A 113,531-nucleotide genomic window follows, 5' to 3' on the forward strand; every position below is an offset into this window, starting at 1 on the left:
GCAAGTTCTCCGGCGCCAACGCCAACTGGGGCGCCTACTCCCACTCCAGCTGCTCCACCGGTACATGGAGCGACTGCGCCTCCTCGGGGTACAACCACGGGACGAGCGGCCTGGGTGTCGAGGTGTGGCGCGACATCAACTACTCCGGCCTGTCCGCCTGCCTGCCCAAGGACTGGTCCAACAGCAACTTCGCGAACCTCGTCTGGCCCGGCACCTCGACCAGCTTCAACGACTCGATCAGCAGCAACTTCTGGACCTCCAACTGCTGACCGGGCCCTGACCGGCCACTGGATGACGGGCGATCACCCATGACAGAGCTCCCGCACCGCCGTGCCGGGCACGCACCGGCACGCCTGCTGCCCCTGCTGCTCCTCGTCGTGACCCTGGTCTGCACGGCCGCGACCGCGTGCACCGGACCGGGGACGGCCGCCTCGGCCGAGGCGGCACCGGCGGCGCGGGAGTCCGGTCACGCCGCCGCCGTCCTCACCAACGACGCCACCGCGCTGCGTCAGCGCTGGCAGCTCTTCGGCGCCTCGCAGCTCCTCACCCAGCGCTGCATGCGCGACCGGGGACTGCGCTTCCTGGTCACGAGCGCGGGCCCGCGGCCACCCGCCGGGGCGACCACGGCCGAGTCGATCGGTTCCCGCTCGGCACCCGGCTACGGCGTCTCCACGGCGCTGGGCAGCATGAACAACGGTCCCACGGCCCAGGACCGGTACGTTCGCTCCCTGTCCGCCACGGCACAGACCCGCTACTCCGCCGCACTCGACGGGCCGGCCGGCCAGTCGGCGCCGCTGACCCTGCCCAGCGGGGCGAGCGGGACCTACGCCACGGGCGGCTGCACGGCCCGCGCGCGGGCCCGGTTGTACGGCACCGTACGGGCCGCCCTCGAGGACACCCTCGTACCGCAGGACGTCGACCAGCTCCTCCAGCGGTACCTGGCCACCGCCCCCGCCTACCAGAAGGCCCTGGGGCGCTGGCAGCGCTGCATGGCCGACACCGGCCGGCCCGCGAAGACGCCCGCCGCGCTGATCGAGTCGCTGCGGGCCGAGGCCGTCCGGGGAGCGAGCGCCTCGAAGCTGGCGCGGGAGCAGCGCGCCGCCGCCACGGCCGATCAGCACTGCGACGGCGTGAGCGGCCTGCGCCGCACCGGCGCCGACCGGCGTGAGGTCTTCCTGCGGCAGCAGCCCTCACGGACCCGGGCCCGTCTGGAGGAGGTCTGGCAGCACCGCCGGCAGGCCCTGACACGGGCCGCGGCCCTGCTCGGCCAGGACGACCGGGGCTCATCCGGATGACGCCCCGGCGTCGCTCGTCGGTCTGAGCAGCGCGGCGCCGAGTGGGGTGAGGGTGTGCAGCACCGTGTTGTGGTGGCGGTGGCTGAAGACCAGGCCGGCGTCGCGCAGCACGGTGGTGTGGTGGGAGGCCGTGGGCACCGACACGCCCAGGACCCCGGCCAGTTCGGAGGTGGTGGCGCCCAGTGCGAGGGACCGCAGCGCGGCCGCGCGGGTACGGCCGAGCAGCGCGGCGAGCGAGACCTCGGGCGGGCGTTCGGGGGCGGGCGCACGGAGGCCGTGCACGGGGTAGACCAGCACCGGCTGAAGGGTGTCGTCGGCCATCGAGATCGGTGACTGCCAGCAGAAGTAGGAGGGGATCAGCCGCAGTCCGCGGCCGTCGAGGCGCAGGTCCCGGTCCTCGACGTAGTCGACGTGGAGGACCGGCGGCTGCCAGCGGACGGCGGGTGACAGGCCGGCGAGCAGTCCGTCGAGCCCGGTCGCGAGGGCGTCCCGGCCCCGCAGTGCGCGCTCCGCTGCGATCGTGGCGTGAATGCGGCTCTCGTGGGGCGCGATGACCGCTTCGTGGTAGGCGCGCAGGAGCCCGGTGAGATCCTCGCGGGCCTCGCGTTCCCGCAGCCGGGGCGCCCAGTCGGGGGCGCCGGTGATCCGGTCCAGGGTCCGTATCTCCAGGGCGACCCGGTCGGGCGGGGTGTCGACGATCGCCGCGAGCCCGCGGTCCAGGCCGTCGGCGGCAGCGTGCGGGGTGAGGAAGTCGGGCAGATAGCGGGCCCGGGGCAGCACCGGGACCAGCAGCCGCCGGACGGCCGCCCCGAGCTGGGTCCCGACGAGGGTGACGCGGGTCTCCCGGTACCAGTCGGCGTAGGCCCAGCGGCCCCGCGAGGTCTGTAACCGGTGCAGACTGCAGGTGATCTCCCAGAGCGGGTCCGGGGCGCTCGCCACCCGGACGCGGGCCAGGTCCTGAGGCGTGAAGTGAATACGCAGCACGAGAGCCGCCCCCCGAGTCGAACAAGTCGTCCCGTTCAGCAGCAGCCTGGGGCACGAGGCCCCCTCGAACAACACAGGAACCAGCCGACGCCCCGGGCGAGCCGGGCATGCTTCGAGGGGGCCCGATCCGTCGATCGAACCCCCTCGGCCTACCCCCTCCGGTCAGAACCCCCGCGATCCCCCCCGGATCCCCCCGGACCCCCCTCCAAAGGTTCTGACGCCAGATACGACCGGCGGGGTGGGGGGACGGTTGTACGGGATGCGGAAGATTCTTTTCCGGGGCGCCTGCGGCCGCGGTCCGGGCCGGCCCGGAGGGTCACGTTGCTGCCTGTACCGTCAGTTCTCCAGACGGACCGGCATCAGCATCGAGAAGGCGCCCTCGTCGTCGGGTCGGCGGATCGCGATCGGCGCGGTGGGCGCGCCGAACTCCAGAACCAGTCGGTCACGGGCCCCGGCGGCCAGCGCGGCCAGCAGGAACTCGCGGTTGAGGGCGACACGGTTCGGGTCTTCGTCAACATCACCCCAGAGGGTCACCGTGCCGTCGTCCTCCACCCTGAGCACGCTGAGATCGTGCGCTCCGGCCTCTCCAAAGCGGACAGGGCCAGTCTCCAAAGCCTCCCGGAAGGCCGTCACCTCGACGACGGCGCGGCGCCTGCCGGCCTGGGGCAGGAGACGACGGTAGTCGGGGAAGTCGTGGTCGAGGCACTGACCGGCCGCCTGCCTGCCCCCAGCCTCCAGCGTCACGCGGTCACCGTCGAGAGAGAGTCGCGCAGGTCCCTCGCCGTCCAACAGCGCCCGCATCGCGTCGGCGAGCGGGGTGGGCACGATGACCTGCACTCGGCTCCCGTCGTATCCGGCGACACCGGCCTGCGCGACCGCCATTCGGTACCGGTCGGTCGCCACGACATGAAAGCTCTCGCCCTCGAAGTCGAACAGAACTCCGCCGAGCATCGGCAGCTCCGGGTCGGTGCTCACCGCGAAACGAACCGTGTCCAGCGCGGCCGCCAGCTCCGGCGCGGCGACGGACAGACGGACGGCGGCAATGCGGAGCGAGGTCATGACATTCTCCCGGTGATCGAGTAGTGCTCGGAGTGCGGAGAACGCGCTGCGGGCATCGGACAGCCCCTGTTCGAGACGGCACAGGTGCGCGTCGAGCAGATTCCGGACCAGATCGGTGTCTGCGCCGGACCAACTGGCCAGCACCAGCCGGATGTCCGCCAGCGGCATCCCCGCCCGCCGCAACCAGGCCAGCAGCCGGGCCTCTTCAACCTGCTCGGGTTCGTACCAGCGGTAACCGCTCACCGGATCCACCCAGGCCGGCACCAGCACACCGGCGCGGTCGTAGAACCGCAGGGCGCTCACGCCCAGCCCGCTGTCGCGGGAAATCTCTCCGATGCTGTGCATGTCGTTCTCCACACCCGCACTCTGGGCCCTGCACAAGGTCGAGGGTCAACACCTCTCAGCCCCACGACACCACGCCTCGCGGGAAGCGAGGCAGGCCACCGACCCGTCAGTCCGCCGTGTGCGCCACGAATCGGTTCACGGTCTCGGCGAGCACCTCGCGGCCGTCCCGCGCCCACAACCCCTCGTTGAACAGCTCGACCTCGATGGCGCCGGTGTAACCTGCCGCCTCCACGTAGCCCTTCCACTCCCGCATGTCGATCGCGCCGTCGCCGATCTGGCCGCGGCCGTTGAGGACGCCCTCGGGCAACGGGGTGGTCCAGTCGGCGAGCTGGAAGGTGTGGATACGGCCGCCCGCGCCGGCCCGGGCGATCCCCGCGGGCGCCAGGTCGTCCCACCAGATGTGGTAGGTGTCCACGGTGACGCCGACCTGGTGGGCGGGGAAGCGTTCCGCGAGGTCCAGGGCCTGGGCGAGGGTGGAGACCACGCACCGGTCGGAGGCGTACATCGGGTGCAGCGCCTCGATGGCCAGCCGGACCCCGTGCCGCTCCGCGTAGAGGCCCAGCTCCCCCAGCGCGTCCGCGATCCGCTCCCGGGCCCCGTGCAGGTCCCGGGAGCCCGCCGGCAGGCCGCCGGAGACCAGGACGAGGGTGTCGGTGCCGAGGGCCGCGGCCTCCTCGACCGCCCGCCGGTTGTCGGCCAGGGCCGCCGCCCGCGCCCCGGGGTCGATCGCGGTGAGGAAGCCGCCCCGGCACAGGGTGGTGACGGTCAGACCCGCCTCGCGGACCAGCTTGGCGGTCGCCGCCACGCCGTAGGCCTGCACCGGCTCCCGCCACAGGCCGACGGCCGGCACGCCCAGCTCCAGGCAGGCGTCGGCCAGTTCGGGCAGCGACAGCTGCTTCACCGTCATCTGGTTGATCGAGAAACGGGAAAGGTCGCCGGTCACCGGGTCACTCCGTACAGGGCGAGAAGGGTCTTCATCCGGTCCTCGGCGAGCTTCGGGTCGGGGAACAGGCCCAGGCCGTCGGCGAGTTCGTAGGCGCGGGCGAAGTGCGGCAGGGAACGGGCCGACTGCAGGCCGCCGACCATGGTGAAGTGCGCCTGGTGGCCGGCGAGCCAGGCCAGGAACACCACGCCCGTCTTGTAGAAACGGGTGGGGGTCTGGAAGAGGTGGCGGGAGAGTGCCACGGTCGGGTCGAGCAGCGCCCGGAAGCCCGCCGTGTCGCCCGTGTCCAGGATCCGTACCGCCTGCGCCGCCAGCGGTCCCAGCGGGTCGAAGATGCCGAGCAGGGCGTGGCTGAAACCCTGCTCGTCGCCGGCGATCAGCTCGGGGTAGTTGAAGTCGTCGCCGGTGTAGCAGCGGACGCCCTGCGGCAGCCGCCGCCTGAGGTCGATCTCCCGCTGCGCGTCCAGCAGGGAGACCTTGATGCCGTCGACCTTGTCCGGGTGGGCGGCGATGACCTCCAGAAACACCTCTGTCGCCGCGTCCAGGTCGGCCGAGCCCCAGTAGCCCGCCAGCGCCGGATCGAACATCGGGCCCAGCCAGTGCAGGACCACGGGCTCGGTGGCCTGGCGCAGGAGGTGGCCGTAGACCTCCAGGTAGTCCTCGGGGCCGGAGGCGGTGGCGGCGAGCGCCCGGGAGGCCATCAGGATGGCCTGGGCGCCGGACTCCTCGACGAGCGCGAGCTGCTCCTCGTAGGCGGCCCGGATCCCGGCGAGCGTGCCGCCGGTGATCTGGTCGGTGCCGACCCCGCAGGCGATGCGGCCGCCGACCGCCTTCGCCTCGGCGGCACTGCGGCGGATCAGCTCGGCCGCGCCCGCCCAGTCCAGGCCCATGCCGCGCTGGGCGGTGTCCATCGCCTCGGCGACGCCCAGGCCGTGCGACCACAGGTGGCGGCGGAAGGCGAGGGTGGCGTCCCAGTCGACGGCGGCCGGCGAGTCCGGGGAGACGTCGGCGAACGGGTCGGCGACGACGTGGGCCGCCGAGAAGACCGTACGGGAGGTGAAGGGGGTGCCGGGGGTGACGGCGAGCGGCTCGGTGCGCGGCTCGTAGGTCCGCAGCGCCCCGTCGGCGCCCGGGAGCTGGATGGTCACAGGGAGATCTCCGGTACGTCGATACGGCGGCCCTCCGCCGAGGACTTGAGGCCCAGCTCGGCGAGCTGCACACCGCGGGCGCCGGCCAGCAGGTCCCAGTGGTAGGGGGCGTCGGCGTAGACGTGCTTGAGGAAGAGCTCCCACTGGGCTTTGAAGCCGTTGTCGAACTCGCCGTTGTCCGGGACCTCCTGCCACTGGTCGCGGAAGACCTCGGTGGCCGGGATGTCCGGGTTCCACACCGGCTTGGGGGTCGCGCTGCGGTGCTGGGCGCGGCAGTTGCGCAGCCCGGCGACCGCGGAGCCCTCGGTGCCGTCGACCTGGAACTCGACCAGTTCGTCGCGGTTGACGCGGACCGCCCACGAGGAGTTGATCTGGGCGACGGCGCCGCCGTCGAGTTCGAAGATGCCGTAGGCGGCGTCGTCGGCGGTGGCGTCGTAGGGCTTGCCGTTCTCGTCCCAGCGCTGCGGGATGTGGGTGGCGGTGAGGGCCTGGACGGACTTCACCCGGCCGAACAGCTCGTGCAGCACGTACTCCCAGTGCGGGAACATGTCGACGACGATGCCGCCGCCGTCCTCCGCGCGGTAGTTCCAGGACGGGCGCTGGGCGGGCTGCCAGTCGCCCTCGAAGACCCAGTAGCCGAACTCGCCGCGGACCGACAGGATCCGGCCGAAGAAGCCGCCGTCGATGAGCCGCTTCAGCTTCAGCAGGCCGGGCAGGAAGATCTTGTCCTGGACGACGCCGTGCTTGATGCCCTTCGCGTTCGCCAGCCGGGCCAGTTCCAGGGCGCCGGCCAGGCCGGTCGCGGTCGGCTTCTCGGTGTAGATGTGCTTTCCGGCGGCGATGGCCTGCCGGAGGGCCTCCTCGCGGGCCGAGGTGACCTGGGAGTCGAAGTAGATGTCCACGGTCGGGTCGGCGAGCACGGACCCCAGGTCGGTGGAGATGTGCTCGTCGGACAGGCCGTGCCGGCCGGCGATGGCGCGGAGCGCGTGCTCCCGGCGGCCGACGAGGATCGGTTCCGGCCACAGCACAGTGCCGTCGCCGAGGTCGAGACCGCCCTGCTCGCGCAGCGCGAGGATCGAGCGGACGAGGTGCTGGCGGTAGCCCATGCGCCCGGTCACGCCGTTCATGGCGATACGCACCGTCTTGCGTGTCACGTGATTCCCTTCGTCCGCATGCGTCTCACTAACGCAGCAAGCGCTTTCTATATGGTCTGAAGCTAGCCTTTGACCACTGGTCTGTACAAGACCGTGATGGGGTCGAGTTGTTCGAGGGGGCGAACAACAGGAGTGAATGGCCTTATGGTCTGCACGGCAAGGGGGCTTCCTTTGATCAGGCTGTGTACGACGGCGTACGAAGAGACGCGCGACCGGAGGACGACGAGATGACGGTGACCCTGGCGGACGTGGCGGCCCGCGCCCAGGTCTCGCCCGCGACGGTGTCGCGCGTACTGAACGGCAACTACCCCGTGGCGGCGTCCACGCGGGAGCGGGTGCTGCGGGCGGTGGACGAGCTGGACTACGTCCTCAACGGGCCGGCGAGCGCGCTCGCGGCGGCCACCTCCGACCTGGTCGGCATCCTCGTCAACGACATCGCCGACCCGTTCTTCGGAATCATGGCGAGCGCGATCCAGGCGGAGATCGGCGGCCCGGGCGGCCGCGCCGGCGGCGAGCGGCTGGCGGTGGTCTGCAACACCGGGGGGTCGCCGGAGCGAGAACTGACCTATCTGACCCTGCTGCAACGACAGCGGGCGGCGGCGGTCATCCTGACCGGCGGCGCGATGGAGAACGCGCCGCACGCGGCGGCGGTGGCGTCGAAACTGCGCAAGCTGGCGGACGCGGGGACCCGGGTGGTGCTGTGCGGGCGGCCGCCGGCGCCGGACACCGACGCGGTGGCCCTGACCTTCGACAACCGCGGCGGCGGCCGGCAGCTGACCGAGCATCTCATCGGGCTGGGCCACCGGCGGCTGGGCTACATCGCGGGCCCCGAGGAGCGGACCACCACCCGGCACCGCCTGGAGGGCCACCGGGCCGCCCTGGCCGACGCGGGCATCGAGGAGGACCCGCGCTGGACCGTGCACGGGCGCTACGACCGGCGGGCGGGGTACGAGGCGACGCTCGAACTGCTGCGCCGCGACCCGTCGCTGACGGCGGTCGTGGCCGCGAACGACTCGGTGGCGCTGGGGGCGTGCGCGGCGCTGCGGGAGTCGGGGCTGCGGATCCCGGCGGACGTGTCGGTGGCCGGCTTCGACGACCTGCCGTTCAGCATCGACGCGGTGCCGTCGCTGACGACGGTACGGCTGCCGCTGGCGGAGGCGGGCGCCCGGGCCGGCCGCATCGCCATGGGCCGCGAGGAGCCCCCGCCGGGCGGCATCGCGACGGTCCGGGGGGAGCTGATGGTACGGGGGTCTTCGGGGGTACCGCGGAGCTGAGCGGGACGTGCGCCCGGGACAGCCGGGCCGTCGGCCCGGGACGGCGGGTGAGTACGACGCCGAGGGCGGGTGGCCGTGGGGCTGGGCTGATGGATCGCGGGGCTGGGCTGGTGGGACGCGAGCCCGAGCAGGTGGGACGCGGGCCCGAGCAGGTGGGCCGCAGGCCCAAGCAGGTGGGACGCGGACCTGAGCAGGTGGGCCGCAGGCCCGAGCAGGTGGGCCGCGGGCCCGAGCAGGTGGGCCGCGGACCTGAGCAGGGTGGGCCGCGGGCCCGATGGGGGGCTGCCGTGCGGCGGGTGGGGGCCGGTCGGAGCTGGGATCGCGAGGAGCTCACCCAGCAGAAACGGTTCCTCAGGGTGCTCGCGCGTCGGTGGCGGGGCCCCGCGCCACCACGCCCGCGCCGCTGTCAGCGGTCGCCCCGCAGGGACCGCCCCAGCAGCGGCAGCGGCGCCTCACCCCTCTTGCGGTCCTGGTACCAGCGCCTGCCCGTGTCGTAGGCCCGTCGGGCCCGGCGTACCGGTGTCAGCTGCATGGCCAGGTGGGTCTGGTAGTGCCAGGGGGACTGCCGGCCCTGCCGGACCGACATCGCGTAGGCGAAGTCGACCGGGTCGCGGTCCAGGTAGTCGTCGAGCCGCTCGAACCAGGCCATGCTGGTGCGCGCCGCCGCCTGCACGGCGTGCAGCTCCGCGCGGCGGTGCGCGTCGTACTCGCGCAGCGCCACCCGCGGATCCGGGAACTCCTTCAGGGCGTAGGCCAGCACGATCGCGTCGATCATGGCGAGCCGGGTGCCGGAGCCCAGCGTGAAGTGGGTGGTGTGCGCGGAGTCGCCGGCCAGCACGACGGGCCGGCCCTCGTCGGTGCCGTCCACCCAGGTCTCGTTGGTGATGTGCGTGAACCGCTGCCACTTCGCCGGCGCACCCCTTGACCTGCTGATCAGGGAGTGGCCGTCCAGGGCGCGGTGGAAGATCTTCTCCAGCAGGGGGACGGCGTCGTCCTCGTCGAGCGTGTCGAGGCCGAGGCCCTGCCAGGTCTCGGGGGAACACTCCACGATGCAGGTGCTGATCCCCCTGAACGACGGATAGGCGTGGAACCAGATCCAGCCCGCCTCGGTCTCCTCGAAGGCGAACACGAAACTGTCGAACTGCCGGTCGGTGCCGAGCCAGATGTACTGGTTGCGGCCGGTCTCCATGTGCGGGCCGAAGTGCTCGGCACGGCTCTGCCGGATCCGGCTGCCCGCGCCGTCGACGGCCAGGACCAGGTCGGCATCGGGCAGGTCGGTGGGGTCGGCGAGGCGCTCGTGCCGTACGTCCACGCCGAGGGAGCGCGCGCGCCGGGCCAGGACGTCGAGGAGGGCCGCGCGGCCCATGCTGTAGCCGTAGCCGCCGAAGTGCGCGGTGTCGTCGTACCGGTTGCCGTGCACGCGGATGTCCTGCTGCTGCCAGAGCACGGAGCCGGCGCTCACCGCCCGCGCGCTCTCGGGGTCGTTGCGGTACAGGATGTCCAGCAGATCGCTCCAGTAGACGACGCCCCAGCCATAGGTGGCCTCGGGCGGGTCCGCCTCCAGAACGATGATCTCGTGCCCGGCGTCCCGCAGCTTCGCCGAGATCGAGAAGTACAGCCCGGCCGGGCCTCCGCCCACACAGACGATCCTCATCCGGTCACCGCCTCCACGGCCGCCCGGCCCGGGGCCCGGCGGGGGGTTTGCCGCATGGGTCCGGGTGTCCGAAGACCGGACACCCGGACCCATCCTTTGTTGTCAGGGAGCGTCAATCACTGTGGCTTGGCTCAGTCCCAGCCACCGCCGCCCCATCCTCCGCCGCCCCAGCCGTTGTCGTCGTCGTCGCCCCAGCCGCCCCAGCCGCCGTGGCCACCGCCCCAGCCGCCGCCGCCCCAGCCGCCGCCGCCCCAGCCGCCGCCGCCGTGGTCACCGCCGCCGCCGTAACCGCCGCCGCCGTGGCCTCCGCCGCCGCCGTGGCCGCCGCCACCGCCGTGGCCTCCGCCACCGCCGCCGTGGCCGCCGCCACCGCCGTTGTCCTGGTAGGCGACAACGTGGTCAGGTGCCGCGTGGGTGGCCGCGCTGGCGACTCCGGCTCCGGCGGCGAGCGCCAGGATGGGTGCCGAGATCGCAGCGATGGCGACCCTCTTCATACGTGTGGTGTGCGCGCGCATGATTACCCCTCTCCGAGGGTGTGGTGTGTTACGGCGACCGCTTCACAGCCGCCCTGCGTGCACTCCAGAGCCTGCGCGCAGCTCTGAGCGCGTCCGCCGCCCTTGATGCCGGTTCTCCGCACCGCACGGGCTCTCCGGCGGACCACGTCACGTCCCAGGTTGAAACGGACATTAGTGACGTTCGTGTATAAACCTACGACTCGGGCGCGACGAAGTCAAAAGCAGGAACGAACCCAACCAGCAAGAACAAGTAAAGCCCGCCGCACGGCCGTTCAGGCCGACGCCTTCCGGCAGGACCGGATGACGGGATAGCCTCGGAGCCGCGGCATCTCTGACTCAGTCAACCATCGGGGTCCAGCCATGACCGTCCAGGACATCCGCGCCTTCAACCGCTTCTACACCAACGTCATCGGCGCCCTCGACTACGGCCGCCACCTGTACGCCCCGTACACCCTCACCGAGGCCCGCGTGCTGTACGAGCTCGCGCACTCCGCCGACACCGACGCGGCCGACCTGCGCACCGATCTCGCGCTGGACGCCGGGTACTTGAGCCGGATCCTCAACAAGTTCGAGGAGGCCGGACTGATCGAGCGCTCGCCCTCCGGGAAGGACCCGCGACGGCGGCGGGTGTCGCTCACCCCGTACGGCCGGTCCGCCGCCGAGCTGCTCGACGAGCGCGCCCGGGACTCGGTCGGCTCGCTGCTGGGCGCCGTCGACCCCGGTGCCCGGCCACGGCTCGCCGAGGCCATGCGCACCATCCGTACGATCCTCGGCGACGCGCACACCCCCGACGGCGCCGGCGAGGTCGTGCTGCGCGAGCCGCGCCCCGGCGACCTGGGCTGGATCGTGCAGCGCAACGCAGCGCTGTACGCGGCCGAGTACGGCTGGAACACCGACTACGAGGGCCTGGTGGCCCGGATCGTCGCCGACTACGCCGAGGACCACGACCCGCACCTGGAGCGGGTCTGGATCGCCGAGCGGGCGGGACGGCCCCTGGGGTGCGTGATGTGCGTACGGGACGACGCCCCGGGCACCGCACGGCTGCGGCTGCTGCTCGTCGAACCGGAGGCGCGGGGGCTGGGCATCGGGGACCGGCTGGTCACCGCCGTGATCGACTTCGCGCGCGGGGTCGGCTACCGCGACCTGGTGCTGTGGACCAACGACGTCCTCGCCGCCGCCCGCCGCATGTACCAGCGGCACGGTTTCGTCCTCAGCGCCGAGAAGCCGCACCGCTCCTTCGGCAAGGACCTGGTCGGACAGGACTGGCGACTGGACCTGCACGAAACCGGTGGCTGAGAAGTAGGTTGGTTGACATGAGGTTCGCCTTCTCCACCCTCGGGGTTCCCGGTCTGCCGGTGCCGGACGTGCTGGCGCTCGCCACCGCACACGGCTACCACGGCGTCGAGCTGCGCGCTCATCCGGAGGAGCCGGTACATCCCGGCCTGGGCCCGGCCGCACGGGCCGACGTGGCCGCCGAGTTCAAGGCGGCCGGGGTGGAGGTCCTGGGCGTCGCCGGGTACGCGCGCCTCGCGGCCCCCGGCGAGGACGCCCCGGTCCTCGACGAGGTGCGCCAACTCCTCCAGCTGGCGCATGACTTGGGCGCCTCCTTCGTCCGTGTCTTCCCCGGCGCCGACCCGGCGCTGCCCGCCGCCGAGTCCGACGCGATCGCCGCCCGGCGGCTCGGCACGGTCGCCGAGGACGCCGCCGCGCTCGGTGTCCGGGTCCTGCTGGAGACGCACGACTCGCACAGCACCGGCGCCGCCGCGATCCGCGTCCTCGGCCCGGTCGGCCACCTCATGGTCGGCTCGCTCTGGGACGTCATGCACACCTGGCTGGGCGGCGAGCAGCCGGCCGAGACCTACGCGGCGCTCGCCCCGCACCTCGGCTATGTCCAGGTCAAGGACATCGCCTCGGCCGAGGACACCACCCCGCTGCCGCTCGGTGCCGGGGTCCTGCCCCTGTCCGAGTGCGTCGAGGTGCTCTCCCGGCACGGCTGGGACGGCTGGCTGTGCTGGGAGTACGAGAAGCGCTGGTACGAGGCGGCGGCCCCGCTGCCCGGCCTGCTGACGGCGGGCCGGGACCACCTGGCACGCCTGCTCAACGAGTCGGCGTGAACGGAACGACCGCCCGCCGCGAGAGGTAGGCCCCCGCGCCGGGGTCACAGCGCCGAGGTCAGGGCGCCCGGGGTCAGGCGCCGGGGTCAGAACGCCCAGGTCAGGGCGCCGGGGGCGCAGCGCCCAGGTCACGTGCCGTCGCCGTCGCAGGGGACTCCCCCACTCCCTTACGTACCTTCCGTCCCGACTTGCCGGAGTCGGGAACCCTGCCCCCTTCCGGTCCGTCCAACACTCAGGCTGTCGGAAGAGTCTCCGTGGTGCGGTGTCGGCCCTCGCTGCTGGCTGCGATGCCCGACCTACCCTCTCCGCCGCACCACGGCCGCCGGCCCGCCGCCATCGACGTGCCCCCCTCCAATGCGCCGATGGCGGCCCCCTTCTGGGTACTGTGCTTTCCCTTGACGGAAAGAAACTTCCCGAATATTGGTGTGCCTACGGAAGTTTCCTTCAGCCGGTTCTCCACCGGAAGGAGCGCACGTGCCCTCCAGACGCACCGTCCTCGTCGCGACCGCGGGCGTCACCGCGGGACTGACCGTCGGCAACAGCGCGTACGCCTTCGGCTCCGGCGGCAAGAACGCCGGCCACCGGAGCGCCGACGACAAGAAGCTCCGCTCACTCCTCTCCCGTATGACCCTTGAGGAGAAGGTCGGCCAGCTGTTCGTGATGCGGGTCTACGGCCACTCCGCCACCGCCCCCGACCAGGCCGACATCGATGCCAACCTCAAGGAGATCGGCGTCCGCACGGCCGCCGAGCTGATCGCCCGGTACCGCGTCGGCGGGATCATCTATTTCACCTGGGCGCACAACACCCGGGACCCCCGGCAGATCGCCGAACTGTCGAACGGGATCCAGCAGGCCTCCCTGGACCAGCCGCGCGGCCTCCCCGTGCTCATCGCCACCGACCAGGAGCACGGCGCCGTCTGCCGGATCGGCACGCCCGCGGCCCTCTTCCCGGGCGCGATGGCCATGGGAGCGGGCGGCTCGCACGCCGACGCCCGTACCCTCGGCCGGATCTCCGGCGCCGAGCTGCGGGCGATGGGCGTCCGGCAGGACTACTCCCCCGACGCCGACGTCAACGTGAACCCGGCCAACCCCATCATCGGCGTACGGTCCTTCGGGGCCGACCCGGACGCGGTCGGCGCGCTGGTCGCCGCCGAGGTGCAGGGGTACCAGGACGCCGGGGTCGCGGCCACCGCCAAGCACTTCCCGGGCCACGGCGACACCGCCGTCGACAGCCACACCGGCTTCCCGGTGATCACGCACAGCCGCGAGCTGTGGGAGAAGCTGGACGCGGTCCCCTTCCGGGCGGCGGTGCGGGCGGGCATCGACTCGATCATGACCGCGCACATCCAGTTCCCGGCGCTGGACGGCTCCGGCGACCCGGCGACCCTCTCGCACCCGGTCCTCACCGGCATCCTGCGCGGTGAACTCGGCTACGACGGGGTCGTGGTGACCGACTCACTGGGCATGGAGGGCGTGCGGACCAAGTACGGCGACGACCGGGTCCCGGTGCTCGCCCTGAAGGCCGGGGTCGACCAGCTCCTCAACCCGCCCACCCTGGAGGTGGCCTGGAACGCCGTCCTGAAGGCCGTCCAGGACGGGGAGCTGACCGAGGCGCGGCTGGACGAGTCGATCCTGCGCATCCTGCGGCTGAAGTCCCGGCTGGGGCTGCTGGACCGGCCGTACGTCAACGCCAAGGACGTCGGCCGGGTGGTGGGCACGGCCCGGCACCTCGCCGCCGCCGACCGGATCGCCGAGCGCACCACCACCCTGCTGGTCAACGAGGGCGGCCTGCTCCCGCTGTCCCGCCGCACGCACGGCAGGGTGCTGGTGGTGGGCGCCGACCCGGCCTCCCCGTCCGGTACGACGGGGCCGCCCACCGGCGTGCTCGCCGCCGCCCTCACCGAACTCGGCTTCACCGCCACCGCGTTGGCCACCGGTACGGAACCTTCCGCGGCGACGATCGACAAGGCGGTCGTGGCGGCCCAGGGGGTGGACGCGGTGGTCGTCGGGACGTACAACGTGACGGCGGACAGCGGGCAGCGGCGGCTGGTGGAGCAGTTGCTCGCGACCGGCCGGCCGGTGGTGGCGGTGGCCGTGCGCAACCCGTACGACATCGCCCAACTGCCCACCGTGCGGGCCTGCCTGGCCTCCTACTCCTGGACGGACGTCGAACTGCGGGCCGCGGCCCGGGTGATCGCCGGCCGGGTCGCACCGCGCGGCAGGCTGCCGGTGCCGGTGCTGCGGGCGGACGATCCGACGCAGGTGCTGTACCCGATCGGCCACGGGCTGACGTACTAGACGTACGTAACGGATCGGGCGTAACACCCCCAACGGGCGGAAAGCATCCCGCACGGCTGGCGTGGACCGTGATCGCGGGCCACGCTGGCAGGGGGGTTGGTATGAGGAGCAGACGTTTCGCGGGGGTGCTGGTGACGCTCGCCGTCGCCCTGCTGTCGGCCGGGTGCCGGCTGTCCTCGTCCGGGGAACCGGCAGGCAGCGCGCGGCCGGCGGCGAGTCCGGCGACCTCCGGGTACGGCGCCCGGTTCCTCGCGGTCGACGAGTGCAGCTCGTTCGGGACCGCCAGTTACACCGAGGTTCCCTGCGCCGGCGAACGGGCGGCGGCCCGGGTCGTCGCCCGGTACGACGGGACGGTCGCCGCCGGCCCCGCGTGCCCGGCCACCACCGACTTCGTGCTGCACATCAGCGCCCAGCGCACAGGCGGCGACGTGGACGGTGACGGAACGATCCCTCAGGGCTACGCCTGCATGCGCAACCTGGAGCCGCCGCACCCCGGGGACCCCGGCGGGGGCGGTGGACCGCGCACGATCGTCGGCGACTGCGTCTACGGCTCGGGCCACGGCCAGGTCCGGGAGACCGCCTGCGACGGCTCGGGAAAGCGGAAGCCCCAGTACGAGGTGGTGCGGGCGGTGACCGCGCGGGACCGGTGCCCGGCATCGACGGCCCTGTACGTCCAGCTCGGCGGCGACCAGCCGGTGGGCTGCGCCCGCCGGATGTGAACGCTCCCTGCCGGCCTCGACCGCGGCCGGGGTTCACCGCCCGAGGTGGGCCGATGCGTGCGGAGACCGGGCTGAACACCCTGAGCAGGTCGACGCCCGCGACCGGTCACGGCCTCAGCAGAGGATCCACCCCGAGCTCGCCGAGGAGCGCCCCACCGCGCCCTTGACCCAGACGCACCGGTGCCCGGCGTGCACGGTCACCGGGCCCGCGTGGTACTTGTACTCGCCCTTGTCGACGACCGGGCGGTTGCCGCGGGCCTGGACGCTGACGGACATCATGCGTCTGCCGCCGGACGACCTGGGGAGCGTGATCGCGCAGACGTAGCCGCCCTGCCGGTAGATGTGCACGGTGCCGGTGGCGAAGGGCAGGGTCCGCACCTGACGTCCGGCGCAGTCGGCCGCCGTCACGGCCTGGGCCTCGGCCGGCGCCACGAGGGCGAGCGCCCCGGAGGCGGCCAGCACGGCAGCTCCCAGCGCCAGCCGCCGCCGTATCGCACCACTGTCCACAGTCGTCCCCTCCCGCACCGCACCGCAGCTGTGCCCCAGCCATGACCGTACTGATGTACGGACGCACGACATATGTCGGATGGTTGCACGACCGTCGGGGACCGGCTGACCCGCCCTGGATCACGGCAGGTCACGACGTCGGCGGCTCAGCGGGTGGCGCCGACCGGTTCCTCCGGTTCCTCGGACTGGCCGATGAAGGTGCGCCACAGGTCGGCGTAGCGGCCGTCGCGGGCGAGGAGTTCGTCGTGGGTGCCGTCCTCGACGACCCGGCCGTGGTCCATGACCACCACCCGGTCGGCGCGGGCGGCCGTGGTCAGCCGGTGGGCCACCACAAGGGTCGTACGACGGCCCGCGAGGCGGTCGGTGGCCAGGTTCACCTGGGCCTCCGTAGCCAGGTCCAGGGCCGCCGTCGCCTCGTCGAGGAGCAGGACGTCGGGGTCGACGAGTTCCGCGCGGGCCAGCGCGATCAGCTGGCGCTGGCCGGCCGAGAGGTTGCGGCCGCGTTCGGCCACCTCGTGGAGGTAGCCGCCGTCCAGGGTGGCGATCATCTCGTGGGCGCCGACCGCGCGGGCCGCCGCCTCCACCTCGGCGTCGGTGGCGTCCGGGCGGCCGTAGGCGATGGCGTCCCGGACGGTCCCCTGGAAGAGGTACGCCTCCTGCGGAACGACCCCGAGGCGATGGCGGTACGCGGTGAGGTCCAGGGTGCGCAGATCCCTGCCGTCGACCGTCACCCGGCCGCCCGTCGGGTCGTAGAACCGCGCGACCAGCTTGACGAGGGTGGACTTGCCGGCGCCGGTCTCACCGACGAAGGCGACCGTCTGCCCGGCGGGGATGGTCAGGTCGATGCCGCCCAGGGCCGCGTCGCCGTCTTCGGCGGCGCCGTACGCGAAGTGCACGTCCTCGAAGGCGATCTCGCCCCGGAGTTCGGGCACCTCCCGCGGCTGGTCAGCCGCCTGTGTCGACGTCCGCTCGCGGAGCAGTTCCTGGATGCGGCCGAGGGAGACGGTGGCCTGCTGGTAGCCGTCGAAGACCTGGGAGAGCTGCTGGACGGGGGCGAAGAACAGGTCGATGTAGAGGAGGTAGGCGACCAGCGCGCCGGTCGTCAGCGTCGCCGCCTCGACGCGGTGGGCGCCCGCGATCAGGACGCTCGCCGCGGCCACCGACGACAGCAGCTGCACGAACGGGAAGTAGACCGAGATCAGCAACTGGCCCCTGCGACGGGCCGCGCGGTAGCTCTCGCTGCGCTCGGTGAAGCGGCGGCCGCTGTCCTGCTCGCGCCGGAAGGCCTGCACGATCCTGAGGCCCGACACCGACTCCTGGAGGTCGGCGTTGACCACCGAAACCCGCTCACGGGCGAGTTCGTAGGCCTTCACGCTGGCCCGGCGGAAGAAGAAGGTCGCGACGATCAGCGGCGGCAGGGTGGCGAAGACGACCAGCGCGAGCTGTACGTCGATCACCAGCAGGGCGACCATGATGCCGAAGAAGGTGACGACGGAGACGAAGGCGGTGACCAGGCCGGTCTGCAGGAACGTGGAGAGGGCGTCGACGTCCGTCGTCATCCTCGTCATGATCCGGCCGGTCAACTCCCGCTCGTAGTAGTCGAGTCCGAGCCGCTGGAGCTGGGCGAAGATCTTCAGGCGGAGGGAGTAGAGGACGCGTTCGCCGGTGCGGCCGGTCATCCGGGTCTCGCCGATCTGGGCCGCCCACTGGGCCAGTACCGCGAACAGCCCGAGCAGCGAGGCCGCCCAGACCGCGCCGAGCGCCATCTTGGTGACGCCCTGGTCGATGCCGTGCCGGATCAGCACCGGCAGCAGCAGGCCCATGCCGGCGTCCACGGCGACCAGGGCGAGGCTGACGAGCAGGGGGCGGCCGAAGCCGCGCAGCAGCCGGCGCAGACCGTAGGAGTCCTCGGGACGTACGGCCCGGCCCTCGTCGATGTCGGGGGTGTCGGTGGCCGGGGGCAGCGCGTCGACCTGGGCGAGGAGCTCGGGGGTGGCCGGGGTCCCGGCGAGGGCGAGGTCCCTGGGCGTACGGTCACCGGTCCACAGGCGCGGGGTCACGCCGCGCTCGGCGTCGAACTCCGCGTCCAGTTCGTCCCTGACGGACGTGTCCTCCTGCGGGACGGCGGGCAGGGCGTGGCCCGGGGAGACGCCGCCCAGCTCGTCGGGGTCGGTGAGCAGCCGGCGGTAGAGCGCGGACCGCTCCTGGAGCTCCTCGTGGGTGCCGATGGCGGCGAGCCGCCCGCCGTCGAGGACGGCGATGCGGTCGGCGAGGTTGAGGGTGGAGCGGCGGTGCGCGATGAGGAGGGTCGTCCGGCCGCGCATGACGTGTTTGAGCGCCTCGTGGATCTCGTGCTCCACGCGGGCGTCGACCGCCGAGGTGGCGTCGTCGAGGACCAGCAGCCGGGGGTCGGTGAGCAGGGCGCGGGCGAGGGCGACGCGCTGGCGCTGGCCGCCGGAGAGGGTGAGGCCCTGCTCGCCGACCTTGGTGGCGTAGCCCTCGGGCAGCTCGGCGATGAAACGGTCCGCCTGGGCGGCGCGGGCGGCCTCGTGGATCTCCTCGTCGGTCGCGTCGGGGCGGCCGTAGGCGATGTTGCCGCGAACCGTGTCGGAGAAGAGGAAGGAGTCCTCCGGGACCAGGCCGATGGCCGACCGCAGCGAGTCGAAGGTCAGCTCGCGGACGTCGTGGCCGCCGACCAGGACGGCGCCGTGGGTCACCTCGTAGAAGCGCGGCAGGAGCAGGGAGACCGTGGACTTGCCGGAGCCGGAGGAGCCGACGACGGCGAGGGTCTCGCCCGGCCGGATCTCGAAGCTCAGCCCCTTCAGGACCGGGCGGTCGTCGTGGTACCCGAAGGACACGTCGTCGAACTCGACGGTCGCGGGCGCGTCGGCGGGGAGGGTCTTCGTGCCCTCCTTCAGGGTCGGCTCGGTGTCGATCAGCTCCAGGACGCGCTCGGTGCCGGCGCGGGCCTGCTGGCCGACGGTGAGGACCACGGCGAGCATCCGGACCGGGCCGACCAGCTGGGCCAGGTAGGAGGAGAAGGCGACGAAGGTGCCGAGGGTGATGTGACCGCGGACGGCCAGCCAGCCGCCGAGCGCCAGCATGGCGACCTGGCCGAGGGCCGGTACGGACTGCAGGGCCGGGGTGAACCTGCTGTTCAGCCGGATGGTGCGCAGCCGCCCGGCGAAGAGCCTGCGGCCGACCTCCCGGAGCTTGCCGGTCTCCTGGTCCTCCTGCCCGAAGCCCTTCACCACGCGGACACCGCTCACGGCGCCGTCGACCACGCCGGCGACCGCCGCGGCCTGGGCCTGGGCGTACCAGGTGGCGGGGTGGAGCTTGCTGCGGCTGCGTTTGGCGATCCAGTACAGGGCCGGGGCGACGGCCAGGGCGACCAGGGTGAGCGGCGGCGACAGCCAGGCCATGATGCCGAGGGAGATCAGGAAGAGGAGGACGTTGCCGATGGTCATCGGCAGCATGAAGAGCAGGCCCTGGATCAGCTGGAGGTCGCTGGTGGCCCGCCCGACCACCTGGCCGGTGGACAGCTCGTCCTGCTGCCGTCCGTCGAGCCGGGTGATGGTGCCGTACATCTCGGTCCGCAGGTCGTGCTGAACGTCGAGGGCGAGCCGGCCGCCGTAGTAGCGGCGGACGTAGGTGGCCGCGTAGACGAGCACGGCGGCGCCGATCAGGGCGCCGGCCCAGGGCCCCATGGCCCGGCTGTGATCGCCGATCACGTCGTCGATGATCACCTTGGTGATCAGGGGTACGACGGCCAGTACGGCCATACCCGCCAACGAGGACCCGAGCGCGAGGACGACATCCTTGGGGTGCCGCCAGGCATACCCCGCCAGCCTGCGCGCCCAGCCCTGTCGCTCCCCCTGTTGCGCTGCCACGCGGCCGCCCTCCGTTCGCCCTGATCTTCCGCATGGCCACAACACGGACGGAACCGGATTTCATCCCTCCGCAACAAAACCTCGGTCGCTGGTCGTAGCGGACTCGGTCCATGGACCTGGGCCGCCGTCCCTCCGGCCGGCCGGGCTTGACCTCAAGCAAGGTCGAGTTTCTACGGTCGGCGGTGTCGAACCGCGCAGAGGGAAGCAGAGGGAAGGACCGCCATGCAGTACTCGCACAGCGATGCCGAACTGATTCGCCAGCCCATCGGCTACTGGAGCTGGGCCGCCTACAAGGCTGTCGTCACCCGCGCGAGGACCGCCCTCGCAAAGGCCGGCACCACGCAGCCGCAGTGGTGGATCCTGGCCCAGGTCGCCGGGGCCGGCGGCACCAAGGAGCGCGCGGAGGTGTCCCGTGTCCTCCGGGGCTACCTGGACTCCGGCCCGGAAGCCCTGGAGGAGGAGATCGACAGCACCATGGCCCACGGCTGGATCACCGAGGACAGCGGCGGCCTCCTGAGCCTCACGGAGGAGGGCCGGACGTTCCACGGCAGGGCCGCGGCCGTCCAGGCCGGGCTGGAGGCGGAACGCCGGGCGGGCATCTCCGACGAGGAGTACCTGATCACCCTCAAGGTGCTGCAGCGCTTCATCCACAACACGGGCGGGACCGCCTGGCACCACTAGGCGCTGCGCGGTGAGCGCCGTGCTGTGCCGTCGTTCGACCGCGGCACCGTCGTGGCTGGTCGCGCCCCGCGGCGGAGCCGCTGTCGGTGCGGCTCCGCGCCCCTGCGGGGCGCTGCCGGACCGCAGCGGGGTTCGCCCGGTCCGCGTCACCTTCGCCCGCAGCGGCCCGGGGGCCTGCCCGCCGTCGGCGCGCGCGCCGGTAACGACTAGTCAAACCCTGCCCCGCCCGTACAACCATTCGTGCGAACTCGCGAGTCAATCCGGGTATGACTCACCGGATATCCAGACGCGCCAGGGTGCTGGTGGCGATCGCAGGCGGGGCCGCGTTCACGGCGGGGGTGGCCGCACCCGCCTCGGCAGCCGCTCCCACCGTCAGCTGCACGTCCGCGAAGGCGGGCCTGGCCACGAAGCTGCAGAAGGACATCACGGCGGCGATGGCGAACCGCAGGGGGACCATCGCCGTCGGCCTCTACGACCGTTCCACGAAGACCACTTGCACGCTCCGTGCCACCACGCACTACGACTCGGCGAGCACCGTGAAGGTGACCGTGCTGGCCACGCTGCTGTGGGACGCCAAGAAGCACAACCGCTATCTGACGGCCACCGAGGCATCGCTGGCCAAGGCCATGATCACCAAGTCGGACAACGACGCGACGACCAAGCTGTGGAAGCAGCTCGGCCTGACGAAGATCAAGGGGTTCCTGACCGCCGCCGGGATGACCCAGACCACCCCGGGCGCCAACGGCTACTGGGGTCTCACCCAGATCGACGTCCACGACGAGCAGCGGCTGCTCGCCCTGATCACCGCCAAGAACACGGTCCTGAGCGACAACTCCCGGGCCTACATCCAGAAGCTGATGGGGCAGGTCATCTCGTCCCAGCGCTGGGGCACCCCGTACGGCGTCCCCTCCGGCGTCTCCGTGCACGTCAAGAACGGCTGGCTGTCGCGCTCCACGCACGGCTGGCGGGTACACAGCCTCGGCACCTTCAAGGGCGGCGGCCACGACTACATGATGACCGTGCTGACCCACGACAACAGCACCATGAACTACGGGATCACCACGATCCAGGGCATCGCGAAGGTCATCCACAAGGACCTGGCGGCGAGTTGAGCCCGCTCGGGTCATGGCGGGAACACGCTCCGGCCATGACCCGACCGCCGTCGTGCCGCGATCCGGCCCCGGACCGGCGGTGGCCCGACCCCGACCCCACCTTTCACGAGCGGGTCTCCGGTACGCCTACCGCACCGACGACCCGACCCTCGGCGTCCCGAGGTCCAGGCCCTCTCCGACGGCCGTCTCCTCGTCCTGGAGCGCGGGTTCACCTCCGGCGTCGGCGACACCGTCCGCCTCTTACCCATATCTCACGCACCCACAGCCTGCGCCCAGGATCGGCACAGCCCTCACCCATCGGCCGTCTGCATGGTGGGCTGGTGACATCTGCCACCGATCCCATTCCCCCCACGACCGTGTCCCCCGACTGGGCGCCGCCCACGGCGACCCCCGCGGCTCCCCTGCCGGACAAGGCACCGCGCTGGTCGCTGCCCGCGCTGATCGCGATCCTGATCCTGGCGGCGGTGCTCTACTCCTGGAACCTGTCCGGCTCCAACATGAACACCTTCTACAGCGGCGCCATCTGGGCCGGTACGAAGAGCTGGAAGGCCTGGTTCTTCGGTTCGCTGGACCCGGGCAACTTCCTGACCGTCGACAAACCGCCATTCGCGACCATGGTCATGAGCCTGTCGTGCCGGATCTTCGGCTTCGGCACCTGGCAGATGATGGTTCCGCAGGTCGCGGCCGGCCTCGGCACGATCTGGATCCTGCACGCGAACCTGAAGCGGATCTGGGGCCACGGCGCGGCGACCGTCGCCGCGCTGGTGCTCGCGCTGACCCCGATCACCGTCGCGATCAACCGCGACAACAACCCCGACACGATCCTGGTCTTCCTGATGGTCGCGGGCGCGGCGCTGGCGTTCCGCGCCACCCGTGACGAGAGGCTGCTCCCGCTGCTCGGCTCGGCGGCCTGCTTCGGCCTCGCCTTCAACACCAAGCTGCTCGCGGGCTGGATCGCGCTCCCGGCCGTCTTCGCGCTGTACCTGTACGCGTCGAAGGCCCCGTGGGTGAAGCGGGTCGTCAACCTGGCGCTCGCCGCGGTCGTGCTGGCCGTCTCCAGCTTCTGGTGGGCGATCGCCGTCTCCCTGGTCCCGGCCTCCGACCGCCCGTACATCGGCGGCTCCACGGACGGCTCCGCCTGGGACCTGATCATGGGGTACGACGGTCTCGGCCGCGTCTTCGGCGGCGAGGGCAACGGCGCCGGCGGCGGGGGCGGTGGCGGCGGCTTCTCCGGCTCCGCCGGTCTCGGCCGCATGTTCAACGACATCCTCGGCGGCCAGATCTCCTGGCTGCTGCCCTTCTCCGCGATGGCCCTGATCGGCGGTCTGGTGCTGTGCGGCCGCGCTCCCCGCGCCGACCTCCGCCGGATGGCGCTGGTCCTGTGGGGCGGCTGGACCCTCCTGCACTACGTGATCTTCGCGACCGCGCAGGGCACCATGCACCCGTACTACACGACCGCGCTGGCCCCGGGCATCGCGGCGCTGTGCGGCGGCGGTGGCGTGATGCTGCAGCACGCGTTCCGCACCGACAAGCGGTGGATCTGGGTCCTCCCGGCCGCCTTCGGCGTGACCGGCATCTGGGCGATCGTCCTGCTCCGCCGCGCCTCCGGCTGGAACACCTGGCTGTGGCCGACGATCGGCGTCCTGACGGTGGCCGGCATCGTGGGCATGATCCTCTTCCGGTCCGGCAACCGGGCCCGCCTCCTCACGGCCTCGGTGGCGACGGCCGTGATCGCGGCGCTGGCCGGTCCGACGGCGTACGCCGCGGCGGAGCCGTTCGGCGGCTCCAGCGGCGGTGGCATGGGCGGTACGAACCCGACGGCCGGCCCCTCGACCGGCAGTGGCGGCTTCGGCGGCGGACCCGGCGGCAACCGGGGCGGCTTCCCGGGCGGGCGGAACGCCGAGGCCGGCGGCGAGATGGGCGGCGGCTTCCCCGGCGGCACGAACGGCGAGGCGCCGGGCGGCGGTACGGGCGCGACCGGCGGCAGCGGCGCCGCCGGCGGTCCTGGCGGTACCAACGGCCAGGCGCCCGGCGGCACCCAGCAGGGCGGCGGCTTCCCCGGCGGCACGAACGGCGAACTGCCGGGCGGCGCGGCCGGAGGTACCGGTGGCACCGGCGAGGCGGGCGGCACCCCGCCGAACGGCACCGGCGAGGCGGCCGGCGGCACCGGTCAGCGCGGCGGCTTCGGCGGCGGTGGCATGGGCGGCGGTGTGAGCAGCGACCTGATCGCCTACCTGAAGAAGCACATGGACGGCGCCACCTGGCTGCTCGCGGTCTCCAACTCCCAGTCCGCGGCCCAGATCGAGCTGAGCGCCAAGGAGCCCGTGATCTCCATGTGGGGCTTCACCGGAACCGACAAGGCGATGACCGTCGCCAAGCTGAAGGAACTGGTCAAGGCGGGCAAGCTGCACTACATCCAGGTCGGCGGCGGCGGTATGGGCATGGGCGGCAACAACACGCTCAGCTCCGCGGTGACCAGCTGGGTGCAGAAGAACGGGACGGCGGTGAAGGAGAGCGCCTACAGCAAGAGCACGAGCACGAGCACGACGGAGAACTCGGCCTCGAACTCCAAGTCCTCGACGTCTTCGTCCACTTCGTCCACCTCCACGCTCTACCGGCTCGACCCGTCTGACGTCAGCTGACGCAACCCGACCCCCGGAGTGACCCCCGACCACACGGTCGGGGGTCCCTTTTTACGTCCCGTTCACCTCGTCGTCCTCATGTTCATGTCACCCTCCTTCTTGCCGCCTCATCAACCCGCGTAGATGGGAATCTCTTTATGCTGGCGACACGAATCCGGCGCTGGAAGTCGGTGGCCCTGACGACCGCCGCCGTCCTGGTGGGCCTGACCGCCCCGGCGCTGACGGCGACCCCGGCCGCCGCCACGACCACCGCGTACGACTCGACGTACTACAAGAACGCGATCGGCAAGACGGGGACGAGCCTCAAGTCGTCCCTGCACACGATCATCAGCGCGAACGTCACCAAGCTGTCGTACTCGGCCCTGTGGGACGCCCTGAAGAAGACCGACCAGGACCCGAACAACAGCAGCAACGTGATCCTGCTGTACTCGGGCATCTCGCGCAGCAAGACCCTCAACGGCGGTGACAGCGGCGACTGGAACCGTGAGCACGTGTGGGCGATCTCGCACGGCGACCTCACCACGTCCACCGGCCCCGGCACGGACCTGCACCACATCCGTCCCGAGGACGTGGCGGTCAACGGCAAGCGCGGCAACCTCGACTTCGACGAGGGCGGCTCCACCTTCACCAACAGCGGCGGCAGCAAGGCCGACTCGGACTCCTTCGAGCCGCGCGACGCGGTCAAGGGCGACGTGGCCCGCATGATCCTGTACATGGCCGTCCGTTACGAGGGCGACGACGGCTTCGCCAACCTGGAGCCGGACGACAAGGTCAACAACGGCTCCAACCCGTACATCGGCAAGCTCACGGTCCTCAAGCAGTGGAACGACGAGGACCCGCCGGACTCCTTCGAGGAGAACCGCAACGACGTCATCTACAGCACCTACCAGCACAACCGGAACCCGTTCATCGACCACCCGGAGTGGGTGGACGCGATCTGGTAGCCCGGTGATGTTGAACGACTAGTTACCTCACACAGGTGAAGTCGATCTTGGGCTCGGGCGTGTCCGTGTGACCGCCCAGGAGCATGGGGGCGCCCCGGCAGTTCCGACGGGGTGTCCCCAACTCCCTTTTACGGAGAGCCCCGTGAAGTTTCGCAGTTGGTCCATCGCCGCCGCGCTCGCGCTGACCGCACTCGTCGTCCCCGCGCAGAGTGCCTCCGCGCACGCGGCCGCCGCCCCCTCCTGTCCCGACGGCTCGGTGTGCTTCTGGAGCGGGGAGGGCTTCGGCGGCGACTACTGGGAGTGGACGGCCCGCAGCGGCTACCGCGACATGCCTCCGAACCTCCACGACCACGTCGGCTCCTTCGTCGCCTCCACCCGCGCCTGCCTCGTCAACTGGTCCCCGACCGAGAAGCGCGACACCTTCAACGGCGACTGGCGCTCCCAGTACCTCGGCGACTTCGGCGGCCGCATCGACGGGGTGGGCGCGGGCGCCTGCTGAACCGGTCATCGCCCCGGGCCGGCCGGCAGCGCGGCCTGCCTGCCCGGGGTCCTTCGCGCTCAGCCCAGGTGTGTCGGCGCGAACATCCGCAGCAGCGCCGGGAGCACGACCACCGAGGGCCCAGGGGTGGACAGGGCCTTCGCCAGGTCCGTCTCCAGGGTCTCGGGGTTCGTGCGGACGCCGGGGACGCCGAAGGACTCCGCCAGGGCCACGTAGTCGGGGCGGGCCAGTTCCGTCGCCGTGGCCTCGCCGAAGGAGTCCGCCATGTACTCGCGCAGGATGCCGTAGCCGCCGTCGTCCACGATGAGCCAGGTGACCGGGAGGTCGTGCTGCCTCGCCGTCGCCAGTTCCGCGATGGAGTAGAGGGCGCCGCCGTCGCCGGACACCGCGAGGACCGGGCGGGTCGGGTCGGCCGCGGCCGCGCCGAGCGCCGCCGGGAAGCCGTAGCCGAGACCGCCGGCGCCCTGGGCCGAGTGCATGAGGTTCGTGCCCTGCGGGTCGAACGCCGACCACGCCCAGTAGGCCAGGATCGTCATGTCCCAGAAGGACGGGGACGTCCGCGGGAGGGCCCGGCGGACCGCCGCCAACACGTCCTGTTCCAGGGTGAGTTCCTGGGCTGCGATGCGCTCCGAGACCCGGGACAGCAGATCCCGTACCCGGTCGGCCGCCGTGTCGTCCGCGCGCGGCGACACCGTTTCCAGCAGGGCCTGGAGCCCGAGCCTGGCGTCCGCGTGGATGCCGAGCGCCGGGTGGTTGGACTCCAGCTTGCCGAGGTCCGCCTCGATCTGGACGACGCGGCCCCGGGGCTTGAACGTGTGGTAGTTCGAGGAGAGTTCGCCCAGGCCCGAGCCCACGACCAGCAGGACGTCCGCGTCCTCCAGGAAGTCCGTGGTGTGGCGGTCCTCCAGCCAGGACTGGAGGGAGAGCGGGTGGTTCCAGGGGAAGGCGCCCTTGCCGCCGAAGGTGGTGACGACCGGCGCGTTCAGCTGCTCGGCGAGCTGCCGCAGCTTGCCCGAGGCGTCCGCCCGTACCACTCCGCCGCCCGCGATGATCGCCGGGCGGGCCGCACGGGACAGCAGGTCGGCCGCCACCGCGGTCAGTTCGGGACGCGGCGGCAGCTCGTCCGGGGTGGCGTCCATCGCCGTCACCACCGGAAGCGGGGTCGGGGCCAGCAGCACGTCCTGCGGGATCTCCACCCACACCGGGCCGTGCGGGGCGGAGAGGGCCGACTTCCAGGCCGCCGCGAGCGCGGACGGGATCTGCGACTGGGTGCGGACGGTGTGGACCGACTTCACCACGCCCCGGAATGAGGCCGACTGGTCCGGGAGTTCGTGCAGGTAGCCGTGACGGCCGCCGCCGAGGCCGGCCGTCGGGATCTGGCTGCTGATCGCCAGCACGGGCGCGGAGGCCGAGGCCGCCTCCTGGAGCGCGGCCAGTGAGGTCAGCGCGCCGGGGCCGGTCGACAGCAGCAGCGGGGCGGCCTCGCCGGTGATCCTGCCGTACGCGTCCGCCGCGAAGCCCGCGTTGTTCTCCACCCGCAGGCCGACATAGCGCAGCGACGAGCGGCGCAGGGCGTCGAACATGCCGAGGGCGTGCTGGCCGGGCAGCCCGAAGACCGTCGTCGCGCCGAGCCCGGCCAGCGTCTCCACGACCAGGTCCCCGCCGTTGCGGCCGGCGGGCGGGTTGAGGGCTGCGGCCGTCTGCGCCTCCGTCGGGCGGAGTACCAGGTCGTGGTCGTGGGTCACTTCGAACGAGCCTCGGCAATCTGGCGGGTCATGATCGTGGTCAGTTCGTACGCCGTGTGCGAGGCCGCCACCGACGTGATCTCCGCGTGGTCGTACGCGGGGGCCACCTCGACGACGTCCGCCGACACCAGGTTGCAGGAGGAGAGTCCGCGCAGGATCTCCAGCAGTTCCCTGGACGTCATACCACCGGCCTCGGGCGTGCCGGTGCCCGGGGCGTGAGCGGGGTCCAGACAGTCGATGTCGATCGAGATGTACAGCGGGCGGTCGCCGATGCGCTGGCGGAGCTGGTCGGCCACCTCGTCGGCGCCCCGGCGGTAGATGTCCGCCGAGGTCACGATGCCGAAGCCCATCTTCTCGTCGTCGGTGAGGTCCTGCTTGCCGTACAGCGGGCCGCGGGTGCCGACGTGCGAGAGGGCCGAGGTGTCGAGGATGCCCTCCTCGACCGCCCGCCGGAACGGGGTGCCGTGGGTGTACTCGGCGCCGAAGTAGGTGTCCCAGGTGTCCAGGTGGGCGTCGAAGTGGAGGAGCGCGACCGGGCCGTGCTTCCTGGCCACCGAGCGGAGCAGGGGGAGGGCGATGGTGTGGTCGCCGCCCAGGGTCATCAGCCGGGCGCCGGTGCCGAGCAGTTGGTCGGCGGCGGCCTCGATGGTCTCGACGGCCTCGTTGATGTTGAAGGGGTTGACGGCGATGTCCCCGCCGTCCGCGACCTGCGCCAGGGCGAAGGGGGACGCGTCCTGCGCCGGGTTGTAGGGGCGCAGCAGCCGGGACGCCTCGCGGATCGCGTTGCCGCCGAAGCGGGCGCCCGGCCGGTACGAGACACCGGAGTCGAACGGCACGCCCACCACCGCGACGTCGGCGGTGCCGACCTCGTCGAGGCGGGGCAGCCGGGCGAAGGTCGCGGGACCGGCGTACCGCGGGATGCGGGAGGAGTCGACGGGGCCGCGGGGTGTCTCGTTGCTGCTCATGAGGTCATGCCTTCTTTCCTACGCTTCGTCGCGTATGTACTGCTTCTGTCTACGACTTTACTGGGCGGCCGGGACCGGTTCGGACACGAGTTCGGGAGCCGCGCGGCCCGCGAGCCGTTCCCGCCAGTTGGCCAGCACGGCCGCGTCGGTCGGCCTGGTCGCCAGGGAGACGGCGACATACGCGGCCAGGGAGGCGAGGAGGCCGTAGTAGACGGGCTCGTTGGCGAGGATGCCGTAACCTGCCATCAGGCCGATCACCGCGAGGCCGCCGACGGTCACGGCGGCGAGGGCGCCCTGGACCGTGCCGCGCTTCCACAGCAGTCCGCCGAGGATCGGCACCAGGAGGCCGCCGACCAGCAGGTTGTAGGCCACGGTCAGCGCTTCCACGACGTTGTTGAGCGCGATGGCCGTGCCGATCACCCCGACGCCCATGATCAGGATGAAGACGCGGTTGCCCCGCACCTCGTCGTGGTCACCGGACCTCGCCTTCCCCCGGATCCGCGACCAGATGTCGTTGTTGGCGACGGTCGCACAGGCGATCAGCGCGCCGGAGGAGGTCGACATGACCGCGGCCAGCGCGGCGGCCAGCACCAGGCCCCGTACCCCGACGGGGAGTTCGTCCTTGACGATGGTCGCGAAGGCGTCGTCCGGGCTGCCCAGCTTCGGGTACAGCACCTTGGCCGCGGTACCGATCACGGCACCGGCGAGGGCGTACACCAGGCAGTAGGTGCCGGCGACGGTGCCGCCCCACTTCGCCGTCCGGTCGCCCCGGGCCGTGAACACGCGCTGCCAGATGTCCTGGCCGATGAGCATCCCGAACGTGTAGATCAACACGTAGGTGAAGATCGTCTCGCCGCCGATGCCCAGCGGGTCGAAGTACGCCGTGGGCAGCTTGGCCTTCATCTCGGAGAAGCCGCCGGCCTTGACCACGGCGATGGGCAGCAGCAGGAGCAGCACGCCGATGGTCTTCACGACGAACTGCACCATGTCCGTCAGCGTGATCGACCACATACCGCCGAGCGTCGAGTAGGCGACGACGATCGAGCCGCCGATGACGATCGCGAGCGTCCGGTTCATGTCGAAGAGGACGTCGAAGATCGTGGCGTACGCGATGGTCGAGGTGACGGCCAGCATCAGGGTGTACGCCCACATCACGACACCGGAGATCACGCCCGCCCGGCCGCCGTACCGCAGGTCCAGCATCTCGGAGACCGTGTACACCCTGAGGCGGGCGATCCGGGCCGAGAAGAAGACCGACAGGGCCAGCAGCCCGAGGCCGATGGTGAAGACCATCCAGGCGCCGGAGAGGCCGTACTGGTAGCCGAGGCCCACGCCGCCGATGGTGGAGGCGCCGCCGAGGACGATCGCGGCCATGGTGCCGGAGTACATGGCGGGGCCCAGGCGGCGGCCCGCCACCAGGAAGTCGCTCTTGGACCTGGCACGGCGCATGCCCCACCAGCCCATGGCCAGCATGCCGGCCAGATAGATCACGATCACTGCGTAGTCGACGGCCACAGGGCCCTCCTTCGCCGGGGGTCTCGCCGGTGGGTGACGGTCACCGACACTAGGTGGCCGGAAAGCGACTGCGAAGTGTACGTTTCATCCATTCGAGGCCCGCTGGACGGAGGGAACGCACACCGTGCCGGATCCCGCTGTTCCCCCCACACCCCCGGTGCCCCTCGCCGCCCTGCTGGCCCGCGAGGACCTCGCCCTGCGCCAGATCGCCGGGCCGTCCGACCCGTCGCTGGTGGTCCACTGGGCGCACACCTCGGAGATGGCCGACCCGTACCCCTACCTGCTGGGCGGGGAGCTGCTGCTGACCGCCGGGGTGCACATCCCGGACGCGGCCGGCTCGGGCACCTACTTCGACGACTACGTGTCCCGGATCGTGGCGGCGGGCGGCGCGGCCCTCGGCTTCGGGCTGGCCCCGGTCCACGACACCGTCCCGCGCGCCCTGGTGGCGGCCTGCGAGGCGTACGATCTCCCGCTGGTCGAGGTCCCGCCGGGGACCACCTTCTCCGCCGTCGCCCGCGCGGTCTGGCAGCTGATGGCCCAGGCCCGCCTCGCCGAGCTGCGCCGGGTCACCGAGGCCCAGCAGAGCCTCGCGGCGGCCGCCGCCCGACCCGACCCGGTCCCCTCGGTACTGCGCCAGCTGGCCCAGCGGGTGGGCGGCTGGACGGCCCTGTACGGCCCGGAGGGAGCCGAGCTCGCCTCGGCGGGGCGGGAGCCGGAGGCGCCGGTACGCGGCTCGCTGGCCGAGCTGACGGAGGTGGTACGACCGTCCGGCCCCGGCACCCCCACGTCGGCGACCCACGCCACGGCGGGCACCCACCTCGCGGCCTACACCCTCAGCACCGGCTTCGTCCTCGGGGTGGCCACCCCGGCCCGCGAACCGGGCGACCACACCATCGCCTCGGTGGCCACGGTCCTCCTCACCCTCCTCACCGGCGAACAGCACAGCGGCTCGGGCGCGGCCCGCAACGCGGCCCTCGTACGGCTCCTGGTGGGTGGCACAGCGGAGGAGGTGGCACCGCTGCTGGGCGGGAGCGACACCTGGTTCGTCGTACACGCCTCCCCGAACGACCAACGCGACCTCCCCAACCCCTCGGGGGCGCGGGACCCTGCCGATATGCGGCTCCGCCGCGGGGCGCGACAAGCCCCCACACCCCCGCACCCGCACCCGCACCCGCCCGACCTCCTCACCGCCACCGCACTGGGCGCCTCACTCGGCTCGGCTCTCATCGACCCCGTAGGGGACATCGTCCAACTCCTGGTCCCCGCCGACCGGCAACCCGCACCACAACCCGGCTGGACTCTGGGCGTCAGCGCCCCCGTACCCGCACACCAACTCCCGGCCGCCGCCGCGCAAGCGACCCGCGCCCTGGCCCGCGCCCGAGCGACCCGCACCCCCCTTGTCCGGCACAACACCCGACCCGCACTGGGCGACCTGATCCCGGCAGACGAGGCCCATGCCCACGCCCGCGCCCTCCTCGGCCCCCTCGCGGAGCACCCCGCCCTCACCGAGACCCTGCGCACCTGGCTCTCCCTGCACGGCAGTTGGGACCGCACGGCGGTGGCACTCTCCGTGCACCGCAACACCGTGCGCCAGCGCATCGCCCGCTGCGCGGCGCTCCTCGGCACCGAACTCGACGACCCGGACGTACGGATGGAGCTGTGGTTCGCCCTCCGGCAGGGGTGAGTGACGCACGTCCCAGCGGGCGATACGGCAGGGGAATCGGCCGGCGCCCTGCCTCACAATGGAGCCATGCCGATACCCGGGACACCCAGCCGCGCCGAGCTCGTCGAGCACCTTGTGAAGACCCGTATCGCGGGCGATGTCGCCACGCCCCGCGAGAACAACCTGCTCCACTACCGCAAGCTGGCCAACGGCGAGCGCAACTGGTGGCTCGGACTGGAACTCGGCGACCGCTGGACCGACGAGCAGGACGTGCTGGCCGTGATGGCCGAGCGGGTCGGGGTGAACGACGACCCCGAGTACCGGTACGGCCAGGACACCATCGACCCCGAGCTGACCGTGGACGGCCTGGACCGGCTGGCGGCGCGGCTGCGCAAGGCGGCCGAGGGGCGGCAGCGGGTGCTGTTCGCCACCGGGCACCCGGGCGGCCTGCTGGACGTGCACCGGGCGACGGCGGCCGCGCTGCGCGCCGCCGGCTGCGAGGTCGTGGTCATCCCGGACGGGCTGCAGACGGACGAGGGGTACGTCATGCAGTTCGCCGACGTGGCCGTCCTGGAGCACGGGGCGACACTGTGGCACACGCATTCCGGTGAGCCGATGAAGGCGATCCTGGGCGGGCTCGAGCGCGAGGGGCGGCCGGCGCCCGACCTGGTCGTGGCCGACCACGGCTGGGCGGGGTACGCGGCGCAGGTGGGCCTGGACTCCGTCGGTTACGCCGACTGCAACGACCCGGCGCTGTTCCTCGCCGAGGCGGAGGGCACCCTCCAGGTGGCCGTACCGCTCGACGACCACGTGCGCAGCCCGCGGTACTACGACCCGATGACCGCGTACCTGCTGTCGGAGGCGGGGCTGGCGTAACCGCACCGGGCCGGGCGAGGTGCGGCCCCCGCGCACGGGAACCGCACCTCGTGGCCTGGCCTAGACCCTGAATTGGCTTGGTGTCTGTTCGCGTCCGGTCGGCTCAGAACCCGAGCCCGCCGTAGCCGAACCCGCCGTAGCCGAAGCCACCGAAGCCACTGACGCCGTACCCGACGGTGGGGACGACCACGACGGGGACGACCGCGACGGGGGCGTAGCCGTAGCCGCCGTAGCCGAAGCCGCCGTAACCACGGCAGTTGTTGAACCCGCCGCCGAACCGGGAGTTGCAGCCGAAGCCGCCGGTGACCACGCTCTGGTGAGTGGAGGCGGGGGCCGCCGAGGCGGTGCCCGCGGCGCCGATCGCGGCCCCACCGGCCAGCATCAGGCCGGCGGCGGACATCGCGGCGATGCGCCTCGCGCGCTGTACTCGCATGGGAAATACCTTTCTGCCGGACTTACGTCCGCTACGCGGCACGTCCGCTATGCGGCACATGCACTGTGCGGCATTTCACTCATAGAGCTTAATCTCGGACAGGTCGCCCGGCACTTCGGGCGCTCACCGCCCGTGATCGACCGAGGTCGCGGGGCCCGGGGTGGGGTCCAGGTAGACCCGGCCGATCATGGGGAACGCGGCCCGCAACCGCTGTTCGGCCCGTTCGCAGGCCCACTCGATCTGGGCCGCCGTCGACACGTCCCGGAAGTCCACCTTGGCCGCGACCAGCGCCTCCTTCGGGCCCTGCACCAGGGTGGTCAGCTCCAGTACGGCCACGATGTGCTCGGACTCCAGCAGCTCCGCCCTGATCCGCTCCCGCACGGCCTTCGGCAGCGGCCGGCCGATGAGGAACTCGGCGTTCGAGCGGCCCAGCACCCAGGCGACGTACAGCAGCAGCACGCCGATGAGCAGGGAGGCGAGGCCGTCCCAGACGCCGGAGCCGGTGAGCTGCCCGCCGAGCAGGCCGCCGGCCGCGAGCACCAGGCCGACGAGCGCGGCCGAGTCCTCCATCACCACGGCCTTCACGGCGGTGTCGGGGGTGCGCCGGAGATACCTCTTGAACGACACCCGGACCCGGGCCGCCTCGCCGTACGCCTGCTTCAGTCCCGTACGCAGGGAGAACCCCTCCAGGACGAAGGCGACCGCGAGGACGATGTACGACACCAGCGGGTTGCCCAGCTCCTCGCCCGCGGTCAGGGTGTGGACGCCGTCGTAGAGGGAGAAGACCGCGCCGCCGACGAAGGTGGCGACGGCGGCCAGCATGGCCCAGATGTACCGCTCGGGGCCGTATCCGAACGGGTGCTCCTCGTCGGCGGGTTTCTCGCTGCGTTTGAGCGCGGTGAGCAGCAGCAGCTCGGTGACCGTGTCGGCGACCGAGTGCGCCGCCTCGGAGAGCATCGCGCTGGACCCGCTGATCAGCCCGGCGACCGCCTTGGCGAGGGCGATCCCGAGGTTGGCGACGGCGGCGACGATCACCGTGACGGTGCTCTCGCCCCCACCCTTTTCGGCCCCACCGCTCTGGTCGGCTCCGCCATCCTGTTCGACTACGGCGCTCTGGTCGGCTCCGCCACTGTGTTCGGCTTCGGACATGCCCCCAGTTCTACCTGGGGACGCGGACGACACCCTCCTGGATCACGGAAATGGCCAGTGAACCGTCCTGGGTGTAGATCCGGGCCTGCCCGAGCCCGCGGCCGCCGTACGCCGACGGGGACTCCTGGTCGTACAGCAGCCACTCGTCGGCGCGGAACGGCCGGTGGAACCACATGGCGTGGTCCAGCGAGGCCCCCACCACGTCCCCGACGGCCCAGCCGCCGCGACCGTGCGCGAGCAGCACCGAGTCGAGCAGGGTCATGTCGGAGACATAGGTGGCGAGGACGACGTGCAGCAGCGGATCGTCGTCGAGCTTGCCGTTGGTCCGGAACCACACCTGGCTGTGCGGCTCGCGCGGCTCGCCGAACTTCCCGAACGGCGGCTCGTCGACGTACCGCAGGTCGATCGCCTCGCGGGCCTCCAGGAACTTCTCCACGACGGTGGAGGGCAGATGGTCGTAGCCGCGCAGCCGCTGCGCCGAGGTGGGCAGCGTCTCCGGGTCCGGCGCGGGCGGCATCGGGGTCTGGTGGTCGAGGCCGTCCTCGTACACCTGGAAGGAAGCGGAGAGGGCGAAGATCGGCCTGCCGTGCTGGACGGCGACCGCGCGCCGGGTGGTGAACGAGCGGCCGTCGCGGATCCGCTCGACGTTGTAGACGATGGGCGCGCCGGGGTCGCCTGCGCGCAGGAAGTACGCGTGCAGCGAGTGGGCGTGCCGGTCCGCCGGGACGGTGCGCCCGGCGGCGACCAGCGCCTGGGCCGCGACCTGCCCGCCGAACACCCGCGGGACGACGGCGGACCGGGACTGGCCGCGGAAGATGTTCTCCTCGATCTGCTCCAGGTCGAGCAGATCGAGGAGATCGTTCAGTGCCTCGTTCATGGCACCTTTTCTACTGGCCGGTAATTGCGGGGACCTTACAGGCCCATGTCCTTCGCGATGATCGTCTTCATGATCTCGCTGGTGCCACCGTAGATGCGGTTGACACGGTTGTCCGCGTACAGGCGGGCGATCGGGTACTCGTTCATGAAGCCGTAGCCGCCGTGCAGCTGGAGGCAGCGGTCGATCACGCGGTGGGCGACCTCGGTGGTGAACAGCTTGGCGCTGGCGGCCTCGGCCGGGGTCAGCTCACCGGCGTCGAGGGCCTCCGTGGCGCGGTCGACGACGGCCTCGGCCGCGTCCACCTCGGCCTGGCAGGCGGCCAGCTCGAACTTGGTGTTCTGGAAGGCGGCGACGGGCTGGCCGAAGACCACCCGCTCCTGCACGTACTGCTTGGCGAACCGGACGGCGGCCTTGGCCTGCGCGTAGGCGCCGAAGGCGATGCCCCAGCGCTCGGAGGCGAGGTTGTGGCCGAGGTAGTAGAAGCCCTTGTTCTCCTCGCCGAGGAGGTCCTCGACGGGGACCTTGACGTCGACGAACGCCAGCTCGGCGGTGTCGGAGGTCTTCAGGCCCAGCTTGTCGAGCTTGCGGCCGACCGAGTAGCCCTCGGCCTTGGTGTCCACCACGAACAGGGAGATGCCGTGGCGGCGGTCCTCCTTGGTGGGCGCGGAGGTGCGGGCGCAGACGATCATGCGGTCGGCGTGCACACCGCCGGTGATGAAGGTCTTGGCGCCGTTGAGGACGTAGTGGGTGCCGTCCTCGGAGAGCTTGGCGGTGGTCTTCATGCCCGCGAGGTCGGAGCCGGTGCCCGGCTCGGTCATCGCGATGGCCCACATCTCCTCGCCGGAGACGAACTTCGGCAGGTACTTCTTCTTCTGCTCGTCGTTGGCGAGCAGCTTTATGTACGGCAGGCCGAGCAGCACGTGCACACCGGAACCGCCGAAGGAGATACCGGCGCGGGCGGTCTCCTCGTACAGGACGGCCTCGAACTTGTAGGAGTCGATGCCGGCGCCGCCGTACTCCTCGTCGACGCGGATACCGAAGACGCCCAGCTCGGCGAGCTTGTAGTAGAAGTCGCGGGGCGCCTGGCCGGCCGCGAACCACTCGTCGTACACGGGTACGACCTCGGCCTCGATGAAGGCGCGGAGGGTCTCCCGGAACGCCTCGTGATCCTCGTTGAACAACGTACGGCGCACGGCCGCCACCTCCAGGCACGGTTCATCTGTCTAAGCGCTTGCTCAGACTTCACCGTACCGGTGGGTAGGCGGATGGGTCCAGGGCCGGAGCCGGGGGGACCGGGGTAACGCTCATCACGCCGCCGCGGCCTCGAAGGCGCCCCTCGCCATCCGGTGCAGGAGTACCGCCGTCGTCCCGCGCCCCGGCAGGGAACCCGGCCGGCCCAGGTGCGGGGTCGAGTTCAGCAGGCCGAAGACCGAGTGGACCGCCGAGCGGGCCGCGGGTTCCGGCAGGGCGGGGTAGACCTCACGGAGGACCTCCACCCACAGTTCGACGTACTGGCGCTGGAGCTGGCGCACCAGCTTGCGGTCGCTGTCGCGCAGGCGGTCCAGCTCCCTGTCGTGCAGGGTGATCAGCGGGCGGTCGTCGAGGGCGAAGTCGATGTGGCCCTCGATGAGGGAGTCCAGGACCGCCGACGGCGCGCTCTGCCCGTCGGCCTCCGCCAGCCGCCGCTTCGCGCCCGTCAGCAGCTGACCGCTGATCCCCACCAGCAGCTCCGCGAGCATCGCGTCCTTGCCCGGGAAGTGCCGGTAGAGGCCGGGCCCGCTGATGCCGACCGCGGCGCCTATCTCGTCCACGCCGACACCGTGGAAGCCGCGCTCGGCGAAGAGCCGGGCGGCCTCCTTGAGGATCTGCTCGCGACGGGTCGGGGCATCGGTTCTCGTGACCATGAGGGCAATTCTAGACAGGGAGGTTAGCGGTCGTTAACCTGGAGGAAATGCGTTAACGCTCATTAACAAAGTGAGGGGATCGCGGGCATGGACCAGGCACCGGAGCTGACGAGCGCGGCGGACCCCGCGTCGGAGGCCTGGCGGGCCAACGAGGCGGCGCACCGCGCGCTCGTCGAGGAGCTGCACGCCAAGCTCGCCGCGGCCGCGCTGGGCGGCGGCGAGAAGGCGCGGGCCCGGCACACCGCGCGCGGCAAACTGCTGCCCAGGGACCGGGTGGACACGCTGCTGGACCCCGGCTCGCCGTTCCTGGAGCTGGCCCCGCTGGCCGCCGAGGGGATGTACGAGGGGGCGGCCCCGGCGGCCGGTGTGATCGCCGGGATCGGGCGGGTCAGCGGGCGCGAGTGCGTGATCGTCGCCAATGACGCCACGGTCAAGGGCGGCACGTACTACCCGATGACCGTGAAGAAGCACCTGCGGGCCCAGGAGGTGGCCCTCGACAACCGGCTCCCCTGTCTCTACCTGGTGGACTCCGGCGGTGCCTTCCTGCCCATGCAGGACGAGGTCTTCCCGGACCGCGACCACTTCGGGCGGATCTTCTACAACCAGGCCCGGATGTCGGGGGCGGGGATCCCGCAGATCGCCGCCGTCCTCGGCTCGTGCACCGCCGGCGGCGCGTACGTACCGGCGATGAGCGACGAAGCGGTGATCGTCCGCAACCAGGGCACGATCTTCCTCGGCGGCCCGCCGCTGGTGAAGGCCGCCACCGGTGAGGTCGTCACGGCGGAGGAGCTGGGCGGCGGCGAGGTGCACTCCCGGGTCTCCGGGGTCACCGACCATCTCGCCGAGGACGACCCGCACGCGCTGCGGATCGTCCGGAACATCGTCGCCACCCTCCCCGCCCGCCGCGACCTGCCCTGGACGGTCACCCCGGTCGTCGAGCCGAAGGTCGATCCCTACGGCCTCTACGGCGCCGTCCCGGTCGACTCCCGCACCCCCTACGACGTCCGCGAGATCATCGCCCGGATCGTCGACGGCTCCCGGTTCGCCGAATTCAAGAGCGAGTTCGGGCAGACCCTGGTCACCGGCTTCGCCCGGATCCACGGCCACCCGGTCGGGATCATCGGCAACAACGGCATCCTCTTCTCCGAGTCCGCCCAGAAGGGCGCCCACTTCATCGAGCTGTGCGACCAGCGCGGGATCCCGCTGGTGTTCCTGCAGAACATCTCCGGCTTCATGGTGGGCAAGGACTACGAGGCCGGCGGCATCGCCAAGCACGGCGCGAAGATGGTGACGGCCGTGGCCTGCACCCGCGTCCCGAAGCTGACCGTCGTCGTCGGCGGCTCGTACGGCGCCGGGAACTACTCCATGTGCGGGCGGGCCTACTCCCCCCGCTTCCTGTGGATGTGGCCGAACGCCAAGATCTCGGTGATGGGCGGCGAACAGGCCGCGTCGGTCCTCGCGACGGTGAAGCGGGACCAGCTGGAGGCACGCGGCGAGGACTGGCCGGCCGAGGACGAAGAGGCCTTCCGGGCGCCCGTCCGCGCGCAGTACGAGCGCCAGGGGAACGCCTACTACGCGACCGCCCGGCTCTGGGACGACGGGGTCATCGACCCCCTCGAAACCCGGCAGGTGCTCGGTCTGGCCCTGACGGCCTGTGGCAACGCGCCGCTGGGTGACCCCCAGTTCGGCGTCTTCCGGATGTGAGGAGGGGACTCGTGTTCGACACCGTACTCGTGGCCAACCGGGGCGAGATCGCCGTCCGGGTCATCCGTACGCTGCGGTCGCTGGGCGTGCGCTCGGTGGCGGTGTACTCCGACGCCGACGCGGACGCGCGGCACATCCGGGAGGCCGACACGGCGGTACGGCTCGGTCCGGCACCGGCCGGCGAGAGCTATCTGTCCGTGGAGCGGCTGCTGAAGGCGGCCGCCGTGAGCGGCGCCCAGGCGGTCCACCCCGGGTACGGCTTCCTCGCCGAGAACGCCGCCTTCGCGCGCGCCTGCGAGGAGGCGGGGCTGGTGTTCATCGGCCCGCCGACCGACGCGATCGCGCTGATGGGCGACAAGATCCGCGCGAAGGAGACGGTGAGCGCGGCCGGGGTGCCGGTGGTGCCCGGCGGCCGTGATCCCGAACTCGCCGAGGCCGCCCGCGCGCTGGGGGCACCCGTGCTGCTCAAGCCCTCGGCGGGCGGCGGCGGCAAGGGCATGCGGCTGGTGCGGGACCTGACGCTGCTCGACGAGGAGATCGCCGCCGCCCGCCGCGAGGCCCGCGCCTCCTTCGGCGACGACACGCTCCTGGTCGAGCGGTGGGTCGACCGCCCCCGGCACATCGAGATCCAGGTACTGGCCGACGGCCACGGGAACGTGGTGCACCTGGGCGAGCGCGAGTGCTCGCTCCAGCGCCGGCACCAGAAGGTGATCGAGGAGGCGCCGTCGGTCCTGCTGGACGAGGAGACGCGGGCCGCGATGGGCGAGGCGGCGGTGCAGGCGGCGCGCTCCTGCGGGTACCGGGGCGCGGGGACGGTGGAGTTCATCGTGCCGGGCGGCGACCCTTCGTCGTACTACTTCATGGAGATGAACACCCGCCTCCAGGTGGAGCACCCGGTGACCGAACTCGTCACCGGACTCGACCTGGTGGAGTGGCAGCTGCGGGTGGCGGCCGGGGAGCGGCTCGGGTTCGCGCAGCAGGACGTCCGGCTGACCGGGCACGCGGTGGAGGCCCGGATCTGCGCCGAGGACCCGGCGCGCGGGTTCCTGCCCACCGGCGGCACGGTGCTGCTGCTGCACGAGCCGTCGGGGGACGGTGTGCGCACCGACTCCGGGCTCAGCGAGGGCACCGAGGTCGGCAGCCTCTACGACCCGATGCTGTCCAAGGTGATCGCGTACGGCCCGGACCGGGAGACCGCGCTCCGGAAGCTGCGCGGGGCCCTCGCGGAGACGGTCACGCTGGGCGTGGGGACCAACGCCGGGTTCCTGCGCCGGCTCCTCGCCCATCCGGCCGTGGTGGCGGGCGAGTTGGACACGGGCCTGGTCGAGCGGGTGGTGGACGAGCTGGTCTCCACCGACGTACCGGACGAGGTGTACGAGGCGGCGGCGGCCGTACGGCTGGAGGCGCTGAAGCCCGCCGCCGGTGCGGGCTGGACGGATCCGTTCTCGGTGCCGAGCGGCTGGCGGCTCGGCGGTACCGCCAAGCCGGTCGGCTTCCACCTGCGGGTGCAGGACCCGGTGGAGTACGTCCCGCACGGCACGCATTCCGTCGCCCCCGACCGCGTGTCGGTCACCCTGGACGGCGTCCGCCACACCTTCCTCCACACCGCCGACTGGATCGGCCGGGACGGCGACGCCTGGCAGGTCCGCGACCACGACCCGGTCGCCGCGTCCCTGAACCGGGCCGCGCACGCCGGAGCCGACTCCCTCACCGCACCCATGCCCGGCACGGTGACCGTCGTGAAGGTCGCCGTCGGGGATCAAGTGGTCGCCGGTCAGAGCCTGTTGGTGGTGGAGGCGATGAAGATGGAGCACGTCATCTCCGCCCCGCACGCCGGCACGGTCGCCGAGCTCGACGTCAAACCGGGCGCCACGGTCGCCATGGACCAGGTGCTGGCCGTGATCGCCCCGCACGAGGAGGAGACCGCATGACCACCCCGGAGACCGGCCTCCCCATGGTCGTACCGGCCACCGACCTGCCCGCCCGCGTCCGCATCCACGAGGTCGGCGCGCGCGACGGGCTGCAGAACGAGAAGTCGACGGTCCCCACGGAGGTCAAGGCCGAGTTCATCCGCCGCCTGGCCGACGCGGGCCTGACGACGATCGAGGCGACCAGCTTCGTGCACCCCAAGTGGGTGCCCCAACTGGCCGACGCGGAGGACCTGTTCCCCCTCGTCACCGGTCTCGGGGCCGACCTCCCGGTCCTGGTGCCCAACCAGCGCGGCCTGGACCGGGCGCTGGCCCTCGGCGCCCGCCGGGTCGCCGTCTTCGCCAGCGCCACCGAGTCCTTCGCCAAGGCCAACCTCAACCGCACGGTGGACGAGTCGCTGGCCGTCTTCGACCCGGTCGTCCGGCAGGCGAAGGACGCCGGCGCCCATGTCCGCGGTTACGTCTCGATGTGCTTCGGCGACCCGTGGGAGGGCGCTGTCCCGCTCCACCAGGTGGTCCGGGTCTGCCGGGCGCTGCGGGACATGGGCTGCGACGAGCTGAGCCTCGGCGACACGATCGGCGTGGCCACCCCCGGACACGTCCTCGAACTGCTCTCCCTGCTGAACGAGGAAGGCGTGCCGACGAACGTCATCGGCGTGCACTTCCACGACACCTACGGCCAGGCGCTCGCGAACACGTACGCGGCCCTGGAACACGGCGTGACGACGGTCGACGCGTCCGCCGGCGGGCTCGGCGGCTGCCCGTACGCCAAGTCCGCCACCGGCAACCTCGCCACCGAGGACCTGGTCTGGATGCTCCACGGCCTCGGCATCGAGACCGGAGTCGACCTCGGCAGACTCACCGCCACCAGCGTGTGGATGGCCGAACAACTGGGCCGACCCAGCCCGTCCCGTACCGTCCGCGCCCTCTCCCACCAGGAGTGACGACCATGGACCACCGCCTCTCCCCCGAACTGGACGAACTCCGCCGCACGGTGGAGGAGTTCGCCCACGACGTCGTGGCGCCGAAGATCGGCGACTTCTACGAACGGCACGAGTTCCCGTACGAGATCGTCCGCGAGATGGGCCGCATGGGCCTGTTCGGACTGCCGTTCCCCGAGGAGTACGGCGGAATGGGCGGCGACTACCTCGCGCTCGGCATCGCCCTGGAGGAACTGGCCCGCGTCGACTCGTCGGTGGCGATCACGCTCGAAGCCGGGGTCTCCCTGGGCGCCATGCCCCTTCACCTCTTCGGCACGGAGGAGCAGAAGCGGGAATGGCTCCCCCGCCTGTGCTCGGGGGAGATCCTCGGCGCGTTCGGCCTGACCGAACCGGACGGCGGCAGCGACGCGGGCGCGACCCGTACGACGGCCCGGCTGGACGAGGCCACCGGCGAATGGGTGATCAACGGCACCAAGTGCTTCATCACCAACTCGGGCACGGACATCACGGGCCTGGTCACCGTCACCGCGGTCACCGGCCGCAAGCCCGACGGCAAGCCGCTGATCTCCTCGATCATCGTCCCGTCGGGCACCCCCGGCTTCACGGTCGCCGCGCCCTACTCCAAGGTCGGCTGGAACGCCTCCGACACCCGTGAGCTGTCCTTCGCCGACGTCCGGGTTCCTGCCGCCAACCTGCTCGGCGAGGAAGGCCGCGGCTACGCCCAGTTCCTGCGCATCCTGGACGAGGGCCGCATCGCCATCGCGGCGCTGGCCACCGGCCTGGCCCAGGGCTGCGTGGACGAGTCGGTGCGGTACGCGAAGGAGCGGCACGCCTTCGGCCGCCCGATCGGCGCCAACCAGGCCATCCAGTTCAAGATCGCCGACATGGAGATGAAGGCCCACACGGCCCGCCTGGCCTGGCGCGACGCGGCCTCTCGCCTGGTCGCCGGGGAGCCCTTCAAGAAGGAGGCGGCGCTCGCCAAGCTCTACTCCTCCACCGTCGCCGTGGACAACGCCCGCGACGCCACCCAGGTGCACGGCGGCTACGGCTTCATGAACGAGTACCCGGTGGCCCGCATGTGGCGCGACTCCAAGATCCTGGAGATCGGCGAGGGCACGAGCGAGGTCCAGCGGATGCTGATCGCGAGGGAACTGGGGCTGGTCGGCTGACCCGAGCCGCGGCCTCCCGTACGGCACGAAGGCGCCCGTCCCGATGACCGGGGCGGGCGCCTCGGCGTGCGCGGCGCGGGTGCCCGGGCGGTGCGTCCGGGACGGCTGATCCGCCGGTGTCCTATGACGTCGCTCACAGATCGTCGGCACTTCGCCGCCCCACTTAGTAGACGCCGCCTGGTGGACATTTGGCCGTTTGTCCGTCTTGGCACGAATGCCGATCCCGGCGCGCGCCACGGAATTCCGGCCGCCCGCTCGCATGCCCGACTGCCTGTGGCGCAAGGTTTCTGACGCCGCGCCAGCCCGCCTGACCGTCGCCGCCTGCGGACCGGAGCCCCGCGCACCGCCCCGGCACGGTCCCGGAGCCTACGAAGCGACTTAGTGGTGGGACCCCTTTGCGACCTTTGCGCTCTCTGTGGGGCCGTTCTAAGAATGTCGACCCACAGGACGTCGCCGCAGCTCGGAACCGGTGTTTTCGCCGAGCCGACAACGCACCGGGCGCTCGGCGTCACCGAGTGAGTAGGAGCCCCCCACATGAAGTCGTCCCGAACGCCCGCGAGACTCCTCACCCTCGCTCTCGGCCTGGGTCTGGCCTCCGGCGCGCTGGGCGCAGCGGTGCCCGCGAGTGCCGAACCGTCCGCCACCCCGGCCGCCGACCCGACCGCCGACCCGGCCGCCTCCGTCGGCACCTCCACGGCGCGGTACGACGGGTCGGCGGAGGAGGCCGCCGGCAACAAGGCGTTCTTCGAGGCCGTGCTCAAGTCGGTCGCCGCGAAGCGCGCCGCCCAGCCCGGCGCGCAGGCGGTGACCGTCACCTACGACGCCTCCCACGCACCGAGCTTCCGTTCACAGATATCGAGCGCGGCCTCGACCTGGAACAGCTCCGAGTCCAACGTCAAGCTCCAGGAGGCGTCGAGCGGCGCCGACTTCTCCTACTACGAGGGCAACGACCAACGCGGCTCCTACGCCTCCACCAACGGCCACGGAGGCGGCTACATCTTCATCGACTACACGCAGAGCAAGCAGAACGACTCGGTCCGCGTCGTCACCCACGAGACCGGGCACGTGCTGGGCCTGCCGGACGACTACAGCGGCCCGTGCAGTGAGCTGATGTCGGGCGGCGGCCCCGGCCCGTCCTGCACCAACCACACCCCGGACGCCGCCGAACGCTCACGCGTCGACCAGCTGTGGGCCAATGGCGCCGCACCGGCCCCGGGCACGGCGCAACAGCCCGCCACCCAGCCGGGCGCCACACAGCCGGGAACCACACAGCCGGGAACCACACAGCCGGTGCAGCCGGTTCAGCCGGTGGTGCCGGTGCAGCCGGTGGTGCCGGCACAGCCCGTGATGCCGGGCCAGCCCGTGACGCCCGGCCAGGGTCCGTGGCGTTCGCTTCCCGGCACGCCCTGGAGTTGATCGCGTTCTCGCGGGGGAAGCGGCTCGCTTCCGAGGACGGCTTCAGCTGGTGCTTCGTACGGCTGTCCTCGGAGGGCGAGGCCGCTCGCACGGCGCAGGCAAGCGACGGGGCGACGGACGGCGTATGTGGGCAACGCCTCCACGGACGAGGGCGTGGTTCGCGGGAACTGAGGCAGGTCTCTTCGCCGCGTTCCGCGCGGACGAGTGGCAGACGCTGATGCCGGCGAGCGCGGCCAGTTCCTCGCGGTGCGGGCGGATACGGCCCGCGCCCGCGTGATCAGCCGGAACCGGAACTGGCCGCCGCCTCACTCGTGGCGCGACGGTACTCGGCGTTGATGCGCTGAGCTTCCTCGAGCTGGTCCTCGAGGATGACGATGCGGCAGGCGGCGTCGATCGGGGTGCCCCTGTCGACGAGCTCGCGGGCGCGAGCGGCGATCCGCAGTTGGTAGCGGGAGTACCGGCGATGCCCGCCCTCCGAGCGGAGCGGAGTGATCAGACGAGCCTCGCCGATGGCCCGAAGGAAGCCCGGGGTGGTGCCGAGCATCTCGGCCGCCCGGCCCATCGTGTAGGCGGGGTAGTCGTCGTCGTCCAGAAAAACGGCACCAAGGCCCCGAAGGAAATTCAACACCATCTGTCGGCCCTACTGCTGTGCCGACCTTCTGTTTCCGCTACCCGGCCCGGCAGAGGGCGGGGTAGCGGGGGATCGCAGCTGCTTGACCGGGGACCACCATCCATTCCGGGGTCTTGCGGTACCCGGCCGAGTGCTTCTCGGGCCGGGCGATCCTGATGGCGTCTGCTCCTCCGTTCCTCTCTGAACCAACCACTGGATGAATCGGCACTGCGGTACTGCTGCGGCAGCTCCTCGACATACGAGCCACCCAGTGCGGCTCCCAGCGCCGTCACCGTCCTGGGAACACCTTGGCTTCGAGGCTCGAGAGCCGCACTGACCTGCGAACTTCGTGTACAACTACCCGCCAGTTCGTTTCTGCCGGGTCTTGTTCGACCGTCTCTACAGGTGAAGCGTAACCACGCCATGAAGGAATGTCTACTCTGTCAAAGGTAGATTTCACCCTTCCAGTGGAGGAAGAAACCTGCCACCTGCGAAAATTGATCCCACAAGTCGTAAGCTCTGCTGTCATGTCGAACCCTGATGAGCTGCTCGTCGGCATCTCCGCCGCGGTGGAGTCGGAGGGAAGCAATCAGATGTCGCTGACCGTGGTCGTCGGCGGCGCCGTCATCACCGGACGGCTGGCTCCCGAGGCCGTGTGGCGAGAGCGGGTGGCGGAAGTCCTGAAGGACTCGGACCGTCTCGGCCCGTTCTCGGACGTCTTCGCCCGCGAGCCGCGAGCGAACCGTCCCGGTCGCGGCGAGGCGCCCACGCATCTGCACTTCCATCTAGCCCGGATCCTGCAGGGCAACCTCGGGATCCCGGAGACGGGCGGCATGTACCGAGTCGCGATCAAGGACGTCACCGCGTGGACCGTGGGTGATCTCAGCTACTTCGACGGGTGAGACGTCGTCTCCGCCCCGTGTCCCGGCCCGGCCCGGCCTGGCCCGGCCGGGAGGAGTTTCCTGGCGGACGACACAGCAGTGGGGGCTCTGCCGACACGCGTCGGCAGGGCCCCCACCGGGATCCTCGGGTCGGTTTGGCGCCTTCGCTCATACCTCCATGGGGCCGGCGCCGCCGAGCAGGGCCGACGCGGTCCGGAGCGGGGCGGGAACGCCGACGGGCGCGGCCTCGGGGCCGTCGTGGCAGGTGGGCGCGCGAAAGTCCCGGGGCTGAGGTGCGGACCGCAGGGGCCAGTTGGGCGGGCCCAACGCGAAACGGACCCCGGCCGCAGGTTTCGTCACCTCCGGAGACCCGTTTCGTCGGTACTGACGCGCCCCGCCTCTCAAGTTCCAGTTCTGGTGGCTGGCTGACGGCCTTCACGGAAGGCTGCCGAAGGCTGCACGGATGCATACGTGACTGAATCTCCACAGCGAATGCGCAACTGCGGCACGGGTGCATTCGGTTGGCGTGGAGTTGTCCTGGTCGGAGTTGCCGTGGCAATAGCTGTCGGTTTCCCATGCGGGGCCACATGTAGAGAAGCTGCCCTCAATTCGTGTGCATGCGTGCATGGATGAGCAGTCGACTTTTTCAACTGCCCTGCTGGGTGCAGCGAGCGACTGGATGCCGGGCACGCTCCGTGATTTGATCCTTCGCGCCGCCGGGATCGCGCAAAGGTGTCCGGAAACGGATGGCGCGGGCCTGCGGTCGCGGCCCACCGGCTATCCCCAGCCTGGCCGCTTCCCCTTGTGGAACATCCATACGAAGGGCAGTTTCATCATGAACTCCGCTCCCCAGGTTCAGACCCTTGAAATCTCTGACGCCGAGCTCGACACCGTCTCCGGCGGCCTGAACCCGCAGGTCGGCATCGCCGCCGGCCCCACGGCGATCAGCAACTCGGACCTCGTGGCTCAGTTCGGCGCGGTCAAGGACGCGGTCCTGGACACCGTCGGCCAGTACCACCAGGTCGGCGTCACGGTCTCCTTCTGATCGTCAGATCGCGGGGCTTCCTGATCACGGGATCGCTGATACCGACAGCCTGACCGCCGATCAGCGTCCACAGCGACAAGCCCCCTACCCGCGGGTTTCGCCGGTAGGGGGCTTGATCGTCAGGGGGCACGCCTACCCTGGATTGGACTAACACGATCTGCTCCAGCCCTGCGAAGACACCGGCCGCGATCCACTCGTTGCGTCGCGTTCTCATCGTGGTTGCCGAGCACGATTGATCGGCGTGCTTCTCGTACGAGCCGCCGAAGACGAGTTTCGCGACGAGCTTGTCGAACACGATCCGGTCCGGGATCCGTGGGTTGTGACGGCCCCACGGATGTGTCTCGAGATGCGTGGCAGGAGGTCCTCGAACTGGATCCACAAGGACTCGATCGCCCATGCTTCGAGCCTGACGCCCCTACCCGCGAAATCTCTTACCAATTGACCAAACTCAGAAACAGTCGGTGGACGTCAGCTACTTCGGTGCCCACGGGCACGTTCCGCTGCGCGTGGCGAGGGCCTGCTTGATGATGTCCCGGCTGGCGTCCGCGCCCAGCGACCAGGGCTCGCCGCCCCGGTCCGGCTCGCCGAAGCTCATGCAGCCGAGGGTGATGGCGGAGACTTCCAGTCCGGTCGTTCCGAGTTTGACGTATCGCATGCTTCCGAACCTAGGAGTTGGGGTGCGCTCTCACGCAACCTCGGAAGCGTGGGGCATGCGCGCCCTGTCAGGTTCGACCGTTTCGGCCAGACGTACCAGAGAACCCAGTAGTAGCGAGTAACGAACTGTCAATTCTCGGCCGAGCGCGTGGGGCACCACTCAGCCCCCCGCCGGCAAACCGCCCTCGCGGGTCCGTCGCCACGGCATCCACGACCTCCACGGGAGCAACGACACGCCACCGCTGCCACGGGAACGTCCGGCCTGTGCCCGAGCAGCGAACACGCGGTCTCAAGTCCGGAAGGACAACAACTTCTGAGAGGCTGGTCTAACCAACAGAAGCGGGCTCGACGGATGCCATGATGCCCGGTCGACCAGCCGGACGCATCGTTCTCGGCATGGCCGAGGCGCACCCAGCCGGGGGACGGGGCTGCCCACGAGGCACGGAGGGAAAGACATTTGAGCGGGGAAGACAGCTCAGCGACACCGCGCAACGCCGTCGTCGTCGGAGCCGGGCTAGCGGGTTTGCTGGCCGCCTCGGTACTCGCCGGCGCTGGTTACGACGTCACCATCGTCGAACGCGATCGTCTTCCAGCTGGACCCGAGGCCCGGGCCGGCATACCTCAGGCCCACCACACCCATCTGCTGTTCGAGCAAGGCGAAACCGGGGTCGAGGAGCTGCTGCCCGGCATCCGGTCCGAGCTTCGCGAGGCTGGCGCCGTGTCGCTCGGGCTCCCCGGCGACCTGGAGTGGGTGGGCCCCGCGGGAGTGATTCCACGCTTCCCCTCACGGCGCACCGTCCTCAGCTGCACGCGGCCTGTGCTCGACTGGACGGTGCGACGCAGGGTGTCCCGGGATCCGCGGATCTCGTTCCGCGAGGGCGCCCGTGCCATCGGACTGGAGACGTTGGCGGGCGCAGTGACCGGACTGCGACTGCGCTGCGGTGACACCAGTGAAGTGATCCCCGCCGCCCTGGTCGTGGATGCCTCGGGACGCTCGTCCGCGGCGCCCGCATGGCTGGTCGACGCCGGGTTCCCGGCGCCCGCCGAGGAAACGGTGGACGCTGCCATCGCCTACACCACGGGCCTCTTCCGGCGGACCGCCCCGGTGCCCGGGCTTGCCAGGGGCGTGTACCTGCAGGTGTCAGGCACGAGTCTGCCTCGCTTCGGCATCGCGCTGCCGGTGGAGGGCGACCGGTGGATCGTCGCGGTCGGCGGCCTGCGCGGACACGAACCCCCCACTGATCAGGAAGGCTTTGCCGCGTTCGCCGCCACCCTTGCGTCACCTGCCCTTGCCGGGTTCCTCGCGAGTGCTGTCGCTGACTCACCGCTGCGCGGCTTCCGCCCGCCGGGGAGCAGACGCCGACGTTTCGACCAGACCGCCCGCAGGCCCGAGGGGTTCGTCGTGGTCGGTGACGCCGTGTGCACCTTCAACCCCGTCTACGGGCAGGGGATGACGGTCGCGGTGCGCCAGGCGCTGGCGCTGCGTGGCGTTCTCACGGACCATGGCACGGGCCCCGGCTTCACCAGGCGTGTGCAACGTGCTGTCGCGGCGGAGGCCACCGGTCCGTGGAAGATCGCAGAGGCCGAGGACCTCCGGCATCCCGGGACCAGGGGCGGGCACCGGACACCGCTGCACCGGCTGCAACACGCCTACCTTGACCGTGTCCAACGGGCGGCGACGGCCGACGTGACGGCCAATTACGCCCTCCTGGACGTCCTGGCGCTCTGTGCCCCGCCGACGCGGCTCTTCGCTCCGTCGGTCCTCTTCTCGGTCTTGCGACACGGCGGACGCTGAGCACTCCAACCGGACCGCGGCAGACGCCGAGCGGAGGCCCAGTGGACTCCGCCTCGGCGAAGGCGGTGGTGAGGGCGAGGTGCTCGGCGACCGTCCGGTTCCACCAGCGGGGCGGTCCATGGGCGGCCCTCCGCCACACGATGCGGCGAGCATCGCGAGCGGACGACGCGCCCAGGGGCACCCGATCCGGCAACGCACCGTCTCCTACTCGCCGTCCCCCTGCTCGTGGCCGCCACCAGGCGTGTACCCGGCCTCCACCGCGCGGCGGTACCAGTCCTGCGCCTCCCCCTCTTCACCACGCCGGCTCAGGCCGTACGCCAGACGAGCCATGGCCGGCGGAAATCCGTGGTCCGCCGCGCTCCGGTAGACCGCGAGGGCGCCGTCCTGGTCGCCCGCCTGCTCGAGGACCAGTCCGAGGTTGAACAGCTGAAGTCCGGCCCTGCGAGGGGACAGCATGGACAGATACTGCCGTTCGGCAGCCTCCAGTCCCTCGCGCCGATAGGCGTTGAGCAGGAGGTTGGTGGCGCTTCTGGTACCCAGCGGGGTGGAGGCCCAGGCAAGCGGGAAGCCGACGCAGATCGCCAGCGCCGCGATGGTCCACGCCGCCCACGTCGGTGTGCCGATCACCGAACGGCTCCAGCCCGTGACGGCTCCGAGGACGAGCAGCACCGGAACTCCCACCGAGACCACGAAGAGGGACACGAGCGAGCGTCTGCTCCAGCCGTAAGTCACTGCACAAGGTCAGCACGCCGGCTGCCGGGCATCAAGGGTCAAGGACCGGCGTTCGGGAGGAAGTTGGAAGGCGCGGGCCCGGCTTGCGCGGGAGGCCCGCGGGGCTGCCCTGGACAAGATCTGAGGTTAGGCTAACCTAAGCAACGACTTGTCCGGCGGTGTTTCCGCACGTCCGAAAGCAGCCACACCTATGTCCAACGCCAGAGCAGCCCACCTCACTCGCCGCGGCATCCTCGCCGCCGGTGGCGCCCTCGGCCTCGGTGCCGCGCTCGCCGCCTGCGGGGACGACGCGAAAAGCGGTGGTTCCTCCGACAAGGAGACGACGGCCGCCAAGTCCGGCCCCTGGACCTTCAAGGACGACCGCGGGACCACGGTGAAGCTGGACAAGGTCCCGGCCGACATCGTCGCGTTCGTCGGCGTCGCCGCCGCGCTGTACGACTACGGCATCGACGTCAAGGGCGTGTTCGGCCCGACGAAGACCAAGGACGGCAAGGCCGACGTCCAGGCCGGCGACATGGACATCAGCAAGGTGACCGTCCTCGGCAACACCTGGGGCCAGTTCAACGTCGAGAAGTACGCGGCCCTCGCCCCCGAGGTCCTCATCACCACGATGTTCGACGGCGCCGGCACGCTCTGGTACGTCCCGGACGAGTCCAAGGACAAGATCGCCAAGCTCGCCCCGAGCGTCGGCATCTCGGCCTACGACCGCCAGCTGACCGTCCCGCTCCAGCGCGTCTGGGCCCTCGCCGAGTCGCTCGGCGCGGACATGACGGCGAGCAAGGTCACGGACGCCAAGAAGCGCTTCGAGGAGGCCTCCTCCCGGCTGCGCGCCGCCGCCAAGGCGCACCCCGACATCAAGGTGCTGGCCGGCTCGGCCGCCCAGGACCTGTTCTACGTCTCCGGCACCGACCTCTCGGTGGACCTGGAGTACTTCAAGGCCCTCGGGGTGAACTTCGTCGAGCCGTCGGCGTCCGTGCTGAAGAAGAGCGGCGGCTGGTACGAGGACCTGAGCTGGGAGAACGTCGACAAGTACAAGGCCGACGTGATCATGATGGACGACCGCTCGGCGACCATCCAGCCCGCCGACATCACCCAGGCCACCTGGAAGAAGCTCCCCGCGGTCAAGGCCGGCCAGGTCATCGCCCGCTCCCCCGAGCCGATCTTCTCCTACGACAAGTGCGTCGCGATGGTGGAGAACCTCGCCAAGGCGCTGGAGACGGCGAAGAAGGTCAGCTGACCCCGCCCGAGCACACCCGGACAACTTCCTGAGTCTCAGGAGCTCATATGACGACGGCCGTAGCCGCCCCGTTCCGTTTCTTCTCCCTCCAGGTCGTACGGACGAGGCGGCTCGGTCCGTCTCTGGTCCGGGTCACCTTCACCGGCGCCGATCTGGCGGACTTCCACTCCGACGGACGTGACCAGTCCCTCTCCCTGTTCATCCCGGCCGAGGGCCGCACCGAGCCCGCCGTGCCCATCGAGCTCGGCGAGGGCTGGTGGCAGGGCTGGCGTGAACTCCCCGACGAGGTACGGGCCGTGATGCGCTCGTACACGCTCCGGGAGCTGCGCCGCGGCCCGGACGAGATCGACATCGACTTCGTGCTGCACGGGGTCGGACCGGGGACCGCCACCCCGGCCGGACCAGCCTCCCGGTGGGCCTCCCGGGCCGCCGCCGGAGACCGGGTGATCCTGCTCGGCCCCGCGGTCGCCGACAACCGGGCGATCCGCTTCCGGCCGCCCGAGGACACCGATCTGGTGCTGATCTGGGGCGACGAGACCGCCGTACCCGCGGCGACCGCCATCCTCGAGTCCCTCCCCGCCGGCACCCGGGTCCGGGCCTGGCTGGAGGTGCCGGACGCCGGGGACGTCCAGGACGTGGCAACCCGCGCCGACGCCGAGATCGACTGGGTGGTGGGAGGCACGGCCACCGAGGCCGTTCGCGGCGCCCGGTTCCCGTCGGCGGAGCGGCCGTACGCGTGGCTCGCCGGTGAGTCCGGGCGGGTCAGGGAACTGCGCCGGCACTTCGTCGGGGAGCGGGGCGTGGACCGGCGACGGGTCACTTTCGTCGGCTACTGGCGACAGGGCCTGACGGAGGAACAGCTCCGGGAAGCCGGCGAGTAGTCACGAGACCGGCGTGACGGCCGTCACGGGAGGGGCAGCGTTCCCCCCGTACTTAGGTTAGGCTAACCTAAGTGAAGCGGATCGCTCCCTCCCCCGCACGGATCGTCCCCGGAGGACCCCCACATGCGCTCGCACCTGCTCAATGACCTGACCGCGGAGCACTACCGCCGCTCCGTGACCGAAGGAGTAGAGCGGGTGGCTGCCAAACTCGCCACCACCGACCGGCCGTTCACCGGTGTCACCGTCGACGCCCTCTCCCCTCTCATCGACGGCATCGACCTCGACCGGCCGCTGCACGACACCACCGCGGTCCTGGACGAGCTGGAGGACGTCTACCTCCGGGACGCCGTCTACTTCCACCACCCCCGCTACCTCGCCCATCTCAACTGCCCGGTGGTCATCCCGGCGGTGCTCGGCGAGGCGGTGCTCACCGCCGTCAACTCCTCCCTGGACACCTGGGACCAGTCGGCCGGCGGCACCCTCATCGAGCGGAAACTGATCGACTGGACGACCGCCCGCATCGGCCTCGGCGAGGCCGCCGACGGCGTGTTCACCTCGGGCGGCACCCAGTCCAACCTCCAGGCGCTGCTGCTGGCCCGGGAGGAGGCGAAGACCGACGCCCTGTCCGGACTGCGGATCTTCGCCTCCGAGGTCAGCCACTTCAGCGTGCAGAAGTCGGCGAAACTGCTCGGCCTCGGCCAGGACGCGGTGGTCTCCGTCCCCGTCGGCCAGGACAAGCGGATGCAGACCGTCGCCCTCGCCCGTGAACTGGACCGCTGCAAGAGCGACGGCCTGGTGCCCATGGCGGTCGTCGCCACCGCCGGCACCACCGACTTCGGCTCCATCGACCCGCTGCCGGAGATCGCCGAGCTGTGCGGGCAGTACGGCGTCTGGATGCACGTGGACGCGGCCTACGGCTGCGGTCTGCTCGCCTCCCTGAAGCACCGGGACCGGATCGCCGGGATCGAGCGCGCCGACTCCGTCACCGTCGACTACCACAAGTCCTTCTTCCAGCCGGTCAGTTCGTCCGCCGTGCTGGTCCGGGACGCCGCGACCCTGCGCCATGCCACCTACCACGCGGAGTACCTCAACCCGCGCCGGATGGTCGAGGAGCGCATCCCCAACCAGGTCGACAAGTCCCTGCAGACCACCCGCCGCTTCGACGCCCTCAAGCTGTGGATGACGCTGCGCACCATGGGCGCCGACGGCATCGGACAGCTCTTCGACGAGGTCTGCGACCTGGCCGCGGAGGGCTGGCGGCTGCTCGCCGCCGACCCCCGCTTCGACGTCGTCGTCCAGCCGTCCCTGTCCACCCTCGTCTTCCGTCACATCCCGGCGGCCATCACCGACCCGGCCGAGATCGACCGCGCCAACCTGTACGCCCGCAAGGCCCTGTTCGCCTCCGGCGACGCGGTGGTCGCGGGTACCAAGGTGGGCGGCCGCCATTACCTCAAGTTCACCCTGCTCAACCCCGAGACCACGACGGCCGACATCGCCGCCGTCCTCGATCTGATCGCCGGCCACGCCGAGCAGTACCTGGGAGAGTCCCTTGACCGCGCGTCCTGAAAACCCGACCAAGACCTATGACTTCGTGGGGATCGGGCTCGGGCCCTTCAACCTCGGCCTCGCCTGCCTGACCGAGCCGATCGCCGAACTGGACGGCGTCTTCCTGGACTCGAAGCCCGACTTCGAGTGGCACGCCGGCATGTTCCTGGACGGCGCCCACCTGCAGACCCCGTTCATGTCGGACCTGGTCACCCTGGCCGACCCCACTTCGCCGTACTCCTTCCTCAACTACCTGAAGGAGAAGGGCCGGCTGTACTCGTTCTACATCCGCGAGAACTTCTATCCGCTGCGGGTGGAGTACGACGACTACTGCCGCTGGGCCGCGCACAAGCTGACCAACGTCCGGTTCAGCACCACGGTGACGGAAGTCCGGTACGACGACGGGCTGTACGTCGTCGCCACCGCCGCCGGTGACACCTACCGCGCCCGCCGGCTGGTCCTCGGCACCGGCACCCCGCCGTACATCCCGGAGGCCTGCCAGGGCCTCGGCGGGGACTTCATCCACAACTCGCGCTACCTGAGGCACAAGCAGGAACTCCAGTCCAAGGAGTCGATCACGCTGGTCGGCAGCGGCCAGTCCGCTGCCGAGATCTACCACGACCTGCTCAGCGAGATCGACGTCCACGGCTACCGCCTGAACTGGGTGACCCGCTCCCCGCGCTTCTTCCCCCTCGAATACACCAAGCTCACGCTGGAGATGACCAGCCCCGAGTACATCGACTACTACCACGCCCTGCCCGAGCAGACCCGCTACCGGCTCACCGCCGAACAGAAGGGCCTGTTCAAGGGGATCGACGGCGACCTGATCAACGAGATCTTCGACCTGCTCTACCAGAAGAACCTCGGCGGCCCGGTCCCCACCCGGCTGCTCACCAACTCCAGCCTGAACGCGGCGGCCTACGACAACGGCACCTACACCCTCTCCCTCCGCCAGGAGGAACAGGGCAAGGACTACCGGCTGGAGACCCAGGGCCTGATCCTGGCCACCGGCTACCGGTACGCCGAGCCCGAGTTCCTCAGGCCCGTCCGGGACCGGCTGCGCTACGACTCGCACGGCAACTTCGACGTGGCCCGCAACTACGCCGTCGACGTCACCGGCCGGGGTGTGTTCCTGCAGAACGCCGGCGTCCACACCCACAGCATCACCAGCCCCGACCTGGGCATGGGCCCCTACCGGAACGCGTACATCATCCGCGAGCTGCTCGGTTCGGAGTACTACCCGGTGGAGAAGACGATCGCCTTCCAGGAGTTCGCGGTATGAGCACGACGACCATGACGTTCACCTTCCGGCCCCTCGACCCGCTCGAGGACGCCGAGCTGCTGCACCGCTGGGTGACGCACCCCAAGGCGGCCTACTGGATGATGCAGGACGCGAGACTGGAGGACGTCGAGCGGGCGTACCTGGAGATCGCCGCCGACGAGCACCACCACGCGCTGCTGGGGCTCGGCGAGGACGGTGAGCCCGCCTTCCTCATGGAGAGGTACGACCCCGCCCACCGCGAGCTGCTCGGGCTGTACGAGCCCGAGCCGGGGGACGTCGGGATGCACTTCCTGACCCCGGCGACCGACACGCCCGTGCACGGGTTCACCAAGGCCGTCATCACCGCCGTGGTCGCGCACCTCTTCGAGGACCCGGCGGCCCGCCGGATCGTCGTCGAGCCGGACGTGCGCAACACGGCCGTGCACGCGCTGAACGAGGCTGTCGGGTTCGTGCCCGTGGGCGAGATCCGGAAGCCGGAGAAAACGGCGTTGCTGAGCTTCTGCACCCGGGAGCGGTTCGAGAAGGCGGTGTCCGTATGACCGTCGCGGACGCGGTCGCCCATCTCTCCCCCGAGCGCTGGGAGAAGGCCAACCGGCTCCTGATACGCAAGGCGCTCGCCGAGTTCGCCCACGAGCGCCTGATCACCCCCGAGCGGGACGGACAGTCGTACGTCGTCCGCAGCGACGACGGGCTCACCCGGTACCGCTTCAGCGCCGTCCGCCGCGCCCTGGACCACTGGCAGGTGGACGCCGACTCCATCGGCCGGGTCCGCGACGGCGCCGAACTCCCGCTCACCGCGCTCGACTTCTTCATCGAGCTGAAGGACTCGCTGGGGCTGAGCGACGAGATCCTGCCGGTCTACCTGGAGGAGATCTCCTCCACCCTCTCCGGCACCTGCTACAAGCTCACCAAGCCGCAGATCCCGGCCGCCGAGCTGGCCCGGGCCGGCTTCCAGGCGATCGAGACCGGGATGACCGAGGGCCACCCCTGTTTCGTCGCCAACAACGGCCGGCTCGGCTTCGGCGTCCACGAGTACCTGTCGTACGCCCCGGAGACCGCGAGCCCGGTCCGGCTGGTCTGGCTGGCGGCCCACAGGTCGCGCGCCGCGTTCACGGCGGGCGTGGGCATCGACTACGAGTCCTTCGTACGGGACGAGCTGGGCGAGCAGACCGTCGAGCGCTTCCACGGCGTCCTGCGCGAGAAGGGCCTGGACCCCGCCGACTACCTCTTCATCCCGGTCCACCCCTGGCAGTGGTGGAACAAGCTCACCGTCACCTTCGCCGCCGAGGTCGCCCGCGGGTACCTCGTCTGCCTGGGCGAGGGCGACGACGAGTACCTGGCCCAGCAGTCCATCCGGACCTTCTTCAACAGCTCCCACCCCGAGAAGCACTACGTCAAGACCGCCCTGTCGGTCCTCAACATGGGCTTCATGCGCGGCCTTTCGGCCGCCTACATGGAGGCCACCCCGGCGATCAACGACTGGCTGGCCCAGCTCATCGACAACGACCCGGTGCTCAGGTCCACCGGCCTGTCGGTCATCCGGGAGCGTGCGGCCGTCGGCTACCGGCACCTGGAGTACGAGCAGGCGACCGATCGCTACTCGCCGTACCGGAAGATGCTGGCCGCGCTCTGGCGGGAGAGCCCGGTGCCGTCCCTCCAGGAGGGCGAGTCGCTCGCGACGATGGCCTCCCTGGTCCACGTGGACCACGAGGGCGCGTCCTTCGCCACCGCGCTGATCGAGCGGAGCGGACTGACCCCGAAGGACTGGCTGCGGGCCTATCTGAAGGCCTACTTCACCCCGCTCCTGCACAGCTTCTACGCCTACGACCTGGTGTTCATGCCGCACGGCGAGAACGTCATCCTGGTCCTCAAGGACGGCGTGGTGCAGCGGGCGGTCTACAAGGACATCGCCGAGGAGATCGCGGTCATGAACCCGGACGCGGTGCTGCCGCCGGCGGTCGAGCGGCTGCGCGTCGAGGTCCCCGAGGACAAGAAGCTGCTCTCGATCTTCACGGACGTCTTCGACTGCTTCTTCCGCTTCCTCGCCGCGAACCTCGCGGCCGAAGGGGTCCTCACGGAGGACGACTTCTGGCGGACGGTCGCCGAGGTCACCCGTGAGTACCAGGAGTCGGCGCCCGAACTCGCCGACCGGTTCGCGCAGTACGACATGTTCGTGCCCGAGTTCGCACTGTCCTGCCTCAACCGGCTCCAGCTGCGCGACAACAGGCAGATGGTGGACCTGGCGGACCCGTCGGGCGCCCTCCAGCTGGTCGGAACCCTGAAAAATCCCGTCGCGGGGTTCTGATCCAGGCGGACGGGCTCCCCCGAGTACGGTCCTCGGGGGAGCCCGTCGGTCTTTCCGGCTCAGCTCACTTCGCAGGCCAGGGCACCTGCGGCGAGCGGTAGTAGCCAATGCCCAGGGCGTCCCAGCGGGGCGCCTGCGCGGCGAGCCGCACCTTGTAGGCGTCCCAGTCGTGCGTGGACGCCGGCGACCAGCCCAGCTCCGCCACCCCCGGCAGCCGCGGGAAGGCCATGTAGTCGATGTCGGCGCTGGTCACGAGGGTCTCGGACCACAGCGGCGCCTCCACCCCCCGGACCGCCGAACTCGGCGCACCGGGGAGGTAGTCGCCCGGGTCCCAGTCGTAGGACCGCTTCACCTCCACCAGACCGGCCCAGTCCTGGCCGAGCGGGGTGTCCTCGGTGTACTTCATGTCGAGGTAGAGCCGGTCGGCGGGCGACAGGATCAGCCCGGTGCCGTTCTGGGCGGCCTTGGCCACCTGGGCCTTCTCGTCCGCGCCGGTGTCGTCCAGCCCCCAGTACTGGGCGATCGCCCCCGGTACCGGATGCGCGCCGGTCAGCTGGTGCCAGCCGATCACCGTCTTGCCGTACTTCGCGACGATCGGCTGCACCCGGTCCATGAACGCCACGTAGTCCTCGTGGCTGGTGGAGTGCGCCTCGTCGCCGCCGATGTGGAGATAGCGGCCCGGGGTGAGGGCGGCCAGTTCGCGGATGACGTCGTCCACGAAGTCGTACGTCACCTGCTTCGACACGCACAGCGAGCTGAAGCCGACGTCCGTGCCGGTGTACAGCGGCGGTGCGGTGCCGTCGCAGTTGAGGTCGGCGTAGGAGGCGAGGGCCGCGTTGGTGTGGCCGGGCATGTCGATCTCGGGGACGACTTCGAGGTAGCGGGAGGCCGCGTACCGGACGATCTCCTCGTACTGGGCCTTGGTGTAGTGGCCGCCCTGGCCGCCGCCGACCTGGGTGGAGCCGCCGTAGGCCGCCAGACGCGGCCAGGAGTCGATGGCGATGCGCCAGCCCTGGTCGTCGCTGAGGTGCAGATGCAGTTCGTTGATCTTGTAGAGGGCCAGCTCGTCGATGTACCGCTTGACCTGGGCCACGGTGAAGAAGTGCCGGGAGACGTCGAGCATCGCGCCCCGGTAGGCGTAGCGCGGGCGGTCGGTGATGGTGCCGCCCGCGACCAGCCAGGGGCCGGGCTGCGCGGTGTCCTTCTCGACGGCAGCCGGGAGCAGCTGACGCAGGGTCTGGACGCCGTGGAAGAGGCCGGCGGGTTCGGCGGCGGTGATGGTGACGCCGGCGCGGCCGCTGTCGAGGCGGTATCCCTCGGCGCCGAACGGGCCTTTGGCGAGGCGGAGTCGAATACCCGAGGTGCCGTGCGTGGTCAGGGGCAGCCGGTAGCCGGTGGACGGCCGCAGCAGGTCCGCGAGGTACTCGGCGACCCGGCGGGCCTCCCGGGAGCCGTCGACGCGGATGGCGGTGTCACGGGTGATGCGGTACGGCGCTCCGCCGGCCTTGACGGAGGCGGGCGCCGGGACGACCCGGTCGAGCGGGGCCGGAACGGGCCCCGGCGCGGGCGGGGTGGCGCCGACCGTGAAGGCGCCGGCCGCCGCGACCAGCAGCAGGGACCCTAGGACGCGGGCCAGGCGGGGAGTACGGGGACTACGGAAAGTACGGGGAGTCGTTCTGTGGTGCGGTCGCACATGCGCTCCCTTCGGCGGAACTCGGTGCAGGGGACTCGGCTGAGGATGCACCACCGACCGGGATTGGTCGAGACCACCCGGCCGTACTTCCGGTGGAACAATCCCCCCATGGCGGAAATCATCCAGAAGGACGCCACCTGGGCCTTAGACGGAGACGGCTTACGGCTGACTCCCGGGCGGGACAGGAACGTCAGTGTGCTGCGCCGGACGCTGGGTGAACTGGTCGTCCCGCTGGCCGCGTTGGCGGGTGTTTCGTTCGAGCAGGGCCGCAGGTCGGGGCGGCTGAGGCTGCGGCTGCGGGACGGCGCCGATCCGCTGCTGCACGCCACCGGCGGCCGTCTCGCCGAGACCCATGACCCCTACCGGCTGGCCGTGGAGCCGGACCGGTACGGCGTCGCCGAGTACTTCACGGACCAGGTGCGCGACGCGCTGCTGCTGGAGCGGGTCCCGGGCACGCCGGTGACCGGGTATCTGCTGCCGGGTCCGCAGTTGCCGCTGTCGGTCTCCGCCGGGGACGGCACGGCCGCCTTCGACGGTGAGCGGGTGCGGCTGGAGTGGAACTGGAAGGCGGAGGACGTGAAGGCCGCCGCCGGTCCCCGCACGCTGGCCCTGGCGGACATCCTGGCCGTGGAGTGGCAGCCCTCCGCCGGACTGGGGAACGGCCATCTGCGGTTCCGGGTGCGCGGTGCGCCGGGCAGGGCGCGGGCCAAGTACGACCCCAACGCGGTGGAGCTGTGGGGTTTCAAGCGGGATCCGCTGATGGCGCTGGTCGCGGCGGCGGTGCAGGCGCGGCTGCCGCATCCGTCGGCGGCCGTGCCCGGGGCGTCCCGGGTGGCCGAGCAGTCCGAGGCCGTTCACGACGCGCTGCTGCGCCGGCTGCGCGAGCTGGGTGAGCTGCGTCGCGAGGGCGTGCTCACGGACGAGGAGTTCGCGTTGGCCAAACAGGCGGTGCTGAAGAGGATGTGAGGCCGAAGAGGACGGGAGAAGGGCGGAGCGGGTGATCCTCATACGGCCTGAGGACCACCCGCCCATGCCTTGCTCGGCCTACTCGGCCTCGCCGGGCCTTACTTGGCCTTGCGGGCCACCGTGAAGTGGTCGATGCGGTCGCCGGTCTCGGCGATGCCCGACACCTTCAGCTTGGCGTACTGGCCACGCGGCGCCGGCTCGACGTCCACGCGCAGGAACGAGTAGTTGAGGTAGCGCACCCGGGACCAGGTGACGGTCTCGTTGACCTTGCCGTCCTTGGTGTTGATGAAGGAGGCGACGGAGTCGACCTCGTTCAGGTGCCCCTCGTAGGAGTCCGGCGCGGTGAACGCGTACAGGCTGCGGCCCGCGGCGCCCGCCGTGACGTAGACGACACCCTCGGTCTCGGAGTAGGCCGTCTCGCCGATCGGGAGCTTCTTGACGACCTTGTCGCCCTTGATGACGTCGGTGCGCTCGTACTGGTGGTTGTGGCCGTTGATGACCAGGTCCACCGTGTACTTCTCGAACAGCGGCACCCACTCCTGTCGCACGCCCCCCTCCGAGGCGTGCGCCGTGGAGGTGCAGTAGGCGCAGTGGTGGAAGAACACGACGATGAAGTCGATGTCCTTCGAGGCGCGGAACTTCTTGAGCTGCGCCTCGAACCACTTGGTCTGGGTGCCGCCCGAGATGCCGAGGTTGGCCGGGATCTCGAAGGAGACGTCGTTCGGGTCGAGCGAGATGATCGCCGTGTTGCCGTGGACGAAGGAGTAGACGCCCGGCAGGTTCTTCTTGTCCGGCCCGTTGTCGGGCAGGGTGAAGCGGGCCTCCTCGCCGCCGTAGCCGTTCGGCGAGTACCAGGCCTCCATGTCGTGGTTGCCGTAGGAGACCATCCACGGCACCGACTTGGCCACCGACTCGGTCTGGGCCAGGAACTGGTCCCACACACGCGAGTCGAAGCCGGTGTCGGCGGTCTTGCCCGCGCCGGCCGGGTCGGCGTACGCGATGTCGCCGGCGTGCAGGTGGAAGCTGGGGTTCTGGCCGAGGATCAGGCTGTCGTTGGCCAGACCGTGGTAGCTGACGCCCTGGTCGCCGAAGGCCGTGAAGGTGAACGGCTCCTTGTGCGCGGGCGCGGTGGTGAAGGTGCCGATGGTGCCGGCGAACTTCGGCGAGGCCGGGTCGAAGCCGTCGTGGCCGACGCCGTAGAAGTAGGTGCGGCCCGGCTTGAGGTTGGCCAGCTTGGCGTGCACGTAGTACTGGGTGTGGTCGCCGCTGGCGCCGATGCCGGCCGGGGTGTACAGGGTGCGGATCTCGGCGTCGATCTTGACCGAGAGGTGCGAGGCGTGGGTGCCGATGCGGACGAAGGGCTTCTTCACCGCGACCGGGACCTGCCAGGAGATCGTCATCTCCGTGCTGGCGTCGTTGCCGTAGGCGAGGTGACGACCGAAGGGCGCCACGAAGGCACCGTCGACGTACTGGGTGGCGGGGGCGGAGGACTGGGTGGGGACGGCCGCCTGAGCGGTACCGCCCAGCACGAACGAGCCGCCCGTGACGGCGCCGACAGTCACGGCGCCGCCTCTGATCATCGAGCGCCGGGAGAATCTGGCGCGGAGGTACTCGTGCTGCTCGGCCATGCTCATGCGCTCGGCGAGCTCATCGGGTACGCCCATACGAGGAATGTCCATGGCGTCTGAAACTCGTCTGTACAAGCGACGTGGCGCAAGACACAGGATGGACAGGCTACGAACAGAACCCCATAAGAGATTCAACAGGCCGTTGCCCGGAATCGGGCAGGATTCTTGCTAAACCACGGTGCCGTACTCCAGGATCTACGGGTGCACGACGAACTTGTTGATCATCTGACGCGGTCCACGCCCCTGAGCCGGGGCGAGGCGCTGCGGGTGATACAGGACGTGCTCGCCTACTTCGACGAGACGGCCGGGGACTACGTCCGGCGCCGCCACCGCGAACTGCAGGCAGAGGGCCTGGTGAACGCGGAGATCTTCGGACGGATCGAGGCGGATCTGAAGTACAGGGCGGTCGCCCCGCCGGAGCTCACCCTCCGGCAGCTGCGCCGCATGGTCTACGGCTGAGGAATACGGAACACCTATATATGTGCGGAATTGTCGGATACATCGGTAAGCGTGATGTCGCTCCCCTGCTCCTGGAGGGGCTGCAGCGGCTGGAATACCGCGGCTACGACTCGGCGGGCATCGTCGTCACCTCCCCGAAGGCGGCCGGCCTGAAGATGGTCAAGGCCAAGGGCCGGGTCCGGGACCTGGAGGCCAAGGTCCCGGCGCGCTTCAAGGGCACCACCGGTATCGCCCACACCCGCTGGGCCACCCACGGCGCGCCCTCCGACGTGAACGCCCACCCGCACATGTCCGCCGACCAGAAGGTCGCCCTCGTCCACAACGGCATCATCGACAACGCCGCCGACCTGCGCCGCAAGCTGGAGGCGGACGGCGTCGAGTTCCTCTCCGAGACCGACACCGAGGTCCTCGTCCACCTCATCGCCCGCTCCCAGGCGGAGACCCTGGAGGAGCGGGTCCGCCAGGCGCTGCACCTGATCGAGGGCACCTACGGCATCGCCGTGATGCACGCCGACTTCCCCGAGCGCATCGTGGTGGCCCGCAACGGCTCCCCGGTCGTCCTCGGCATCGGCGACAAGGAGATGTTCGTCGCCTCCGACATCGCGGCCCTGGTCACCCACACCCGCCAGATAGTGACCCTGGACGACGGCGAGATGGCCACCCTCAAGGCCGACGACTTCCGGACCTACACCACCGAGGGCACCCGCACGACCGCCGAGCCGACCACCGTGGAGTGGGAGGCCGAGTCGTACGACATGGGCGGCCACGACACCTACATGCACAAGGAGATCTCCGAGCAGCCCGACGCGGTCGACCGCGTGCTGCGCGGCCGGATCGACGACCGCTTCTCCACCGTGCACCTCGGCGGCCTCAACCTGGACGCCCGGGACGCGCGTGCCGTGCGCCGGGTGAAGATCCTCGGCTGCGGCACCTCGTACCACGCGGGCATGATCGGCGCCCAGATGATCGAGGAGCTGGCCCGGATCCCCGCGGACGCCGAACCGGCCTCCGAGTTCCGCTACCGCAACCCGGTCGTCGACCCCGACACCCTGTACATCGCGGTCTCCCAGTCCGGTGAGACCTACGACGTGCTCGCCGCCGTCCAGGAGCTGAAGCGCAAGGGTGCGCGGGTGCTGGGCGTGGTGAACGTGGTCGGCTCGGCGATCGCCCGCGAGGCGGACGGCGGCATGTACGTGCATGCCGGGCCGGAGGTCTGCGTGGTCTCGACGAAGTGCTTCACGAACACGACGGTCGCGTTCGCGTTGCTGGCGCTGCACCTGGGTCGCACCCGTGACCTCTCGGTCCGCGACGGCAAGCGGATCATCGACGGTCTGCGCAAGCTGCCGGGCCAGATCTCGGAGATCCTCGCCCAGGAGGCGGAGATCGAGAAGCTGGCCGCGGAGTACGCCGACGCCCGCTCGATGCTCTTCATCGGCCGCGTCCGGGGCTACCCGGTGGCCCGCGAGGCGTCGCTGAAGCTCAAGGAGGTCTCCTACATCCACGCGGAGGCCTACCCGGCGTCCGAGCTGAAGCACGGCCCGCTGGCCCTGATCGAGCCGGCGCTCCCCACGGTGGCGATCGTCCCCGACGACGACCTTCTGGAGAAGAACCGCGCGGCCCTGGAGGAGATCAAGGCCCGCAGCGGCAAGATCCTGGCGGTGGCCCACCAGCACCAGGAGAAGGCGGACCGCACGATCGTCGTCCCGAAGAACGAGGACGAGCTCGACCCCATCCTGATGGGCATCCCCCTCCAACTCCTCGCCTACCACACGGCGAAGGCGTTGGGCCGCGACATCGACAAGCCGCGCAACCTGGCGAAGTCCGTGACGGTGGAGTAGGGCCGTCTGGTGGTGCGGGTGCGTGGGGGTTGCTCGCGCAGTTCCCACCGCCCGGCACCCGCCGGACAACCGAACGGACCCCCACGTGTGCCGTCAGGCCACGAAGGGGTCCGCTCATTGGATCGCCGGGGACGCCCAACTCCCCGGCGTCGGCTGCCCTATCAGCCGGTGGCCGTCACCCCCCGGCCGGCAGCCCGCCTCGGAAGAACCGTCGGCCAGTGCGCGAGCGCGGCCGTCGCGGCGTACCAGGCCACCGCCCCCGCCGCCACGGCGACCCAGCCGCCCACCTTGACCAGCGAGGAGCTGTCGGCGAAGTTCGCGACAGCGAGCAGCAGCATCGACAGGAACAGCAGCGCGTGCATGCCCTGTCCGAGCGTGTCGCCGCCCGCGAGCGTCAACGACAGTGCCACCAGGGCGAAGAGGAGCAGGAAGAGCCCGGCCGCGTTGGCCGAGGCGTTGGAGCCGGACGAGACGGCCCAGGTGAACCAGAGGGCACCGAGGGCCACATAGCCCGTGCCGTTCACGGTGTCACGGTCACGGAAGGCCAGCAGGCCGACGAGGAAGAGGGCGACTCCGCCCACATAGTGGGCGACTGACACGGCGTCGGACGTGGTGACGTCGTCGATCACGCCGGTGGTGCCGATGCCGAACGCCAACAGGGTGATCCCCAGGGCGAGTCGGCCGGCCACGGTAGTGGTTCCGCTTCCCGCAGAGACGTCGTTGTCCACGGCGGGCTCCCTTCATGCTTTGTGCAGTTGTGCGCGATGACCGGTATATGCCCTTCACAAGGGCACAAACACCTCTACGCACGAGTAGATTTACGCATCGCACAAGGGGAGCCGAGTCGTACCCACGGCGCATCTCACCTGGGAGAACGCGGAGTTACGGAATGACAACGACGGGCCGCTTGGCCCGCTTGGCGAGTCTGCCCGCGACAGAGCCGAAGATCCGCCCGACGATCCCGTGGGTCGACCCCACGACGATCGCGTCGGCCTCGTACTCCCGCCCCACCTCTTCGAGTTCGTGGCAGATGTCGCCGCCGCGCTCGACGAGGATCCAGGGCACCTCGGCCAGGTAGTCGGCGCAGGCGAGTTCGAGACCGAGCACCTCGGTGCGGTGGTCCGGCACGTCGACGAAGACGGGTGGCTCGCAGCCGGCCCACACGGTGGTCGGCAGTCGGTTGGCGACGTGGACGATGATCAGCCCCGCGCGGGAGCGATGTGCCATCCCGATCGCATAGGCGAGGGCACGCTCACTGGAGGTGGAGCCGTCGAAGCCGACGACCACTCCGTGTTTGAAGGCGGGATCGCAGGAAGGGCGTGGCTCTTCCGCCGCCAGCGCATCGGCCGCCGTGTCGGCAACCGGCCGCTTGCGGTCCGCTGGATCGAAGAATTCGTGACCGGCCATGGCTGTCTCGGAGTTGTGATCCTTTGTGGGAGGGGACGACAGTGTGCGGCGGAGCTGTGTCCGGGAAACATCTTCCCAACCCCATACCCCCAAGGGTACGGCGGCACGCCTCCTCAGCCCAGATCCCGCGCACGCTCCGTAGGGGGCCTTCCCCGGAGTCGGTTAGGAGTTCCAGGGAGCATGCACGAGCCGCGCCCGTAACGCAATGGTTGCTGCCCCGTACAGGCGGTTTGCGCAGGATTCGGACAGGCCCGGGGTCCACGCACGGTGACCGACCGCCCGAACACGCGTTGAACCCGGCGGCAGCACCACCACGGAGCCGCGGCAGGGGCACACCGCCCGGGAGACCAGGGAGACACGCACATGTCCGGACCGCGCCCGAAACCCGACCCGCGCCCCACCCAGGACGCCGCGGGCGACGTCGTCCGCTGGGCCGCGTTCTCCTGTGTCCTCGTCCCCGTGGTGCTCCTCTGGTACGGCACCTCGCCGGCCGGTGCCGGCGGCACCGCCCTCGGCCTGGCCGCCGTCACCGCCGCGTGCCGGTACCTGCTGCGCCGCTCGGAGCACGGGACGGCACCCGGCGGAAAACCCCACGGCAAATCCCACGGAACACCGCACCGGGCGCCCCACCGGGCCCCACACCGGGCCCCACACCGGGCGCCGCGCCGGGCCCCCCGCGGAGCGGTCCGGGGAGGCGGACGTCACACTAGGGGCACTACACCGGTCGACTGACCGGTTTCCGCGCACGGGAACGCTTCTTTTCAGCCAACTTCCCGACCCTGTGCAAGAGGGGCCCCGACCACCCCCCAACCCCCGTTCCACCTGCACGGAAAGGGTCCGGGAGACCCCGCGCACCCTACGCGGTTTGGCCACTGCCACGAGGCGTACTTCCCTGCACGGCCCGTGAGTGCAACGCTTCGTGATCGAATGCTTCACGCCAAGTTGTCATGTCGACAATCTACGGCGTGTCGAACTGGTCAACGCGAGACCGCGGGAACCAGTAGATTCGATCTTGACGTCTTACGGCGGGGGACTCGTGCAGGACCGAGGGGAAACGTGCAGGAGCGACACAACCGAGGAGCCGCGACCACCGAGGGGGGCTTAGCAGTATGAGCCACGACTCCACTGCCGCGCCGGAAGCCGCGGCCCGGAAACTCTCCGGGCGACGCCGCAAGGAGATCGTCGCGGTGCTGCTGTTCAGCGGCGGCCCCATCTTCGAGAGTTCCATACCGCTGTCGGTGTTCGGGATAGACCGCCAGGACGCCGGCGTACCGCGCTACCGACTACTGGTGTGCGGAGGCGAGGAAGGCCCGCTGCGGACCACAGGGGGCCTGGAACTCACCGCGCCACATGGCCTGGAGGCGATCTCACGCGCCGGCACGGTCGTCGTACCGGCCTGGCGATCGATCACCGCGCCACCGCCCGAAGAGGCACTGGACGCGCTGCGCCGCGCCCATGAAGAAGGGGCCCGCATAGTCGGGCTGTGCACCGGCGCGTTCGTACTGGCCGCCGCCGGACTGCTGGACGGCCGCCCGGCCACCACCCACTGGATGTACGCGCCGACGCTGGCCAAGCGCTATCCGTCGGTGCACGTCGACCCACGCGAACTCTTCGTGGACGACGGAGACGTCCTGACGTCCGCCGGTACGGCGGCCGGAATCGACCTCTGTCTCCACATCGTGCGGACGGACCACGGCAACGAGGCGGCCGGTGCGCTCGCCCGCCGTCTGGTGGTCCCCCCGCGCCGGTCGGGCGGTCAGGAGCGCTACCTCGATCGATCTTTACCAGAGGAGATCGGCGCCGACCCGCTCGCCGAGGTCGTCGCCTGGGCGCTGGAGCACCTCCACGAGCAGTTCGACGTGGAGACGCTGGCGGCACGCGCGTACATGAGCCGCCGGACCTTCGACCGCCGCTTCCGCTCGCTGACGGGCAGCGCCCCGTTGCAGTGGCTGATCACGCAACGGGTCCTCCAGGCGCAGCGACTCCTGGAGACGTCCGACTACTCGGTGGACGAGGTGGCGGGCCGTTGCGGCTTCCGCTCCCCCGTCGCCCTGCGCGGCCACTTCCGCCGCCAGCTGGGTTCGTCCCCGGCGGCGTACCGGGCGGCGTACCGGGCGAGGCGGCCGCAGTCCGAGCGTGCCGACGCGGCGGAACCGGCACCGCTGCCACCGACGGGCCCGCTGACGGTCCAGTACCCCGAGGGGGTACTCCCGATGCAGACCCGCAGGACAGCGGCGGTAGGCCTCTCGGCCAGCCTGCCGGGTCCCCGCACGGGCAGCTGACGCACGCCTGCCCACCCGACACCCTCGGGTGGGCAGGCCCCAGCCCTTCGCCCGGACACCACCCGACCCGGTAAGACAAGGGGTGGGGTCGACGACGGCTCTCGGCTGCCCCTTCCGGCCGTCGGGCGCTCCGGAACGGCGGCGCCCAGCCACCGCTCTCCGACCGCCGGGCGGTCGAAGTCGACGGCGCTCGGCCACCCCCTCAGCCCGTTCGTCGTGTGAGGGCGAGGCCGTGGGCCGATGAAGCGGGGGTACGGGGGCGGCGGCGCCCGAGACGCCGGCGCCGCACCCGGGGGCCCCGAGACGTCGGCGCCGCACCCGGGGCCCCCAAACGGCGACGCCAGCTTTAGGGTGGTCGCATGAACGATCGCATGGTGTGGATCGACTGCGAGATGACCGGCCTCTCGCTGTCCGACGACGCGCTCATCGAGGTGGCCGCACTGGTCACCGACTCCGAGCTGAACGTGCTCGGCGAGGGCGTGGACATCGTCATCCGTCCGCCGGCCAAGGCACTGGAGACGATGCCGGAGGTGGTGCGCCAGATGCACACCTCGTCCGGCCTGCTCGACGAGCTGGCCGGCGGCACGACGCTGACCGAGGCCGAGGAGCAGGTCCTGGCCTATGTCCGGGAGCACGTCAAGGAACCCGGCAAGGCCCCGCTGTGCGGCAACTCCGTCGGCACCGACCGCGGCTTCCTCTCCCGGGACATGCCGGACCTGGAGGGCTACCTCCACTACCGGATCGTCGACGTGTCCAGCGTGAAGGAGCTGGCCCGGCGCTGGTACCCGCGGGCGTACTTCAACAGCCCGGAGAAGAACGGCAACCACCGCGCCCTCGCCGACATCCGCGAGTCGATCGCCGAACTGCGCTACTACCGCGAGGCCGTCTTCGTACCGCAGCCCGGTCCGGACTCGGACACCGCGCGGACGATCGCCGCCCGCCACGTCCTGCCTGCGGAATAGGCGTTCGGGAGGCCCGCGCGGGTGCTCCCGTAAAGCCGTGCGCGAGCACCCCTTCGGACCCTGTACACTTTTTCTCGGCCGGTCGGAGAAACCACAGAATCACCGCCGGTCGTGGTGGGTGTAGCTCAGCTGGTAGAGCACCTGGTTGTGGTCCAGGATGTCGCGGGTTCGAGTCCCGTCACTCACCCTTCGGTTAGAGGCCGATGACCTGTAGTCGTACAGGTCATCGGCCTCTTTCGTTTCCCCCTGTGGCCACACCGGCGGTCACCCGGGATCTTGCGAAGGGTCCTGGCCCTCGAAGTCGAGAACCGCATGCTCCTGGAACGGGACGCCGCCCTGCAACGGGCCCTTCACGAAGTCCAGAACGAGCTGCGCACGCTACGCGCCCACGGACTGGGCGCCCGCCTCCGCGATGGCCTGGACGCCCGCTCGCTGCGCGACCCGGAGAAGGAGGAACTGCGCGAGCGACGAGACGCAGCACTCGCAGCCGGCCGCCTGGGGGCAGGCCTCCCTCGCACTGCCTGGGTGCCACCTACTGCCCGTCGCCGTGATGCGGCGGCGGGCGCTCGCATTTCGGCAATCCGTCAACCGTCTGCTCAGACGGGAAGTTCCTTGATGCTGAGGGCGAAGTCCAAGTTCCCCACTCCGTGGTTGGCGAGGCCCACCGTGACCACGCCCGCTCCTTCCAGCCAGTGCGCCATTTTCAGGCCACCGACGTCCAGCGGGCGCAGCCCGAGGGTCTCGATGAACGCCTCCACACTTGCCTTGGCCTGCGCGTTATCGCCAGCGATGAAGACGTCGGGCCGACCCTTCTCCAGGACATGGCGGAAGATCGTGTTGAACGCCTTCACCACGCTGGCGCCGGCCGGGGCGGCCTTGGCGACTTCCTGCGCGATCGAGGTCTCCTCGCGGTGGGCCAGCCCGTCGAACGTGGAATTGAAGGGGTTGCTGATGTCGACGATGACCTTGCCCGCGAGAGCGTCTCCGAACTGGGCGACGGCCGGCACCACGCCGTCGTACAGCAGGGCCACGATGACGATGTCCCCGGCCGGGGCGGTGCCCCATTCTCCCGTCGTGGCGCCGCCGCCGAGGGCCTTGGCCAGGTCAGCGGCCTTGGACTGATCGCGGCCCATGACCTCGACGGTGTTGCCGCCGGCTATCGCCCGCGCGCCGATGGTGCGGGCCATGTTCCCGGTGCCGATGATGCTGATGTTGCTCATGAGATGTCCTGCCCTGATTGGGTGTTGTTCGGTTCAGATGGCGGTGGTGCCGCCGTCGGCGACGAGTTCCATGCCGTTGACGTAGCTGGAGTCGTCGGAGGCGAGGAAGAGGGCGGCGGTGGCGATCTCGTCGGGGCGGCCCATCTGGCCGCGGGGGATGAGGGACTCGAACTGGCGCTTGGTGGCCTCGTCGAAGAGTTCCTCCTGCTTGGCGGTGGCGACCTGGCCGGGGGTCAGGACGTTGACGCGGATGCGGCGGTCCTTGAGTTCGTTGAGCCAGATTCGGGCCCAGGCCTGCTGGACGGCCTTGCTGCCGGCGTAGACGCTCCAGCCGGGAAAGGCGCCGAGGGAGGCGTTGGAGCCCGTCATGAGGATGGAGCCGCCGTCGTTGAAGAGCGGGAGGGCCTTCTGGACGGTGAACAGGGTGCCGCGGGCGTTGAGCCCGAACCAGGTGTCGAACTGGGCCTCGGTGATCTCGCCGAGCGGGGCGGGCTCGCCACCGCCGGCGCTGGCCCACAGCACGTCGAGGCTGCCCTTCTCCCGCTTGACGGTGTCGTACAGGCGGTCCAGGTCGTCCAGGTCGGCGGCGTCTCCCTGGACGCCGGTGACGTTGCGGCCGATCTGCTTCACGGCCTCGTCCAGGGCGTCCTGGCGGCGGCCGGTGATGAAGACGTGCGCTCCCTCGTCGACGAACAGCTTCGCGCCGACCAGCGCCATGCCGGTGGTGCCGCCGGTGATGACCGCTACCTTGCCGTCGAGCTTTCCCATAGTCATTCCCTTGGGTCGGTGGTGCCGTGTGCACCTGGGATGACGGTGTTATGTACACCGCCCTGTGTGCTTACGGTACGGGGCGGGCCGCGGGGACGCAAACTATGTACACCGGTCGTTACCCAGCTGCGGTACGCTGGAGCCATGACGGAGTTGGAGAAGGGCCCCACGGGCCGCCGCCGCGGCCGGGGCGCCCGCGAGCGCATCATCAGCGCCTCCCAGCAGCTGTTCCGCGAGCAGGGCATCAACCGCACCGGCATGGACCAGCTCTGCGCGGTGGCCGAGGTGTCCAAGCGCACGGCCTACCAGCACTTCACGGGCAAGGACGAACTCGTCGCCGAGTACCTGCGCAGGTTCGACCCCTCCGTTCTGTCCGGCGTGTTCGACCGCACGGACCTCACACCCCGCGAACGGCTCCTCGCCGCCTTCGACGTCCCCCCCACCACCCCCCTGTGCCCCTACATCGGCGCCGCCGTCGAACTCCACGACCCCCAGCACCCCGCATCCCAGTACGCACGCGACTACAAGAAGGCCGTCGCCGCGCGGCTCGCCGACACCGCCCGCGAAGCCGGCGCCGCCGACCCTGAACAGCTCGGCGAGCAGCTCGCGCTGCTCATCGACGGCGCCGCGGCCCGCACCCGGGTCCTCAACGCCGACGCCTTCCCCACCGCCGCCGCCATCGCCGCCGTCCTCATCGACAACGCCATCCCCGCCACAGCCGGCGATGACCCGCGACCGGAGGAAGTGTCAGGCTGACTTGGCACTCCGCGGCCGGGCTGGACGCGCTGCCGGTCGCGCGGCTGCACCCGCTGGTACGCGACACCGGCCGCCCGGCACCTGGCCTGGATCTGCCGGCTTTCACGGAACTGGCCGCCCGCTTCCTGAAGGCCGCAGCAGAAGCCGCTGGGGAGACCGGCGCCCCCCGAAGGCTTCAGGAGTTCGAGGCCGTCATCCCGGCCCAGTGCTGACGCGCCGCCCGTTCGAACTGACGGCTGATCACATGAGTCCGTACGCGGTGGCGCATGAAAAAGTCGTATGCGGCTGGGGGGTACTGAAGATGCGGGTGGCCCGCCGGCATCGCTGGCGGGCCACCCGCATCAAGGGCAGTCGAACTGCTCAAGCGTGCCTTGTGACGGCATCGCCTCCAAGCTGCCACATCTCGTAGTTCCCACATTCCGCCGTGATCTCGGCCGTCGACTGGGCCGCGCTGACGAAGTCGTCCACCACCGGTGAGGTGTGCGATGCCGCCACCGCGAGGCACACCTGGTCGGGCGCCAGATCCGGGATGGGCACGAAGACGACGTCCGGATGCGAGTAGAACACGGACGCCGAACGGGCCAGGAAGGAGATGCCCCGTCCGGCCGCGACATGCTCGAGCGTCTCGTCCACCCCGCGCACGGGGTACCCGGCATTGGGGAGCGGGCGCTTGGTGGGCTGCGTGCTCGGGTCACCGTGCCAGACCAGCGGTTCGCCGGCCAGGTCGGCCTCGGTGACCTCCTTCTTGCCGGCAAACCGGTGTCCGGCGGGCAGTACCGCTACCCGTGGCTCGGTGTACAGCGGGGTGACGCGCAGGCCGGCCTCGTCGATGGGCAGCCGCACGTAGCCGACGTCGATGCGGCCGTCGAGCAGCATCGCAGCCTGGTCGTCCCCTTCGATCCGCTGCACGTCCACGACCACGTCCGGGTGCCGGTCCTCGAACGCACGGGCCGCCGGGGTGACGGCAACGCCGGCCCGGAAACCGACCATCAGCCGCCGCTTGCCGGCGGCGGCCGCGGACACCCGGCGGCGGACCGCGTGGGTTGAGGCGAGCAGCGGACCGGCGTCGGCCAGCAGTTGCCGGCCCGCATCTGTCAGCTCCACGCCGTGGCGATCCCTGGTGAACAGCGAGGCGCCGAGATCCTGCTCGAGCGCACGGATCTGCCGACTGAGCACCGGCTGCGCGATGTGCAGCTCATCGGCGGCGCGGCCGAAGTGCAACTGGTCGGCCACAGCGACGAAGTAACGCAGTTTGCGCAGGTCCAGATCCAGATCCATGGCGCCCCCAGCTGGTGATGCCTTCAGGATATCACCACGACTGAAAGAGGTCTTGGACGCCCACTCAGGCCAATGGCAACCTGAATAGGTACCTAATGGTCCGAGCGAATTCGGCACAAGAATTCGACATCGGTGGGCCCAGGCCCAAAATGAGCGCATCAGAAATTCAACGCCTCCATCGCGTTATTCGACGGCGTCGACGACACAACCGTTGACAACGACGGGCGGGCATGGCGTCCTATCCAGCTCCAGAAAGCAGGAACTCCATGAGCAGCATCAGCATTATCGGCCTGGGGAACGCGGCCCGCGCCCTGGCCGCCCGGGCGCTCGCCGGCGGCAACGCAGTCGAGATCATCGGCCGCGACCCGGCCAAGGCCAAGGAACTGGCCGCTGCGCTCGGTGGCGCCACGGTCGGGACGGCCGGCACCGCCCCGGCCGGGGACATCGTTGTCCTCGCCGTGCCGTACGCCGGCGCGGCGGCGGTGGTGAGGGAGTACGGGGACGCACTGCGCGGCAAGATCATCGTTGACATCACCAACCCCGTAGCCCCCGACCTGCAGGGCTTCGTCGTCCCCGACGACAGTTCCGGCGCGCAGGAGATCGCCAAGGCGGCTCCCGACGACGCGCATGTCGTCAAGGCCTTCAACACCGTGTTCTCCCACGTCCTGGCGGCCGGCCCGGCCGAGGACCGCCCTTTGGACGTGTTCATCGCCGGCGACGACGTGCAGGCGAAGGCACGCGTGTCGGTGTTCGTCGAGAGCCTGGGGCTGCGCCCCTGGAACACCGGGGAACTGTCCATGGCGCGGGCACTGGAGAACGTCGGCCTGCTGGAGCTTGGCCTCATGAACCACTCCTTCAAGCACGCCAATTTCTCCCTCGGCATCACCCTTCTCGGCTGAGCACGCCCCTACCACCACCACTCGTGCCGCATTACGCCAGTTCACTTACGGCACGAAAAGACCCTGCACCTACCCTCACAAGGACAATTTGATGCGCGTATTCGTCGCTGGGGGGACCGGCCATTCCGGTTCGTACATCATCCCCGAGCTCATCGCCGCCGGGCACGAGGTCACCGGCCTGGCCCGGTCGGACGCTTCCGCGGCGGCCCTGTCCGCGCTCGGCGCGAAGGTGCGTCGCGGCGACCTCCAGGATCTCGACGGGCTCAAGGAGGCGGCCGCGGACTCCGACGGCGTCATCCACGTCGCGCACCGGCAGGATCTGCTGCCCTCCGGCGGGCTCGACGCCGTGGCCGCTGCGGAGCTCCCGATCATGCTCGCGTACGGCGAGGCACTGGCGGGAACCGGAAAGCCGCTGGTCACGGCGGGGAGCATTGGCTCACCCGGGCAGCACCTGGGCCGGCCGGTCACCGAGGAGGACCCGGCCCTCCCCGCCGGCGAGGAGCACCAAGGCACCCTGCGCGTCCGCAACGTCGTGGAGAGGGCCGTAGTCGATCTCGCCGAGCAGGGGGTGCGGTCTTCGGTCGTGCGGATCGCCACCATCGCGCACAGCACGACCGATCGTGCCGGTTTCCTCCCCACGCTGATCGCGCTCGCGAAGGAAAAGGGGTTCGTCGGCTACCACGGCGACGGCGCGAACCTGTGGAACGCCGTGCACATCCGCGATGCCGCCACCTTGTTCCGCCTGGCGCTGGAGAAGGGGTCAGCCGGCAGATACTGGCACGCGATTGGGGACGGGGCCATCCCGTTCCGCGAGATCGCCGAGGCCATCGCCGGCCGTCTGGGCCTGCCCGCGGTGAGCGTTCCCAACGATGCCCTGATGACGCCGGGGTACTTCGGGTTCCTCACGAATATCGTCACGCAGAGCTACCCGGCGTCCAACCTCATCACCCGTCGGACCCTCGGTTGGGAACCCGCCCAGCCCGGCCTGCTCGCCGATATGGACAACGGCCACTATTTCCCCGCCGGCTGACGGCGGGAATCGGGATGGAAACGAGCCCGACAACCGGCAAGTTCGGCTTTTCTGAAGGACGTTGAGATAATGACGACTGTGGGATTCATCGGAAGCGGCAGCATCGGCAGGACCATCGCGCGACTCGCCGTCGGGGCCGGGCACCAGGTGGTGCTCAGCAACTCGCGCGGTCCCGAAACGCTCGTGGACACGGCCGAGGAGCTGGGGCCGCGGGCGTCCGCGGCGACGAGCGAAGAGGCCGCGGCGGCCGGTGACATTGTCGTGGTCACGGTGCCGGTCAGTGCCTTCCCCCACGTGCCCGCCGCGCCACTGGCCGGGAAGACGGTCATCGACACCTGTAACTACGGCCCCGAGCGTGACGGGCACATCCCCGAGCTCGACAGCAAATCCCTCACCTCGAGCGAGCTGCTCCTGCGGTACGTCCCCGACGCCCTGCTCGTAAAGGCGTTCAACAACATCTTCTTCAGGCACCTGTTGTCACTCGCCCGCCCGGCAGGGGCGGCCGACCGCTCCTACCTGCCGATCGCCGGAGACTCCGCATCGGCGAAGGCAGCGGTGACCGAATTCATCGACTCCATCGGCTACAGCGTGGTGGACGCGGGAACGCTGGCCGACAGCTGGCGGCAGGCGACGGGCACGCCGGTATGGGGAACACCGTACGGGCCGTACTCGAACGAGAAGGGCCAGCCGGCCGGCGAGGACGCCATCCACGCGGCACTGGCCACCGCGACGCGGTAACCGTCGATTATCGCGGACCGTGATGCGGTCCGCCCGTGCCATGCCCCCGCCCGGGTATACCGGGCGGGGGCCTATTTCGCACGCAAAGGCGTCGAATCCAGCGAAGGGTTTGCCCCTGCGTCTCGTCGGGACAGAACCTACGAGGAGGCCCGCGTCACCAGTTCCGTCGGCAGTACCGCGTGCCGGCGCTCCAGGCCCCGGGACACGGCCGGGCGGCGGTCGGCGATCTCCGCGAGGAGGAGGTCGATCATCGCGCGGCCCATCTCCTCGATGGGCTGGCGGACGCTGCTGAGCGGCGGGTCCATATGGCGGGCGATGGCCGAGTCGTCGTAACCGACCAGCGCCACGTCGTCGGGGATGCGGCGGCCCAGCTCGCGCAGCACCTGGCGGGCGCCGGCCGCCATCACGTCCGAGCCGGCGAAGACGGCGTCCAGGTCGGGGCGCCGCTCCAGCAGCAGGGACATGGCCCGGCGGCCGCCCTCCTCGGTGAAGTCACCGGGGATGACGAGGAGTTCGTCCACCTCCCGGCCCGCGTCCCGAAGAGCGTCGCGGTAGCCGTCGACGCGGCGCTGGGCGCCGTACACGTCCAGGCGGCCGGTGATGTGCGCGATCGTCCGGCGGCCGCCGGCCAGCAGGTGCTCGACCGCCGAGCGCCCGCCGCCGTAGTTGTCGGAGTCGACCGAGGTCAGCGTCTCCGCGGCGGAGCGCGGGCCGCTGATCACGGCGGGGATCTCCAGCTGGGCGAGGAGGTCGGGCAGCGGGTCGTCGGCGTGGACGGACACAAGGAGGACGCCGTCCACCCGGTGGGCGGCGAGGTACTGGGCGAGCCGTTCCCGTTCCCGGTCGCTGCCCGCGAAGATCAGCAGCAACTGCATCTCGGTCTCGGAGAGTTCGGCGCCGACACCGCGGAGCATGTCCGAGAAGTACGGTTCCGCGAAGAACCGGGTCTCCGGCTCGGGGACCACCAGGGCGATGGCGTCGGTGCGGTTGGCCGCGAGGGCCCGGGCGGCGGTGTTCGGAACATAGCCGAGTTCGGCGACCGCGGCCTCGACGGCGGCCCGGGTGGCATCGCTGACCCGGGGCGAGCCGTTGATCACCCGCGACACGGTTCCCCGCCCCACCCCGGCCCGGGCGGCGACTTCTTCGAGGGTGGGCCGACCACCACTACGCCCCCGCGCTCCGTGGCTTGCCATGGGCTCCGCCCTTCTCGCCGCGTTCATGTTGCCGGCCTGGAATGTAACAGCCTCGCCTTTCGGGACGACCTGTGCCGGGGGCTGCCGTTTTCCCGGCCCCCGCTTCGGCCCGAACGCCCTCGACGCACAGCACCGGGCGGGCCGGCACCGTCGAGACCGGACGCCGTCCGGACCAAGAGCGCGGCCGGACGCGGCCGTCGGCGGACACCCCGCGGGCCGAGTCCTCGGTGGCGACCGGCCGTCGGGTCTCCGCCACCCCGGGTCCCCGGGGCCCTCCAACCGCCGTTAGCTAACAGCCGGATAACCGAACACATCCCTCCGCGTCCACTCCCTTGACACCCCGCCCCGAACCGACGACCCTTCAACACATCACCGGTGGGAGCGCTCCCACAGTACCTGACACATACACATCCCGCACGTTCCCCGCCCGAGCCGCAGCGAGAAACACACGGGCCCAACAATGCAGTTGGCCGGGGGGTCGGCACGTCAGGGCAACAGGAGGACGTAATGCGAGCACGTACCCGAACCGCCTCCCGCAAGGCGGTCGTCCTGGCGGCAGTCGTGTCGCTGGGAGGAGCGTTGCTGGCCGGCTGTGCCGACGACAGTGGTGGCGGCAGTGACGACACCAGCGGCGGCGGCAAGGGCAAGACGACGATCACGCTCGGCCTGTTCGGCACGTTCGGCTTCAAGGAGGCCGGGCTGTACAAGGAGTACGAGAAGCTCCACCCCAACATCGTCATCAAGGACACCTCGGTCGAGCAGAACGCGAACTACTACCCGGCGCTCGTCAACCACCTGACCACCAACAGTGGTCTGATGGACGTCCAGGCCGTCGAAGTCAGCAACATCGCCGAGGTCACGAGCACGTTCGCGGACAAGCTGGAGGACCTGTCCAAGGTCAGCGGCGTCTCGGAGAGCAACTGGCTGGACTGGAAGTGGAAGCAGGCCACGACCAGCGGGGGCCAGACCATCGGACTCGGCACCGACGTCGGTCCGCTCGGCATCTGCTACCGCAAGGACCTCTTCCAGAAGGCCGGCCTGCCCACCGACCGCGACGCGGTGAGCAAGCTCTGGGCGGGCAGCTGGGACAAGTTCGTCCAGGTCGGCGAGAACTACAAGAAGAAGGCGCCCTCCGGGACCACCTTCATGGACTCCCCCGGTGGTCTCCTGAACGCGATCCTGTCCAGTGAGAGCACCAAGTTCTACGACTCCTCCGGCAAGATCATCTACAAGACGAACCCCGCCGTGAAGACCGCCTTCGACACGACCGCGAAGGCCGCGCAGGAAGGACTGGTCCAGGCGCAGACCCAGTTCCAGCCGTCCTGGAACAGCACGATCGCCAACAACAAGTTCGCGGCGATGTCCTGCCCGCCGTGGATGCTCGGCTACATCAAGGGCCAGTCGAAGGCGGACGCGGCCGGCAAGTGGGACGTGGCCCAGGCGCCGAAGGCCGGCAACTGGGGCGGGTCCTTCCTGACCGTGCCCAAGAGCGGCAAGAACGTCGCGGAGGCCGAGAAGCTGGTCGCCTGGCTGACCGCACCCGAACAGCAGGCCAAGCTCTTCAGCGTGCAGGGCTCCTTCCCGAGCGCGCCGTCGACCTACACCTCGGCGGCGGTGACCGGCGCCAAGAACGACATGACCGGTGACGCCCCGATCGGCACGATCTTCGCCGAGGCCGCCAAGAGCAGCCCGGTGCAGGTCATCGGCCCGAAGGACCAGATCATCCAGGACGGTCTGGCCAACAACGGCGTCGTCCTCGTCACCAAGGGCAAGTCGCCCGAGGAGGCTTGGAACACGGCCGTCAAGACCATCGACAACAGCCTGGACAAGTGACCGCCATGGCCACCCGGCACGACACCGCCGCGCCCCTCGCACAGGAGGGGGGCGCGGCCCCGGCCCGCCCGCCCGCCGTTCCCACCGAGGCGGAGCGGCGGCGCCGCGCCCGTCTCTCGCGCCGCTGGCAGCGGGACATCAAGTGGAGCCCGTACGGCTTCATCTCACCGTTCTTCCTGCTCTTCGTCGCCTTCGGGCTCTTCCCGCTGATCTACACGGGCTGGGCCTCGCTGCACACGGTCGAGCTGACCGCGCCCACCGACATGCAGTGGGCGGGGCTGCACAACTACACCCGGATCTTCAGCGACGACTTCTTCTGGAACGCGGCCAGGAACACCCTGACCATCGGGATCATCTCGACGGTTCCGCAGCTGCTGATGGCGATGGGGCTCGCCCACATCCTCAACTACAGGCTGCGTGCGTCGATCTTCTACCGGGTCGTGATGCTGGCGCCGTACGCCACGTCGATCGCGGCCGCCTCCCTGGTCTTCGTGCTGCTGTTCGGCCGGGACTACGGCATGATCAACTGGGCGCTGCACTTCTTCGGCGTGGGCAGCATCGACTGGCAGAACGACAAGTGGCCGTCCCAGATAGCGGTGTCGACGATCGTGATCTGGCGCTGGACCGGCTACAACGCGCTGATCTACCTGGCCGCGATGCAGGCGATCCCGCAGGACCTGTACGAGTCGGCGGCCCTGGACGGCGCCTCGCGCTGGCAGCAGTTCTTCCATGTGACGCTGCCGCAGCTGCGCCCGACGATCCTGTTCACCTGTGTCGTGTCCACCATCGGGGCGAGCCAGGTGTTCGGCGAGCCGCTGATCTTCGACGCCAACAAGGGGGCGTCGGGCGGCGCGGAGCACCAGTTCCAGACGCTCGGCCTGTACCTGTACGAGCAGGGCTGGGTCAACCAGCACCTGGGCCGCGCCTCCGCCATCGCCTGGACGATGTTCCTGATCCTGATCGTGATCGGGCTCGTCAACTACGTCATCTCGCGCCGGCTGCGCGCCAGTAGTTAGGAGACCGGCCGTGACGACGACCCTGAGCAAACCTTCTCCCGTGGTCGAGCCCAAGCGCGTGCGGCGCTCGAAGTCCGCGCGCGCCGGCGGCACCATGCACGCGGGCCCGATCGCGTACACGATCCTCGTGCTGTTCTCCATCGGCTCGCTGTTCCCGCTGGTGTGGACGGCGATCGCCGCGTCCCGGAACAACAACCGGCTGGCCGAGACCCCGCCGCCGTTCTGGTTCGGCGGGAACCTCTTCCACAACCTCGACGTGGCCTGGACCGAGGCCAACCTCGGCAAGGCGTTCCTCAACACCACCATCGTGGCCGGGATCTCCGCGGTGACCATCGTCGTGCTGTCGACGATCGCCGGGTTCGCCTTCGCCAAGCTGCGTTTCCGGGGCCGCAACATCCTGATGCTGACCGTGATCGGCACCATGATGGTGCCGCCGCAGCTCAGCATCATCCCGCTCTACATGATGGTCGCCAAGCTGAACTGGGCGGACCAGTTGCAGGCGGTCATCTTCCCGTCCCTGGTGAGCGCGTTCGGCGTGTTCTTCATGCGGCAGTACCTCACCCAGGCGCTGCCGGACGAGCTGATCGAGGCGGCCAGAGTGGACGGCGCCAGCAGCTGGCGGGTGGTGTGGCACGTGGTGTTCCCGGCGGCGCGCCCGGCGATGGCGGTGCTCGGCATGCTGATGTTCGTCCAGGCCTGGAACGACTTCCTGTGGCCGTTCCTGGTCCTGACGCAGACCGGCAACCCGACCGTGCAGGTCGCCCTGGCGGGCCTGGGCCGCGGATACACCCCCGACCAGTCCCTGATCATGGCGGGCGCGCTGCTGGGCACGCTGCCGCTGCTGCTCGTCTTCGCGATCTTCGGCAAGCAGATCGTGGGCGGCATCATGCAGGGCGCGGTGAAGGGCTGACCGCCCGCGGACGACGGGGGCCGGGTCACCGCCGCCCCGGCCCCTCCCGTCCCGCCCACCCCTTCCTCTCTCCTCATCTACCCGTCGGTCTCCACGACCTCCAATGGGAGCGCTTCCATGCCTGAACCCATGACTTCCGTGACCTTTCCTCCCGCCTTCCTCTGGGGCGCCGCGACCTCCGCGTACCAGATCGAGGGGGCGGTGCGGGAGGACGGCCGCACCCCCTCGATCTGGGACACCTTCAGTCATACGCCGGGCAAGACGGCCGGTGGCGAGACCGGTGACATCGCTGTCGACCACTACCACCGCTACCGCGACGACGTGGCGCTGATGGCGGACCTCGGGCTGAACGCCTACCGGTTCTCGGTCTCCTGGTCGCGCGTCCAGCCGACCGGCCGCGGCCCGGCCGTCCAGGTCGGCCTGGACTTCTACCGCCGGCTGGTCGACGAGCTGCTGGCCAAGGGCATCAAGCCCGCCGTGACCCTCTACCACTGGGATCTGCCGCAGGAGCTGGAGGACGCGGGCGGCTGGCCGGAGCGGGACACGGCGTACCGGTTCGCCGAGTACGCGCAGATCCTCGGCGAGGCGCTCGGCGACCGCGTCGAGCAGTGGATCACCCTCAACGAGCCGTGGTGCAGCGCCTTCCTGGGCTACGGCTCCGGGGTGCACGCCCCAGGCCGTACCGACCCGGCGGCCACCCTGCGCGCAGCCCACCACCTCAACCTCGCGCACGGCCTCGGCACTTCGGCGCTGCGCTCGGCGATGCCGGCCCGCAACCAGATCGCGATCAGCCTCAACTCCTCGGTCGTACGGCCGCTTTCCCAGGACCCGGCCGACCTGGTGGCGGTGCGGACCATCGACGACCTGGCCAACGGCGTCTTCCACGGCCCGATCCTGCACGGCTCCTACCCGCAGTCGCTGTTCGCGGCGACGGCGTCGGTGACCGACTGGTCGTACGTCCAGGACGGCGACCTCGCCGCCATCCACCAGCCGCTGGACGCCCTCGGGCTGAACTACTACACGCCCACCCTGGTGTCGGCGGCGTCCGGCACGGTGACCGGCCCGCGGTCGGACGGCCACGGCGCGAGCACCCACTCCCCCTGGCCGGGCGCGGACGACGTCGCCTTCCACCAGACCCCCGGCGAGCGCACCGAGATGGGCTGGACGATCGACCCGACCGGCCTGCACGACCTGATCATGCGGTACACGGCCGAGGCCCCGGGCCTGCCCCTCTACATCACCGAGAACGGCGCGGCCTACGACGACAAGCCCGACCCGGACGGCCGGGTCCACGACCCGGAGCGCATCGCCTATCTGCACGGCCACCTCTCGGCGGTGCGCCGCGCGATCACCGACGGCGCGGACGTGCGGGGCTACTACCTGTGGTCCCTGATGGACAACTTCGAGTGGGCGTACGGCTACGGCAAGAGGTTCGGAGCGGTGTACGTCGACTACGCGACCCTCGCCCGCACCCCGAAGTCGAGCGCCCTCTGGTACGCGGAGGCGGCCCGCACGAGCACACTGCCGCCGGCCCGGCCGGCGGCCTGAGACCCGAGGGCCTGAGACCGGGGGCCTGAGACCGGGGGCGCGGTCCAGGGAGTACCGCGCCCCTTCGCCTTCTCACGATCGCGTCAGCCGATCGCTGCGAATGCCTTGGAGAAGGCGTCCTTGTCCTGGGTGATCGAGCTGCAGGTGGCGTCGGCGGTGGGCTTGGTGCCGCCGGCGCACTGCTTGTCGCGGGTGGCGGACCACATCGACAGCCCGCCGAGGCCCTTGGACTTGGCGAAGTCGACGAGCTGGGTGGCGTCGTCCACCTTGAAGACCTCGGTGGAGACGTCGTTGACGCCGATCATCGGGGTGACGGCCACCGTCTTCCAGGCGGCCGGGTCCGAGAGCCCGAGCACGCTCTTGACCTGGGCCTGGGTGGCCGTGGCGGCCTGGGTGGCGTAGGTGCCCATGTCGCCGTTGTACGAGGGGCCGTAGTCCATCGCCATGATGTTGACAGTACTGATCTTCACGCCGTTGGCCTTGGCGTCGGCGAGCAGGTTCACACCGTCCTGGGTGAGGCCCTCGGGCATGACCGGGAGGGTGAAGGAGACGTCCAGGTTCGGGTGGCTCGCCTGGAGCTTGGCGATGGCCTTCGCGCGGTTGGTGTTGGCCGTGGTGTTGGGCAGCGCGCCGCCCTCCACGTCGAAGTCGACCTTGGTCAGGTTGAAGGCGTCCACGGCCTTGCCGTACGCCGCGGCCAGCGCGTCCGCCGACGAGCAGGTGGTCGCGAGTTCCGAGCCGGAGGCCCCGCCGAAGGAGACCCGGACGTCACCGCCCTTGGCGCGCAGGGCACCGATCTGGGACGCCACGCCGTCGCTTGCCAGGTCCGTCACCCCGCCCCACTTGGGCGTGCAGCCGCCGCCGTCAGTGACGAAGGCGAGGTTGTAGTTCTTCACACCGGTCGCGTCGACGGCCGCGAGGAGGTCGAACGCCGGGTAGAGAGAGGTGTCGACGTACGGGGCGAAGCCGGCGGCGGTGGTGGTGCCGGTACCGCTGCTCTGGGTGGGGGACGCGCTGGGGGTCGCCGTCGCGGTGGGGGTGGAGGTGACGGAGGCCTTGGCGGTGGGGGTCGCCGTCGGCTGGGTGGACTGCGTCGGGCGGCCGCTGGGCTCCGGGGTCGCCGTGCCGTCGGCCGAACAGCTCGCGTTGTCGATACGGCAACCGGTCGGGTCCCCGCTGCCGTTGATCACGAAGCCGACGGTGACCGACTCGTCTGCCGCGAGGCCGTCCGTGTCCCACTTCGGCGGCTTCACGGTGACGTGCTGACCGCTGGCGGTGTACTCGGCGTTCCACAGCGAGCTGACTTTCGCACCGGCCGGCAGGTCGAACTCCAGCGTCCAGTCCTTCTCCGTGGCACCGCTGTTGTTCGTCACGACGTACTGCGCGGTGTACCCGGTCGACCAGTCGCTGGTCCTGGTGTACGCGGCGCCGACCCCGGCCGCCTGTGCGATACCGGTGAACAGGATCGCCCCGCCACCTACCACGGCCGCCGCGACCAGACCGCCTATCGCCTTGTTCCTGCCACTGATACTGCGCCGGTGCGTGCTCATGCGCGTGCCTGCCTTCGCCTGCCGAATGGGGGGTGCGGCAGCACGCTAGCGAGCGGGATTCGGACAAACGGCCTGATAGGTACGGGCGTTGCGGACCTTAGGGTGCGCTTAAGGAAGGGATCGGGACCGATTAAAGGTCGAGACCAATTTTCTTGGTCCCCCCGCTTCCCCGTCTGCCCGCCTCCCCCGACTGCCTGCGCGAACGGCGCCTGCGCACCGACCCCCGATGCCCCTTGCGCTCCGGCTTCCCACCGTCCAGCTGGATCCAGATCCGCACCTCGGTCCCGCCGAGCACCGACGAGCCGATCCGTACGTCCCCGCCGGTCGACTCGGCGAGCCGGCGCACGATGTCCAGGCCGAGCCCGGTCGACCCGGCCGCCCCGGAACCCCGCCCCCGGGCCATCGCCGCCTCCGGGTCCCGGATGCCCTGCCCGGCGTCGGAGACCAGCACGATGACCGCGTCGTCCCCGTTGTGCACGTCGACCGCGAAGGCGGTGCCCTCGGCGGTGTGCCGGAAGACATTGCCGAGCAGTGCGTCGAGTGCCGCGGCCAGGTCGGCGCGGGCCACCGGTATGCGGACCGGCCGGTCGACACCGGCCACCCGCCACTTGCGCCCCTCGTCCTCCGCGAGCGCCGACCAGAACCCCATCCGCTCCCGCACCACCTCGGCCGCGTCGCACCCGGCGCCCGGCCCGGCGGCCGCCGTCTGCGGCTTGGCCTCCCGGGCGGTCCGGATGATGGTGTCGACCTCCCGCTCCAGCTGGGCGACGGCGGCCCGGGTCTGCTCGGCGGCCGGCCCGTCCCCGAGCGAGGCCGCGTTGAGGCGGAGCACGGTGAGCGGGGTGCGCAGGCGGTGCGACAGATCGGCGGCCAGCTCCCTTTCGTTCGCGAGCAGTTGTACGACCTGGTCGGCCATCGAGTTGAACGCGGCCGCCGCCAGACGCAGTTCGGTCGGTCCTTCCTCGGGCACCCGCGACCCCAGCTTGCCCTCGCCCAGTTCGTGCGCGCCCTCGACCAGCCGCTGGGCGGGCTGCACCATCCGTACGCCCAGCCGGTCGGCGACGGCGACCGAGCCGACGACCAGCGCCAGGCCGACGGCGGCGAGCACCGCCCAGGCCGTGGAGACGCCGTTGGTCACCTCGGACTCGGGGACGTACACCTCGACGACCGCGATGGCACCGGAGCCGAGCGCCACGGGCTGCAGCAGGGTGGAGCCGCCCGCCACCCCGGTCGTGGAGGCACGCCCCAGCTTCCGTACGGTCGCGATGTCCCGGTCGGCGGCGCGCTGCCGCCCGATGTCGACGGCGGCACCGTCTCCGGACGCGGGTATGTGCACGGCCATGCCCCGGTCGGCGCCGGCCGAGGCCACCACCCGCTCCAGCTTGTCCCGGTCGGTGGTGATGGACAGGGCGGGGGCGACGGCGGCCGCCTCCCGCTCGGCGTTGGAGAAGGCACGGTCCCGGGCCATCTCCTTGACCACCAGGCCGAGCGGGACCGCGAAGGCGACCACGACCATCGCGGTGACCGCCAGACAGACCTTGACCAGTGCCCATCTCATCCGACCGGCCTCGCTTCCCCGCCCGGCGGCTCCAGCTTCACACCGACTCCCCGAAGTGTGTGCAGATAACGCGGCCGGGCCGCCGTCTCCCCCAACTTCCTTCGCAGCCACGACAGATGCACGTCGATGGTCTGGTCGTCCCCGTAGGACTGCTGCCAGACCTCCGCCAGCAGCTCCTTGCGCGGTACGACGACCCCGGGCCGCCCGGCCAGGAAGGCCAGCAGATCGAACTCGCGCCGGGTGAGATCCAGCCGGGCCCCGTCCAACTCGGCCTGCCGGCGCAGCGGATCGACGGTCAGGCCGCCGACCCGCAGCACACTGGACGGCACCACCTCGCCCCCGCCCGACCGCGCCCGGCGCAGCACGGCGGACATCCGCGCCGACAGATGCTCGACGGAGAACGGCTTGGTCAGGTAGTCGTCCGCGCCGGCGTTGAGCAGCCGGACGATCTCCGTCTCGTCGTCCCTGGCGGTGGCGATGATCACCGGCACGTCGGTGATCCCGCGCAGCATCTTCAGTGCCTCGGAGCCGTCCAGGTCCGGCAGTCCGAGGTCCAGGACGACCACGTCGAAGCGGAAATGGGCGACCTCGCGCAGCGCCTCCAGTGCCGTACCGACGCTGCGCACGGTGTGCGAGGCCTCGGTGAGATGCCGGATGAGCGCCGAGCGTACGAACTGGTCGTCCTCGACCACGAGCACACTTGCCATGCGCCGCACCGTACGCCATGCGGCAGGCGCCGGTCGGAGCCTGTGGATAACTCGGGTCGAGTGCGCACGGCGGTACGCCTGGGGCAGTATGGCCCGCGATGCGCAGAGGACTCGTACACGTACTGGCTTGGCTGCTCGCCACGGGCGCGGCGGTCACGCTGTCGTGGTGGGGCGTCCACACGGTGATGGCGGGCACGGCCTACGACCCGCCGCGCGCCCTGCCCATCACGGCGGCGGACGTCGACCCCACGACGCAGGGTTCCAAGCCGCTGGCGCCGGCCACGTCCCGCCCCCCGAGTCCCTCGCCCACCGTCTCTCGCCGCCCGTCGGCGACCCCCACTCCGACGCCCTCCCGCACCCCGTCCGCCACCCCGGCCCCGTCCACCACCGCGTCCGGCGAGGTCAAGGCCTACGACACGGACGGCGGCCGGGCGGTCTTCGACCTGGGCGACACGAGCGCGACCCTCGTCTCGGCGACACCGGGAACGGGCTGGTCGATGCAGGTGTGGAAGACGGAGTCCTGGATCCGCATCGAGTTCAGCAGGAGCACGGACCGGGTGTCGGTGTTCTGCACCTGGCACGACGGCCCACCGCACGTGCAGGTCGAGACGTACTGAGAGCCGGCCGAGCGCGGGTGGGGACCCCTACCGGCGCCTGCACGGTGCCGCCCCAGCGGCACGACTGCCCGCGGCTGAAGAGAAGCGGTGGGTGAAGCGTCCCGAAAGGGGCGCGGGACAGGATCCCCGTGCGGCTGCCGCCGCGTGGGCACGACCGGCCCCCACCCGCCCGCAGACTCAACGAAACACCGAAGGCGGTGGAGAAGGCGAAGCCACAGCCACCGCATCCGTCACGGCGACCGCCCCACCGGTGAAGTCCCGCAACGTCCGCCCGTGTTCGACCCGCCCTGGGTGAGAGTCGGATGCACAGCGCCGGGTCAGCTCCGCGACCGGCAGCGGTACGTCGGCCGCCATCAGCACCGCGTTGCCGAACCGCTTCCCCCGCCACACCCCCGCGTCCGCCACCACCGCGACCTCAGCGAACCGCGCCGACGCCGTGGCGATCTGCCCCCTCAGGTGCGCGAGCGGCGGCCCGTCCGCGAGGTTCGCCGCGTAGGCACCCCCCGGCCGCAGGACTCTCCGGACCTCGTCCAGGAACTCCGTGGACGTCAGGTGCGCGGGTGTGCGCGCCCCGCTGAACACATCCGCTATGACCAGGTCCGCCCATCCCTCGGGCACCTTGCCCAGCCCCTCCCGGGCGTCCACGGAGCGCACCCGTATCCGCGCGTTCGGATCCAACGGCAGCTCCCGCCGGACCAGTTGGACGAGGGCCGCGTCCCGTTCGACGATCTGCTGCGTGGACCGGGGCCGGGTCGCCGCGACATACCGCGCCAGCGTGAACGCTCCGCCCCCGAGGTGCACCACCTGCACCGGCCTGCCCAGCGGTGCGACCAGGTCGATCACATGGCCGAGGCGGCGCTGGTACTCGAAGGAGAGGTACGCCGGGTCGTCGAGGTCGACGTGCGACTGGGGGGCGCCGTCGATGAGCAGGGTCCAGGCTCGGCCGCGCTCGGGGTCGGGTATGAGCTGGGCGAGGCCGCCGTCGACCGGCTCGACAACGGCCTCGGCGGCGGCCGACCTGCGCCGTGAGTTCCTGGACTTGCCCATTCCGCCATTTTCGCAGGCAGCGGCCGTACCGGAAATTCAGCAGCAGCTGTCCGCCACCTCGATCAGCCGGGCCGCCTCCCCGAGCGCCCGGCGCAGCACCGCCGGGTCCGTGGCGAGGTCGGCCTCGCCGGGCGGCAGCAGCCAGTCGGAGCCCTCGACCGGCGGCTCGGGATTGAGCCGCAGGCCGCGCCCGTCGGTCCCGGTGCAGGTGCTGCCGGGGACGTCCCAGCCCGCCGCCGTACCGGCCGGCACCACGAAGCCGAGGGTGCCGCCCCCGTCGTCGTGGAGCACCGGCCCCACCGCGTCCCCGGCCCCCCGGCGCAGGATGTCGACCGCCTCCAGGCCCTGCCGGGCCGGCACCGTCACGAGGTCGCATCCCGCATCGTCTGCCGCCGAAGTCGTCGACGGCGTACAAGGATCGTTGCTCTGGCTGGTCTCCATCCCGGCCTCCACCGCGCAGCCCTCTTGCAGTCCAACACGTCCAACGCGCCACCGCGTCAACGGCTACGGCGGAAGTCAGCCGCAAAGGATGGCAGTTCATGGCAGATCATGCATGAGATATCCGGTTTGTAGCTAAACCCAGCGTCACGGGTCCGACACAGCAGGTACGTTCTTGCCCGCCGGAACCACGGGTCCACTCGGACAACCCACCATGAGTCCGGCATGGTTCGACGGTTCGCACGAGAGGACCCGGCCATGGCGTCGTCAACCACGACCTCTCCGCAGCCCGAGCGGCCGGTACGGCCGAACCACGCCTTCCGGCAGCTGCGCGGCCGGCACTCGCCGGCCGAGTTCGCCGCGCTGGTCCGGCGTGCCGCCCGCGAGATCGGCGAGCGGGTGAGCTGTGACGCGCGCTATATCGGCCGGGTCGAGGCGGGTGAGATCCGCTGCCCGAACTATGCGTACGAACGGGTGTTCCTGCACATGTTCCCCGGTCGCACGCTCGCCGACCTCGGCTTCGCGCCCCGCTCGTCCGTCCGCGGACGCGGGGCACGGGCGCCCGAGGACACGCCCCTCGCACTCGTGAGAGGTGAGACGCAAGGGGCCATCGAGCCGTATGACCCGAAAGACGGGATTCAGCCGCAGGACAGGTTTCAACCGCAGGACACGCATCACCCGCACAACACGTACGAGACGCACGACAACTACGAGGAGAGCGACGTGCTGCGTCGCCTATTCATGACCGGCGGAGGCGCCACGGTGGCCGCCGCCACGCTGGGCCCCCTGGGGTCCACCATCGACGCCATGGCGTCGAACCGGCCGGTACACCGTGCCGGGTCCTCGCACGCGGCCGCCCTGGAGGAGGCCGTACGCCGGATCCGGCTGCTCGACGACCGGCACGGCGCGGACGGACTGTACCGGCGCGCGGCGGCTCCGCTGCGCGCGGCGTACGCGCTGCTGGACGCCGGCGCGACCCGGCAGACGACCGCCGACCGCCTGCACTCGGGCGCCGGTGAACTGGCCATCTCGGTGGGCTGGCTGGCCCATGACTCCGGCCGCTTCGACGACGCCCGCTCGCACTACGCGGAGGCGCTGGCGACGGCGCGGATGACGGGAGACCCGGGGCTGGAGGCGCACGCCTTCTGCAACACGGCGTTCCTGGCGCGGGACGCGGGGCGGCCGCGGGAAGCGGTGCGCGCGGCCCAGGCCGCGCAGCGGGTCGGCCGGCCGCTGGGCTCGGCCCGCCTGATGTCCCTGCTCGCGCTGCGCGAGGCGGGCGGCTGGGCCGGGCTCGCCGACCGCACCGGCTGTGAGCAGGCCCTGGTCCGCGCGCAGGCCCTCTTCGAGCGAGGCCACTCGGACGCCGACCCCGAGTGGATGAGCTTCTACGGAGAGGCCGAGCTGGAGGGCCTGGAGGCGCAGTGCTGGTCCATGCTGGGCGACTGGCGGCGGGCCTCGCGGCATGCGCGCAGGGCCGCCGAGCTGCAGGATCCGCACTTCACGAGGAACATCGCGCTGTACACGGCGGAACTCGCGGACGACCTCGCCCGCGGGGGGCGTCCCGACGAGGCGGCGAGGGCGGGGCTGCGGGTCCTGGACCTGCTGGACCAGGTCCAGTCGTCACGGATCCAGGGGATGCTGGCGGGCACGGCGCGGGTGCTGCTGCCGCATCGGCGGGCCGGCGGGGTCCAGGAGTTCCTGGACCGGCACGCGTCGACTCCGCGGGTGGTGTAGGGCCGGGGGCACAGGTGGTCGTGCGGCTGCGGGTGCGTGGGGGCTGTTCGCGCCCACGCGGCGGTAGCCGCATGTCGGATACGGCCCCGCGCCCCTGAGGGGGCGCCGTAGCCGCGGGCGTCCTGTCAGCGGAACCAGCCTGCGCCGACAAGCGAATCCGGGCCCCACCCAAGGTCAGCCGACCAAGTGCCCCAAGTCGTTCCAGTGCTCGATCGCGGGTTCGCCGTAGGCCCACCCGAGCACCGACAGCGAGGTCGGGTTCAGGCGGATCCGTGCCGCGAAGTCCAGCGGCAGGCCCAGCCATCGCGCCCCGATCGACCGCAGGATGTGCCCGTGGGCGAACACCAGTACGTCCCGATCGGCCGAGCGGGCCCAGGCGACGACCTCGTCCGCCCGCGCGGTCACCTCCGCCAGGGACTCGCCCCCGGGCACGCCGTCCCGCCAGATCAGCCAGCCCGGCCGGGCGGCCTGGATCTCCGCCGGGGTCAGGCCCTCGTACGCCCCGTAGTCCCACTCCATCAGCGTGTCCCACCGCTCGGCCCGCTCGCCGAACCCGGCGAGTTCGCACGTCTCACGCGCGCGTGCCAGCGGGCTGGTGCGTATCTCGGCGTCCGGGAGACCGTCGTACGGCGGCCGGTGCAGGCGCTCGCCCAGCAGCTTGGCCCCTCGCCGCCCCTCCTCCAGAAGCGGTACGTCGGTCCTGCCGGTGTGCTTGCCGGACAGCGACCACTCCGTCTGTCCGTGCCGGGCCAGCAGGATGCGCGGTGCCATGGAGAACGAACCCTTCGGGAGAAATTCGGAAGCGGGACACCTCCATCATCACCCACCCTGGGAACGCGCCGGGAACGGGCAACCCGGCGGGCGGTCTCCGCGTCTTTGAGGGCTGAGCGCCCCGCATGGGCGGGAATGCGCGCAACGTAAAGTGTCACGGTCGGCCCGCCGGGTGCCGCGCGGACAGGGACGAGAAGGGGGAGGCAGTCGGATGCCGCAGACCGAGAAACCGGGCACCGAGGTGACGGCGCCGACCCGACTCCGCTGGTGGACCGAGTTGCCGCTGATCCTGCTGGTGTACGGCTGCTACACGGCCGGCCGCCTGCTCGCGCGCGGCGACACCTCGACCGCCGTCGACCACGGCCTGGCGATCCTGCGCATCGAGAAGGCCCTGCACCTCAACGCCGAGCACCCGCTCAACCGCCTGTTCACGCGGGAGGCGTGGCTCGGCATACCCGCGGACTTCTGGTACGCCTCGCTGCACTACCTGGTCACCCCGGTGATCCTGGTCTTCCTGTTCCGCGGGCGCGCCGAGGTCTACCGGCGGGCCCGCACCTGGCTGATGACGTCCACGTTCATCGGTCTGATCGGCTTCACCCTGCTGCCCACCTGCCCGCCCCGGCTGCTGGAGGTGAAGTACGGCTTCGTCGACACGATGGCGCAGTACAGCTCGTACGGCTGGTGGGGCGGTGACGCCAGCGCCCCGCGCGGCCTCGGCGGCATGACCAACCAGTACGCGGCGATGCCGAGCCTGCACTGCGGCTGGGCGCTGTGGTGCGGGGTCATGCTGTGGCGTCACGGCGGCAACCGCCTGACCAAGGTCCTCGGCGTGGCCTACCCGCTACTGACCGCGATCGTGGTCATGGGCACCGCCAACCACTACTTCCTGGACGCGGTCGCGGGCGTGTTCGTGATGGGCCTCGGCTACCTGATCGCGCCGTACGTGATGCGGGCCGCGGACTTCGTCCGGGTCCGGGTGACCCAGGGCACCTCACTGGTCGCAGCACGCTCCGGCGACACGGTTTCCCCGATTGTCAGTGGCGGATGCCAGACTTCGGCGGGTGAGCGCATTCCATCGCAGCGCGAGCCCCGGCTCGCCTCCGGAGCCGAACCGGACGCCGCCCCCACCGACGCGGGGGACGGCGCTCCGGCACCAGCTCGCTGAGCTGCGCGGCCCCGACGTCCCCGCCAAGGCCCTCGACGCGCGCGCCCTCGCGGCGCTCGCGGCGAACCCGGGGTGCCGGCGGCGCGCGATCCTGGACGGCGCCGGGGTGGACAAGACCGCGCTGGCGAGCGCCCTCGGCGCACCGTCCGCCTTCGGTCAGTCCCAGTTCGCGCTGACCCGGGGCAACGCCTTCGAGGCGAAGGTGAAGGCGGACGGCGGGGCGGAGTTGCTGCGGCTGGTGCGCAAGCACCTCGATCCCGGCGCCGAGCCGGCCGAGCGGGCCGCCGTGCCCGACCTGACCGCGATCGGCCCGGAGGGGCGTACGGCCCGCACGGCACTGGCGCTGCGCGAGGCGGGCGAGGCAGGCGGCTGGGTGCTCCTCGACCACCCGATGCTGGCCCTCCAGGTGGCCGGCTCCCCGGCGTTCCTGGAGCCGGACGCGGTGGTCGTGCACCCCGACGGCAGCTGGACGGTCGTCGAGATCAAGTCCTTCCCCCTGCTGGACGGTTCGGCGGACCCGGCGAAGGTCGGGGCGGCGGCCCGGCAGGCGGCGGTGTACGTGCTGGCCCTCGAGGAGGTCGCGGCCCGCCTTGACCCCGCCCCCCGGGTACGGCACGACGTGCTGCTGGTCTGCCCCAAGGACTTCTCCAACCTGCCCACCGGCGCCGCCGTCGACGTCCGCAAGCAGCGCGCGGTCACCGCCCGCCAGCTGGCCCGGCTCACCCGCATCCAGGACATCGCCGACACCCTCCCGGAGGGCACCTGCTTCGCGCCCGGCCTGCCCGCCGAGCAGCTGACGGCAGCCGTCGAAGCGGTCCCGGCGGCCTATGCGCCCGAGTGCCTGTCCGCCTGCGAACTGGCCTTCCACTGCCGGCAGCGCTCCCGCGCGGCCGACGAGGTCACCACGCTCGGCCGCGCGGTCCGGGCCGAGCTGGGCGGCCTGACCACCGTCGAGGACGTCCTGTCGGCGGCGCGCGGCGACAGCGGCGACCCGGACGACCCGGCGGTGGCGGCCCTGCGCCGGGCGGCGGCCCTGCGCGCCGAAGCGCTGAGCACCCAGGGGGCCATGTGTCACTGATCACCACCCTCGCCCGGCTCGAAGCCGTGAGCACGGGCACCGCCCAGCCAGCCGCGACCGTCCGCCACCGGCACCTGTCCGAGCGCCCCCTCGTCTTCGTACCGCTCACCACCTCGGGCGAGGCGGGTGCGCCCCTCGGCGCCCTGGTCGGCACCGACCGGGACGCCCCGCGCCTGCTGGTCGTACCGCAGCCACGCGACCGTGACCTGCGGTTCGCGTTCCTCGCCGAGCTCGCCGACGTCGTCCTGCCGTACCTGGAGTCCTACGCCGGCTCGGTCGAGGCCGCCGAGCGCACCGAGACCGACCCGGAGACCGGCAAGCGGGTCAAGGTCGAGGTGGAACTGTGCGCGGACGCGCCCCAGTTGATCGTCCCGGGCCGTGCGGGCATCGAGTACGTACGGCTGCTGGGGCGGTCGACGCGCTTCAGGCGCACGGCGGAGCAGGACCCGGAGGCGCCCTACCCGGCCCCGCCCCGGGTGCCGTTGCTCGGCCGCTGGCTCACCCATTTCGGCGAGCGCGCCCGCGTCCCCGGCTCCTCCCTCCTCCTCGCCATGACCGACCTGCTCTCCCGGCACTGGGCGACCGGGCAGTCCGGCGTCGAGGACCAGCACCTGGGCGCACTGCTCGCCTGGATCAGCCCGCCGGGCGACAGCACGGGCGCGGAAGCGGCGCGCCTCGCCGAGCTCGCCCGGGACGGCGACGGCCAGTTGCTGTGCCCGCCGGCCGGCCCGGCCACCGACCCGGCGTTCGACAACAAGCTGCTGGCCCCGGCCTTCGAGCGGTACGACCGTGCCCGTACCGCCCTGGCCGGCGCCGAGGACGGCCTGCAGGCCGACGACCGGCTGGCGATCCTCACCGCCGCCGAGCGGGAGATCCGCGACCTCGTCGCCAGCCGGACCAGGCCCACCTGGGACGCGGTCTGGTCCGGGCTCGACCTGCTGCACCGGCTGCCGGAGGGCGCCCGGGTCGAGGAGCGGTGGACCCGCGACCGCTGGTCGTTCACCGGCCACCGGGACCGGGTGCTGGCCGGCGAGCCCCCGCAGCCGCGCCGCGACGACGCGGTCACGGCCGCCAACAAGCTGGCCACCCGCGAGCGCGAACAGGCCCGGCTGGACGCCCAGGAGGCGCTGGACGACCCGCTGGTGATGGCGGGGCGGCGGCTGACCGGGGAGGCGTTCGCGGGCGAGGTCCTCGATGTGGTCATGGCGTACAGCGAGGGCAAGCGGCCCAGCCCGCGCCCGCTGGTGACCCTGCGCACGGAGGACCGGCCGCATCTCGGGGAGCGCGCGAAGGCGTACCGCTCGCTGGGCGGCAAGCCGCAGTCCATGGAGTTCGTCGGGTACGAGGCCGAGGGGGTCCTGGTGCTCCGGGTGCTGGACAAGATGGGCCGGGGCAAGGAGCCGGAGGAGGGGTCGGTCCCGGAGAAGGGCGACCGGCTCACCTTCACCCTGTTCGAACACGAGCAGCGCGGCGGGGCGAAGCTGCCCGACCCGGAGGCGACCCCGTGGACCCACGGCGGCCCGCCGGGCGAGGCCGCGGCGGAGGCGGCCGACACGGTGACCGAGGAGGACGTGCTGTGACCGCCGACGTCGATTTCGACCCCGGTGCGGCCGCCACCCGCGCCACCGACGCGATCCTCCACGACACCCTGCACGGCACCGACCGGGGCGTGGTCGTGGACTCCCCGCCGGGTGCCGGCAAGTCCACGCTGGTGGTCCGGGCGGCCCTCGAACTCGCCGCCGCGGGCCGCCCCCTGATGGTGGTGGCGCAGACGAACGCGCAGGTCGACGACCTGGTCCTCAGGCTCGCCGAGAAGAACCCGGAGCTGCCCGTCGGCCGGCTGCACAGCAGTGACGCCGACCCGTACGACAAGGCGCTGGACGACCTGCCGAACGTCCGCAAGTCGGCGAAGGCGGCCGACCTGCGGGAGGCGCCGGTGGTGCTGTCCACCGCCGCGAAGTGGGCGCACGTCACGGTGGACGAGCCCTGGCGGCACGCGATCGTCGACGAGGCGTACCAGATGCGCTCGGACTCGCTGCTCGCCGTCGCCGGGCTGTTCGAACGGGCGCTGTTCGTGGGCGACCCCGGCCAGCTGGACCCGTTCGCGACGGTGGGCAGCGAGCAGTGGGCGGGCCTGTCGTACGACCCCTCGGCCTCGGCCGTCTCCACCCTCCTCGCCCACAACCCGGGCCTCCCGCAGCACCGCCTCCCGGTCTCCTGGCGCCTGCCCGCCTCCGCCGCCCCACTCGTCTCCGGCGCGTTCTACCCGTACACCCCGTTCCGCAGCGGCACCGACCACGGCGACCGCCGGCTGGCCTTCGCCGTGCCCTCCGACGGCTCCGGGCCCGACCGGGTGATCGATGAGGCGGCCGAGTCCGGCTGGGGCCTGCTGGAGCTGCCCGCCCGGCACACCCCGCGCACCGACCCGGAGGCGGTCCGGGCGGTGGCGACGGTGGTACGACGGCTGCTCGACCGGGGCGGGGCGGCGCTCTCCGAACGCTCGCCCGATCCGTCCCCCCTCACCGCCGACCGGATCGCCGTCGGCACGGCCCACCGGGACCAGGCGGCGGCGGTCCGCGCGGCCCTGGCGGAACTGGGCGTGACGGACATCACGGTCGACACCGCGAATCGCCTCCAGGGCCGCGAGTACGACGTGACGGTCGTCCTCCACCCGCTCTCCGGCCGCCCCGACGCCACCGCCTTCCACCTGGAGACGGGCCGCCTGTGCGTCCTCGCCTCCCGGCACCGCCAGGCCTGCATCGTGATCTGCCGCGCCGGCGTGACCGACCTCCTGGACGACTACCCCTCGACAGAACCGGTCCAACTGGGAACCCTCGTCAAGTTCCCGGACGGCTGGGAGGCCAACCACGCGGTCCTGGCCCACCTCGCCGAACACCGAGTGCCCTGGCGACCCTGACAAAGGCCCCACCCACCACCCCATCCGCCGGACGGCGTCCGGCACGCCGCCGGAGGCGGCCGACAAATACAGCCCCGACGGCTGGGAGGCCAACCACGCGGTCCTGGCCCACCTCGCCGAACACCGAGTGCCCTGGCGACCCTGAGGACGGTGCCGGTGCGCGCAGAGTCACCCGGCGGCCTTGGGGTGGGCTTGCGCGGGCGCGAGAGAATGGACGGTGGCCATCGAACCGTAGGCACCGAACCGTACGAGGAGGACCAGACATGGCGGAGCCCACGCCGCGTCGGAACGAACCGCGGCTACGCCCCGCGCACCTGCTCTTCGAGCCGGTCGCAGCGGTCGCCGACCCGGAGCACTTCTTCGGCCTGGAGTCGATCGACGACCCCGGGGCGCTCCTGGCGCGCGCGACCGAGCTGACCCAGGCGTTCCGCGTGGCCACCGACCGGGCGGTGGAGTTCCAGGCCATGGCCGCCGCCCAGCTCGCCGACCCGCGCCGCTTCGACCGTCTGACCCCGGCCGACATCGCCGCGCGGGCCGAGTGGACCGAGGACTACGCGAAGAAGATGGTCGAGTTCGGCCGGGACCTGCTGAAGGGCAGCGAGGACGCGGAGCCGGCAGAGCCCCTCTAGCGGTCTCCGCGGAGCGGGGCGCCGCACCCGGCATATGCCAGGCGGGTGCCAGGCGGGCAAGATACCCCCTCCGGCCCATCCCGTCCCGGTTTTCCGCAACTCACCGCGAGCGTGGTCTCACGATGGGTATCAATTCCCTATGAGCAGCACACCGTACGAGACGCCTCTCCACGGCCCCGGCGACCGCTCCGACGCCGCCGGGGTCACCCCCGACGGAGCCGCCTGGCTCGCCTCCGCGGGAACGTATCCGCGGAGCACGCTCGCCTTCTGGGAGGAGCGGCCGGACGCCCCGGTCGTGCTGCCCTGCGGCTCGGTGTTCGACGTGGTGAACACCCCGGCGGTGTTCGGCCGCCGCATGCTGGACCGGCTGTGGGACGAGGGGCCGGGCTCCGGGCCGGTCGCGGTGTTCCGGGGCCGGATGCTCCTGTTCGCCGCCCCCGGCACCGCCGCCCGGCTGCCGTCGCTGCTGGGCTGGGAGGAGTGGGGCGGCCGCAGCCAGGCCGTCCCGCCGCTGCTGTGCCACGGCACCGGCGACGCGGTGACCGTCCCGGCGCTGCACGGCGACCGCTCCGCCGCCCCGGCCGGCACGCGCTGGCTGGTCGCCCCGGACACCCGGCACCCCTGGCTTCCCGGAGCGGAAATCCTGCTCTGGGCCGCGGTACGGGCCGCCCGCTCGGCCGTGCGGATATCGATTTTTCCTCCCGCCGATCAGGATGCTAAGGTCTACGACGTCAGCAGGCGCCGCTAGCTCAGTTGGTTAGAGCAGCTGACTCTTAATCAGCGGGTCCGGGGTTCGAGTCCCTGGCGGCGCACGCGAAGTAGGCGAAAGGCCAAGCTCCTGTGAGCTTGGCCTTTCGTGTTTCCGAACCCGTCGCCCTTCTGACCCGGTCACCTTTCTGACCCCGTCGCCTTTCCGACCGCGTCGCCTTTCCGACCGCGTCGCCTTTCCGACCCCGTCACCCGCGTGTCAGCCCAGCTCCCTCGGCGTGATCTTCACATTCCACGCGCCGGACGCCGTCCGCCCCTCCACCTCGACCCGCACGCCGTCCCTCGGGACCGTGAAGCTCTCGCCGAGGGCGACCGGGGCGTCGGCCAGCGGCGGGTAGACGGAGTTCTCCCAGCAGGCCTCGGTGCGCGGATGGGCGTCGATCACCTCGACCGGGCCGCCGCCGGAGGCCGTCTCGTCGCGGACCCGGTAGACGAGGATGCCTTCCCGGCAGGCCGCGCTGTCGTTGCCGGACGCGCCCCGCGCCTCGAAGGCCAGCACGGTGTCGGGCCCGGTGCGCACCACCGCCAGTTTGGTGCCGTCGCCGAGCCCGAAGGCCGGCGCGCCCGCGGCGCCCTGCGCAGGCACCCCGGGTCCGGCGGACAGCGGCTCCAGGGTCAGCCGGGTCGGCGCGGCCCCCCGTACGCACACCACCTGGCGCGGATCCAGCCATCCGAGTTTCCACTTGTGCCAGGCGAAGAGGTCCGGGGACAGCCCGAACTGGCTTCCCATCAGATCCCAGTCGCCGACGTAGGTGTCCCAGTCGCCCTTGCCGTCCACCGGGCGGTGGTAGAGGTCGGGGAGGTCGAAGACGTGCCCGGTCTCATGGGCGAGAACCAGCCGGTCCGGCGGATGCTTCTCGAAGACGGTGACGACCCGGTGCACGTCCGTGCCGTCGACGTGCACCGGGACCTCCAGGTTGACCACCTTCGTGGCGTCGGAGTCGACGCCGGGCGCGTCCGGGTCGGCCACGAAGTACACGACGTCGTAGCGCGAGAAGTCGACCTCGGGATCGGCCGCCGCGAACGCGTCCCGCAGGTAGGCGGCCCGCAGCACCAGGCTCCAGTCGCGCTTCATGCCGTAGGCGACCGAGGGTCTGGGCATCCGCAGCCAGTGCGTCAACGGGTGCGGCCGGATGGTGAACTTCCCGTAGGAGGCCTGCTCGTAGAAGCGGCTGGTGGCCGGGAAGTGGTCGGCGACCAGCTCCGCCGGGGTGGTGCGCGGGGGCGCGTCCGGGAAGGAGAGGAAGACCATCACGGCCGAGAGCGCGTGGGTGGGGCGGGTGTAGTCGGCGTCCCAGGTGTCGACGCCCTCGGAGTGGTGCGCATCGGTGCGGTGCAGGGCGCAGGGAGCCGTGGAGAACGGCTCGGCGGCCGACGGTCCGGTCAGGATCGTCGTCGCGACGAGCGCCGACATCGTGGTGAACACGGCGGCGGTGCTGCGCAGCAGGAGACGCGGCACGGAAGGACCTCCGGGACGGTTCGCGGGACACCGCCACCCAGCCTGTGCGAGTTTGTCGTCTTATGACCTGTTTATCTGCACCAGGCGGGTGAGGAACCCGAACGGCCGACACCCCGGGAAACTCACGGAACGTCACAAGTGGCCAGACGACTCAAGAACCCGTCCAGGTGCGGGCAGAAACGATCTGTCAGAACCGGTGCTTCATCGTGGACACTGGACAGTGGCTGGAAGGCCCTCGGGCCAGCCTCTATGATCGGCACACTTTCCTGCACGGACAGAGATCGAGTGCACTGCGGGAGCGAGCGGTGAGCGGAACGTCCGAAGGGCCGACGCCCGCGGCAGACCTCGACCGGTCCGCCGTCACAGACAGTGACAATATCTGTCGGAAGTCGTACAACCAGACGGCCGACCCGAAGACAGGCGAGACACCACAGGCGACACTGACGACAGACCCGACAGCGCCGACGGAACCGCCAGGCGCGACGCCGGACGCGAAGACATACGAGCACGCCTTCACCGCGGCCGCGGTGCCCATGGCCGTCGTCGACCGCGACGGCCTGGTCAGCACCGCCAACGCGGCGTTCGGCAGCCTGATCGGCGCCGACCCGGCCGGCCTGACCGGGCGGATCGCCGCGGATCTGGTGGACCTGGCCTCCGACGCCCGCACCTGGCACGCCTATCGCGAGGTGCTGCGCGGCCGGCAGGCCAAGCTGCGGTGCGCCCGTCGGCTCAAGCACCCCGACGGGCACTCGCTCTGGGTCCAGGTCACCGTCTCCCCGCTGGCGAAGGACGCCCCGGGCGTGCTGATGTCGGTCTCCGACATCAGTGCCCGCCGCGAACTCCAGGCCCGGCTGCGGCACTTGCAGATGCATGACCCGGTGACCCGGCTGCCCAACCGGACGTTGTTCTTCGAGCGGCTCTCGGCCGCGCTGGAGGCGGAGTCGTACGAGCAGAGCGGTACCGGCCGAATCGGCCTGTGTTACCTGGACCTTGACGGTTTCAAGGCGGTCAACGACACCCTCGGCCACCGGGTGGGCGACCGACTGCTGGCCGCCGTCGCCGAGCGGCTGACCCGGATCGCCGACGACGCCGGCTTCGCGCGGGCCGGGGTGCCGCTGGTGGCCCGGCTCGGCGGCGACGAGTTCGCCCTGCTGGTCGAGGACTCGACGGGCACCGAGCAGCTGGCCGATCTGGCCGAGTCGGCGCTGGCAGCACTCCAGGCGCCGTTCGACCTGGCCGGCCAGCGGCTCTCCCTGTCGGCCTCGATCGGGGTGGTGGAGCGCCATGCGGCGGGCACGACGGCCACCGGTCTGATGCAGGCCGCCGACACGACCCTCTACTGGGCGAAGGCCGACGGCAAGTCCCGCTGGACGCTCTTCGACCCGGAGCGCAACGCCCACCTGGTCACCCGTCAGGCGCTCTCCTCCACCCTCCGCCCGGCCATCGAGCGCGGCGAGTTCGTGCTCGAGTACCAGCCGCTGGTGGGCATGGAGGACGGGCGGCTGAGCGGGGTCGAAGCCCTGGTCCGCTGGAACCACCCGCAGTTCGGCACACTAACGCCGAATCGGTTCATCGGATTGGCGGAGGAGGACGGCTCGATCGTCCCGCTCGGCCGCTGGGCCCTGACCACCGCCTGCCGGCAGGCCCGCCGGTGGCAGCTGGACCACCCCGACGAGCCGCCGATCTTCGTGAGCGTGAACGTGGCCGTGCGCCAGGTCTGGGACTCCGACCTGGTGGCGGACGTGGCGGAGACCCTCGCGGAGACCGGCCTGGCGCCGCATCTGCTCCAGCTGGAGCTGACGGAGTCGGCGGTGATGGGCTCGGCCGGCCGGCCGCTGCAGGCCCTTCAGGCCCTCAGCGACATGGGCGTTCGCATCGCCATCGACGACTTCGGCACCGGCTACTCCAACCTCGCCTACCTCAGCCGGCTCCCGGTGTCGGTGCTCAAGCTGGACGGTTCCTTCGTCCGGGGCTTCCAGTACGACGACCCGGGCGACCGTCCGAACCCCGCCGACGAGGTCGTGGTGGAGGCGATGATCCAGCTGGCCCACCGGCTCGGCCTCACCGTCACCGCCGAATGCGTCGAGACCTCGGCGCAGGCCTCGCGGCTGCGGCACATCGGCTGCGACACCGGCCAGGGGTGGCTGTACTCCCGGCCGGTGACGCCGGATCGTATCTCCGAGCTGCTGGGCACCCGGACCTACGCGGACACCCCGGTCGGCAAACCGTAGGCGTCGGCGATCAGTTCGTAGGAGCGCAGGCGCAGCTCGCCGCGGTGGGCGTGCGTGGTGAGCATCAGCTCGTCGGCGCCGGTGCGCTTCTGGAGGTCGTCGAGGCCGGCGCGCACCTCGTCGGCGGTGCCGTGCACGATGTTGGCGGTCCAGGAGTGCACGAACTCCTCCTCCATCGGGGAGAACTCGTGCTTCTCGACGTCGTCCGGGTCGGGGAAGAGACCGGGCCGTCCGGTGCGCAGCCGCAGCATGTTCACCGCACCGGCCCGCACCTGGCGCCGGGCCTCGCGCTCCTCGTCCACGGCGAGCGCGGAGACGCCGATGAGGGCGTACGGCTCGTCGAGGACGGCGGACGGGGTGAAGGACTCGCGGTAGAGGTCCAGGGCCGGGATGGTGTTCTGCGCGGAGAAGTGGTGCGCGAAGGCGAACGGGAGCCCGAGCATGCCGGCGAGCCGGGCGCTGAAGCCGGAGGAGCCGAGCAGCCAGACGACCGGCCGGTGCGGGGACTGCACACCGCCGGGGCTGGTGCTCTGGACGGGGCCCGGGATGGCGTGGATCCGGCGGTACGGGTGCCCGTCCGGGAAGTCGTCGTCCAGGAACCGGGTGAGCTCGGCGAGCTGCTGGGGGAAGTCGTCGGCGCCCTCGTTGAGGGTCGGGGTACGGCGGAGGGCGGCCGCGGTGGCCCCGTCCGTGCCCGGGGCCCGGCCGAGACCCAGATCGACCCGCCCCGGGGCCATCGCCTCCAGCGTGCCGAACTGCTCCGCGATGACGAGCGGGGCGTGGTTGGGCAGCATGACACCGCCCGAACCCAGCCGGATGCGCTCCGTGTGGGCGGCGAGGTGGGCGAGGATCACGGCGGGCGAGGAGGAGGCCACACCCGGCATGGAGTGGTGCTCGGCGACCCAGAACCGCTGGAAGCCGCGGGCCTCGGTGAGCCGCGCGAGCTCCACGCTGGTGCGCAGGGCGTCGGTGGCGGTACTGCCGGTGCCGACGGTCACCAGGTCCAGTACGGAGAGGGGGACGGGGGCGGTCCCGTGCGTGATGCCCCGGATCTCGTCTGCCGACACGGTGGAGCCTCCTGATTTACGGCCGTGAGCTGTACTGGAGGGCGATAACAGGAGGATGGCTCCGGTTATTCCCGGCAAGGCCGCCCGCCTCCCCGCCCCCGGCCACACCGCCCGAGCCGACATGCCTCACCCCCGGACAGCTGCCTCAGCCGCCCGAGCCCACGCCCCACCCCCGGACAGCTCCTTCAGCCGACCCAGCCCACGCCCCCACCCATACGGCTCCCTCACCCCGACCGAGCCCATGCCCCCCACCCAGACGGCTCCCTCACCCCGACCGAGCCCACACCCCCCACCCCCAGACGGCTCCCTCACCCCGACCGAGCCCGCGTCCCCCAACCCATACGGCTCCCTCACCCCGACCGAGCCCGTATCCCCCGCCCCGGACCCCCGCCCCCCCCGGGCGGCTCCCTCGTGCCGGCCGAGTCGGGTGGTGGGTGGGCGGTGGGGCTTGGGGGTCCAGGGGGCGGAGCCCCCTGGTACGGGGGACCGTCAGGCCTGGACGATCGGTTGGCGGGTGAACAGGGTGCCCAGCGCCGGCTCGTTCAGCCGGCGGTCGGCCAGCCGCAGGCCCTCCCACACGGTCACCTGGTTCGCCGTGAGCACCGGCTTGGACAGCGCCTTCTCCAGAAGTGGCAGATGGGCCACCGTGTGGAGTGCCGTGTCCGGGAGGAGTACCGCCTCCGCGCCGGAGGCGTCCGCGGTCCGCGCCAGCGTGAGTACCTCCTCCTCCCCCCACGTCCCCACCTCCGCCGCCGTGACGATCCCCGACGAGCGGACCCCGGTGACCTCCAGGCCCCCGGCCCGCAGGAAGTCCGCGAAGAGCTGGGCCACGTCGTCCGGGTAGGTCGCGCCGACCGCCACCCGTCGTACCCCGAGCTCCCGCGCCGCGTGCACGAACGCGAAGGACGTGGACGACGCGGGCAGCCCGGCCGCCTGGGCGAGCTCCCGGATCTGCTGGTGGGCGCCCTCCCAGCCGTACACGAAGCTTCCGCTGGTGCACGCCCACACCACCGCGTCCGCGCCCGCGAGCCGCAGTTCGTCCACCCCGGCCGCCAGCCGCCGTGCCGATCCCATCTCCCGCAGCGCGTCCACCCGGTGCGCGTCCTCGCCGATGTCGGTGTGGACGACGTCCACCCGGACGTCGCTGCCGAGGAGCTGTTCGATGCGCGGGTAGTCGTCCTCCGCGGAGTGCCCCGGATAGAGGATTCCGAGCGCTGTCATGTCCACCCTTCCTGCTGTTCTTCCGGCAGTACGGGCCACTCCCGTGGCGCCGATCCGTCCGGATGACCGATCAGCGTCTGATAGGGCCCAACGGCTCGGGTACCCAGCCTGCGCAGCGCCGCCCACATCGTGACCTGGTTGGCCGACAGAACGGGTACGCGCAGCTCGGCCTCCAGCTGGGGGATGACGTCGTAGGTGGGCAGGTTGGTGCAGGAGATGAACAGGGCGTCGGCGGCCCCGGGCCGTACCGCCTGCCGGGCCATGGCGACCACGTCCCGGTACGGCACCTGCCAGATGTGCCGGGTCAGCCCCATGAACGCACAGCCGGCGACCTCGACGCCCGCCTCCGCCACGTACTCCTCGAGGACCCGCGTCACCGAGACCGTGTAGGGCGTGACCAGCGCGAGCCGCCGTACGCCCAGCGCGGTCAGCGCGTCGAGCAGCGCTCCGGACGTGGTGAGCGCGGGCACCGCACCGGACCGGGTCATCGCCTCGCACATCGCGCGCTCCCCGGCGATGCCGCCGACGAAGCTGCCGGAGGTGCACGCGTAGGCGACCACCTCGGGGGCGACGGCGGTCAGCGCGCGCACCGCGTCGCCGAGCGTCTCGTGCTCGCTGACCAGCCGCGCGAGGTCGAGGCTGACCTCGACGGGCACGAACGGGGTCCTGGTCAGGTGCAGGGACACGTCGTCGGGCACCCAGCGCCACAGTTCACGATCGAGCGCGAAGTCGAAGGGCGCCACGACGCCTACACCGCGCTGGGGGCGAGGTCCGCCCAGAAAGGAGACGTCCATGAGAAGTCACCGGCCTCAGGTCAGGAGAGGAGGGGCAACGGTCGGCGGGTACGTCCGTGTTGACGAAGGTAGGTTCGGGTGCGAGCGTGGTCAATCCGCGCATGCCAGACGTAGGGAGCCGTCCCCTCGATGACGCAGGCCCCGCCCACCGTGCTGATCCTCGACGCCGACCCGCCCCCGCGGCTCGGCCGGCTCACCGGCCACGCACGGATCGTGCACACGAACGCGGCGGGCCTGGCGGCCCGGCTGCCCGAGGCGGACGTCCTGCTCGTCTGGGACTTCGCCTCGCACGCCGTCCGCGAGGCCTGGCCGGGCACGGGACCGCGGCCCCGGTGGGTGCACACCGCCAGCGCGGGCGTCGACCATCTGATGTGCCCCGAACTGGCCGCGTCCGACACGGTCGTCACCAACGCGCGCGGGGTCTTCGACCGGCCCATCGCCGAGTACGTGGCCGCGCTGGTCCTCGCGATCGCCAAGGACCTCCCCCAGACCCTCGGCCTCCAGCGGGAGCGGACCTGGCGGCACCGCGAGGCGCGCCGGGTCGGCGGCACCCGCGCGTGCGTGGTGGGCTCCGGCCCGATCGGCCGGGCGATCGTCCGCACCCTCAAGGCGCTCGACATCACCACCGCGCTGGTCGGCCGTGTCCCGCGTACCGGCATTCACGGCCCCGGCGACCTGGACCGGCTGATGTCCCGCGCGGACTGGGTGATCGCGGCCGCGCCGCTGACCGAGCAGACGTACGGCATGTTCGACGCGCACCGCTTCGGCGTGATGCAGCCCTCGGCCTGCTTCATCAACGTCGGCCGCGGCCAACTGGTCGACGAGGACGCGCTGGTGCGGGCGTTGACCCGGCGCTGGATCGCCGCCGCGGCCCTGGACGTCTTCGCCACCGAGCCGTTGCCCGCCGACAGCCCGCTGTGGGACGTGCCGGGCCTGATCGTCTCGCCGCACATGAGCGGGGACACGGTCGGCTGGCGGGACGAACTGGGCACTCAGTTCGTGGAGTTGTACGAGCGGTGGGCGGCGGGCAGGTCTCTGCTGAACGTGGTCGACAAGAAACGCGGTTACGTGCCCGGTCACTGACTCCCGGGAGGGTGCCCCTCATGCAGCTCACCGACCTCACCGACCTCACCGCCCGGCAACTCCTCGACGGCTACCGCACGGGGGAGTTCGGCCCGGTGGAGGCCGTCCGGGCGGCCCTGGAACGGGCCTCCCGGATCCAGCCGGAGGTCAACGCCTTCGTCCGCCTCACCGAGGAGGACGCCCTGGCGCAGGCGGCGGAGTCGGCGCAGCGGTGGCGGCGGGGCGAACCGAGGGGACTGGTCGACGGCGTCCCGGTGACGGTCAAGGACATCCTGCTGATGCGCGGCCATCCGACCCTGCGCGGCTCCAGGACCATTTCCGCCGAAGGGAGTTGGGACGAGGACGCGCCCTCCGTCGCCCGGCTGCGCGAACACGGCGCGGTGTTCATCGGCAAGACCACCACCCCCGAGTACGGCTGGAAGGGCGTCACCGACTCCCCGCTCTCCGGGATAACCCGCAACCCGTACGACCCGTCCCGCACCGCCGGCGGTTCGAGCGGGGGCAGCGCGGCGGCCGTCGCCCTGGGTGCCGGGCCCCTGTCGCTGGGCACGGACGGTGGCGGCAGCGTGCGCATCCCGGCGGCGTTCTGCGGAGTATTCGCCCTGAAACCGACGTACGGCCGCGTCCCGCTGTACCCCGCGAGCGCCTTCGGCACGCTGTCGCACGTGGGCCCGATGACCCGGGACGCGGCCGACGCGGCACTGCTGCTGGACGTGATCGGCACACCGGACGCCCGGGACTGGTCGGCGCTGGGGCCCGCCCCGGGTCCCTTCACGGCAGGCCTCTCCGGAGGCGTTCGCGGACTGCGGGTGGCGTTCTCACCGACGCTGGGCGGCCAGGTGGCGGTCGGTCCCGGGGTCGCTGCGGCGGTACGGCGGGCGGTGGCGCGGCTGGCCGAACTGGGTGCGTACGTCGAGGAGACCGACCCGGACTTCAGCGACCCGGTGGAGGCGTTCCACGCCCTGTGGTTCGCGGGGGCGGCCCGGGTGACCCAGCGTTTCTCCCCCGAGCAGCGGGAGTTGCTGGATCCCGGGCTGCGGGAGATCTGCGGGCAGGGGGCCCGGCTGAGTGCCCTGGAGTATCTGGCGGCGGTGGACGTCCGGATGGACCTGGGCCGTCGGATGGGTCTCTTCCACGAGCGGTACGACCTCCTGGTCACACCGACCCTGCCGATCACCGCGTTCGAGGCGGGGGCGGAGGTGCCGGAGAACTCCGGGTTCCGGCGCTGGACGGGGTGGACTCCGTTCACGTACCCCTTCAACCTCACCCAGCAGCCGGCCGCGACCGTACCCGTGGGAGTGGACGGGGCCGGGCTGCCGGTGGGGTTGCAGCTCGTGGCCGCCCGTCACCGGGACGATCTGGTGCTGCGGGCGGCCCATGCGCTGTACGAGGCGGGCGCGGCTTCGGTACCGCCGGGCGGCGCCGTCGTGGTCTGACGGAGCGCGCCGGGGAGCGGCCCGCGCCTCCCACGACGACCCGATCGACATCCACGGCACCTATCTCGAAGTCGTCGGGCGCCCCGGGCCGAACACCCTCACCCTCGCCTACGAGCACCCGCAGACCGCCGGGTTCCCGCAGTTCGCCCCGGGTGACGAGGTCGAGTTCACCACCAAGCGGACGATGACCCGGCTCTCACCGGCGCACGCGAAGGTCACCGCGGTCGACGGGCCGAGCGGGATGGACCACGACAAGCCGCTGACCACGATGACCGTCGGCTTCCACCGGCCGGTCCCTGCCGGGACCGAGATCGGCGGCACGGTCGTCGAGAACATCACGGCCACCCCGTCGGTATCGAGGACAACGCGTTCGACATCGGTGACGTGACCGTGGTCAACGCCAAGAGCGTCGGCGGGTTCACCTTCACCGGCAACCCGGTCCGCCGCCTGGCCGCGGCCGACCAACCGCCGTACACCTCACCGCTGTTCGTCGTCCACGGCAGTTCGGGCATCCGGATCGCGCACAACCACTACGCCAAGGGCCTCAACACGTCCGTGGTCGCCGACTGAAACAGAGCGGGCGGGGTGGCTAGGCCCTGCGGAAGGCCAGGGTCTCCCCCGCCGCCCCCGTCCGCCACAGGTCGTTGCAGGCCTCGGCCAGGTCCGGCAGGCCCGCCACCACCTCGCCCCACACGATCCCCGGCACCCAGCCCACATCGCCGTTGAGCAGCAGGTTGTTGCGTTCGTAGAAGAGGGCCAGGTCGACGACCGTGGTGCCGGGGCGTACCTCGCGGTCGTAGCCGTAGGCCTTCGTGCCCAACTCCGCGCCGGCGAACGAGAAGTAGCAGAGGTCGCCGGGGATGGGCGTGACGGTCGGGTTCTCCAGGGGCGGTTCCGTCGCGGCGAATGGCGGGAAAAGAGCGTAGATCTCGTTGCGGGCGTACTTCGCGTGGTACACGTCGCCGGCGAGTGGCAGGGCGTCCCAGACGGCGGCACAGGTCACCGGCGCCCGGTCGTCCAGCAGCCGGGCCGTGGCCCGGACCCCGCGGGTGACCAGCGAGACTTCGATGAATCGATCGGCCATGTCATCCATGATGCATAAGTCGATTGGCCTCGGGTAGCCGCGCCGCCATGGCTCCACCACTTGGGAACGAGACAGACACATCTGGGTATGAATCCAGACAAACTCGGCGTGCGGTGCTCGCGGGTGCCGCCGCCATCGGCGCACTCGCCGCCGCCGGCTGCACCCGCGTGGCCACCGCGGCCGGCACCGACGGCGGTGACCTGCTGCAACGGCTGCGCGCCCAGGGTGTCGTACGGCTCGGGATAGCCGGTGAGATCCCCTTCGGATACATCGACAAGAACGGTCATCTCACCGGTGAGGCACCGGAGCTGGCGAAGGCGATCTTCAAGCGGCTCGGGGTCGACAAGGTGCAGCCGGTGCCGACCGAGTTCGGTTCGCTGATCCCGGGGCTGAACTCGCAGCAGTTCGACGTCGTGGCCGCCGGGATGTACGTCAACCCCGAGCGCTGCGCACAGGTGATCTTCGCCGATCCCGACTACCAGATGCTCGACTCGTTCGTCGTGCGCAAGGGGAACCCCAAGGGGCTGCACGACTACAAGGACGTCGTCGCCAAGAAGGCCAAGTTCGCCACCGGGACCGGGTACGCGGAGATCCAGTACGCGGTCGAGGCGGGGTACAAGGAGAGCGACATCCTGATCGTGCCGGACCAGGTCGCCGGGCTGAACGCCGTGGAGGCCGGGCGCGTCGACGTCTTCGCCGGGACCGCGGTCACCGTCCGCGAGGTGGTCAGGAAGTCCGCCAAGGCCGAGGCGACCAAGCCGTTCGCGCCGCTGGTCGACGGCAAACCGCACGTGGACGGGGGCGCGTTCGCGTTCCGGTCGGCCGAGACGAAGCTGCGGGACGCCTTCAACGTGGAGCTGCGCAAGCTCAAGAAGAGCGGCGAACTGCTCAGGATCCTGCGGCCGTTCGGCTTCACCCAGGCCGAGATGACCGACCTGACGGCCAAGGAGCTGTGCGGGGGAGGGAAGAGCGGATGACCTCGGGACTGTGGGACCTCGTACTCAAGGGCGTCTGGACCACCGTCCAACTGCTCGTGCTCAGCGGGCTGTTGATGACGACGGTGGCCTTCGTGGTGGGCGTGGCGCGGACCAGCAGGCTCTGGTTCGTCCGGTTTCTCGCCGGCCTGTACACCGAGGTGTTCCGTGGCACCTCGGCACTGGTGATGATCTTCTGGGTGTTCTTCGTGCTGCCGGTCGCCTTCGGCTGGCAGCTGGTGCCGCTGTGGGCGGGCACCCTCGCGCTCGGGCTTACCTACGGCGCGTACGGCTCGGAGATCGTGCGCGGGGCGCTGAACGCGGTCGACCCGGCACAGCGGGAGGGCGGGATCGCGCTCAGCTTCACGCCCTGGCAGCGGCTGCGGCTGATCCTGCTGCCGCAGGCGGTGCCGGAGATGATCCCCTCCTTCTGCAACCTGCTGGTCGAACTGCTCAAGGGCACCGCGCTGGTGTCGATCACCGGCATGGGCGACCTGGCGTTCAGCGGGAACCTGGTGCGCCTGGCGCTGCAGGAGAGCGCGCACATCTACACGTATCTGCTGCTGATCTACTTCGTGATCGCGTTCGTCATCACCCGCCTGATGCGCGGTCTGGAGAAGCGGCTGCGGGCCGGGATCGGCAAGGCTCCGGGGACGGAGCAGGAGGCGCGTACGCGTAAGCGCGCCGAGGCGACCGGGGTCGGTGGTGTCGCGTGAAGTGGGACTGGAGTGCCGTCAGCGAGTTCATGCCGCACTTCTGGGACGGCCTGCTGGTCACCCTGGAGGCGCTGGTCCTCGGCTCGCTGATCTCGTTCTCGCTGGGGCTGGTGTGGACGCTGCTGATGCGGACCCCGAGCAGGTGGGTGCGCTGGCCGGTGGGCGTGGTGACCGAGTTCGTCCGGAACACCCCGCTGCTGGTGCAGCTGTTCTTCCTGTTCTACGTGCTGCCCGAGTGGGGGCTGACGTTCTCCGCGCTGACCACCGGTGTCTTCGCGATCGGCCTGCACTACTCGACGTACACCATGCAGGTCTACCGGGCCGGTATCGAGGCCGTGCCGGTCGGCCAGTGGGAGGCGGCGACGGCGCTGAACCTGCCGGCGCGCCGGACCTGGACGGTGGTGATCCTGCCGCAGGCGCTGCGCCGGGTCGTGCCGCCGCTCGGCAACTACGTGATCTCGATGCTCAAGGACACGCCGATCCTGATGTCGATCACCGTGCTGGAGATGCTCGGGCAGGCGCGGCTCTTCTCCCAGCAGCACTTCCAGTTCACCGAGCCGGTGACGGTGATCGGCGTCGCCTTCATCGTCATCTCCTACCTCGCCTCCCTTCTTCTGCGCACCCTGGAGCGTCGCCTTGTCCGTTGAGACCAGCAAGCAGCCGAGTACCGCCGATACGACGTCCACCGAGCTGATCCGCATCGAGGGGGTGACCAAGCGGTTCGGGGACAACACCGTCCTCGACGGCCTCGACCTCACCGTGCAGGCGGGCCGGCACGTCACCCTGATCGGGCCCTCCGGCTCCGGCAAGACCACGATCCTGCGGCTGCTGATGACCCTGACCAAGCCGGACGCGGGCACCATCACCGTCGGCGGGCAGCGGCTCTTCCCGGCGTCGGAGAAGGAACTGCGGGAGGTCCGCAAGCAGATCGGGATGGTGTTCCAGCAGTTCAACCTGTTCCCGAACATGACCGTGCTGCGCAACCTCACCGAGGCCCCGGTGACCGTGCTCGGCCTGCCGAAGGAGGAGGCGGAGGCGCGCGCCCGGGAACTGCTCGACCTGGTGGGCCTGGCCGACAAGTGCGACGCCCGGCCGACCCAGCTCTCCGGCGGCCAGCAGCAGCGGGTGGCGATCGCGCGGGCGCTGGCCATGCGGCCGAAGGTGCTGCTCCTCGACGAGGTGACCTCGGCGCTCGACCCCGAGCTGGTCGCGGGCGTCCTCGACCTGCTCAGGGACATCGCCCGCACCACCGACATCACGATGCTCTGCGTGACCCACGAGATGAACTTCGCCCGGGACATCTCCGACCAGGTCCTGATGTTCGACGCGGGCCGGATCATCGAGGCGGGGCCGCCGGAGCGGATCTTCAGCGAGCCCGAGCACGAGCGGACCCGGGAGTTCCTCAGCGCGGTGCTGTAAGCGTCTCCGCGCAAACCGTCGTAAAAGTTTCCCCGCGCGATGTCATGATTACATGAAGTGAACGCTCGATCACCCGAGGTCCGGCGGTCAGCTCATTCCGCTGACATATGCCAACGGGTCTTCGTCGCAGCTGGGAGGGCCGGAATCTCGCCGACACCCCCTCCGTTTCCGGCTGCTGCCCGTTATCGTGGAGAGGATCCGTTGCCCGGATCACGGCCCAAGCAGTGCTGCCGAAGGCAGCGTCGCCGAGCGAGCGCAGGGGGATTCACCGTGGCGCTGAAGCACGAGCCGACCGCCCCGTACCACTCCGCCCAGGACGCGCTGCGCGTCCTGGAGACGGTGGCGGGGCAAGCCGACGGCGTCACCGACACCGAGCTGGCCCGCCGGACCGGCCTCGAGCCCGAGCGGCTGACCGCGCTGCTGCGCATGCTGCGCCGCGAGGGCTATGTCGAGCAGATCGCCGACGGCGCCTACGTCACCGGCGAGACCCTGCGCCGCCTCGGCTCCGCGCACGACCGGGAGCGCGCCCTCGGCGAGCAGCTCCAGCTGACCCTGGACCGGCTGCGCGACTCGGTCGGCGCGGCGGTCTACCTCAGCCGGTACGTCGACGGCGAGGTGCGGATCGGCCCGTACGCGGCCGGCCCGGGCACCCCCGCGGTCAACGAGTGGGTGGACTTCCGCTCGTCCGCGCACGCCACCGCGATCGGCAAGAGCCTGCTCACCCAGCTCGACCACAACGGCCGCCGGGACCATCTCTCCCGGCACAAGATGGCCCGCCTCACCTCGCGCACCATCACCAACGACAAGCTGCTGCTCTCCCGGCTGGCCGCCCAGCCGCCGACGGTGCCGGTTCTGGATCTCCAGGAGTACGCGATCGGCACGGTGTGCGCGGCGGTACCGATCACCGCCGGCTCGTCGGTGGGCTGCCTGGCCCTGTCCCTGCCGGTCGAGCACGCGCACCGGCTCCGGCAGGCCGCCGACGCCCTGAACCGCGGCGCGGCCCCACTGCTGCTCTCCCTCGCCATCTGAGCCGGCGGCTTCCCTCCGAGGCCGGTCGGAAGCACCCCCGCGGACCAGGTAGTATTTTCTTCGTCGCCAGCCGCGAGACAAGGATCGGACGGTTCGGCGAGAGTCATGCGCCGCTAGCTCAGTTGGTTAGAGCAGCTGACTCTTAATCAGCGGGTCCGGGGTTCGAGTCCCTGGCGGCGCACTGTTCCGAAGGGCCCCTCGTGAAGACGAGGGGCCCTTCGGCGTCCTCGGCGGTCAGCCTGCGGTAGGTCTGCTCGCCCGGTGGCCGCCACCACACCGGGTCGGCACACCGCACCCCCTCCCGTCGCAGCGCGGCCCGCTGGATCTTGTTGGTCGCCGTCACCGGCATCCGCTCCACCACCCGCACGAACCGGGGCGCCATCTTCGTCCCCAGGTCGGGCTGGGCCAGCAGGAACTCGGCGAAGTCCAACGGCTCGAACCGCCCGGCGACGGTCGCCATCACCTGGTCCCCGGTCACCGGGTCCGGCACCCCGTACACGGCGACGGCGTCCGCGCCCTCGTACCGCGCCACGATGTTCTCGATCATCGCGGCGGCCAGGTTCTCCCCGTCCACCCGGATCCGGTCGTCGGTACGCCCCGCGAAGTACAGATAACCGTCCCCGTCCCGGTAGAAGAGGTCCCCGGTCCAGTACCAGCCTCCCCGGCGCCGCTCGGCCTCCGCCTCCGGGTTGCGCCAGTACCCCTCGAAGGGGTTGGGCGCCCGGTTCACCAGCTCCCCTATCGCCTGCTCCCCGTTGAGCAGCCGGCCCCCCGAGTCGAAGACCGCGGCCGGGCACTCCGCCCCCGTCTCCTGGTCGAGCACGACGAGACCGGGCGCCGCCCGCCCCACCGCCCCGCCGGGCGTCCCCGGCGACCACTGGATCGCGGCCCCGCCCTCCGACGACCCGTACCCCTCGACCAGCCGCACCCCGAACCGCTCCTCGAAGGCGGCCGCGTCCACCGCCCCGGCCTCCGTGCCGAAGCCCAGCCGCAGCGGATTGTCCCGGTCGTGGGCGCGCGGCTCGGTGGCGAGGATGTACTGCACCGCCCGGCCGACATAGGTGAAGTAGGTCGCCCGGTAGCGCCGCACGTCGGCCAGGAATCCCGACGCCGAGAACCGCCGCCGCAACGCCACCCCGGCGCCCGCCGTGAGCGCGGGCGCCCAGTCGGCGATCACGGCATTCCCGTGGAACATCGGCATGCAGATGTAATGCACGTCGTCGGGCCCGATCCCGAACTGCCCGGCGAGCGACCGCCCGGCCGCCGCGAGCCTGCCCTGGGAGCAGAGGGCGGCCTTCGGGGCGCCGGTGGAACCGGAGGTGAAGTAGAGCAGGATCCGGTCGCCGGGGGTGGCCCGCGAGGCGTCCGGGAAGGCGCCGAGATAGGGCGCGAGGAGTGCACCGTACGCCGGATCGTCGGTGACCAGGAGGCGCACGCCGGGCAGTTCCAGCCCGGCGAGCAGCGGCAGATGGGCCCGCTCGGTGACCAGCACCGGGCACTCGGTGTGCCGGATGTCCCGCGCGAGCTCGGCCCCGCGCCGGGTCGGATTGACCCCGGCGACGGCCGCCCCGGCGAGCGCGGCGGCCCCCAGCCAGAGCGGGAACTCCGGGGTGTTGTCGAGCAGCACTCCCACATGGGGCACGGCACCGGGCGGCAGCAGATCCCGCAGCAGGGCCGCGCGGGCGGCGGCACCGCCGGCCACCTCGTGATGCGTCAGCACCTGCTCCTCGAACCACAGCCCCGGCCGGTGGTCACCCCATCGGGCGGCGACTGCTTCGGCGAACGTGCGCCCTTCGAAGGCCATGAAGAGGCAGATTAGTTGACACTCCGTCAGATCGATACCCCGGGGGGGCGGGGCTGTGTCGATCTGCGGCTACCGCCGCGTGGGCGCGGCAGGCCCCCACCGGCCCGCAGAGGCCCACGGCCTCACCGGCACTCACGGAGTCCATTCCGCGGGCCCCGGCCCCATGTCCGTCCCGCCATCCGAGAGGAGGAAATGCGCCCCGATCATGAAGGCCACCGCAAACCCGATGAAGACCAGGAAGAACACCACCAGGCACCCGGTCCCCGCGGCCAGCTTGCCCTGCGCGGGCGGCTGCGCCGTCGCCTTCTCCGGGATCTCCGGCAGGTAGTACACCGTCACGAAGTCACCCTCGACGACGGTCGACGGCCCGTTCGTCTCGTCGATGCGGACGGTCCGCCCCTCGGCCGTGGTGAACTCGAACACGTGATGCAGCGTGGTCGTCACGGACGTGTCCCCGCTGCCGCCGCTGGTCGTCGTGTACGACCGCAGGCAACGCGCCTCGGCCGTACGGCCGTGCCGCCACGCCCGGCTGATCTGGCGTGACCGCTTCAGTGTTCTGATCACCCCCCACACCCCGACGACGACGAAGATGCCGGGAATGATGTAGAAGAACGCTTGCAGCAGGCCCATGGCGGTCCCCCGGTTCCGAACACCGGTCCGACCGACCGGCGTGGCGGGAACGTACCCCTGCGACCTGCTGCGGGTCCTCAAGCGAAGCTCAGATCAGCCGGATGTTACCCAGTCGTCGAGCGACGCCGGTCAGAACGTGACGTCTGAAC

Annotated in this window: 99 protein-coding genes, 3 tRNA genes and 5 pseudogenes (2 of these 107 running past the window's edge); 64 read left to right on the plus strand and 43 right to left on the minus strand. The window is 71.1% G+C overall.

Annotation, left to right across the window (positions count from 1 at the left end; translation table 11 throughout):
• Together ACZ4N4_RS05670 and ACZ4N4_RS05675 are read left to right on the plus strand one after the other, a co-directional pair.
• On the plus strand, positions 1–269 hold the 3' portion of the coding sequence (locus ACZ4N4_RS05670) for a peptidase inhibitor family I36 protein (RefSeq protein WP_467584755.1). Its footprint begins 250 nt before the window's first position; only the last 269 of its 519 coding nucleotides appear in the window; its start codon lies beyond the left edge, outside the window; it ends in the stop codon at positions 267–269.
• 39 nt (positions 270–308) lie between these two features.
• Entirely contained in the window at positions 309–1,295 is a 987-nt protein-coding gene (locus tag ACZ4N4_RS05675; protein ID WP_467584758.1) for a hypothetical protein, read from the plus strand.
• Here ACZ4N4_RS05675 and ACZ4N4_RS05680 read toward each other — a convergent pair.
• The 5 genes from ACZ4N4_RS05680 to ACZ4N4_RS05700 form a co-directional block, all read right to left on the minus strand.
• Positions 1,284–2,279: an ArsR/SmtB family transcription factor gene (locus ACZ4N4_RS05680; RefSeq protein ID WP_467584761.1), complete on the minus strand. Its 996-nt coding sequence runs from the start codon at positions 2,277–2,279 to the stop codon at positions 1,284–1,286. The genes ACZ4N4_RS05675 and ACZ4N4_RS05680 overlap by 12 nt on opposite strands.
• 336 nt (positions 2,280–2,615) lie before the next feature.
• Positions 2,616–3,683 (minus strand): DNA polymerase III subunit beta family protein, encoded by a 1,068-nt coding sequence (locus tag ACZ4N4_RS05685; RefSeq protein ID WP_467584764.1) that lies wholly within the window; start codon positions 3,681–3,683, stop codon positions 2,616–2,618.
• A 106-nt stretch (positions 3,684–3,789) separates the two neighbouring features.
• A complete protein-coding gene (locus ACZ4N4_RS05690; RefSeq protein ID WP_467585339.1) occupies positions 3,790–4,590 on the minus strand; it encodes a sugar phosphate isomerase/epimerase family protein in 801 nt (266 codons plus the stop codon).
• Positions 4,591–4,622: 32 nt separating this feature from the next.
• Positions 4,623–5,774: a dihydrodipicolinate synthase family protein gene (locus ACZ4N4_RS05695; RefSeq protein WP_467584767.1), complete on the minus strand. Its 1,152-nt coding sequence runs from the start codon at positions 5,772–5,774 to the stop codon at positions 4,623–4,625.
• The gene (locus ACZ4N4_RS05700) at positions 5,771–6,928 is read right to left on the minus strand and encodes a Gfo/Idh/MocA family protein (protein WP_467584770.1); all 1,158 of its coding nucleotides are present in this window, start codon (positions 6,926–6,928) and stop codon (positions 5,771–5,773) included. Before ACZ4N4_RS05700 ends, ACZ4N4_RS05695 begins: the two co-directional genes overlap by 4 nt.
• A gap of 227 nt (positions 6,929–7,155) precedes the next feature.
• Between ACZ4N4_RS05700 and ACZ4N4_RS05705 the strand changes: the two genes are divergently transcribed.
• Positions 7,156–8,202 carry a LacI family DNA-binding transcriptional regulator gene (locus ACZ4N4_RS05705; protein ID WP_450755985.1) on the plus strand — a complete coding sequence of 349 codons (1,047 nt, stop codon included), beginning with the start codon at positions 7,156–7,158 and terminating at the stop codon, positions 8,200–8,202.
• A 406-nt stretch (positions 8,203–8,608) separates the two neighbouring features.
• Here the strand turns inward: ACZ4N4_RS05705 and ACZ4N4_RS05710 are convergent, their stop codons facing one another.
• On the minus strand, positions 8,609–9,856 hold the full coding sequence (locus tag ACZ4N4_RS05710) for an FAD-dependent monooxygenase (RefSeq protein WP_453577325.1): 1,248 nt from the start codon (positions 9,854–9,856) through the stop codon (positions 8,609–8,611).
• Positions 9,857–9,987: 131 nt separating this feature from the next.
• Positions 9,988–10,350: a hypothetical protein gene (locus tag ACZ4N4_RS05715; protein ID WP_467584773.1), complete on the minus strand. Its 363-nt coding sequence runs from the start codon at positions 10,348–10,350 to the stop codon at positions 9,988–9,990.
• Positions 10,351–10,731: 381 nt separating this feature from the next.
• Here ACZ4N4_RS05715 and ACZ4N4_RS05720 point away from each other — a divergent pair, with 381 nt between their 5' ends.
• The 4 genes from ACZ4N4_RS05720 to ACZ4N4_RS05735 all read left to right on the plus strand — a co-directional run bounded on the left by ACZ4N4_RS05720 (position 10,732) and on the right by ACZ4N4_RS05735 (position 15,502).
• The gene (locus ACZ4N4_RS05720) at positions 10,732–11,667 is read left to right on the plus strand and encodes a bifunctional helix-turn-helix transcriptional regulator/GNAT family N-acetyltransferase (protein WP_467584775.1); all 936 of its coding nucleotides are present in this window, start codon (positions 10,732–10,734) and stop codon (positions 11,665–11,667) included.
• Positions 11,668–11,684: 17 nt separating this feature from the next.
• Positions 11,685–12,485 (plus strand): sugar phosphate isomerase/epimerase family protein, encoded by an 801-nt coding sequence (locus ACZ4N4_RS05725; RefSeq protein WP_453577318.1) that lies wholly within the window; start codon positions 11,685–11,687, stop codon positions 12,483–12,485.
• 474 nt (positions 12,486–12,959) lie between these two features.
• Entirely contained in the window at positions 12,960–14,783 is a 1,824-nt protein-coding gene (locus ACZ4N4_RS05730; protein ID WP_467584778.1) for a glycoside hydrolase family 3 protein, read from the plus strand.
• A 101-nt stretch (positions 14,784–14,884) separates the two neighbouring features.
• Complete coding sequence (locus tag ACZ4N4_RS05735) at positions 14,885–15,502, plus strand: hypothetical protein (protein ID WP_467584781.1); 618 nt, start codon at positions 14,885–14,887, stop codon at positions 15,500–15,502.
• 114 nt (positions 15,503–15,616) lie between these two features.
• On the opposite strand, the gene ACZ4N4_RS05740 is transcribed toward ACZ4N4_RS05735, so the two are convergent.
• Both ACZ4N4_RS05740 and ACZ4N4_RS05745 read right to left on the minus strand, forming a co-directional pair.
• Positions 15,617–16,009, minus strand: coding sequence for a hypothetical protein (locus ACZ4N4_RS05740; protein ID WP_467584784.1), 393 nt, complete (start codon positions 16,007–16,009; stop codon positions 15,617–15,619).
• Positions 16,010–16,155: 146 nt separating this feature from the next.
• On the minus strand, positions 16,156–19,899 hold the full coding sequence (locus ACZ4N4_RS05745; RefSeq protein WP_467584787.1) for an ABC transporter ATP-binding protein: 3,744 nt from the start codon (positions 19,897–19,899) through the stop codon (positions 16,156–16,158).
• Between the two features lie 222 nt (positions 19,900–20,121).
• On the opposite strand from ACZ4N4_RS05745, the gene ACZ4N4_RS05750 reads away from it, so the two are divergent.
• From ACZ4N4_RS05750 to ACZ4N4_RS05775, 6 genes and pseudogenes are all read left to right on the plus strand, one after another.
• Positions 20,122–20,580, plus strand: coding sequence for a MarR family winged helix-turn-helix transcriptional regulator (locus ACZ4N4_RS05750; RefSeq protein ID WP_467584790.1), 459 nt, complete (start codon positions 20,122–20,124; stop codon positions 20,578–20,580).
• 266 nt (positions 20,581–20,846) lie between these two features.
• Positions 20,847–21,692 carry a serine hydrolase gene (locus ACZ4N4_RS05755; RefSeq protein WP_467584793.1) on the plus strand — a complete coding sequence of 282 codons (846 nt, stop codon included), beginning with the start codon at positions 20,847–20,849 and terminating at the stop codon, positions 21,690–21,692.
• Between the two features lie 115 nt (positions 21,693–21,807).
• Positions 21,808–21,932: pseudogene (locus ACZ4N4_RS05760) on the plus strand (esterase-like activity of phytase family protein); the annotation flags it as partial.
• 80 nt (positions 21,933–22,012) lie between these two features.
• Entirely contained in the window at positions 22,013–24,334 is a 2,322-nt protein-coding gene (locus tag ACZ4N4_RS05765) for an ArnT family glycosyltransferase (RefSeq protein ID WP_467584796.1), read from the plus strand.
• A 137-nt stretch (positions 24,335–24,471) separates the two neighbouring features.
• Positions 24,472–25,278 (plus strand): endonuclease I family protein, encoded by an 807-nt coding sequence (locus tag ACZ4N4_RS05770; protein ID WP_453577287.1) that lies wholly within the window; start codon positions 24,472–24,474, stop codon positions 25,276–25,278.
• Between the two features lie 142 nt (positions 25,279–25,420).
• The gene (locus tag ACZ4N4_RS05775) at positions 25,421–25,777 is read left to right on the plus strand and encodes a peptidase inhibitor family I36 protein (protein ID WP_467584799.1); all 357 of its coding nucleotides are present in this window, start codon (positions 25,421–25,423) and stop codon (positions 25,775–25,777) included.
• A gap of 59 nt (positions 25,778–25,836) precedes the next feature.
• Here the strand turns inward: ACZ4N4_RS05775 and ACZ4N4_RS05780 are convergent, their stop codons facing one another.
• From ACZ4N4_RS05780 to ACZ4N4_RS05790, 3 genes are read right to left on the minus strand one after another with little or no spacing between them, the layout of a single operon-like run.
• Entirely contained in the window at positions 25,837–27,522 is a 1,686-nt protein-coding gene (locus tag ACZ4N4_RS05780; protein ID WP_467584802.1) for a thiamine pyrophosphate-binding protein, read from the minus strand.
• Positions 27,519–28,487 (minus strand): agmatinase, encoded by a 969-nt coding sequence (gene speB / locus ACZ4N4_RS05785; RefSeq protein ID WP_351734961.1) that lies wholly within the window; start codon positions 28,485–28,487, stop codon positions 27,519–27,521. Before speB ends, ACZ4N4_RS05780 begins: the two co-directional genes overlap by 4 nt.
• A 57-nt stretch (positions 28,488–28,544) precedes the next feature.
• Entirely contained in the window at positions 28,545–30,002 is a 1,458-nt protein-coding gene (locus tag ACZ4N4_RS05790; protein WP_467584805.1) for a sodium:solute symporter family protein, read from the minus strand.
• 124 nt (positions 30,003–30,126) lie between these two features.
• On the opposite strand from ACZ4N4_RS05790, the gene ACZ4N4_RS05795 reads away from it, so the two are divergent.
• Entirely contained in the window at positions 30,127–31,686 is a 1,560-nt protein-coding gene (locus ACZ4N4_RS05795; protein ID WP_467584808.1) for a helix-turn-helix domain-containing protein, read from the plus strand.
• A 66-nt stretch (positions 31,687–31,752) separates the two neighbouring features.
• On the plus strand, positions 31,753–32,541 hold the full coding sequence (locus ACZ4N4_RS05800; RefSeq protein WP_467584809.1) for a phosphatase: 789 nt from the start codon (positions 31,753–31,755) through the stop codon (positions 32,539–32,541).
• Positions 32,542–32,644: 103 nt separating this feature from the next.
• On the opposite strand, the gene ACZ4N4_RS05805 is transcribed toward ACZ4N4_RS05800, so the two are convergent.
• From ACZ4N4_RS05805 to ACZ4N4_RS05825, 5 genes are all read right to left on the minus strand, one after another.
• Positions 32,645–32,974, minus strand: a complete 330-nt coding sequence (locus tag ACZ4N4_RS05805; RefSeq protein ID WP_453577270.1) for a hypothetical protein — start codon at positions 32,972–32,974, stop codon at positions 32,645–32,647.
• Positions 32,975–33,097: 123 nt separating this feature from the next.
• Positions 33,098–34,123: a cation diffusion facilitator family transporter gene (locus ACZ4N4_RS05810; protein WP_467584812.1), complete on the minus strand. Its 1,026-nt coding sequence runs from the start codon at positions 34,121–34,123 to the stop codon at positions 33,098–33,100.
• Between the two features lie 10 nt (positions 34,124–34,133).
• Complete coding sequence (locus tag ACZ4N4_RS05815; RefSeq protein WP_450756024.1) at positions 34,134–35,000, minus strand: acyl-CoA thioesterase; 867 nt, start codon at positions 34,998–35,000, stop codon at positions 34,134–34,136.
• A 35-nt stretch (positions 35,001–35,035) separates the two neighbouring features.
• Complete coding sequence (locus ACZ4N4_RS05820; RefSeq protein ID WP_384477453.1) at positions 35,036–36,193, minus strand: acyl-CoA dehydrogenase family protein; 1,158 nt, start codon at positions 36,191–36,193, stop codon at positions 35,036–35,038.
• A gap of 114 nt (positions 36,194–36,307) precedes the next feature.
• The gene (locus ACZ4N4_RS05825; RefSeq protein ID WP_362574213.1) at positions 36,308–36,904 is read right to left on the minus strand and encodes an SACE_7040 family transcriptional regulator; all 597 of its coding nucleotides are present in this window, start codon (positions 36,902–36,904) and stop codon (positions 36,308–36,310) included.
• Between the two features lie 87 nt (positions 36,905–36,991).
• On the opposite strand from ACZ4N4_RS05825, the gene ACZ4N4_RS05830 reads away from it, so the two are divergent.
• From ACZ4N4_RS05830 to snpA, 5 genes and pseudogenes are all read left to right on the plus strand, one after another.
• Positions 36,992–38,608, plus strand: coding sequence for a carboxyl transferase domain-containing protein (locus ACZ4N4_RS05830; protein WP_453577257.1), 1,617 nt, complete (start codon positions 36,992–36,994; stop codon positions 38,606–38,608).
• A gap of 11 nt (positions 38,609–38,619) precedes the next feature.
• The gene (locus tag ACZ4N4_RS05835) at positions 38,620–40,539 is read left to right on the plus strand and encodes an acetyl/propionyl/methylcrotonyl-CoA carboxylase subunit alpha (RefSeq protein ID WP_467584816.1); all 1,920 of its coding nucleotides are present in this window, start codon (positions 38,620–38,622) and stop codon (positions 40,537–40,539) included.
• Positions 40,536–41,480, plus strand: coding sequence for a hydroxymethylglutaryl-CoA lyase (locus ACZ4N4_RS05840; RefSeq protein WP_467584820.1), 945 nt, complete (start codon positions 40,536–40,538; stop codon positions 41,478–41,480). Before ACZ4N4_RS05835 ends, ACZ4N4_RS05840 begins: the two co-directional genes overlap by 4 nt.
• Before the next feature lie 5 nt (positions 41,481–41,485).
• A complete protein-coding gene (locus ACZ4N4_RS05845; RefSeq protein ID WP_453577248.1) occupies positions 41,486–42,646 on the plus strand; it encodes an acyl-CoA dehydrogenase family protein in 1,161 nt (386 codons plus the stop codon).
• A gap of 534 nt (positions 42,647–43,180) precedes the next feature.
• Positions 43,181–43,858: pseudogene (gene snpA / locus ACZ4N4_RS05850) on the plus strand (snapalysin); the annotation flags it as partial.
• Between the two features lie 481 nt (positions 43,859–44,339).
• On the opposite strand, the gene ACZ4N4_RS05855 reads toward snpA, so the two are convergent.
• Positions 44,340–44,693 (minus strand): MerR family transcriptional regulator, encoded by a 354-nt coding sequence (locus tag ACZ4N4_RS05855; protein ID WP_467584822.1) that lies wholly within the window; start codon positions 44,691–44,693, stop codon positions 44,340–44,342.
• A gap of 506 nt (positions 44,694–45,199) precedes the next feature.
• Here ACZ4N4_RS05855 and ACZ4N4_RS05860 point away from each other — a divergent pair.
• Positions 45,200–45,574, plus strand: coding sequence for a hypothetical protein (locus ACZ4N4_RS05860; protein ID WP_467584824.1), 375 nt, complete (start codon positions 45,200–45,202; stop codon positions 45,572–45,574).
• 604 nt (positions 45,575–46,178) lie between these two features.
• Complete coding sequence (locus ACZ4N4_RS05865) at positions 46,179–46,598, plus strand: hypothetical protein (protein WP_467584827.1); 420 nt, start codon at positions 46,179–46,181, stop codon at positions 46,596–46,598.
• A 148-nt stretch (positions 46,599–46,746) separates the two neighbouring features.
• On the opposite strand, the pseudogene ACZ4N4_RS05870 reads toward ACZ4N4_RS05865, so the two are convergent.
• Together ACZ4N4_RS05870 and ACZ4N4_RS05875 are read right to left on the minus strand one after the other, a co-directional pair.
• A pseudogene (locus ACZ4N4_RS05870) lies at positions 46,747–46,988 on the minus strand (IS5/IS1182 family transposase); the annotation flags it as partial.
• Positions 46,989–47,109: 121 nt separating this feature from the next.
• Positions 47,110–47,253: pseudogene (locus ACZ4N4_RS05875) on the minus strand (aldo/keto reductase); the annotation flags it as partial.
• 456 nt (positions 47,254–47,709) lie between these two features.
• On the opposite strand from ACZ4N4_RS05875, the gene ACZ4N4_RS05880 reads away from it, so the two are divergent.
• Entirely contained in the window at positions 47,710–49,047 is a 1,338-nt protein-coding gene (locus ACZ4N4_RS05880) for an NAD(P)/FAD-dependent oxidoreductase (RefSeq protein WP_467584830.1), read from the plus strand.
• 204 nt (positions 49,048–49,251) lie between these two features.
• Here ACZ4N4_RS05880 and ACZ4N4_RS05885 read toward each other — a convergent pair whose 3' ends face one another.
• Positions 49,252–49,749, minus strand: a complete 498-nt coding sequence (locus ACZ4N4_RS05885) for a tetratricopeptide repeat protein (protein ID WP_467584833.1) — start codon at positions 49,747–49,749, stop codon at positions 49,252–49,254.
• Between the two features lie 220 nt (positions 49,750–49,969).
• Between ACZ4N4_RS05885 and ACZ4N4_RS05890 the strand changes: the two genes are divergently transcribed.
• The 6 genes from ACZ4N4_RS05890 (at position 49,970) to ACZ4N4_RS05915 (ending at position 57,029) form a co-directional block, all read left to right on the plus strand.
• Complete coding sequence (locus ACZ4N4_RS05890; RefSeq protein ID WP_453572117.1) at positions 49,970–51,016, plus strand: ABC transporter substrate-binding protein; 1,047 nt, start codon at positions 49,970–49,972, stop codon at positions 51,014–51,016.
• Between the two features lie 47 nt (positions 51,017–51,063).
• Positions 51,064–51,897: a siderophore-interacting protein gene (locus ACZ4N4_RS05895; protein ID WP_467584837.1), complete on the plus strand. Its 834-nt coding sequence runs from the start codon at positions 51,064–51,066 to the stop codon at positions 51,895–51,897.
• Positions 51,898–52,020: 123 nt separating this feature from the next.
• On the plus strand, positions 52,021–53,463 hold the full coding sequence (gene desA, locus ACZ4N4_RS05900; protein ID WP_467584840.1) for a lysine decarboxylase DesA: 1,443 nt from the start codon (positions 52,021–52,023) through the stop codon (positions 53,461–53,463).
• A complete protein-coding gene (locus ACZ4N4_RS05905) occupies positions 53,447–54,724 on the plus strand; it encodes a lysine N(6)-hydroxylase/L-ornithine N(5)-oxygenase family protein (RefSeq protein WP_453572108.1) in 1,278 nt (425 codons plus the stop codon). The genes desA and ACZ4N4_RS05905 overlap by 17 nt, the downstream gene beginning before the upstream one ends.
• The gene (locus ACZ4N4_RS05910; protein WP_467584843.1) at positions 54,721–55,263 is read left to right on the plus strand and encodes a GNAT family N-acetyltransferase; all 543 of its coding nucleotides are present in this window, start codon (positions 54,721–54,723) and stop codon (positions 55,261–55,263) included. The genes ACZ4N4_RS05905 and ACZ4N4_RS05910 overlap by 4 nt, the downstream gene beginning before the upstream one ends.
• Positions 55,260–57,029, plus strand: coding sequence for an IucA/IucC family protein (locus tag ACZ4N4_RS05915; RefSeq protein ID WP_467584846.1), 1,770 nt, complete (start codon positions 55,260–55,262; stop codon positions 57,027–57,029). Before ACZ4N4_RS05910 ends, ACZ4N4_RS05915 begins: the two co-directional genes overlap by 4 nt.
• A 64-nt stretch (positions 57,030–57,093) precedes the next feature.
• Here ACZ4N4_RS05915 and ACZ4N4_RS05920 read toward each other — a convergent pair whose 3' ends face one another.
• Positions 57,094–58,722, minus strand: coding sequence for a beta-N-acetylhexosaminidase (locus ACZ4N4_RS05920; RefSeq protein ID WP_467584849.1), 1,629 nt, complete (start codon positions 58,720–58,722; stop codon positions 57,094–57,096).
• 108 nt (positions 58,723–58,830) lie between these two features.
• Between ACZ4N4_RS05920 and ACZ4N4_RS05925 the strand changes: the two genes are divergently transcribed.
• Positions 58,831–59,688 carry a DUF4429 domain-containing protein gene (locus tag ACZ4N4_RS05925; RefSeq protein WP_467584851.1) on the plus strand — a complete coding sequence of 286 codons (858 nt, stop codon included), beginning with the start codon at positions 58,831–58,833 and terminating at the stop codon, positions 59,686–59,688.
• A 98-nt stretch (positions 59,689–59,786) separates the two neighbouring features.
• On the opposite strand, the gene ACZ4N4_RS05930 is transcribed toward ACZ4N4_RS05925, so the two are convergent.
• Positions 59,787–61,352: a purple acid phosphatase family protein gene (locus ACZ4N4_RS05930; RefSeq protein WP_453572093.1), complete on the minus strand. Its 1,566-nt coding sequence runs from the start codon at positions 61,350–61,352 to the stop codon at positions 59,787–59,789.
• Between the two features lie 165 nt (positions 61,353–61,517).
• Here ACZ4N4_RS05930 and ACZ4N4_RS05935 point away from each other — a divergent pair, with 165 nt between their 5' ends.
• Positions 61,518–61,775 (plus strand): hypothetical protein, encoded by a 258-nt coding sequence (locus ACZ4N4_RS05935; RefSeq protein ID WP_351700798.1) that lies wholly within the window; start codon positions 61,518–61,520, stop codon positions 61,773–61,775.
• 20 nt (positions 61,776–61,795) lie between these two features.
• Positions 61,796–63,613, plus strand: a complete 1,818-nt coding sequence (gene glmS, locus ACZ4N4_RS05940) for a glutamine--fructose-6-phosphate transaminase (isomerizing) (protein ID WP_467584856.1) — start codon at positions 61,796–61,798, stop codon at positions 63,611–63,613.
• Positions 63,614–63,774: 161 nt separating this feature from the next.
• Here the strand turns inward: glmS and ACZ4N4_RS05945 are convergent, their stop codons facing one another.
• The gene (locus ACZ4N4_RS05945) at positions 63,775–64,341 is read right to left on the minus strand and encodes a GPR1/FUN34/YaaH family transporter (RefSeq protein ID WP_453572086.1); all 567 of its coding nucleotides are present in this window, start codon (positions 64,339–64,341) and stop codon (positions 63,775–63,777) included.
• Between the two features lie 154 nt (positions 64,342–64,495).
• Positions 64,496–65,020, minus strand: coding sequence for a universal stress protein (locus ACZ4N4_RS05950; RefSeq protein WP_467584859.1), 525 nt, complete (start codon positions 65,018–65,020; stop codon positions 64,496–64,498).
• 363 nt (positions 65,021–65,383) lie between these two features.
• Between ACZ4N4_RS05950 and ACZ4N4_RS05955 the strand changes: the two genes are divergently transcribed.
• The 4 genes from ACZ4N4_RS05955 (at position 65,384) to ACZ4N4_RS05970 (ending at position 68,451) form a co-directional block, all read left to right on the plus strand.
• Positions 65,384–65,752, plus strand: a complete 369-nt coding sequence (locus ACZ4N4_RS05955; RefSeq protein WP_467584862.1) for a hypothetical protein — start codon at positions 65,384–65,386, stop codon at positions 65,750–65,752.
• A gap of 377 nt (positions 65,753–66,129) precedes the next feature.
• Complete coding sequence (locus ACZ4N4_RS05960; RefSeq protein WP_467584865.1) at positions 66,130–67,302, plus strand: helix-turn-helix domain-containing protein; 1,173 nt, start codon at positions 66,130–66,132, stop codon at positions 67,300–67,302.
• 359 nt (positions 67,303–67,661) lie between these two features.
• On the plus strand, positions 67,662–68,264 hold the full coding sequence (gene orn, locus ACZ4N4_RS05965) for an oligoribonuclease (protein WP_453572075.1): 603 nt from the start codon (positions 67,662–67,664) through the stop codon (positions 68,262–68,264).
• 114 nt (positions 68,265–68,378) lie between these two features.
• Positions 68,379–68,451 (plus strand) — tRNA-His (locus ACZ4N4_RS05970).
• A gap of 409 nt (positions 68,452–68,860) precedes the next feature.
• Here the strand turns inward: ACZ4N4_RS05970 and ACZ4N4_RS05975 are convergent.
• Both ACZ4N4_RS05975 and ACZ4N4_RS05980 read right to left on the minus strand, forming a co-directional pair.
• Positions 68,861–69,484, minus strand: a complete 624-nt coding sequence (locus ACZ4N4_RS05975) for an NADPH-dependent F420 reductase (protein ID WP_467584867.1) — start codon at positions 69,482–69,484, stop codon at positions 68,861–68,863.
• 33 nt (positions 69,485–69,517) lie between these two features.
• Complete coding sequence (locus tag ACZ4N4_RS05980; RefSeq protein WP_467584870.1) at positions 69,518–70,252, minus strand: SDR family NAD(P)-dependent oxidoreductase; 735 nt, start codon at positions 70,250–70,252, stop codon at positions 69,518–69,520.
• Positions 70,253–70,396: 144 nt separating this feature from the next.
• On the opposite strand from ACZ4N4_RS05980, the gene ACZ4N4_RS05985 reads away from it, so the two are divergent.
• Positions 70,397–71,008, plus strand: a complete 612-nt coding sequence (locus ACZ4N4_RS05985) for a TetR/AcrR family transcriptional regulator (protein WP_467584872.1) — start codon at positions 70,397–70,399, stop codon at positions 71,006–71,008.
• Between the two features lie 360 nt (positions 71,009–71,368).
• Here ACZ4N4_RS05985 and ACZ4N4_RS05990 read toward each other — a convergent pair whose 3' ends face one another.
• Positions 71,369–72,280 (minus strand): LysR family transcriptional regulator, encoded by a 912-nt coding sequence (locus tag ACZ4N4_RS05990; protein WP_467585342.1) that lies wholly within the window; start codon positions 72,278–72,280, stop codon positions 71,369–71,371.
• Between the two features lie 272 nt (positions 72,281–72,552).
• On the opposite strand from ACZ4N4_RS05990, the gene ACZ4N4_RS05995 reads away from it, so the two are divergent.
• From ACZ4N4_RS05995 to ACZ4N4_RS06005, 3 genes are all read left to right on the plus strand, one after another.
• The gene (locus ACZ4N4_RS05995; RefSeq protein ID WP_467584875.1) at positions 72,553–73,185 is read left to right on the plus strand and encodes an NADPH-dependent F420 reductase; all 633 of its coding nucleotides are present in this window, start codon (positions 72,553–72,555) and stop codon (positions 73,183–73,185) included.
• 91 nt (positions 73,186–73,276) lie between these two features.
• Positions 73,277–74,215: an SDR family oxidoreductase gene (locus tag ACZ4N4_RS06000; protein WP_467584878.1), complete on the plus strand. Its 939-nt coding sequence runs from the start codon at positions 73,277–73,279 to the stop codon at positions 74,213–74,215.
• A 78-nt stretch (positions 74,216–74,293) separates the two neighbouring features.
• Positions 74,294–74,953: an NADPH-dependent F420 reductase gene (locus tag ACZ4N4_RS06005; protein ID WP_467585344.1), complete on the plus strand. Its 660-nt coding sequence runs from the start codon at positions 74,294–74,296 to the stop codon at positions 74,951–74,953.
• 137 nt (positions 74,954–75,090) lie between these two features.
• Here the strand turns inward: ACZ4N4_RS06005 and ACZ4N4_RS06010 are convergent, their stop codons facing one another.
• Entirely contained in the window at positions 75,091–76,146 is a 1,056-nt protein-coding gene (locus tag ACZ4N4_RS06010; RefSeq protein WP_467584880.1) for a LacI family DNA-binding transcriptional regulator, read from the minus strand.
• Between the two features lie 507 nt (positions 76,147–76,653).
• Between ACZ4N4_RS06010 and ACZ4N4_RS06015 the strand changes: the two genes are divergently transcribed.
• The 4 genes from ACZ4N4_RS06015 to ACZ4N4_RS06030 all read left to right on the plus strand — a co-directional run bounded on the left by ACZ4N4_RS06015 (position 76,654) and on the right by ACZ4N4_RS06030 (position 81,453).
• Entirely contained in the window at positions 76,654–77,979 is a 1,326-nt protein-coding gene (locus tag ACZ4N4_RS06015) for an ABC transporter substrate-binding protein (protein WP_467584882.1), read from the plus strand.
• Positions 77,980–77,984: 5 nt separating this feature from the next.
• A complete protein-coding gene (locus ACZ4N4_RS06020) occupies positions 77,985–78,995 on the plus strand; it encodes a carbohydrate ABC transporter permease (protein ID WP_450756511.1) in 1,011 nt (336 codons plus the stop codon).
• Positions 78,996–79,005: 10 nt separating this feature from the next.
• On the plus strand, positions 79,006–79,905 hold the full coding sequence (locus tag ACZ4N4_RS06025; protein ID WP_450756074.1) for a carbohydrate ABC transporter permease: 900 nt from the start codon (positions 79,006–79,008) through the stop codon (positions 79,903–79,905).
• Positions 79,906–80,034: 129 nt separating this feature from the next.
• Positions 80,035–81,453: a GH1 family beta-glucosidase gene (locus ACZ4N4_RS06030; RefSeq protein WP_467584884.1), complete on the plus strand. Its 1,419-nt coding sequence runs from the start codon at positions 80,035–80,037 to the stop codon at positions 81,451–81,453.
• A gap of 83 nt (positions 81,454–81,536) precedes the next feature.
• On the opposite strand, the gene ACZ4N4_RS06035 is transcribed toward ACZ4N4_RS06030, so the two are convergent.
• The 3 genes from ACZ4N4_RS06035 to ACZ4N4_RS06045 all read right to left on the minus strand — a co-directional run bounded on the left by ACZ4N4_RS06035 (position 81,537) and on the right by ACZ4N4_RS06045 (position 85,268).
• Positions 81,537–83,003, minus strand: coding sequence for a glycoside hydrolase family 18 protein (locus ACZ4N4_RS06035; protein WP_467584887.1), 1,467 nt, complete (start codon positions 83,001–83,003; stop codon positions 81,537–81,539).
• A 130-nt stretch (positions 83,004–83,133) separates the two neighbouring features.
• Positions 83,134–84,561 carry a sensor histidine kinase gene (locus ACZ4N4_RS06040; protein ID WP_467584890.1) on the minus strand — a complete coding sequence of 476 codons (1,428 nt, stop codon included), beginning with the start codon at positions 84,559–84,561 and terminating at the stop codon, positions 83,134–83,136.
• Positions 84,558–85,268 (minus strand): response regulator transcription factor, encoded by a 711-nt coding sequence (locus ACZ4N4_RS06045; protein WP_467584892.1) that lies wholly within the window; start codon positions 85,266–85,268, stop codon positions 84,558–84,560. Before ACZ4N4_RS06045 ends, ACZ4N4_RS06040 begins: the two co-directional genes overlap by 4 nt.
• A gap of 98 nt (positions 85,269–85,366) precedes the next feature.
• On the opposite strand from ACZ4N4_RS06045, the gene ACZ4N4_RS06050 reads away from it, so the two are divergent.
• The gene (locus tag ACZ4N4_RS06050) at positions 85,367–85,885 is read left to right on the plus strand and encodes a hypothetical protein (protein ID WP_467584895.1); all 519 of its coding nucleotides are present in this window, start codon (positions 85,367–85,369) and stop codon (positions 85,883–85,885) included.
• Between the two features lie 177 nt (positions 85,886–86,062).
• On the opposite strand, the gene ACZ4N4_RS06055 is transcribed toward ACZ4N4_RS06050, so the two are convergent.
• Both ACZ4N4_RS06055 and ACZ4N4_RS06060 read right to left on the minus strand, forming a co-directional pair.
• Positions 86,063–86,932 (minus strand): spermidine synthase, encoded by an 870-nt coding sequence (locus tag ACZ4N4_RS06055; protein WP_467584896.1) that lies wholly within the window; start codon positions 86,930–86,932, stop codon positions 86,063–86,065.
• Between the two features lie 36 nt (positions 86,933–86,968).
• Positions 86,969–87,373, minus strand: coding sequence for a hypothetical protein (locus ACZ4N4_RS06060; protein WP_453572038.1), 405 nt, complete (start codon positions 87,371–87,373; stop codon positions 86,969–86,971).
• A 255-nt stretch (positions 87,374–87,628) separates the two neighbouring features.
• Here ACZ4N4_RS06060 and ACZ4N4_RS06065 point away from each other — a divergent pair, with 255 nt between their 5' ends.
• On the plus strand, positions 87,629–89,107 hold the full coding sequence (locus ACZ4N4_RS06065; protein ID WP_467584899.1) for a hypothetical protein: 1,479 nt from the start codon (positions 87,629–87,631) through the stop codon (positions 89,105–89,107).
• Positions 89,108–89,281: 174 nt separating this feature from the next.
• Here the strand turns inward: ACZ4N4_RS06065 and ACZ4N4_RS06070 are convergent, their stop codons facing one another.
• Positions 89,282–89,878 carry a histidine phosphatase family protein gene (locus ACZ4N4_RS06070; RefSeq protein ID WP_453572032.1) on the minus strand — a complete coding sequence of 199 codons (597 nt, stop codon included), beginning with the start codon at positions 89,876–89,878 and terminating at the stop codon, positions 89,282–89,284.
• A gap of 211 nt (positions 89,879–90,089) precedes the next feature.
• Between ACZ4N4_RS06070 and ACZ4N4_RS06075 the strand changes: the two genes are divergently transcribed.
• The 7 genes from ACZ4N4_RS06075 (at position 90,090) to ACZ4N4_RS06105 (ending at position 96,479) form a co-directional block, all read left to right on the plus strand.
• Complete coding sequence (locus tag ACZ4N4_RS06075) at positions 90,090–91,043, plus strand: phosphatase PAP2 family protein (RefSeq protein ID WP_467584902.1); 954 nt, start codon at positions 90,090–90,092, stop codon at positions 91,041–91,043.
• Entirely contained in the window at positions 90,940–92,121 is a 1,182-nt protein-coding gene (locus ACZ4N4_RS06080; RefSeq protein ID WP_467584903.1) for a hypothetical protein, read from the plus strand. The genes ACZ4N4_RS06075 and ACZ4N4_RS06080 overlap by 104 nt, the downstream gene beginning before the upstream one ends.
• Positions 92,112–93,701, plus strand: coding sequence for a hypothetical protein (locus ACZ4N4_RS06085; protein ID WP_467584906.1), 1,590 nt, complete (start codon positions 92,112–92,114; stop codon positions 93,699–93,701). Before ACZ4N4_RS06080 ends, ACZ4N4_RS06085 begins: the two co-directional genes overlap by 10 nt.
• Positions 93,698–95,038: an AAA domain-containing protein gene (locus ACZ4N4_RS06090; protein WP_450756098.1), complete on the plus strand. Its 1,341-nt coding sequence runs from the start codon at positions 93,698–93,700 to the stop codon at positions 95,036–95,038. The genes ACZ4N4_RS06085 and ACZ4N4_RS06090 overlap by 4 nt, the downstream gene beginning before the upstream one ends.
• A gap of 263 nt (positions 95,039–95,301) precedes the next feature.
• Complete coding sequence (locus ACZ4N4_RS06095; protein ID WP_384477583.1) at positions 95,302–95,667, plus strand: hypothetical protein; 366 nt, start codon at positions 95,302–95,304, stop codon at positions 95,665–95,667.
• Between the two features lie 139 nt (positions 95,668–95,806).
• Positions 95,807–96,415 carry a bifunctional DNA primase/polymerase gene (locus tag ACZ4N4_RS06100; RefSeq protein WP_467584910.1) on the plus strand — a complete coding sequence of 203 codons (609 nt, stop codon included), beginning with the start codon at positions 95,807–95,809 and terminating at the stop codon, positions 96,413–96,415.
• Positions 96,406–96,479, plus strand: a tRNA-Lys gene (locus ACZ4N4_RS06105). The genes ACZ4N4_RS06100 and ACZ4N4_RS06105 overlap by 10 nt, the downstream gene beginning before the upstream one ends.
• A gap of 155 nt (positions 96,480–96,634) precedes the next feature.
• On the opposite strand, the gene ACZ4N4_RS06110 is transcribed toward ACZ4N4_RS06105, so the two are convergent.
• Complete coding sequence (locus tag ACZ4N4_RS06110; RefSeq protein ID WP_467585347.1) at positions 96,635–97,849, minus strand: M6 family metalloprotease domain-containing protein; 1,215 nt, start codon at positions 97,847–97,849, stop codon at positions 96,635–96,637.
• Between the two features lie 350 nt (positions 97,850–98,199).
• Between ACZ4N4_RS06110 and ACZ4N4_RS06115 the strand changes: the two genes are divergently transcribed.
• The gene (locus ACZ4N4_RS06115) at positions 98,200–100,125 is read left to right on the plus strand and encodes a putative bifunctional diguanylate cyclase/phosphodiesterase (protein WP_467584913.1); all 1,926 of its coding nucleotides are present in this window, start codon (positions 98,200–98,202) and stop codon (positions 100,123–100,125) included.
• Here ACZ4N4_RS06115 and ACZ4N4_RS06120 read toward each other — a convergent pair.
• The 3 genes from ACZ4N4_RS06120 to ACZ4N4_RS06130 form a co-directional block, all read right to left on the minus strand.
• Positions 100,095–101,192: an LLM class flavin-dependent oxidoreductase gene (locus tag ACZ4N4_RS06120; protein ID WP_453572012.1), complete on the minus strand. Its 1,098-nt coding sequence runs from the start codon at positions 101,190–101,192 to the stop codon at positions 100,095–100,097. The two genes, ACZ4N4_RS06115 and ACZ4N4_RS06120, sit on opposite strands and share 31 nt — an antisense overlap.
• Before the next feature lie 489 nt (positions 101,193–101,681).
• Entirely contained in the window at positions 101,682–102,413 is a 732-nt protein-coding gene (locus ACZ4N4_RS06125) for a maleate cis-trans isomerase family protein (protein WP_450756106.1), read from the minus strand.
• Entirely contained in the window at positions 102,410–103,207 is a 798-nt protein-coding gene (locus ACZ4N4_RS06130) for a maleate cis-trans isomerase family protein (RefSeq protein WP_467584918.1), read from the minus strand. The genes ACZ4N4_RS06125 and ACZ4N4_RS06130 overlap by 4 nt, the downstream gene beginning before the upstream one ends.
• A 129-nt stretch (positions 103,208–103,336) precedes the next feature.
• Between ACZ4N4_RS06130 and ACZ4N4_RS06135 the strand changes: the two genes are divergently transcribed.
• From ACZ4N4_RS06135 to ACZ4N4_RS06150, 4 genes are read left to right on the plus strand one after another with little or no spacing between them, the layout of a single operon-like run.
• The gene (locus tag ACZ4N4_RS06135) at positions 103,337–104,290 is read left to right on the plus strand and encodes a D-2-hydroxyacid dehydrogenase (RefSeq protein ID WP_467584921.1); all 954 of its coding nucleotides are present in this window, start codon (positions 103,337–103,339) and stop codon (positions 104,288–104,290) included.
• Between the two features lie 20 nt (positions 104,291–104,310).
• Entirely contained in the window at positions 104,311–105,726 is a 1,416-nt protein-coding gene (locus ACZ4N4_RS06140) for an amidase (protein ID WP_467584924.1), read from the plus strand.
• Positions 105,668–106,114: an alpha-1,3-galactosidase-related protein gene (locus ACZ4N4_RS06145; protein ID WP_467584927.1), complete on the plus strand. Its 447-nt coding sequence runs from the start codon at positions 105,668–105,670 to the stop codon at positions 106,112–106,114. Before ACZ4N4_RS06140 ends, ACZ4N4_RS06145 begins: the two co-directional genes overlap by 59 nt.
• The gene (locus ACZ4N4_RS06150) at positions 106,111–106,296 is read left to right on the plus strand and encodes a hypothetical protein (protein ID WP_467584930.1); all 186 of its coding nucleotides are present in this window, start codon (positions 106,111–106,113) and stop codon (positions 106,294–106,296) included. Before ACZ4N4_RS06145 ends, ACZ4N4_RS06150 begins: the two co-directional genes overlap by 4 nt.
• Before the next feature lie 19 nt (positions 106,297–106,315).
• On the opposite strand, the gene ACZ4N4_RS06155 is transcribed toward ACZ4N4_RS06150, so the two are convergent.
• Positions 106,316–106,810, minus strand: a complete 495-nt coding sequence (locus tag ACZ4N4_RS06155; RefSeq protein ID WP_453385716.1) for a DUF3830 family protein — start codon at positions 106,808–106,810, stop codon at positions 106,316–106,318.
• 47 nt (positions 106,811–106,857) lie between these two features.
• Here ACZ4N4_RS06155 and ehuB point away from each other — a divergent pair, with 47 nt between their 5' ends.
• From ehuB to ACZ4N4_RS06185, 6 genes are all read left to right on the plus strand, one after another.
• Entirely contained in the window at positions 106,858–107,787 is a 930-nt protein-coding gene (gene ehuB / locus ACZ4N4_RS06160; RefSeq protein WP_453571993.1) for an ectoine/hydroxyectoine ABC transporter substrate-binding protein EhuB, read from the plus strand.
• The gene (ehuC, locus tag ACZ4N4_RS06165; protein WP_453571990.1) at positions 107,784–108,500 is read left to right on the plus strand and encodes an ectoine/hydroxyectoine ABC transporter permease subunit EhuC; all 717 of its coding nucleotides are present in this window, start codon (positions 107,784–107,786) and stop codon (positions 108,498–108,500) included. The genes ehuB and ehuC overlap by 4 nt, the downstream gene beginning before the upstream one ends.
• Positions 108,497–109,147: an ectoine/hydroxyectoine ABC transporter permease subunit EhuD gene (gene ehuD / locus ACZ4N4_RS06170; RefSeq protein ID WP_467584936.1), complete on the plus strand. Its 651-nt coding sequence runs from the start codon at positions 108,497–108,499 to the stop codon at positions 109,145–109,147. Before ehuC ends, ehuD begins: the two co-directional genes overlap by 4 nt.
• Positions 109,137–109,919, plus strand: coding sequence for an ectoine/hydroxyectoine ABC transporter ATP-binding protein EhuA (gene ehuA, locus ACZ4N4_RS06175; protein ID WP_467584939.1), 783 nt, complete (start codon positions 109,137–109,139; stop codon positions 109,917–109,919). The genes ehuD and ehuA overlap by 11 nt, the downstream gene beginning before the upstream one ends.
• Positions 109,920–110,189: 270 nt before the next feature.
• Positions 110,190–110,948: an IclR family transcriptional regulator gene (locus ACZ4N4_RS06180; protein WP_453571983.1), complete on the plus strand. Its 759-nt coding sequence runs from the start codon at positions 110,190–110,192 to the stop codon at positions 110,946–110,948.
• 107 nt (positions 110,949–111,055) lie between these two features.
• A tRNA-Lys gene (locus ACZ4N4_RS06185) sits at positions 111,056–111,129 on the plus strand.
• Here ACZ4N4_RS06185 and ACZ4N4_RS06190 read toward each other — a convergent pair.
• The 3 genes and pseudogenes from ACZ4N4_RS06190 to ACZ4N4_RS06200 form a co-directional block, all read right to left on the minus strand.
• Positions 111,095–112,752 (minus strand): annotated as a pseudogene (locus tag ACZ4N4_RS06190) (long-chain-fatty-acid--CoA ligase). The gene ACZ4N4_RS06185 and the pseudogene ACZ4N4_RS06190 sit on opposite strands and share 35 nt — an antisense overlap.
• 132 nt (positions 112,753–112,884) lie before the next feature.
• Positions 112,885–113,382, minus strand: coding sequence for a DUF3592 domain-containing protein (locus ACZ4N4_RS06195; protein ID WP_467584942.1), 498 nt, complete (start codon positions 113,380–113,382; stop codon positions 112,885–112,887).
• A 129-nt stretch (positions 113,383–113,511) separates the two neighbouring features.
• Positions 113,512–113,531 carry the final stretch of a lytic polysaccharide monooxygenase auxiliary activity family 9 protein gene (locus tag ACZ4N4_RS06200; protein WP_467584945.1) on the minus strand. Its footprint extends 586 nt past the window's final position, so only the last 20 of its 606 coding nucleotides appear in the window; its start codon lies off the right edge, out of view — the gene reads right to left on this strand; the stop codon is at positions 113,512–113,514.

The organism is Streptomyces sp. NPDC026538, assembly GCF_055567535.1.

Excerpts from the sequence above, each read along its gene's own strand:
- ACZ4N4_RS05675 (WP_467584758.1), top strand. The coding sequence starts at position 309 with ATGACAGAGCTCCCGCACCGCCGTGCCGGGCACGCACCGGCACGCCTG.
- ACZ4N4_RS05685 (WP_467584764.1), bottom strand. The coding sequence starts at position 3,683 with ATGCACAGCATCGGAGAGATTTCCCGCGACAGCGGGCTGGGCGTGAGC.
- ACZ4N4_RS05690 (WP_467585339.1), bottom strand. The coding sequence starts at position 4,590 with ATGACGGTGAAGCAGCTGTCGCTGCCCGAACTGGCCGACGCCTGCCTG.
- ACZ4N4_RS05705 (WP_450755985.1), top strand. The coding sequence starts at position 7,156 with ATGACGGTGACCCTGGCGGACGTGGCGGCCCGCGCCCAGGTCTCGCCC.
- ACZ4N4_RS05710 (WP_453577325.1), bottom strand. The coding sequence starts at position 9,856 with ATGAGGATCGTCTGTGTGGGCGGAGGCCCGGCCGGGCTGTACTTCTCG.
- ACZ4N4_RS05715 (WP_467584773.1), bottom strand. The coding sequence starts at position 10,350 with ATGAAGAGGGTCGCCATCGCTGCGATCTCGGCACCCATCCTGGCGCTC.
- ACZ4N4_RS05720 (WP_467584775.1), top strand. The coding sequence starts at position 10,732 with ATGACCGTCCAGGACATCCGCGCCTTCAACCGCTTCTACACCAACGTC.
- ACZ4N4_RS05725 (WP_453577318.1), top strand. The coding sequence starts at position 11,685 with ATGAGGTTCGCCTTCTCCACCCTCGGGGTTCCCGGTCTGCCGGTGCCG.
- ACZ4N4_RS05735 (WP_467584781.1), top strand. The coding sequence starts at position 14,885 with ATGAGGAGCAGACGTTTCGCGGGGGTGCTGGTGACGCTCGCCGTCGCC.
- ACZ4N4_RS05750 (WP_467584790.1), top strand. The coding sequence starts at position 20,122 with ATGCAGTACTCGCACAGCGATGCCGAACTGATTCGCCAGCCCATCGGC.
- ACZ4N4_RS05755 (WP_467584793.1), top strand. The coding sequence starts at position 20,847 with ATGACTCACCGGATATCCAGACGCGCCAGGGTGCTGGTGGCGATCGCA.
- ACZ4N4_RS05770 (WP_453577287.1), top strand. The coding sequence starts at position 24,472 with ATGCTGGCGACACGAATCCGGCGCTGGAAGTCGGTGGCCCTGACGACC.
- speB (WP_351734961.1), bottom strand. The coding sequence starts at position 28,487 with ATGAGCAGCAACGAGACACCCCGCGGCCCCGTCGACTCCTCCCGCATC.
- ACZ4N4_RS05800 (WP_467584809.1), top strand. The coding sequence starts at position 31,753 with ATGCCGATACCCGGGACACCCAGCCGCGCCGAGCTCGTCGAGCACCTT.
- ACZ4N4_RS05805 (WP_453577270.1), bottom strand. The coding sequence starts at position 32,974 with ATGCGAGTACAGCGCGCGAGGCGCATCGCCGCGATGTCCGCCGCCGGC.
- ACZ4N4_RS05810 (WP_467584812.1), bottom strand. The coding sequence starts at position 34,123 with ATGTCCGAAGCCGAACACAGTGGCGGAGCCGACCAGAGCGCCGTAGTC.
- ACZ4N4_RS05815 (WP_450756024.1), bottom strand. The coding sequence starts at position 35,000 with ATGAACGAGGCACTGAACGATCTCCTCGATCTGCTCGACCTGGAGCAG.
- ACZ4N4_RS05825 (WP_362574213.1), bottom strand. The coding sequence starts at position 36,904 with ATGGTCACGAGAACCGATGCCCCGACCCGTCGCGAGCAGATCCTCAAG.
- ACZ4N4_RS05830 (WP_453577257.1), top strand. The coding sequence starts at position 36,992 with ATGGACCAGGCACCGGAGCTGACGAGCGCGGCGGACCCCGCGTCGGAG.
- ACZ4N4_RS05840 (WP_467584820.1), top strand. The coding sequence starts at position 40,536 with ATGACCACCCCGGAGACCGGCCTCCCCATGGTCGTACCGGCCACCGAC.
- ACZ4N4_RS05845 (WP_453577248.1), top strand. The coding sequence starts at position 41,486 with ATGGACCACCGCCTCTCCCCCGAACTGGACGAACTCCGCCGCACGGTG.
- ACZ4N4_RS05855 (WP_467584822.1), bottom strand. The coding sequence starts at position 44,693 with ATGGTGTTGAATTTCCTTCGGGGCCTTGGTGCCGTTTTTCTGGACGAC.
- ACZ4N4_RS05860 (WP_467584824.1), top strand. The coding sequence starts at position 45,200 with ATGTCGAACCCTGATGAGCTGCTCGTCGGCATCTCCGCCGCGGTGGAG.
- ACZ4N4_RS05865 (WP_467584827.1), top strand. The coding sequence starts at position 46,179 with ATGGATGAGCAGTCGACTTTTTCAACTGCCCTGCTGGGTGCAGCGAGC.
- ACZ4N4_RS05890 (WP_453572117.1), top strand. The coding sequence starts at position 49,970 with ATGTCCAACGCCAGAGCAGCCCACCTCACTCGCCGCGGCATCCTCGCC.
- ACZ4N4_RS05895 (WP_467584837.1), top strand. The coding sequence starts at position 51,064 with ATGACGACGGCCGTAGCCGCCCCGTTCCGTTTCTTCTCCCTCCAGGTC.
- desA (WP_467584840.1), top strand. The coding sequence starts at position 52,021 with ATGCGCTCGCACCTGCTCAATGACCTGACCGCGGAGCACTACCGCCGC.
- ACZ4N4_RS05910 (WP_467584843.1), top strand. The coding sequence starts at position 54,721 with ATGAGCACGACGACCATGACGTTCACCTTCCGGCCCCTCGACCCGCTC.
- ACZ4N4_RS05915 (WP_467584846.1), top strand. The coding sequence starts at position 55,260 with ATGACCGTCGCGGACGCGGTCGCCCATCTCTCCCCCGAGCGCTGGGAG.
- ACZ4N4_RS05925 (WP_467584851.1), top strand. The coding sequence starts at position 58,831 with ATGGCGGAAATCATCCAGAAGGACGCCACCTGGGCCTTAGACGGAGAC.
- ACZ4N4_RS05930 (WP_453572093.1), bottom strand. The coding sequence starts at position 61,352 with ATGGGCGTACCCGATGAGCTCGCCGAGCGCATGAGCATGGCCGAGCAG.
- glmS (WP_467584856.1), top strand. The coding sequence starts at position 61,796 with ATGTGCGGAATTGTCGGATACATCGGTAAGCGTGATGTCGCTCCCCTG.
- ACZ4N4_RS05950 (WP_467584859.1), bottom strand. The coding sequence starts at position 65,020 with ATGGCCGGTCACGAATTCTTCGATCCAGCGGACCGCAAGCGGCCGGTT.
- ACZ4N4_RS05955 (WP_467584862.1), top strand. The coding sequence starts at position 65,384 with ATGTCCGGACCGCGCCCGAAACCCGACCCGCGCCCCACCCAGGACGCC.
- ACZ4N4_RS05960 (WP_467584865.1), top strand. The coding sequence starts at position 66,130 with ATGAGCCACGACTCCACTGCCGCGCCGGAAGCCGCGGCCCGGAAACTC.
- orn (WP_453572075.1), top strand. The coding sequence starts at position 67,662 with ATGAACGATCGCATGGTGTGGATCGACTGCGAGATGACCGGCCTCTCG.
- ACZ4N4_RS05975 (WP_467584867.1), bottom strand. The coding sequence starts at position 69,484 with ATGAGCAACATCAGCATCATCGGCACCGGGAACATGGCCCGCACCATC.
- ACZ4N4_RS05980 (WP_467584870.1), bottom strand. The coding sequence starts at position 70,252 with ATGGGAAAGCTCGACGGCAAGGTAGCGGTCATCACCGGCGGCACCACC.
- ACZ4N4_RS05985 (WP_467584872.1), top strand. The coding sequence starts at position 70,397 with ATGACGGAGTTGGAGAAGGGCCCCACGGGCCGCCGCCGCGGCCGGGGC.
- ACZ4N4_RS05995 (WP_467584875.1), top strand. The coding sequence starts at position 72,553 with ATGAGCAGCATCAGCATTATCGGCCTGGGGAACGCGGCCCGCGCCCTG.
- ACZ4N4_RS06000 (WP_467584878.1), top strand. The coding sequence starts at position 73,277 with ATGCGCGTATTCGTCGCTGGGGGGACCGGCCATTCCGGTTCGTACATC.
- ACZ4N4_RS06010 (WP_467584880.1), bottom strand. The coding sequence starts at position 76,146 with ATGGCAAGCCACGGAGCGCGGGGGCGTAGTGGTGGTCGGCCCACCCTC.
- ACZ4N4_RS06015 (WP_467584882.1), top strand. The coding sequence starts at position 76,654 with ATGCGAGCACGTACCCGAACCGCCTCCCGCAAGGCGGTCGTCCTGGCG.
- ACZ4N4_RS06020 (WP_450756511.1), top strand. The coding sequence starts at position 77,985 with ATGGCCACCCGGCACGACACCGCCGCGCCCCTCGCACAGGAGGGGGGC.
- ACZ4N4_RS06030 (WP_467584884.1), top strand. The coding sequence starts at position 80,035 with ATGACTTCCGTGACCTTTCCTCCCGCCTTCCTCTGGGGCGCCGCGACC.
- ACZ4N4_RS06035 (WP_467584887.1), bottom strand. The coding sequence starts at position 83,003 with ATGAGCACGCACCGGCGCAGTATCAGTGGCAGGAACAAGGCGATAGGC.
- ACZ4N4_RS06040 (WP_467584890.1), bottom strand. The coding sequence starts at position 84,561 with ATGAGATGGGCACTGGTCAAGGTCTGTCTGGCGGTCACCGCGATGGTC.
- ACZ4N4_RS06045 (WP_467584892.1), bottom strand. The coding sequence starts at position 85,268 with ATGGCAAGTGTGCTCGTGGTCGAGGACGACCAGTTCGTACGCTCGGCG.
- ACZ4N4_RS06050 (WP_467584895.1), top strand. The coding sequence starts at position 85,367 with ATGCGCAGAGGACTCGTACACGTACTGGCTTGGCTGCTCGCCACGGGC.
- ACZ4N4_RS06055 (WP_467584896.1), bottom strand. The coding sequence starts at position 86,932 with ATGGGCAAGTCCAGGAACTCACGGCGCAGGTCGGCCGCCGCCGAGGCC.
- ACZ4N4_RS06060 (WP_453572038.1), bottom strand. The coding sequence starts at position 87,373 with ATGGAGACCAGCCAGAGCAACGATCCTTGTACGCCGTCGACGACTTCG.
- ACZ4N4_RS06065 (WP_467584899.1), top strand. The coding sequence starts at position 87,629 with ATGGCGTCGTCAACCACGACCTCTCCGCAGCCCGAGCGGCCGGTACGG.
- ACZ4N4_RS06070 (WP_453572032.1), bottom strand. The coding sequence starts at position 89,878 with ATGGCACCGCGCATCCTGCTGGCCCGGCACGGACAGACGGAGTGGTCG.
- ACZ4N4_RS06075 (WP_467584902.1), top strand. The coding sequence starts at position 90,090 with ATGCCGCAGACCGAGAAACCGGGCACCGAGGTGACGGCGCCGACCCGA.
- ACZ4N4_RS06095 (WP_384477583.1), top strand. The coding sequence starts at position 95,302 with ATGGCGGAGCCCACGCCGCGTCGGAACGAACCGCGGCTACGCCCCGCG.
- ACZ4N4_RS06100 (WP_467584910.1), top strand. The coding sequence starts at position 95,807 with ATGAGCAGCACACCGTACGAGACGCCTCTCCACGGCCCCGGCGACCGC.
- ACZ4N4_RS06110 (WP_467585347.1), bottom strand. The coding sequence starts at position 97,849 with ATGTCGGCGCTCGTCGCGACGACGATCCTGACCGGACCGTCGGCCGCC.
- ACZ4N4_RS06125 (WP_450756106.1), bottom strand. The coding sequence starts at position 102,413 with ATGACAGCGCTCGGAATCCTCTATCCGGGGCACTCCGCGGAGGACGAC.
- ACZ4N4_RS06130 (WP_467584918.1), bottom strand. The coding sequence starts at position 103,207 with ATGGACGTCTCCTTTCTGGGCGGACCTCGCCCCCAGCGCGGTGTAGGC.
- ACZ4N4_RS06135 (WP_467584921.1), top strand. The coding sequence starts at position 103,337 with ATGACGCAGGCCCCGCCCACCGTGCTGATCCTCGACGCCGACCCGCCC.
- ACZ4N4_RS06140 (WP_467584924.1), top strand. The coding sequence starts at position 104,311 with ATGCAGCTCACCGACCTCACCGACCTCACCGCCCGGCAACTCCTCGAC.
- ACZ4N4_RS06145 (WP_467584927.1), top strand. The coding sequence starts at position 105,668 with ATGCGCTGTACGAGGCGGGCGCGGCTTCGGTACCGCCGGGCGGCGCCG.
- ACZ4N4_RS06155 (WP_453385716.1), bottom strand. The coding sequence starts at position 106,810 with ATGGCCGATCGATTCATCGAAGTCTCGCTGGTCACCCGCGGGGTCCGG.
- ehuB (WP_453571993.1), top strand. The coding sequence starts at position 106,858 with ATGGCTCCACCACTTGGGAACGAGACAGACACATCTGGGTATGAATCC.
- ehuC (WP_453571990.1), top strand. The coding sequence starts at position 107,784 with ATGACCTCGGGACTGTGGGACCTCGTACTCAAGGGCGTCTGGACCACC.
- ACZ4N4_RS06195 (WP_467584942.1), bottom strand. The coding sequence starts at position 113,382 with ATGGGCCTGCTGCAAGCGTTCTTCTACATCATTCCCGGCATCTTCGTC.